123 protein-coding genes and 7 pseudogenes (2 of these 130 cut by a window edge) are annotated in these 115,343 nt (G+C 40.2%); 109 read left to right on the forward strand and 21 right to left on the reverse strand.

Translation table 11 applies throughout. The features are described from left to right. The 4 genes from gcvPA to H4683_RS04190 form a co-directional block, all read left to right on the forward strand. Nucleotides 1–173: the 3' portion of an aminomethyl-transferring glycine dehydrogenase subunit GcvPA gene (gene gcvPA, locus H4683_RS04175; protein WP_192597581.1), read on the forward strand. It extends 1,177 nt beyond the left edge of the window; 173 of the gene's 1,350 nt are visible here — the last part of the coding sequence; its start codon lies beyond the left edge, outside the window; the stop codon is at nt 171–173. Then, entirely contained in the window at nt 166–1,626 is a 1,461-nt protein-coding gene (gcvPB, locus tag H4683_RS04180) for an aminomethyl-transferring glycine dehydrogenase subunit GcvPB (RefSeq protein ID WP_192597582.1), read from the forward strand. Before gcvPA ends, gcvPB begins: the two co-directional genes overlap by 8 nt. Before the next feature lie 682 nt (nt 1,627–2,308). Continuing rightward, nucleotides 2,309–2,767 (forward strand): NUDIX domain-containing protein, encoded by a 459-nt coding sequence (locus H4683_RS04185; RefSeq protein WP_192597583.1) that lies wholly within the window; start codon nt 2,309–2,311, stop codon nt 2,765–2,767. A gap of 310 nt (nt 2,768–3,077) precedes the next feature. Beyond that, nucleotides 3,078–3,416, forward strand: coding sequence for an ASCH domain-containing protein (locus H4683_RS04190; RefSeq protein ID WP_192597584.1), 339 nt, complete (start codon nt 3,078–3,080; stop codon nt 3,414–3,416). A gap of 264 nt (nt 3,417–3,680) precedes the next feature. On the opposite strand, the gene H4683_RS04195 is transcribed toward H4683_RS04190, so the two are convergent. After that, nucleotides 3,681–4,946, reverse strand: a complete 1,266-nt coding sequence (locus H4683_RS04195; RefSeq protein WP_192597585.1) for an ATP-binding protein — start codon at nt 4,944–4,946, stop codon at nt 3,681–3,683. Nucleotides 4,947–5,017: 71 nt separating this feature from the next. After that, nucleotides 5,018–5,347, reverse strand: coding sequence for a rhodanese-like domain-containing protein (locus tag H4683_RS04200; RefSeq protein ID WP_192597719.1), 330 nt, complete (start codon nt 5,345–5,347; stop codon nt 5,018–5,020). Nucleotides 5,348–5,496: 149 nt separating this feature from the next. On the opposite strand from H4683_RS04200, the gene H4683_RS04205 reads away from it, so the two are divergent. Beyond that, nucleotides 5,497–6,333: a lipoate--protein ligase family protein gene (locus H4683_RS04205; RefSeq protein ID WP_192597586.1), complete on the forward strand. Its 837-nt coding sequence runs from the start codon at nt 5,497–5,499 to the stop codon at nt 6,331–6,333. Between the two features lie 70 nt (nt 6,334–6,403). Here H4683_RS04205 and H4683_RS04210 read toward each other — a convergent pair whose 3' ends face one another. Continuing rightward, nucleotides 6,404–7,378 (reverse strand): DUF1385 domain-containing protein, encoded by a 975-nt coding sequence (locus H4683_RS04210; RefSeq protein ID WP_192597587.1) that lies wholly within the window; start codon nt 7,376–7,378, stop codon nt 6,404–6,406. A gap of 130 nt (nt 7,379–7,508) precedes the next feature. Between H4683_RS04210 and H4683_RS04215 the strand changes: the two genes are divergently transcribed. The 25 genes from H4683_RS04215 to H4683_RS04335 all read left to right on the forward strand — a co-directional run bounded on the left by H4683_RS04215 (nt 7,509) and on the right by H4683_RS04335 (nt 29,160). After that, entirely contained in the window at nt 7,509–7,937 is a 429-nt protein-coding gene (locus H4683_RS04215) for a hypothetical protein (RefSeq protein WP_192597588.1), read from the forward strand. 62 nt (nt 7,938–7,999) lie between these two features. Then, entirely contained in the window at nt 8,000–8,440 is a 441-nt protein-coding gene (gene aroQ / locus H4683_RS04220; protein ID WP_192597589.1) for a type II 3-dehydroquinate dehydratase, read from the forward strand. A gap of 4 nt (nt 8,441–8,444) precedes the next feature. Then, nucleotides 8,445–9,503 (forward strand): M24 family metallopeptidase, encoded by a 1,059-nt coding sequence (locus tag H4683_RS04225; RefSeq protein ID WP_192597590.1) that lies wholly within the window; start codon nt 8,445–8,447, stop codon nt 9,501–9,503. A gap of 26 nt (nt 9,504–9,529) precedes the next feature. Beyond that, nucleotides 9,530–10,090 carry an elongation factor P gene (efp, locus tag H4683_RS04230; RefSeq protein ID WP_192597591.1) on the forward strand — a complete coding sequence of 187 codons (561 nt, stop codon included), beginning with the start codon at nt 9,530–9,532 and terminating at the stop codon, nt 10,088–10,090. Between the two features lie 123 nt (nt 10,091–10,213). Beyond that, nucleotides 10,214–10,423: a SpoIIIAC/SpoIIIAD family protein gene (locus H4683_RS04235; RefSeq protein ID WP_192597592.1), complete on the forward strand. Its 210-nt coding sequence runs from the start codon at nt 10,214–10,216 to the stop codon at nt 10,421–10,423. A 155-nt stretch (nt 10,424–10,578) separates the two neighbouring features. Beyond that, nucleotides 10,579–10,800 carry a hypothetical protein gene (locus H4683_RS04240; RefSeq protein ID WP_192597593.1) on the forward strand — a complete coding sequence of 74 codons (222 nt, stop codon included), beginning with the start codon at nt 10,579–10,581 and terminating at the stop codon, nt 10,798–10,800. 15 nt (nt 10,801–10,815) lie between these two features. After that, complete coding sequence (locus tag H4683_RS04245; RefSeq protein ID WP_192597594.1) at nt 10,816–11,715, forward strand: stage III sporulation protein AE; 900 nt, start codon at nt 10,816–10,818, stop codon at nt 11,713–11,715. A gap of 198 nt (nt 11,716–11,913) precedes the next feature. Continuing rightward, on the forward strand, nt 11,914–12,384 hold the full coding sequence (locus H4683_RS04250; protein ID WP_192597595.1) for a hypothetical protein: 471 nt from the start codon (nt 11,914–11,916) through the stop codon (nt 12,382–12,384). Then, nucleotides 12,371–12,919 carry a SpoIIIAH-like family protein gene (locus H4683_RS04255; RefSeq protein ID WP_192597596.1) on the forward strand — a complete coding sequence of 183 codons (549 nt, stop codon included), beginning with the start codon at nt 12,371–12,373 and terminating at the stop codon, nt 12,917–12,919. The genes H4683_RS04250 and H4683_RS04255 overlap by 14 nt, the downstream gene beginning before the upstream one ends. Nucleotides 12,920–13,059: 140 nt before the next feature. Further along, nucleotides 13,060–13,566, forward strand: coding sequence for an acetyl-CoA carboxylase biotin carboxyl carrier protein (accB, locus tag H4683_RS04260; protein WP_192597597.1), 507 nt, complete (start codon nt 13,060–13,062; stop codon nt 13,564–13,566). A 14-nt stretch (nt 13,567–13,580) separates the two neighbouring features. Beyond that, nucleotides 13,581–14,927, forward strand: coding sequence for an acetyl-CoA carboxylase biotin carboxylase subunit (gene accC, locus H4683_RS04265; protein WP_192597598.1), 1,347 nt, complete (start codon nt 13,581–13,583; stop codon nt 14,925–14,927). Between the two features lie 16 nt (nt 14,928–14,943). Then, the gene (locus H4683_RS04270; protein ID WP_192597599.1) at nt 14,944–15,345 is read left to right on the forward strand and encodes an Asp23/Gls24 family envelope stress response protein; all 402 of its coding nucleotides are present in this window, start codon (nt 14,944–14,946) and stop codon (nt 15,343–15,345) included. A gap of 110 nt (nt 15,346–15,455) precedes the next feature. Beyond that, the gene (gene nusB, locus H4683_RS04275) at nt 15,456–15,839 is read left to right on the forward strand and encodes a transcription antitermination factor NusB (RefSeq protein ID WP_192597600.1); all 384 of its coding nucleotides are present in this window, start codon (nt 15,456–15,458) and stop codon (nt 15,837–15,839) included. Nucleotides 15,840–15,863: 24 nt separating this feature from the next. Beyond that, nucleotides 15,864–16,736: a bifunctional methylenetetrahydrofolate dehydrogenase/methenyltetrahydrofolate cyclohydrolase FolD gene (folD, locus tag H4683_RS04280; RefSeq protein WP_192597601.1), complete on the forward strand. Its 873-nt coding sequence runs from the start codon at nt 15,864–15,866 to the stop codon at nt 16,734–16,736. Between the two features lie 72 nt (nt 16,737–16,808). Further along, on the forward strand, nt 16,809–18,164 hold the full coding sequence (xseA, locus tag H4683_RS04285) for an exodeoxyribonuclease VII large subunit (protein ID WP_192597602.1): 1,356 nt from the start codon (nt 16,809–16,811) through the stop codon (nt 18,162–18,164). Further along, nucleotides 18,165–18,407 (forward strand): exodeoxyribonuclease VII small subunit, encoded by a 243-nt coding sequence (locus H4683_RS04290; protein WP_192597603.1) that lies wholly within the window; start codon nt 18,165–18,167, stop codon nt 18,405–18,407. It begins immediately after the preceding gene. Continuing rightward, nucleotides 18,400–19,284 (forward strand): polyprenyl synthetase family protein, encoded by an 885-nt coding sequence (locus tag H4683_RS04295; RefSeq protein ID WP_192597604.1) that lies wholly within the window; start codon nt 18,400–18,402, stop codon nt 19,282–19,284. The genes H4683_RS04290 and H4683_RS04295 overlap by 8 nt, the downstream gene beginning before the upstream one ends. 96 nt (nt 19,285–19,380) lie before the next feature. Continuing rightward, nucleotides 19,381–21,282: a 1-deoxy-D-xylulose-5-phosphate synthase gene (gene dxs / locus H4683_RS04300; RefSeq protein ID WP_192597720.1), complete on the forward strand. Its 1,902-nt coding sequence runs from the start codon at nt 19,381–19,383 to the stop codon at nt 21,280–21,282. Further along, nucleotides 21,279–22,100: a TlyA family RNA methyltransferase gene (locus H4683_RS04305; RefSeq protein ID WP_192597605.1), complete on the forward strand. Its 822-nt coding sequence runs from the start codon at nt 21,279–21,281 to the stop codon at nt 22,098–22,100. The genes dxs and H4683_RS04305 overlap by 4 nt, the downstream gene beginning before the upstream one ends. A 284-nt stretch (nt 22,101–22,384) precedes the next feature. Continuing rightward, nucleotides 22,385–22,834, forward strand: a complete 450-nt coding sequence (gene ahrC, locus H4683_RS04310) for a transcriptional regulator AhrC/ArgR (RefSeq protein WP_192597606.1) — start codon at nt 22,385–22,387, stop codon at nt 22,832–22,834. 15 nt (nt 22,835–22,849) lie between these two features. Then, nucleotides 22,850–24,547 carry a DNA repair protein RecN gene (recN, locus tag H4683_RS04315; protein WP_192597607.1) on the forward strand — a complete coding sequence of 566 codons (1,698 nt, stop codon included), beginning with the start codon at nt 22,850–22,852 and terminating at the stop codon, nt 24,545–24,547. A gap of 170 nt (nt 24,548–24,717) precedes the next feature. Then, complete coding sequence (locus H4683_RS04320) at nt 24,718–25,686, forward strand: SpoIVB peptidase S55 domain-containing protein (protein WP_192597608.1); 969 nt, start codon at nt 24,718–24,720, stop codon at nt 25,684–25,686. A gap of 261 nt (nt 25,687–25,947) precedes the next feature. Beyond that, complete coding sequence (gene spo0A, locus H4683_RS04325) at nt 25,948–26,739, forward strand: sporulation transcription factor Spo0A (protein ID WP_192597609.1); 792 nt, start codon at nt 25,948–25,950, stop codon at nt 26,737–26,739. Between the two features lie 65 nt (nt 26,740–26,804). Further along, nucleotides 26,805–28,442, forward strand: a complete 1,638-nt coding sequence (locus tag H4683_RS04330; RefSeq protein ID WP_192597610.1) for a DUF342 domain-containing protein — start codon at nt 26,805–26,807, stop codon at nt 28,440–28,442. Beyond that, complete coding sequence (locus H4683_RS04335; protein WP_192597611.1) at nt 28,435–29,160, forward strand: glycerophosphodiester phosphodiesterase; 726 nt, start codon at nt 28,435–28,437, stop codon at nt 29,158–29,160. Before H4683_RS04330 ends, H4683_RS04335 begins: the two co-directional genes overlap by 8 nt. A gap of 20 nt (nt 29,161–29,180) precedes the next feature. Here the strand turns inward: H4683_RS04335 and H4683_RS04340 are convergent, their stop codons facing one another. After that, nucleotides 29,181–29,411 carry a DUF2627 domain-containing protein gene (locus H4683_RS04340; RefSeq protein WP_192597612.1) on the reverse strand — a complete coding sequence of 77 codons (231 nt, stop codon included), beginning with the start codon at nt 29,409–29,411 and terminating at the stop codon, nt 29,181–29,183. Nucleotides 29,412–29,538: 127 nt separating this feature from the next. Between H4683_RS04340 and H4683_RS04345 the strand changes: the two genes are divergently transcribed. The 13 genes and pseudogenes from H4683_RS04345 to H4683_RS04405 all read left to right on the forward strand — a co-directional run bounded on the left by H4683_RS04345 (nt 29,539) and on the right by H4683_RS04405 (nt 45,356). Next, nucleotides 29,539–31,584 carry a sigma 54-interacting transcriptional regulator gene (locus H4683_RS04345; RefSeq protein ID WP_192597613.1) on the forward strand — a complete coding sequence of 682 codons (2,046 nt, stop codon included), beginning with the start codon at nt 29,539–29,541 and terminating at the stop codon, nt 31,582–31,584. 115 nt (nt 31,585–31,699) lie between these two features. After that, complete coding sequence (locus tag H4683_RS04350; RefSeq protein WP_192597614.1) at nt 31,700–32,794, forward strand: Leu/Phe/Val dehydrogenase; 1,095 nt, start codon at nt 31,700–31,702, stop codon at nt 32,792–32,794. Between the two features lie 54 nt (nt 32,795–32,848). Further along, nucleotides 32,849–34,276, forward strand: a complete 1,428-nt coding sequence (gene lpdA / locus H4683_RS04355; RefSeq protein ID WP_192597615.1) for a dihydrolipoyl dehydrogenase — start codon at nt 32,849–32,851, stop codon at nt 34,274–34,276. 16 nt (nt 34,277–34,292) lie between these two features. Next, nucleotides 34,293–35,300: a thiamine pyrophosphate-dependent dehydrogenase E1 component subunit alpha gene (locus tag H4683_RS04360; RefSeq protein ID WP_192597616.1), complete on the forward strand. Its 1,008-nt coding sequence runs from the start codon at nt 34,293–34,295 to the stop codon at nt 35,298–35,300. Next, nucleotides 35,300–36,283, forward strand: a complete 984-nt coding sequence (locus tag H4683_RS04365; protein ID WP_192597617.1) for an alpha-ketoacid dehydrogenase subunit beta — start codon at nt 35,300–35,302, stop codon at nt 36,281–36,283. Before H4683_RS04360 ends, H4683_RS04365 begins: the two co-directional genes overlap by 1 nt. Before the next feature lie 26 nt (nt 36,284–36,309). Beyond that, complete coding sequence (locus H4683_RS04370; RefSeq protein ID WP_192597618.1) at nt 36,310–37,605, forward strand: dihydrolipoamide acetyltransferase family protein; 1,296 nt, start codon at nt 36,310–36,312, stop codon at nt 37,603–37,605. 199 nt (nt 37,606–37,804) lie between these two features. Continuing rightward, on the forward strand, nt 37,805–38,344 hold the full coding sequence (locus H4683_RS04375; protein WP_420826537.1) for a DUF3267 domain-containing protein: 540 nt from the start codon (nt 37,805–37,807) through the stop codon (nt 38,342–38,344). A 236-nt stretch (nt 38,345–38,580) separates the two neighbouring features. Beyond that, nucleotides 38,581–38,766, forward strand: a pseudogene (locus tag H4683_RS04380) (2-oxo acid dehydrogenase subunit E2); the annotation flags it as partial. A 124-nt stretch (nt 38,767–38,890) separates the two neighbouring features. Then, entirely contained in the window at nt 38,891–40,564 is a 1,674-nt protein-coding gene (locus H4683_RS04385; RefSeq protein WP_192597619.1) for a methylmalonyl-CoA mutase family protein, read from the forward strand. Beyond that, entirely contained in the window at nt 40,561–42,720 is a 2,160-nt protein-coding gene (scpA, locus tag H4683_RS04390) for a methylmalonyl-CoA mutase (protein WP_192597620.1), read from the forward strand. The genes H4683_RS04385 and scpA overlap by 4 nt, the downstream gene beginning before the upstream one ends. A gap of 41 nt (nt 42,721–42,761) precedes the next feature. After that, entirely contained in the window at nt 42,762–43,799 is a 1,038-nt protein-coding gene (gene meaB / locus H4683_RS04395) for a methylmalonyl Co-A mutase-associated GTPase MeaB (protein WP_192597722.1), read from the forward strand. Between the two features lie 473 nt (nt 43,800–44,272). Beyond that, nucleotides 44,273–44,728 carry a hypothetical protein gene (locus tag H4683_RS04400; RefSeq protein ID WP_192597621.1) on the forward strand — a complete coding sequence of 152 codons (456 nt, stop codon included), beginning with the start codon at nt 44,273–44,275 and terminating at the stop codon, nt 44,726–44,728. A gap of 187 nt (nt 44,729–44,915) precedes the next feature. After that, the gene (locus tag H4683_RS04405) at nt 44,916–45,356 is read left to right on the forward strand and encodes a BrxA/BrxB family bacilliredoxin (RefSeq protein ID WP_192597622.1); all 441 of its coding nucleotides are present in this window, start codon (nt 44,916–44,918) and stop codon (nt 45,354–45,356) included. Nucleotides 45,357–45,410: 54 nt separating this feature from the next. Here the strand turns inward: H4683_RS04405 and prli42 are convergent, their stop codons facing one another. Next, the gene (gene prli42, locus H4683_RS04410; protein WP_192597623.1) at nt 45,411–45,506 is read right to left on the reverse strand and encodes a stressosome-associated protein Prli42; all 96 of its coding nucleotides are present in this window, start codon (nt 45,504–45,506) and stop codon (nt 45,411–45,413) included. 112 nt (nt 45,507–45,618) lie between these two features. On the opposite strand from prli42, the gene mce reads away from it, so the two are divergent. The 8 genes from mce (at nt 45,619) to H4683_RS04450 (ending at nt 53,432) form a co-directional block, all read left to right on the forward strand. Next, nucleotides 45,619–46,029 (forward strand): methylmalonyl-CoA epimerase, encoded by a 411-nt coding sequence (gene mce, locus H4683_RS04415; RefSeq protein WP_192597624.1) that lies wholly within the window; start codon nt 45,619–45,621, stop codon nt 46,027–46,029. A gap of 3 nt (nt 46,030–46,032) precedes the next feature. After that, nucleotides 46,033–47,580, forward strand: coding sequence for an acyl-CoA carboxylase subunit beta (locus tag H4683_RS04420; RefSeq protein ID WP_192597625.1), 1,548 nt, complete (start codon nt 46,033–46,035; stop codon nt 47,578–47,580). 4 nt (nt 47,581–47,584) lie between these two features. Next, nucleotides 47,585–48,715, forward strand: coding sequence for a M20/M25/M40 family metallo-hydrolase (locus tag H4683_RS04425; RefSeq protein ID WP_192597626.1), 1,131 nt, complete (start codon nt 47,585–47,587; stop codon nt 48,713–48,715). A 71-nt stretch (nt 48,716–48,786) separates the two neighbouring features. Continuing rightward, complete coding sequence (locus H4683_RS04430) at nt 48,787–49,263, forward strand: chemotaxis protein CheW (RefSeq protein ID WP_192597627.1); 477 nt, start codon at nt 48,787–48,789, stop codon at nt 49,261–49,263. Nucleotides 49,264–49,321: 58 nt separating this feature from the next. Next, on the forward strand, nt 49,322–50,521 hold the full coding sequence (locus H4683_RS04435; protein WP_192597628.1) for a DNA polymerase IV: 1,200 nt from the start codon (nt 49,322–49,324) through the stop codon (nt 50,519–50,521). A 17-nt stretch (nt 50,522–50,538) separates the two neighbouring features. After that, entirely contained in the window at nt 50,539–51,486 is a 948-nt protein-coding gene (rnz, locus tag H4683_RS04440; protein ID WP_192597629.1) for a ribonuclease Z, read from the forward strand. 221 nt (nt 51,487–51,707) lie between these two features. Beyond that, complete coding sequence (locus tag H4683_RS04445) at nt 51,708–52,679, forward strand: helix-turn-helix transcriptional regulator (protein WP_192597630.1); 972 nt, start codon at nt 51,708–51,710, stop codon at nt 52,677–52,679. Between the two features lie 168 nt (nt 52,680–52,847). Continuing rightward, nucleotides 52,848–53,432 (forward strand): type 1 glutamine amidotransferase family protein, encoded by a 585-nt coding sequence (locus H4683_RS04450; protein WP_192597631.1) that lies wholly within the window; start codon nt 52,848–52,850, stop codon nt 53,430–53,432. Between the two features lie 239 nt (nt 53,433–53,671). On the opposite strand, the gene namA is transcribed toward H4683_RS04450, so the two are convergent. Beyond that, nucleotides 53,672–54,691: an NADPH dehydrogenase NamA gene (gene namA, locus H4683_RS04455; RefSeq protein ID WP_192597632.1), complete on the reverse strand. Its 1,020-nt coding sequence runs from the start codon at nt 54,689–54,691 to the stop codon at nt 53,672–53,674. Nucleotides 54,692–54,930: 239 nt separating this feature from the next. On the opposite strand from namA, the gene H4683_RS04460 reads away from it, so the two are divergent. From H4683_RS04460 to H4683_RS04525, 14 genes and pseudogenes are all read left to right on the forward strand, one after another. Continuing rightward, on the forward strand, nt 54,931–55,428 hold the full coding sequence (locus H4683_RS04460) for a hypothetical protein (protein WP_192597633.1): 498 nt from the start codon (nt 54,931–54,933) through the stop codon (nt 55,426–55,428). A 258-nt stretch (nt 55,429–55,686) separates the two neighbouring features. After that, a complete protein-coding gene (locus H4683_RS04465; RefSeq protein WP_192597634.1) occupies nt 55,687–56,199 on the forward strand; it encodes a GrpB family protein in 513 nt (170 codons plus the stop codon). A gap of 90 nt (nt 56,200–56,289) precedes the next feature. Then, nucleotides 56,290–56,772, forward strand: a complete 483-nt coding sequence (locus H4683_RS04470; protein WP_192597635.1) for an NUDIX hydrolase — start codon at nt 56,290–56,292, stop codon at nt 56,770–56,772. 100 nt (nt 56,773–56,872) lie between these two features. Then, on the forward strand, nt 56,873–57,079 hold the full coding sequence (locus H4683_RS04475; protein ID WP_192597636.1) for a hypothetical protein: 207 nt from the start codon (nt 56,873–56,875) through the stop codon (nt 57,077–57,079). Nucleotides 57,080–57,120: 41 nt separating this feature from the next. Further along, nucleotides 57,121–57,396, forward strand: coding sequence for a histidine kinase (locus tag H4683_RS04480; RefSeq protein WP_192597723.1), 276 nt, complete (start codon nt 57,121–57,123; stop codon nt 57,394–57,396). 199 nt (nt 57,397–57,595) lie between these two features. Beyond that, nucleotides 57,596–58,258, forward strand: a complete 663-nt coding sequence (locus H4683_RS04485) for an NUDIX domain-containing protein (RefSeq protein ID WP_225941872.1) — start codon at nt 57,596–57,598, stop codon at nt 58,256–58,258. A gap of 144 nt (nt 58,259–58,402) precedes the next feature. Then, nucleotides 58,403–59,149: a hypothetical protein gene (locus H4683_RS04490; protein ID WP_192597637.1), complete on the forward strand. Its 747-nt coding sequence runs from the start codon at nt 58,403–58,405 to the stop codon at nt 59,147–59,149. Between the two features lie 16 nt (nt 59,150–59,165). Continuing rightward, nucleotides 59,166–59,411 (forward strand): hypothetical protein, encoded by a 246-nt coding sequence (locus H4683_RS04495; protein ID WP_192597638.1) that lies wholly within the window; start codon nt 59,166–59,168, stop codon nt 59,409–59,411. A gap of 46 nt (nt 59,412–59,457) precedes the next feature. Beyond that, a pseudogene (locus H4683_RS04500) lies at nt 59,458–59,854 on the forward strand (NUDIX hydrolase). 74 nt (nt 59,855–59,928) lie between these two features. Next, on the forward strand, nt 59,929–60,384 hold the full coding sequence (locus tag H4683_RS04505) for a hypothetical protein (protein ID WP_192597639.1): 456 nt from the start codon (nt 59,929–59,931) through the stop codon (nt 60,382–60,384). A gap of 449 nt (nt 60,385–60,833) precedes the next feature. Beyond that, nucleotides 60,834–61,271 (forward strand): annotated as a pseudogene (locus H4683_RS04510) (SDR family oxidoreductase); the annotation flags it as partial. A 50-nt stretch (nt 61,272–61,321) separates the two neighbouring features. Continuing rightward, on the forward strand, nt 61,322–61,618 hold the full coding sequence (locus tag H4683_RS04515; RefSeq protein ID WP_192597640.1) for an antibiotic biosynthesis monooxygenase family protein: 297 nt from the start codon (nt 61,322–61,324) through the stop codon (nt 61,616–61,618). Nucleotides 61,619–61,632: 14 nt separating this feature from the next. After that, nucleotides 61,633–62,187, forward strand: coding sequence for a YdcF family protein (locus H4683_RS04520; RefSeq protein ID WP_192597641.1), 555 nt, complete (start codon nt 61,633–61,635; stop codon nt 62,185–62,187). A 117-nt stretch (nt 62,188–62,304) separates the two neighbouring features. Then, entirely contained in the window at nt 62,305–62,778 is a 474-nt protein-coding gene (locus tag H4683_RS04525; RefSeq protein ID WP_192597642.1) for a DinB family protein, read from the forward strand. A gap of 47 nt (nt 62,779–62,825) precedes the next feature. On the opposite strand, the pseudogene H4683_RS21710 reads toward H4683_RS04525, so the two are convergent. Beyond that, nucleotides 62,826–62,972: pseudogene (locus H4683_RS21710) on the reverse strand (DUF3888 domain-containing protein); the annotation flags it as partial. A 62-nt stretch (nt 62,973–63,034) separates the two neighbouring features. Between H4683_RS21710 and H4683_RS04535 the strand changes: the two are divergent. The 12 genes and pseudogenes from H4683_RS04535 (at nt 63,035) to H4683_RS04595 (ending at nt 70,778) form a co-directional block, all read left to right on the forward strand. Further along, nucleotides 63,035–63,292, forward strand: coding sequence for a DUF3139 domain-containing protein (locus tag H4683_RS04535; protein ID WP_338062392.1), 258 nt, complete (start codon nt 63,035–63,037; stop codon nt 63,290–63,292). A 317-nt stretch (nt 63,293–63,609) separates the two neighbouring features. Beyond that, nucleotides 63,610–64,347, forward strand: coding sequence for a hypothetical protein (locus H4683_RS04545; RefSeq protein ID WP_192597645.1), 738 nt, complete (start codon nt 63,610–63,612; stop codon nt 64,345–64,347). A gap of 30 nt (nt 64,348–64,377) precedes the next feature. After that, complete coding sequence (locus H4683_RS04550) at nt 64,378–64,995, forward strand: hypothetical protein (RefSeq protein WP_192597646.1); 618 nt, start codon at nt 64,378–64,380, stop codon at nt 64,993–64,995. Next, the gene (locus tag H4683_RS04555) at nt 64,995–65,171 is read left to right on the forward strand and encodes a hypothetical protein (RefSeq protein WP_192597647.1); all 177 of its coding nucleotides are present in this window, start codon (nt 64,995–64,997) and stop codon (nt 65,169–65,171) included. The genes H4683_RS04550 and H4683_RS04555 overlap by 1 nt, the downstream gene beginning before the upstream one ends. Nucleotides 65,172–65,380: 209 nt before the next feature. Continuing rightward, nucleotides 65,381–65,692, forward strand: a complete 312-nt coding sequence (locus tag H4683_RS04560; protein WP_192597648.1) for a GNAT family N-acetyltransferase — start codon at nt 65,381–65,383, stop codon at nt 65,690–65,692. Continuing rightward, nucleotides 65,664–65,960 (forward strand): GNAT family N-acetyltransferase, encoded by a 297-nt coding sequence (locus H4683_RS04565; protein WP_192597649.1) that lies wholly within the window; start codon nt 65,664–65,666, stop codon nt 65,958–65,960. The genes H4683_RS04560 and H4683_RS04565 overlap by 29 nt, the downstream gene beginning before the upstream one ends. A gap of 16 nt (nt 65,961–65,976) precedes the next feature. Further along, nucleotides 65,977–66,789 carry an aminoglycoside adenylyltransferase domain-containing protein gene (locus tag H4683_RS04570; RefSeq protein ID WP_225941873.1) on the forward strand — a complete coding sequence of 271 codons (813 nt, stop codon included), beginning with the start codon at nt 65,977–65,979 and terminating at the stop codon, nt 66,787–66,789. Between the two features lie 17 nt (nt 66,790–66,806). Beyond that, nucleotides 66,807–67,313 (forward strand): annotated as a pseudogene (locus H4683_RS04575) (nucleoside deaminase). A 177-nt stretch (nt 67,314–67,490) separates the two neighbouring features. Further along, complete coding sequence (locus tag H4683_RS04580; protein WP_192597650.1) at nt 67,491–67,997, forward strand: SMI1/KNR4 family protein; 507 nt, start codon at nt 67,491–67,493, stop codon at nt 67,995–67,997. A 161-nt stretch (nt 67,998–68,158) separates the two neighbouring features. Next, nucleotides 68,159–68,905 carry a class I SAM-dependent methyltransferase gene (locus H4683_RS04585; RefSeq protein WP_192597651.1) on the forward strand — a complete coding sequence of 249 codons (747 nt, stop codon included), beginning with the start codon at nt 68,159–68,161 and terminating at the stop codon, nt 68,903–68,905. A gap of 90 nt (nt 68,906–68,995) precedes the next feature. Continuing rightward, nucleotides 68,996–70,324, forward strand: coding sequence for a neutral/alkaline non-lysosomal ceramidase N-terminal domain-containing protein (locus H4683_RS04590; RefSeq protein ID WP_192597652.1), 1,329 nt, complete (start codon nt 68,996–68,998; stop codon nt 70,322–70,324). 49 nt (nt 70,325–70,373) lie between these two features. Further along, the gene (locus H4683_RS04595) at nt 70,374–70,778 is read left to right on the forward strand and encodes a DUF3221 domain-containing protein (protein ID WP_192597653.1); all 405 of its coding nucleotides are present in this window, start codon (nt 70,374–70,376) and stop codon (nt 70,776–70,778) included. 267 nt (nt 70,779–71,045) lie between these two features. On the opposite strand, the gene proC is transcribed toward H4683_RS04595, so the two are convergent. The 3 genes from proC to H4683_RS04610 form a co-directional block, all read right to left on the reverse strand. Further along, nucleotides 71,046–71,855, reverse strand: a complete 810-nt coding sequence (proC, locus tag H4683_RS04600) for a pyrroline-5-carboxylate reductase (protein WP_192597654.1) — start codon at nt 71,853–71,855, stop codon at nt 71,046–71,048. A gap of 519 nt (nt 71,856–72,374) precedes the next feature. Then, nucleotides 72,375–73,496 (reverse strand): hypothetical protein, encoded by a 1,122-nt coding sequence (locus H4683_RS04605; protein WP_192597655.1) that lies wholly within the window; start codon nt 73,494–73,496, stop codon nt 72,375–72,377. Nucleotides 73,497–73,520: 24 nt separating this feature from the next. Then, nucleotides 73,521–74,672 carry an SPFH domain-containing protein gene (locus H4683_RS04610; RefSeq protein WP_192597656.1) on the reverse strand — a complete coding sequence of 384 codons (1,152 nt, stop codon included), beginning with the start codon at nt 74,670–74,672 and terminating at the stop codon, nt 73,521–73,523. Nucleotides 74,673–74,839: 167 nt separating this feature from the next. Between H4683_RS04610 and H4683_RS04615 the strand changes: the two genes are divergently transcribed. Further along, a complete protein-coding gene (locus tag H4683_RS04615; RefSeq protein ID WP_192597657.1) occupies nt 74,840–75,784 on the forward strand; it encodes an MBL fold metallo-hydrolase in 945 nt (314 codons plus the stop codon). Beyond that, entirely contained in the window at nt 75,771–76,523 is a 753-nt protein-coding gene (locus H4683_RS04620) for an SDR family NAD(P)-dependent oxidoreductase (protein WP_192597658.1), read from the forward strand. Before H4683_RS04615 ends, H4683_RS04620 begins: the two co-directional genes overlap by 14 nt. A gap of 139 nt (nt 76,524–76,662) precedes the next feature. On the opposite strand, the gene H4683_RS04625 is transcribed toward H4683_RS04620, so the two are convergent. Next, nucleotides 76,663–76,917, reverse strand: coding sequence for a hypothetical protein (locus H4683_RS04625; RefSeq protein WP_192597659.1), 255 nt, complete (start codon nt 76,915–76,917; stop codon nt 76,663–76,665). 270 nt (nt 76,918–77,187) lie between these two features. Here H4683_RS04625 and H4683_RS04630 point away from each other — a divergent pair, with 270 nt between their 5' ends. The 3 genes from H4683_RS04630 to H4683_RS04640 all read left to right on the forward strand — a co-directional run bounded on the left by H4683_RS04630 (nt 77,188) and on the right by H4683_RS04640 (nt 79,587). After that, nucleotides 77,188–77,910 (forward strand): SDR family NAD(P)-dependent oxidoreductase, encoded by a 723-nt coding sequence (locus H4683_RS04630; protein WP_192597660.1) that lies wholly within the window; start codon nt 77,188–77,190, stop codon nt 77,908–77,910. A 497-nt stretch (nt 77,911–78,407) separates the two neighbouring features. After that, complete coding sequence (locus H4683_RS04635; RefSeq protein ID WP_192597661.1) at nt 78,408–79,139, forward strand: helix-turn-helix domain-containing protein; 732 nt, start codon at nt 78,408–78,410, stop codon at nt 79,137–79,139. Nucleotides 79,140–79,317: 178 nt separating this feature from the next. Beyond that, entirely contained in the window at nt 79,318–79,587 is a 270-nt protein-coding gene (locus H4683_RS04640; protein WP_192597662.1) for a transposase, read from the forward strand. Nucleotides 79,588–79,798: 211 nt separating this feature from the next. On the opposite strand, the gene H4683_RS04645 is transcribed toward H4683_RS04640, so the two are convergent. The 3 genes from H4683_RS04645 to ilvA form a co-directional block, all read right to left on the reverse strand. After that, nucleotides 79,799–81,007 (reverse strand): MFS transporter, encoded by a 1,209-nt coding sequence (locus tag H4683_RS04645; RefSeq protein WP_192597663.1) that lies wholly within the window; start codon nt 81,005–81,007, stop codon nt 79,799–79,801. Between the two features lie 247 nt (nt 81,008–81,254). Then, nucleotides 81,255–81,434 (reverse strand): hypothetical protein, encoded by a 180-nt coding sequence (locus tag H4683_RS04650; protein ID WP_192597664.1) that lies wholly within the window; start codon nt 81,432–81,434, stop codon nt 81,255–81,257. Between the two features lie 18 nt (nt 81,435–81,452). Next, nucleotides 81,453–82,727, reverse strand: a complete 1,275-nt coding sequence (gene ilvA / locus H4683_RS04655) for a threonine ammonia-lyase IlvA (RefSeq protein ID WP_192597665.1) — start codon at nt 82,725–82,727, stop codon at nt 81,453–81,455. Nucleotides 82,728–82,914: 187 nt separating this feature from the next. Here ilvA and H4683_RS04660 point away from each other — a divergent pair, with 187 nt between their 5' ends. The 6 genes from H4683_RS04660 (at nt 82,915) to H4683_RS04685 (ending at nt 88,606) form a co-directional block, all read left to right on the forward strand. Further along, complete coding sequence (locus tag H4683_RS04660; protein WP_192597666.1) at nt 82,915–83,247, forward strand: YolD-like family protein; 333 nt, start codon at nt 82,915–82,917, stop codon at nt 83,245–83,247. An 86-nt stretch (nt 83,248–83,333) separates the two neighbouring features. After that, nucleotides 83,334–85,088: an ABC transporter ATP-binding protein gene (locus H4683_RS04665; protein ID WP_192597667.1), complete on the forward strand. Its 1,755-nt coding sequence runs from the start codon at nt 83,334–83,336 to the stop codon at nt 85,086–85,088. Next, on the forward strand, nt 85,088–86,878 hold the full coding sequence (locus H4683_RS04670) for an ABC transporter ATP-binding protein (RefSeq protein ID WP_192597668.1): 1,791 nt from the start codon (nt 85,088–85,090) through the stop codon (nt 86,876–86,878). The genes H4683_RS04665 and H4683_RS04670 overlap by 1 nt, the downstream gene beginning before the upstream one ends. A gap of 150 nt (nt 86,879–87,028) precedes the next feature. After that, on the forward strand, nt 87,029–87,739 hold the full coding sequence (locus H4683_RS04675; RefSeq protein ID WP_192597669.1) for a cytochrome c biogenesis CcdA family protein: 711 nt from the start codon (nt 87,029–87,031) through the stop codon (nt 87,737–87,739). Nucleotides 87,740–87,759: 20 nt separating this feature from the next. Next, the gene (locus H4683_RS04680) at nt 87,760–88,089 is read left to right on the forward strand and encodes a thioredoxin family protein (protein ID WP_192597670.1); all 330 of its coding nucleotides are present in this window, start codon (nt 87,760–87,762) and stop codon (nt 88,087–88,089) included. Then, nucleotides 88,082–88,606 (forward strand): CcdC family protein, encoded by a 525-nt coding sequence (locus H4683_RS04685; protein ID WP_192597671.1) that lies wholly within the window; start codon nt 88,082–88,084, stop codon nt 88,604–88,606. The genes H4683_RS04680 and H4683_RS04685 overlap by 8 nt, the downstream gene beginning before the upstream one ends. Nucleotides 88,607–88,661: 55 nt before the next feature. Here the strand turns inward: H4683_RS04685 and H4683_RS04690 are convergent. Then, nucleotides 88,662–88,832 (reverse strand): annotated as a pseudogene (locus tag H4683_RS04690) (DUF2621 family protein); the annotation flags it as partial. Here H4683_RS04690 and H4683_RS04695 point away from each other — a divergent pair. Then, nucleotides 88,827–88,958 (forward strand): annotated as a pseudogene (locus tag H4683_RS04695) (CcdC protein domain-containing protein); the annotation flags it as partial. The pseudogenes H4683_RS04690 and H4683_RS04695 overlap by 6 nt on opposite strands. A 55-nt stretch (nt 88,959–89,013) precedes the next feature. Here the strand turns inward: H4683_RS04695 and H4683_RS04700 are convergent. Continuing rightward, nucleotides 89,014–89,421, reverse strand: coding sequence for a DUF2621 family protein (locus tag H4683_RS04700; protein WP_192597726.1), 408 nt, complete (start codon nt 89,419–89,421; stop codon nt 89,014–89,016). A 136-nt stretch (nt 89,422–89,557) separates the two neighbouring features. Between H4683_RS04700 and H4683_RS04705 the strand changes: the two genes are divergently transcribed. The 5 genes from H4683_RS04705 (at nt 89,558) to H4683_RS04725 (ending at nt 91,635) form a co-directional block, all read left to right on the forward strand. After that, nucleotides 89,558–89,776 (forward strand): DUF1659 domain-containing protein, encoded by a 219-nt coding sequence (locus H4683_RS04705; RefSeq protein WP_192597672.1) that lies wholly within the window; start codon nt 89,558–89,560, stop codon nt 89,774–89,776. Between the two features lie 22 nt (nt 89,777–89,798). Further along, on the forward strand, nt 89,799–90,017 hold the full coding sequence (locus tag H4683_RS04710) for a DUF2922 domain-containing protein (RefSeq protein ID WP_192597673.1): 219 nt from the start codon (nt 89,799–89,801) through the stop codon (nt 90,015–90,017). 78 nt (nt 90,018–90,095) lie between these two features. Beyond that, nucleotides 90,096–90,224: a YvrJ family protein gene (locus H4683_RS04715; RefSeq protein WP_192597674.1), complete on the forward strand. Its 129-nt coding sequence runs from the start codon at nt 90,096–90,098 to the stop codon at nt 90,222–90,224. A gap of 108 nt (nt 90,225–90,332) precedes the next feature. After that, nucleotides 90,333–90,926 carry an SCO family protein gene (locus H4683_RS04720; protein WP_192597675.1) on the forward strand — a complete coding sequence of 198 codons (594 nt, stop codon included), beginning with the start codon at nt 90,333–90,335 and terminating at the stop codon, nt 90,924–90,926. Between the two features lie 37 nt (nt 90,927–90,963). Further along, nucleotides 90,964–91,635 carry a lytic transglycosylase domain-containing protein gene (locus H4683_RS04725; RefSeq protein WP_192597676.1) on the forward strand — a complete coding sequence of 224 codons (672 nt, stop codon included), beginning with the start codon at nt 90,964–90,966 and terminating at the stop codon, nt 91,633–91,635. Between the two features lie 50 nt (nt 91,636–91,685). Here H4683_RS04725 and H4683_RS04730 read toward each other — a convergent pair whose 3' ends face one another. Next, on the reverse strand, nt 91,686–91,940 hold the full coding sequence (locus H4683_RS04730; protein ID WP_192597677.1) for a GlsB/YeaQ/YmgE family stress response membrane protein: 255 nt from the start codon (nt 91,938–91,940) through the stop codon (nt 91,686–91,688). A gap of 272 nt (nt 91,941–92,212) precedes the next feature. Here H4683_RS04730 and H4683_RS04735 point away from each other — a divergent pair, with 272 nt between their 5' ends. From H4683_RS04735 to H4683_RS04760, 6 genes are all read left to right on the forward strand, one after another. Continuing rightward, complete coding sequence (locus H4683_RS04735) at nt 92,213–93,385, forward strand: alanine racemase (protein ID WP_192597678.1); 1,173 nt, start codon at nt 92,213–92,215, stop codon at nt 93,383–93,385. Further along, nucleotides 93,382–94,695 carry a D-arabinono-1,4-lactone oxidase gene (locus tag H4683_RS04740; RefSeq protein WP_225941874.1) on the forward strand — a complete coding sequence of 438 codons (1,314 nt, stop codon included), beginning with the start codon at nt 93,382–93,384 and terminating at the stop codon, nt 94,693–94,695. The genes H4683_RS04735 and H4683_RS04740 overlap by 4 nt, the downstream gene beginning before the upstream one ends. Before the next feature lie 156 nt (nt 94,696–94,851). After that, nucleotides 94,852–97,566, forward strand: a complete 2,715-nt coding sequence (gene acnA / locus H4683_RS04745; protein ID WP_192597680.1) for an aconitate hydratase AcnA — start codon at nt 94,852–94,854, stop codon at nt 97,564–97,566. Nucleotides 97,567–97,750: 184 nt separating this feature from the next. Next, nucleotides 97,751–98,968 carry an ATP-grasp domain-containing protein gene (locus H4683_RS04750; RefSeq protein ID WP_192597681.1) on the forward strand — a complete coding sequence of 406 codons (1,218 nt, stop codon included), beginning with the start codon at nt 97,751–97,753 and terminating at the stop codon, nt 98,966–98,968. 52 nt (nt 98,969–99,020) lie between these two features. Then, on the forward strand, nt 99,021–99,434 hold the full coding sequence (locus tag H4683_RS04755; RefSeq protein ID WP_192597682.1) for a CotY/CotZ family spore coat protein: 414 nt from the start codon (nt 99,021–99,023) through the stop codon (nt 99,432–99,434). A 141-nt stretch (nt 99,435–99,575) separates the two neighbouring features. Then, on the forward strand, nt 99,576–101,741 hold the full coding sequence (locus H4683_RS04760; protein WP_192597683.1) for a YheC/YheD family protein: 2,166 nt from the start codon (nt 99,576–99,578) through the stop codon (nt 101,739–101,741). Between the two features lie 162 nt (nt 101,742–101,903). On the opposite strand, the gene H4683_RS04765 is transcribed toward H4683_RS04760, so the two are convergent. Further along, a complete protein-coding gene (locus tag H4683_RS04765; RefSeq protein WP_192597684.1) occupies nt 101,904–103,121 on the reverse strand; it encodes an ATP-grasp domain-containing protein in 1,218 nt (405 codons plus the stop codon). A 184-nt stretch (nt 103,122–103,305) separates the two neighbouring features. Between H4683_RS04765 and H4683_RS04770 the strand changes: the two genes are divergently transcribed. Both H4683_RS04770 and H4683_RS04775 read left to right on the forward strand, forming a co-directional pair. Then, nucleotides 103,306–104,685, forward strand: coding sequence for a Mur ligase family protein (locus tag H4683_RS04770; protein ID WP_192597685.1), 1,380 nt, complete (start codon nt 103,306–103,308; stop codon nt 104,683–104,685). A 219-nt stretch (nt 104,686–104,904) separates the two neighbouring features. After that, complete coding sequence (locus tag H4683_RS04775) at nt 104,905–106,290, forward strand: Mur ligase family protein (protein ID WP_192597686.1); 1,386 nt, start codon at nt 104,905–104,907, stop codon at nt 106,288–106,290. Between the two features lie 54 nt (nt 106,291–106,344). Here the strand turns inward: H4683_RS04775 and H4683_RS04780 are convergent, their stop codons facing one another. Beyond that, nucleotides 106,345–107,271 (reverse strand): C40 family peptidase, encoded by a 927-nt coding sequence (locus H4683_RS04780; protein ID WP_192597687.1) that lies wholly within the window; start codon nt 107,269–107,271, stop codon nt 106,345–106,347. Nucleotides 107,272–107,527: 256 nt separating this feature from the next. Between H4683_RS04780 and H4683_RS04785 the strand changes: the two genes are divergently transcribed. The 7 genes from H4683_RS04785 to H4683_RS04815 all read left to right on the forward strand — a co-directional run bounded on the left by H4683_RS04785 (nt 107,528) and on the right by H4683_RS04815 (nt 114,378). Further along, nucleotides 107,528–107,953, forward strand: a complete 426-nt coding sequence (locus tag H4683_RS04785; protein WP_192597688.1) for a YbgC/FadM family acyl-CoA thioesterase — start codon at nt 107,528–107,530, stop codon at nt 107,951–107,953. A 522-nt stretch (nt 107,954–108,475) separates the two neighbouring features. Beyond that, a complete protein-coding gene (locus H4683_RS04790) occupies nt 108,476–109,132 on the forward strand; it encodes a PIG-L deacetylase family protein (RefSeq protein ID WP_192597689.1) in 657 nt (218 codons plus the stop codon). Beyond that, nucleotides 109,129–110,460 (forward strand): glycosyltransferase family 4 protein, encoded by a 1,332-nt coding sequence (locus H4683_RS04795; RefSeq protein ID WP_225941875.1) that lies wholly within the window; start codon nt 109,129–109,131, stop codon nt 110,458–110,460. The genes H4683_RS04790 and H4683_RS04795 overlap by 4 nt, the downstream gene beginning before the upstream one ends. Then, nucleotides 110,461–111,639 carry a carboxylate--amine ligase gene (locus H4683_RS04800; protein WP_192597690.1) on the forward strand — a complete coding sequence of 393 codons (1,179 nt, stop codon included), beginning with the start codon at nt 110,461–110,463 and terminating at the stop codon, nt 111,637–111,639. It abuts the gene before it with no gap. A gap of 30 nt (nt 111,640–111,669) precedes the next feature. Beyond that, a complete protein-coding gene (locus H4683_RS04805) occupies nt 111,670–112,740 on the forward strand; it encodes a phosphotransferase (RefSeq protein ID WP_192597691.1) in 1,071 nt (356 codons plus the stop codon). A gap of 73 nt (nt 112,741–112,813) precedes the next feature. Then, nucleotides 112,814–113,740: an NAD-dependent epimerase/dehydratase family protein gene (locus tag H4683_RS04810; RefSeq protein WP_192597692.1), complete on the forward strand. Its 927-nt coding sequence runs from the start codon at nt 112,814–112,816 to the stop codon at nt 113,738–113,740. 68 nt (nt 113,741–113,808) lie between these two features. Beyond that, the gene (locus tag H4683_RS04815; RefSeq protein WP_192597693.1) at nt 113,809–114,378 is read left to right on the forward strand and encodes a kinase; all 570 of its coding nucleotides are present in this window, start codon (nt 113,809–113,811) and stop codon (nt 114,376–114,378) included. A gap of 133 nt (nt 114,379–114,511) precedes the next feature. On the opposite strand, the gene H4683_RS04820 is transcribed toward H4683_RS04815, so the two are convergent. Together H4683_RS04820 and plsY are read right to left on the reverse strand one after the other, a co-directional pair. Continuing rightward, a complete protein-coding gene (locus H4683_RS04820; protein WP_192597694.1) occupies nt 114,512–114,805 on the reverse strand; it encodes a HesB/YadR/YfhF family protein in 294 nt (97 codons plus the stop codon). A 38-nt stretch (nt 114,806–114,843) separates the two neighbouring features. Next, nucleotides 114,844–115,343, reverse strand: partial view of a glycerol-3-phosphate 1-O-acyltransferase PlsY gene (gene plsY / locus H4683_RS04825; protein ID WP_192597695.1) — the 3' portion only. Its footprint extends 103 nt past the window's final position; the window shows 500 of its 603 coding nt (coding positions 104–603); its start codon lies off the right edge, out of view; it ends in the stop codon at nt 114,844–114,846.

Genomic DNA, 115,343 nt, shown 5'->3' on the forward strand with positions numbered 1-115,343 from the left:
AATCCGTAAAGGAAATGAATGCCCAATTATTCACAAAAGGGATTATTGGCGGTTATGACCTTGGTTTAACATACCCAGAACTTGCGAATCACGTACTGATTGCTGTTACAGAACAACGTACGAAAGAAGAGATTGATGCACTTGTGCAAGAAATGGAGGCCCTTCATGCATAAAGATAATCAGCCGTTAATTTTTGAAATTACTAAAGCTGGGCGTGTAGGTTACAGTCTAACTGAACTAGATGTACCTGAAGTAGATCTCTCTAGTTTAATGCCAGATGGATTTATCAGAAAAGAAGACGCTGAACTTCCTGAGGTTTCTGAACTGGATATCATGCGTCACTACACAGCTCTTTCTAACCGAAATCATGGGGTAGATAATGGATTCTATCCACTTGGTTCTTGTACGATGAAATATAATCCAAAAATTAACGAGTCAGTTGCTCGTTTCCCTGGATTTGCTAACATTCATCCACTTCAAGATGAGTCGACAGTGCAAGGTGCACTAGAAATGATTTATGATCTACAGGAGCATTTGAATGAGATTACAGGGATGGATGAAACAACACTTCAACCAGCTGCAGGAGCACATGGTGAATGGACTGCTCTTATGATGATTCGTGCATTCCATGAAGCAAATGGGGATTTCAACCGGACAAAAGTTCTTGTACCTGACTCTGCTCACGGGACAAATCCTGCTTCTGCTACAGTTGCCGGTTTCGATACAGTAACTGTCAAGTCGAATGAGAGTGGTCTTGTTGATATTGAAGATTTGAAGTCAAAAGTAGGCCCTGATACGGCTGCGCTGATGTTGACGAATCCGAATACACTCGGACTTTTTGAAGAAGATATTCTTGAAATGGCTACCATCGTTCATGGTGTTGGCGGTAAATTGTATTATGATGGCGCGAATTTGAATGCTGTTATGTCCAAAGCACGCCCTGGAGATATGGGCTTTGATGCGGTTCACTTGAACTTGCACAAGACATTTACAGGACCACACGGCGGCGGCGGACCTGGTTCAGGACCTGTCGGTGTGAAGAAGGATCTTATTCCATTCCTACCTAAACCAGTTCTTGTGAAAAAAGAAGATATATATACATTCGAATATGATCGCCCACAGTCAATTGGACGTGTAAAACCATTCTATGGTAACTTTGGTATCTACCTACGTGCTTATACGTATATCCGCACGATGGGTCCTGATGGCTTGAAGGCTGTTACGGAATATGCAGTTCTCAATGCGAACTATATGATGCGTAAATTGGAACCTTATTTTGACTTACCTTATACACAGCATTGTAAACACGAATTCGTGCTGTCAGGTCGGCGTCAGAAAAAACTAGGTGTTCGAACGTTGGATATGGCGAAACGTCTCCTAGATTTCGGCTATCACCCACCAACAATCTACTTCCCACTTAACGTTGAAGAGGGCATGATGATTGAGCCGACAGAAACAGAATCGAAAGAAACACTTGACTCGTTCATCGATGCGATGATTCAAATCGCGAAGGAAGTCGAAGAGAATCCTGAAGTGGTACAAAATGCACCACATACAACAGTCATCAATCGTCTTGATGAAACAAAAGCGGCACGTCAACCAGTACTGCGCTATATCAAAAAGTAAGAACGCTGTAACATTAAGGGCAAATGATTGTACATGAGATTAATTAAAATCATATATTGTCCATAAAGTTGCATATAGTATTAAAAAAGTACATCACTAAGATAATTTAGTGGTGTACTTTTTTTGTAAAGAAGAGCATAAAATGGTGAATTTAAGATAAGCATGAGTCTTTTTCAATTAACCTAAGTTTCGGAAAAATATTTATAAAAGGCATGAAAAGAGCCGGAAATGACCATTTCCCACTTCGGAAACCCCTATATTAAAGGATTACGCTTTTTAATTTTGAATTGTAGTGACCTAAGGAAAAGTCGTGGTAGGGTGGACAGTATTGTTCTGTTCTGCTATCGTAATTATCGAAGAAGTCGGACTATTTAATAGAAGTGCGATAAGCATACATTTATGAAAAAAAGGTTGGTAATGATGACGTTAATAGGAAAGTGTGAAATAACAGATAAAGGTTTGTAGTGACCAAACAAAAAACAGAAATGCCGCTATATAGGGATTTCGAAGCCCTCCAATCGAAAGTTGGGTTAAGATTCTTTATCCCGCATTAAGGGGCAGTACCCCACTGAATTGTCTACACTTTGCATTTGTCTTCCCACTTATTGAAATGGGAGACTTCTGTTGAATGAAGTTAAAATACAGCGAACGGATTATGGACAACGATAGGAGAGTATCTAAAATGGGAATAAGAAATTCAGCAAAAGCAGTTATTATTAAAGAAGAGAAATTACTAACCATAAAAATGCATGAAAATGGTGGAACGTATTATATTCTACCTGGCGGCGGTCAAGAACATGGTGAAAATCTTCATCAAGCATTAGAAAGAGAGTGCAAAGAAGAGTTAGGTGCGGAAGTTGAAATTGGAGAATTGCTATTTGTACGTGAATATATTGGGAAAAACCATGAACTAGCTGCCTATCATTCTCATGCACATCAAACTGAATTTATGTTTTTGTGTAATGTTAATCAAGATACTTTTAATAATGGAATTAGTCCAGACAAGGGTCAAATAGGGACAGAATGGTTACTAATTAATGAATTGCTAGAATATAATATATTTCCCCGAGCATTGAGAAGTCATTTGATTTCTTATTTTGAGAAAGGAAAAGTTGCAACTTATATAGGTGATATTAATTAAATACATTCAAGCATTTTGCTACTAACGAGGCGCAAGTATCGAAACAACGATAATGTTTTTTTCTTCTTAAAATAATTTGGGTTAGTAAAATAGGCTCAACACCGAAACATGTACTTGACTTTTCAACAACTGAGACCTCATCATTACATTCCAGTAAAATCGGTTGTTTGCTATTACTTTCAACTGCAGAGGGTACGAAATATAGATATTTTTTGTATAGCTTTTCATGTCAAGAACAGACTTTGGTGTTGAGCCGTAAAATAAGGATTAATAATTGAAATGTTGAAATACAAAATAGAGGTGAAGTAAAATGGTACATCAAATGGGGTTATATGAAGAGTATTTTCAAGCAATTAAAGAAGGGAAAAAGACGGTTGAGGTACGCTTAAACGACGAGAATAGAAGAAAAATTAAAGTAGGCGATATCATTGAATTTATAAGAGTACCTGAACGAAACGAAACATTAAAAGTTCAAGTTTCAGAGTTAAGAAAATATGATACTTTTGAAAAAATGTATAAGGATATTCCGCTTCAAAATTTTGATTGTGAAGGTTGGACAATGGAAAAAATGGTGGAAGGAACCTATGAAGTATATACGCCGGAACAAGAAAAACAATGGGGAACATTGGCTATCACAATAAAGTATTAAACCAAAATCACTTTAACTATCAGGTGCGTTTTCATGATATGTAGGAATGCTTTTCACGGATGAGGCAGGTTACTGAGTGAGTTGCGATTATCAAGCATTTTGAAACATAGTTGGATCTAAACGTAAAATAAAGAACAAGATGAAAAAGGATAGATAAGGCACATATTATCTGCTTTATCTATTCTTTTTCCCCTTATATATTGGGTAATTGTAAATGAGTTTCTTCTTTCAACAAGTCAATAATAAAACAATTGGCTCCTCCTTTTAAAATCCAATCGAACCTTCATGCTCCCAAGTACCTTTTTTCGAGCGTTTATGCTGTTTTTGCAAGTCCTGGATCCGACGTTCATAGTCAATCTTCCCGTCATAATGGAAACCAAGTGCGACGGACATATACAGTTCATTCAATTGAGAGATGGATAATCCAGCTGTACGCGTTGTCATTTCCTCCAATTGATTGTCACTGAACAATCCTTTTTTGTCGAGTTTCTGCATGTAGTACCGGCGAACTTCCGCAGTAGGGGAAGGGATTTCATAGGTACTGTCAAAACGGCCTGCGCGATTGATAAGGGCAGGGTCGATTTTTTCAGGGTAGTTTGTCGTCCCGATGATAAACAAGCCTGAAAGAATCCTTGCGCCGTCCAGTATGTTCAAAAATGAACTCCGTGAATGTTCCGGCATCGAGTCAATATCTTCGATGACAAGGATTGCAGGAGCCATTCGAGCGACTGTGTTAAACACTTCCTGCATGGAGTAGCTACCGGTGTGCTCAGTGATCTGCCAATAGATAACAGGTGCTGTCGTTGTGCCTGTAATCGATCGGACAAGCGTTGTCTTGCCGTTCCCTGGTGCGCCGTACAATAGGATGCCTCGTTTATAAGGTAGTCCGTAATCTTTATAGAAAGCTCCGTCATCCTTGAAAAATTCGTCGATGGCGCGGAATATATCGCTTTTCATCGTATCCTCAAGAAATACATCATCCCGACCAACTTTTTCTCCAGGTTCAAAGCTTTTCTTTTCGACACCGCTATCGGTATCGACGAGATAGGTGACTGTCGTTTTCATCATTTCACGTTGTAAGTGATTGACCTCTTTAATAAAAGTCATTACTTTTTCGGGTGAAGCGGCGAATAGTTGATATTCAGGCCATGTCGACCCGTTACCTACATAATAGAGTAGTTGGGTGAATGCGACATCGAAATCTGGAAAGTATAACAACTGATTTTCAATTGTCTCAGAAATACGCAATTTGAAACTATTTTCGGTATTAGCCCGTTCCACTTTACCTGTTGGGCGCACACCGTATACATGACCTAAAGATTCATAGAGTAGTTTTCCTTTTCTCATTAATTCATCGATTACGGATTCTGCATGTGAAATCAATTCTTCTGCTTGAATCACTTTCCAGTCCTGCTGTTTCCGCTCATTTAGACGGTTCAACACATGGCGATTTACAGTTGCATAATCTTCGTAATTCGGCAGTGACTCCCGCATGTCTTTTTTGATTGGCAATAAAATCTTTTCTTTCATAAAATTATCATTCTCCATTTCAATTGTTTATTCACCAAAAAAAGTCCCTCCAAGAGGAAGAACTTCTATATTTATTTACTTTTCACTTTACCCGACCACTGACGGAAACCACCTTGTAGGTGAAATAATTGCGCATAGCCTTTTTTCTTTAACATGAGGGCGGCTCTTGCACTTTTCCCTCCGTTTTGGTCATACAAGTAAACGGGCTTATCTGGACGAATTTCTTTGAAGCGCTGACGAAATTGGGAATAAGGAATATTTCGCGCACCTAAAATATGTCCTGTTTCAAAATCTTTCGTCTCACGCACATCAATAAGTTGCGCTTTTCGATAGCCCTCAATAAATTTGCCTTGTGTTAAATTTGTAACTGCTTTGCTGAGACGTCGCATGGTTACGAACATGTACACAATTAAGATAAGTACAATAGCCCCTAAGATATAATAAGTCACAACAACTTTCCCCTTTCTCTTTACTTTCTCATTATAAAGATTTTGTGGCACTAGTTCAATGAGAATGATAAAATAAGGTGCGTCACAAAGGGGGAGTCAGCATGGGAAAAACGATTTGGCATTTTATTAACTCGGGAAAATGTTCGCCATCTTTCAATATGGCGCTGGATGAAGCTTTACTTGAATGGAATAGTATCGGGGAAATCGGTCCAGTACTTCGATTTTATGAGTGGGAACCAGCTACCCTCTCAATCGGCTATTTTCAGAGTGTCGAAAAGGAGATTGAAATGACTGAAGTGGAAAAACACGGTCTTGGATTCGTTAGGCGACCAACGGGTGGAAGAGGGGTTCTCCACGAACATGAACTTACATATAGCGTCATTGTAAATGAAGATTATCCAGGAATGCCTGAAACAGTGACGGAAGCTTATCGCGTCATTTCAGGTGGATTGTTGGAAGGATTCCGCAATCTTGACTTGGATGCAAAGTTTTCCATTCCGGATACAGTCGAGAAAAACGATGATTTAAAAAAACCGAAAACTGCCGTTTGCTTCGATACGCCGAGTTGGTATGAACTTGTCGTTGAAGGTAAGAAAGTAGCGGGCAGTGCCCAGACGCGACAAAAAGGCGTCATTTTACAACATGGTGCGATTCTTTTGGGTCTGGATGAAGACAAGCTTATCTCATTATTTAAATTCAAAACTAGGGAGCAACGTGAACGGATGCGTACAAGCTTGCCAGAAAAAGCTGTGGCGATTAATCGGTTAGTGGATCGTGAAGTAACCATGACTGCGTGTATCGAAGCATTTTCTAAAGGATTTGAAAGCGCATTAGATATGATTCTTGAGCCTTTAGAATTAACGGAAGAGCAGCTCGATTACGTGAGGGGAATTGAGCAGAGGAAGTATGCAAATGACGACTGGACGTTTAAGAAGTAACGTCCAGTCGTCATTAACTTCGTAAGTCAAACTAAAAAACGGAAATGCCTACGTAGGCATTTCCGTTTTTTTAGTTTACAGGGACAGTTTTAGTATCTATTACAGGGTTAGTGACAACTTCCAATACTTCAATTCCGTGTTCTTCAATTTCCAACAGTTTTTCAAAAGAGGCAATCGCCACTTCTACTTGCCTATCATCCGGTTCTTTCGTCGTCAACAGTTGAAGCCACAAGCCAGGATAACCCAAATATTTCAACACTGGAATATTACGCACTAAATTCGTGACTTGCAACACTTCGAATGAAATACCGAGAACAACTGGAATCAGAAGAATCCGATTCACAATACGCAACCATAAAGGATCAGTGGGTACAAGGAAATAAATGAACATCCCAACAATGACTGTGAATAGGATAAAACTGCTACCGCAACGGAAATGGAGTCTCGATTGTGCCTGCACATTTTTGACCGTCATTGGCAAGTTATTCTCATACGTATTGATAACCTTATGCTCAGCGCCATGGTATTGAAATACCCGTTTAATGAGTGGAGTCATTGAAATAAGTGAAATGTAAGTTAGTAGCAAGATGAGTTTGAACATACTTTCAAGTAAAATCTGTGCTGTTTTACCCGGAGCTACAAATTGTAGCATCTCCGCGAGAAACACCGGGACCAGCGTGAAGACGAATTTACCGAACAGGAACGATAACACGGCAACTCCTGCAACGCCAAGCACCATAACCAATTTGGACGATTCTTCAGTTTGTTGTTCTTCCTCACCGGGCATCACGTCGTAGCGTTCATGTGAGAACGTCAAGTGTCGTGAACCGATACCTGCTGATTCAATTATCGCGACAATTCCTCTAACGAACGGGATTTTCTTCAGTTTCATCCGAACGTTATTCTTTTCTTTTGGAAGATGATAGTAGTCAATCGAATTATCTTTCCGTCTAATGGCTGTTACTGTATGATTTTTACCGCCGAACATAACCCCTTCGACAAGCGCTTGGCCCCCATATGCGGGAGGTTGTTGACCTTTTTTCATAAGCTTTCCCACACCTTCTTTCTTATCAACTTAAGCCCTCTACTCATCATACTAAAAATTGGTCGTTTGCTCCACAAATAATGTTTAAAAAGTAGTAATCGGCCCGATACTTTGTAAAGGAGGGGATTCTATGATTAATAATACACTAATCTGGACTTCAATAATTAGTGCATTTTTCACTGTACTGGCACTTGATTTTTTGCGTCTATTCAAATTCATTAGTTGGTCGCCGATTGGTTGGTCAAAAAAGTGGCAGCTATTGGCATCCGCACATTTCAGCATTAAATGGGCGCTACTTTTCGTGGCGCTTACTTTGATATTCGCTCTATTGTATATTGTTGTCTCATACACTACTTCAATCCCGCCATCCGTAACGTCAATTCTAATCGGAATAGTTGTTGTTTTTGCGATTGAATGGACGATTGCCACACCGAAAACACCCTTATCTACAATCAAATCGATTTCCCTTCCTTTTTTCGCAATAATGGCTATAGTTTTAAGATTTATTACGGGAACAGCGGTTTTCATGAAGAAACTTTCAGAGGAAAGTATGAAATAAGTTGCTACAAAAGTACGATATGATAAAATGGGAAAGAAAACAATGAGAGGAGGGATCTGGCGGTGAAACTACTAATTCTAAATGGGCCTAATCTGAATAGACTTGGAAAAAGGGAGCCAGATATTTACGGTGCTGAAACACTTGAAGATGTTGAGCAGAAATTAGACAAACTCGCTCAGCAACACGGTGTTGAAGTATCTTTCTTCCAATCAAATATCGAAGGTGCTCTAATTGACAAGATTCATGAAGCAGAAGACACTGGTCTTAATGGGATTATATTTAACCCAGGTGCGTTTACCCACTATAGCATCGCACTGCGTGATGCTGTAGCTTCAATTAATGTGCCTGTTATTGAAATACACATTTCCAATATACATAGCCGGGAATCATTTAGACAACTATCTGTCATCGCGCCGGTTTGTATTGGTCAAATGTCCGGATTTGGAACGAATGGGTATGAACTTGCCTTCCAAGCTTTCCTCCTACAAAGAAAAGGGGTATGAAGATATGAAACTGACAAAAATACGCGAACTTTTGAAAGAACATGAAATCGATGGACTTCTGATCACGAATCCTTATAATCGCCGGTATATGACAGGGTTTACCGGTTCGGCAGGTCTTGCACTTATCTCAGCCGATGATGCTGTTTTCATTACGGATTTCCGTTATACTGAACAAGCAGAAAAACAGATTGATGGATATCGCATTGTCAAATTCGCGAAAACACTTGTTGAAGAAGTTGCCGTGCAGGCGAAAAATATGAATCTTCGTACAATTGGCTTTGAAAAGGATAATTTGTCTTTCGGTCTATATGAAGTCTATGAGAAGACGGTTGAAGCGAAATTGAAGCCAGTAGCTGGCCTAGTTGAACAACTACGTCTGATAAAAACGGACGAAGAACTGGCTGTATTGAAAAAAGCGGCTAAAATTGCAGATGATGCGTTTGCACATATTTGCACATTTATCCGCCCAGGCGTTACAGAAATTGAAGTTTCGAATGAACTTGAATTTTTCATGCGTAAACAAGGTGCAACCTCTTCATCTTTCGATATTATTGTAGCTTCGGGTGTACGTGGTGCGCTTCCGCATGGTGTTGCAACCGACAAAGTAATTGAGTCGGGTGAACTAGTGACACTTGATTTTGGTGCGTTGTACAATGGGTATATCTCAGACATAACAAGAACGATTGCTGTTGGCGAGCCTTCAGAAAAAATGAAGGAAATCTATGCAGTCGTACTCGCAGCAGAGGAACTTGGTGTCAAAGAAATTAAATCGGGTATGACAGGTAAAGAAGCTGATGCAATTACGCGTGATTATATTACGTCTAAAGGCTATGGCGAAGCATTTGGTCATTCAACTGGCCATGGGATTGGTCTAGAAGTGCATGAAGCACCTAGTCTAGCGTCTAAATCAGACACGGTTCTTGTACCAAATATGACCGTCACAGTTGAACCTGGGATTTATCTACCAGGTATCGGTGGTGTCCGTATTGAAGATGATATTATCATGACAAAAGACGGTAATGAACGACTCACTCATTCACCAAGAGAACTACTTATTCTGTAATTCATTAATTTATTGGGGGAAATAGCATGATTTCAGTTAACGATTTCAAAACAGGCCTTACAATTGAGTTTGACGGAGACATCTGGCGGGTAATGGAATTTCAGCATGTTAAACCGGGTAAGGGAGCGGCATTCGTCCGTTCGAAACTGCGTAATTTACGTTCAGGTAACGTCAATGAAAAGACTTTCCGCGCTGGAGAAAAATTAGCGAAAGCACAGATTGACAACCGCCGTATGCAGTACCTATACGCAAATGGCGAGGAACATGTCTTCATGGACAATGAGTCGTACGAACAAATTGAACTTCCAGAAAAACAGATTGAAGAAGAATTGAAATATTTGAAAGAAAACATGGAAGTGCATGTTATTCAGTTTAAAGAAGAAGTACTGGGTGTTGAGCTTCCAGTCACAGTTGTCCTTGAAGTGGCTGAAACAGAGCCTGGCATCAAAGGTGATACAGCAAGTGGCGGATCAAAGCCTGCTAAATTAGAAACAGGTCTCGTTGTCCAAGTTCCTTTCTTTATTAACATCGGAGACAAATTGATTATCAATACCGAAGAAGGCGAATACGTTTCGCGCGCACATTAAAATTCACATTTCTATTTATATATAACTATAAAAACACTTTACAACCCAAACAGGGATTGTAAAGTGTTTTTTCATATCCGTCTGCCCTGTAACATAGAATATCGACAATAGGGGGAGTACCGGATGGAATTGAATGATTTACTACGAGTTGCCGGTATCGGATTGGTCATCGGTTTCCTGCATATCTTTTTTGAACAAACAGGAAAGAAAGAATTTTCCTTTTTCTTGTTTTTTATCGCTTACATCTATATTACTGCCGAGATGCTACGGTTTCTTAAAATTTTCTTTATGGAAATCGCGGAATTCTTTCAATGGTTGTCCATGGCAGCCTAATGTTCACATTAGTACAGACAGTTGTCGTTTTCCTTCTTCTCCTAGTGATTGCATTTACAGTTCCGAAATTACAACCACTTTTATATGTTTCTATTTTTTTTTACACCTTGCATCATTTAATTAATAAAATACTTTTTCCATTTGGAAGGAATTTCGTGAAATTGTTTGAGGCACTTCCTGATCCGTTTGCAAAATTATTAATTGGTAGTGCTATTCTTTATTATATTTCCGAGCTCATTACCAAGCATATCGAAGACGCTGGTTTTGGATCTCTTGCAGCGATGTCTCATTTCGCTGTTAAAATTACAATTCTCACCTTATGGCTTCAGCAGACGACAGCGTTAATCGAAATACTTTCCACACTCATTTCAAAATGATCGGACGGAACATTCATGATTTCCTTTGTTGAAACGATTCTTGGAACTGTATTATCTAGTTTCGTCATTGTTATTATTTCGTCCTTTATGGCATTGATGGTTGATTTTTTATTTCCATCATTCGCGAAATGGACAAGAATGTTACTGATTCTCCTAGTCATAACAGTCGTATTACAACCTGCATTTGAACACTTAACACTTATTCGGGATATTGCTCATTCGATTTCTATGATGTTTATATCTATATATCCCATTTTGACGGCGAGTATGATTGCATCTGGCGGTGCGTTTGGCTTATTGAACTTCCAACCAGCGATGCTACTATTTGCGAATGGGGCTATCGTTTTAACAGAGCGTGTACTCATCCCACTTTTAACGGCGGCACTCATTTTTGATCTAGCTTCCAGAATTTTACCATCTGTTCCGTTTTCCAAAATGTCAGACTTAATCCGTACGACCCTTCTAGGTGCTGTTTCAGCCGTCGTTGCCACCTACTCCATCTTCATCACTGCTGGCGGAACAATGTCTTGGGCACTTTCAGGTCTAGCAAGTGAGCCAATCAAAGAACTAATTAAACAAAATGTCCCATTAATTGGCTCCTTTATGACGGAAAGTTTGGGGACGATAGGCCGTTATTCTTCTGGCGCAACGATCTTCGCAGGGGGATGGCTCATCACTTCAATCTGGACTATCGCTCTCGTTCCATCTATAAAAACATTACTTACGGCCTTTTTCTATAGATGGACGGCCGCGCTTATCGAGCCTTTCGCACAAGAGGATATTACCGGCATTCTAGACGATATTGGAAAAACGCTATTTGTATTATGCGCAGTATCATTTCTAATCGCTTTCGCCTTTATTTACACCGCACTTTTTTCAATAATCCTTGTGAAACTGATTACGACAATGAAATGAGGCTAAAGGATGGAATCTTTTTAAGCGGGATTATGCTAATCACTCTGTTATCTTCAACAATCCTGCTTTTATTTTCAGAGGAGACTGAAGATATTTTTCTACCAATTGTCAAACTTGCAATGGGCATCTGGATTATTCAATCTATCTTCATACTTTTTGGTCATAGCCTCTTATGAAAATGCATAAAATGAATCATTGATGACAGGACACAGCGCCGGCTCAATGAATGGAAATGGTGATGGTATGAAAAAACCAGCAAAAAAAATCCAAACAATCCTCCTTGGAACGATTAGTATCCTAGTCATCATTTTCATCAATTCCATTCTTGGAGGAGTCGGAGGGAAGAAGGGGCAAGAGGAGGAGAATCGTGGAAATGTAGCACTAGAAGAGGCGCTGATGAGCATCAAAGGAATTGGGGACGTTTTGCTCTATTTTCATTATGAACAGGGAGAGATTACCAATCCGCTATCCGATTATTTTTCACCATCCACCACTTCAGCAAAAAAGGGTAATCAGCTTCAAGGTATCCTTGTTGTTGCAGAAGGTGCGGAAGACCTTAAGGTGCGGAGCGAGTTATCGAGAATCCTGTCGGCCGTCCTCCAATTGTCCGAACACAAAATTGTTATTGTTGAAATGAAGAAAAGGGGGAAAACAAGTGAGAACAAATAAGCGAACAGTGTGGTTTTTAACTTTGCTCAGTCTTGTAGCTGTCATCTCCATCTACTACGTCAAAGGAAAAGAGCCGATGTCTTTCGATGGAATTAGTATATTCACGAAAGAAACAACGGATATTGCTAAGTTGACTGAGGGGATGGATGATTCGAACAAAAAAATGCCTGTATTTGCAGAGACAGTATTATTTGAAGAAATGCGTATGGAAGTACGCAATGAACGAAGTAAGTTAAATGATCAGCTAAGGACGAAAATCGGATCCGCAGAATATACAGTCACTGAAAAAAATGAAGCGGTAAATGAAATGGACCAGCTGACAAAGCGTAATTCTGCGGAAGCACTTATGGAAATGGAAATCAAGGCGCTCGGTTATCAGGATGCATTCGTACGCACAGAAAATGGAAAGGTGACAATAACAGTATTATCGACAGAGGGTCAATCTAAAAAACAAGCCAATGAAATCATTCATTACGTAAAATCTAGTTGGGATGATGCGCGGGATGTGCAAGTCAATTTCACTGGTGAAACTTAAGGAAAATAGGGCCCTAATTAGGGTCTTTTTTCTATTAAATAATGATTTTAAGGATAAATCACTTTTATCTGTTTCAATATGGAGTGAAAACGTCTAAAATAGATTAGAACCTAATTATAACGAAGTCAGGAGAATCGATCATGCTAAAAATCCAAGAAATACGCGAAATTATCAAACTAATTGATCAATCTTCAATTGAAAAGTTTTCATTTGAATCCGATGGGGCGAAAATAAAACTTGAAAAAAGGAGCGCTCAACAAAAACAAATAATAACGGTCACAGAATCTGCTCCTGTTATTCAATCGGAACTTGCTGCCGTTCAACCTCAACAAGTTGAACCAGTTATTGTACAAAAACAGGAAGTGTCCGTAACGCCTGTAGCTGTTTTACAAACTGAAGATCCCTCATTGCATAAAATCACTTCACCTATGGTTGGGACGTTTTATTCGGCATCTTCACCTGAAATAGCGGCTTTCGTACAACAAGGTGACAAAGTTACAACTGAATCGATTGTCTGCATCGTTGAGGCAATGAAACTGTTCAATGAAATTGAAGCAGAAGTTTCAGGGGAGATTGTTGAAATTCTTGTAAAAGACGGACAACTTGTTGAATACGGACAACCTCTCTTTCTTGTAAAAGCGAATTGAGGAGGAAAGACAAAATGAAAAAAATCTTAATTGCTAACCGTGGCGAAATTGCAGTTCGTATCATTCGAGCTTGCAAAGAGCTTGGGATGAAGACAGTCGCAGTCTATTCTGAAGCAGATCGGGATGCCCTTCATGTCGAATTGGCGGATGAAGCATACTGTATCGGCCCGAAATTATCGAAAGATAGCTATCTTAACTTCTCAAATATTATTAGTGTCGCAAAATTAACTGGTTGTGATGGAATTCATCCAGGATATGGTTTTCTTGCGGAGAATGCGAGTTTCGCAGAGCTTTGTGAGGAGGTCAACATTGAATTCATCGGACCTACCGCTGATGCGATTTCACGGATGGGTATCAAAGACGTAGCACGTGAAACGATGCGTCAAGCGGGCGTTCCGATTGTACCGGGTTCCACAGGAATTGTTGCTGATGAAGAAGAGGGTCTACGCATTGCTGAGGAGATTGGCTATCCCGTCATCATTAAAGCAACGGCGGGTGGAGGCGGAAAAGGGATTCGTGTGGCAAGGGACAAAGAGGAACTTGTCAAAGGCATCAAAATCACTCAAAAAGAGGCAGCAGCTGCTTTTGGTAATCCGGGTGTCTACTTGGAAAAATTCATTGAAGTATTTCGTCATGTTGAAGTCCAAGTGCTTGCAGACAAATATGGCAATACAGTTCATCTTGGAGAACGTGATTGCTCAATCCAACGCAGAATGCAGAAGCTTGTAGAGGAAGCACCTTCACCAGCATTAACGCCTGAATTGCGTAATGCGATGGGAGAAGCTGCTGTTAAAGCAGCTGAAGCAGTTAATTATCGTGGAGCAGGAACGGTTGAATTCATATTTGATCATATTAACGGCAAGTTCTATTTCATGGAAATGAACACGCGTATCCAGGTGGAGCATCCAGTTACTGAGATGATAACAGGCATCGATTTGATCCAGCAACAACTAAAAGTCGCGGCAGGTGAAAAATTGGCGTTCCGGCAGGAAGATATCAAGATCAACGGCTGGTCAATTGAATGCCGTATAAATGCAGAAAATCCATCGAAAAACTTCATGCCATCGCCAGGGAAAGTTACAATGTATATGGCGCCTGGTGGTTATGGTGTTAGAGTTGACTCAGCAATGTACACGGGCTATTCAATCCCGCCATTTTATGATTCGATGGTGGCTAAACTAATTGTGCACGCGGACTCGAGAGAAGAGGCGGTCGCACGTATGAAGCGCGCGCTTGACGAATTCATCATTGAAGGCGTCGAAACAACTGTACAATTCCATTCAAACCTGATGGACAATGAAGTCTTTAAATCAGGAGATTTCGATACTAAGTTCCTTGAGAAATATACGATTATGAACTAAACAAGGAGGAATAGGAATGTCTATTAAGTCAATCTCAACATTCGACGGAATGGCTCCTTTGGGGGATGTCGAGCTTGGAAAAGTGCAGCTTGCTCCCGAAGTTCTTGAAGTGATTATCGGAATTGCAACAACGGAAGTAAAAGGTGTCGCGAATACAAGAGGGAATTTCGCAACAGGAGTTGCTGAAAAGTTTGGTAAAGTGATGCATGGTAAAGGGGTAAAAACAGAGTGGTCCAAAGATGGTCTAACGATTGATGTGTATTGTGTAGTTGAATACGGCTATTCAGTACCCGCAGTTGCAATGGAGATCCAGATGCAAATTCGTGATGCTATTTTCCATATGACTTCACTTAAAACGAACGAAGTCAATGTCCACATTACAGGAATCCAATCTGAGACGGGAATGGAAACGGTATGAACTGAAAAGCATCGTCCCGTCGGATGATGCTTTTCAAATTGACTTATTGTATTCAGGGACCCATTTTGTGCTATGATTATGCCCTAGAGGTACAGTAGAGGAGATTGAATATGAAACGAAGAGAAGCACGTGAAAAAGCGATACAAACACTTTTCCAACTTGATAATACAGAACTATTATCAGTGGATGAGGCAATTACTTACGTAACAGAGGAGCCTGCTAATCCATTTTATGAGCAACTCGTTCGGGGAACCGTTCAAAACAAAGATGAGATTGACAAAGCAATCGTAGGGGAATTAGAAAATTGGTCGTTGGATCGTCTGCCTAAAATTGAACGAACTATCTTACGACTTGCTATTTATGAACTACTTTTCAATAAGGAAGTTCCACATAGAGTTGTCTTGAATGAAGCGATTGAACTCTGTAAAACGTTTGGTGATGAAAAGTCAGGTCGCTTTGTCAATGGAGTTCTATCAAAATTTGCCGAAAGTTAACTGAAGGCGACTGGAGGAAGTATGATGAGTGGAAAACTGATTGATGGTATTGCAATTGGAAAAGAGATAAGAGAAGAAATCAAAGCAAGGGTATCTGATCTTAAAGCCGGTGGTTGTACACCAGGTCTTGCAGTTATCTTGGTCGGGGATAACCAGGCTTCCCGTACATATGTGACGAACAAAGAGAAGTCGAGTAAAGAGGTGGGCATGAAGTCAGAGCTAATTGAACTTCCTGTTTCAGTATCTGAAGAGGAACTGTTGGGTCACGTCACAAGATTGAACAATGATCAGTCGATTCATGGGATACTTGTTCAATTACCTTTACCAACTCATATCAATGAAAACCATGTTATCAGTGCGATTGATCCTTCGAAAGACGTGGACGGTTTTCATCCAGTAAACGTAGGGAAGATGATTATTGGTCAAAAGACATTCTTATCTTGTACGCCTTACGGAATTATTAAACTTTTAGAACGGACGAATACCGAAATTAGTGGGAAACATGCTGTTATCGTTGGGCGAAGTAATATTGTTGGAAAACCGATGGGTCAGTTATTGTTGCAGCGTGACGCAACGGTTACTTATTGTCACTCTAAAACGAAAGATTTGGCGGAATTTACAAAGCAGGCAGATATTCTAATTGTCGCAATCGGCAAAACAAAGTTTGTATCGGAAGAACATATCAAAAAAGGTGCAGTCGTTATCGACGTCGGTATGAATCGGGACGAAAACGGGAAATTATGCGGGGATGTCGATTTCGATAAAGCTAGGGAAAAAGCTTCTGCCATTACACCTGTACCTGGTGGGGTGGGTCCAATGACTATAACGATGCTCCTTAAAAATACTTTGCATAGCGCTGAAGAAGCTTTCAAAAAAGAAACATGTACGAAGCAATAATGAAAACTGACAGACGCTGTTTTTCATTGAGAAGACAGCGTTTCTATACGTCGTGAATTGGGAGGCGTAGAATTGACAGGAAACCCTTATTTATCTGTGCAGGCCCTAACCAAATATATTAAACGAAAATTTGATGCAGATCCCCATTTACGCAATGTCTTTGTTAAAGGTGAACTATCCAATGTGAAAAATCATCCAAGTGGTCATATTTACTTCACTTTGAAAGATGACAAAAGCCGGATCCAATCGGCCATGTTTCGCACTAGTGCGACTGGGCTGAAATTCAGGCCTGAAAACGGCATGAATGTACTCATCACAGGTGATGTAACTATCTATGAATCCAGTGGACAATACCAATTGTATGTTCAGACAATGCAACCTGATGGAATCGGAGCTTTGTATCTTGCGTATGAACAATTAAAAGAAAGCCTTGGAAAAGAAGGGTTGTTCGATACGCGCTGGAAAAGTCCGTTGCCTGTATTTCCACATACAGTCGGTGTAGTGACAGCGCAATCAGGTGCAGCGATTCAAGACATCTGCTCAACGATTGAAAGACGTTACCCTCTTGCGGAAATCATCTTGTTTCCCGCGATTGTGCAAGGACAGCAAGCAGCTCCTTCCATCGTCCAAGCAATCAGACAAGCAGATGGTCATGGTTCAATTGACGTGTTAATCGTTGGACGGGGCGGAGGTTCAATCGAGGATTTATGGGCATTTAACGAAGAGTCCGTTGCAAGAGCGATTTTCTCTTGTAGGATTCCCATTATCAGCGCAGTCGGCCACGAAACCGATACAACGATTGCTGATTTCGTATCGGATAGAAGGGCTCCCACTCCAACAGCCGCCGCCGAGATGGCTGTCCCAGCTCGGGAGGATTTACTTGAGAGGATTTTAGACCGTAAACGGGCGATATATGGCGCTTTATCCCATCAAATTAAAAACGAACGAAAACGGCTGATAACCTTACAAACATCTTATCCGCTTCAGTTTCCTGAACGGCTATACCGTCCGTTTACAGAAAGACTAATTGGATTTGAAGGAAGGCTGGAACGTAGCGGTCAAGAGATTCCGAGTCGCCGATTTTCAGATTTACAAAGACTTAGCGGTATGCTATCATCCTACTCACCAAATCGGCGTATAAAGGATGGGCATCGAAATACGACTGTACTCACGGAGCGACTTTCGCGCGCAGCCAATCAGGATATCCGCATACGGTGGGATAGGTTATTTTCTTCGGTTCGAATGTTGAAAGCACTAAATCCACTTACTCTAATGGAGCGTGGCTATTCAATCGTTTATCAAAACGGAACTGTCGCTAATTCCGTTACAACAATGGAAGTCGGAACAACTATCCAAATTCGTTTACAGGATGGGATAGCCGAAGCGAAAGTCCATTCAATTATTACGAACGATGGGGAGGAAATCTAATTGGATAAAGAGCCAATCCGCTTTGAAGAAGCGATGCTGAAATTAGAAGAAGTTGTCCAAAAGCTAGAAACAGGGGATGTCCCTCTCGAGGATGCCATCACATTATATAAAAAAGGTATGGAATTTTCATCTTATTGTCATGCTAAATTGCAAGATGCCGAAAAACAACTAATTTCCCTCATTGACAAAGAAGGAAATAAAACATCGTACGAACCAACAAAAGGTGCAGATTCTGATGCATGAAGTACTTGAACGGTTTATCAAAGAAAATCTCCCGGCAATTGAGGGGAAACTGAATAGCCTACTTACATGTGAAAATATACCTAAAACACTGCAATCATCCATGGTTTACTCGGTAAATGCTGGCGGAAAACGAATCCGACCACTCCTCGTTCTTGCTACACTTGAAGATCTTGGAGCTACATCAAAAGATGCCCTAACGGTTGCCTGTGCTGTCGAACTGATCCATACGTATTCTCTCATTCACGATGATTTACCTTGTATGGATGACGATGATTTCAGACGTGGCAAGCCAACTAATCATAGAATGTATGGGGAAGCGGTTGCAGTTCTTGCGGGTGATGCGCTTCATACACTTGCATTCAATAGTTTAACGAAACTCACCGACACATCAGCCGAAGATAGTCTTCACATTATGCAAAAACTTTCGGACGCTTCCGGAGCAAATGGAATGGTAGGAGGGCAAATGCTGGATCTCGAAGGTGAATCAAAATCACTTTCACTGACAGAACTTGAAAAGGTTCATGTCAATAAAACGGGTGCACTTCTCTTATTCTGCGTCGAGGCAGGAGCGATTCTAGCGGGTCTAAATCAAGAAAAAATAACACAACTAAAAAATTATGCTTGGAATATTGGACTTGCATTCCAAATTAAAGATGACATTCTCGACATCACGTCAACAACAGAAGAACTCGGAAAGACCGTCGGGAGTGACAATTCGAGTCATAAGTCTACATACCCATCATTACTTGGTCTCCCGACGGCTGGGGAACGTTTGGCTGAATACCACCAGATTGCAAAGGAATCCCTTGCATTCCTTGGAAAAGAGCAGTTGCTACTTGGATTATTTGCAGATTATATCGTTGATCGGAAATCGTGATGGGAACGAATAGGTTGTACTAGACGTCCTTCTTGTTATAATGAATTAAGTGTATATGTAATCGTAGCAATCAATTTATGAAGGTGTGTGATAATGATGGATCTCACTGAAATTACCAGTCCATCTTTTATTAAAAAGCTCGACAAGGAACAGATGATGGAACTTGCCGAAGAAATCCGGAAGTTCCTTATTGAAAAATTATCTGTGACTGGGGGCCATATCGGTCCGAATCTTGGCGTAGTTGAATTAACGATTGCGCTTCATCGGCATTTTGATAGCCCAGATGATAAAATTATCTGGGATGTAGGTCACCAAGCTTATGTTCACAAAATTTTGACTGGGCGGGCATGTGATTTCGATTCACTTAGACAATTTAAAGGCTTATGTGGCTTTCCGAAAATGATTGAAAGTAGGCATGATGTCTGGGAAACAGGTCATAGTTCCACATCTCTTTCGGCTGCGATGGGCATGGCGATTGCACGTGATGTCAAAGAGGATTCAAATTATATAATTCCAGTTATTGGCGATGGTGCACTTACAGGCGGTATGGCGCTGGAAGCACTCAATCATATTGGTCACGAAAAAACAAACATGATTGTTATTCTAAATGACAATGAAATGTCTATTGCACCAAACGTGGGTGCTCTTCACACGGTGCTTGGAAAACTGAGATCTGCTGGCAAATACAATACTGCAAAGGACGAGCTCGAATATATTTTGAAAAAGATTCCAGCAGTCGGTGGTAAGCTTGCGGCTGCAGCAGAACGCGTCAAAGATAGTTTGAAATATTTACTCGTTTCAGGAATCTTTTTCGAAGAACTAGGTTTCACCTATCTTGGACCGGTTGACGGACACGATTTCAATGAATTGGAGCGTAATCTGCAATATGCAAAAAAGATGGACGGTCCTATCCTTCTTCATGTCGTGACGAAAAAAGGCAAAGGATATCGTCCAGCAGAAGATGACAAAATCGGTACATGGCATGGAACAGGACCTTATAAAATCGAGACTGGCGATTTTGTGAAGTCATCTTCTATTGCGCCTTCTTGGAGTGGTCTTGTCGCGGATACAGTACGAAAGATTGCACGTGAGGATCATCGCGTCATCGCCATAACCCCGGCAATGCCGGTTGGCTCGAAACTCGAATCGTTTGCGGAAGAATTCCCGGAACGCTTTTTCGATGTAGGCATAGCCGAACAGCATGCAACAACAATGGCTGCTGGACTTGCAACACAAGGCATGAAACCGTTTTTAGCAATCTATTCGACATTCCTACAGCGTGCTTATGATCAAATGCTTCACGATGTTGCAAGGCAAAATCTAAACGTTTTCATCGGCATCGACCGCGCAGGTCTCGTTGGTGCGGACGGTGAAACCCATCAAGGTGTTTTTGATATCGCCTTCCTGCGTCATATGCCAAACCTTGTCATCATGATGCCGAAAGACGAAAATGAAGGACAACATATGGTGAAGACCGCCTTCGATTACGATGAGGGACCAATAGCAATGCGTTATCCGAGAGGGAACGGTCAGGGTGTGGTAATGGATGAAACATTACAGCCGATTCCAATCGGTTCGTGGGAAGTGCTTCGTGAAGGGACCGATGGGGCGATTCTGACATTTGGAACGACAATCCCGATGGCGCTTGAAGCAGCTAAACTATTGTTTTCTCAAGGAATACATGTCAAAGTCATTAATGCGAGGTTTATCAAGCCTTTGGATACGGCCATGCTAAATGAGCTATTTTCTACAGGTATGCCAATTCTGACAGTTGAAGAGGCGGTCTTAGCCGGTGGTTTCGGTAGTGCTGTCATCGAGTATGCACATGACATATGCGGAAAAGTTCCTCCGATTCGTAGGATGGGAATACCTGACCAGTTCATTGAACATGGAAATGTTGATGAATTACTTGCTGAAATTGGCATGACGACACAACATCTTGTTGAGCAAATGACGGGTTTTATTAATGAGCAGACTGCCGAGAGGGGAAAAGTATGACGAATAAAGTTCCCAAAGAGCGGGTAGACGTCCTTCTGGTTGAACGTGGCCTTATTGAAACGAGGGAACAGGCAAAACGTTCCATCATGGCCGGTATCGTCTATTCAGCAGAGTCTAGACTCGATAAGCCAGGTGAAAAAATCCCATCTGATGCACCACTCACAGTTAAGGGTCCGACACTGAAATATGTGAGTCGCGGTGGGTTGAAACTTGAAAAAGCACTCGGATTATTTGACGTTGATGTCAAGGATAAAATCATTCTTGACATTGGGTCATCAACAGGCGGTTTCACAGATTGCGCGCTACAGAACGGGGCATCGCATTGCTATGCCCTTGACGTCGGTTATAATCAATTGGCGTGGAAAATCCGTCAAGATCCGCGAGTAACCGTAATGGAAAGAACGAATTTCCGACATGCGACATCTGAACTTTTTATAAAAGGTGTTCCGCAGTTTGCTACGATTGATGTATCTTTTATCTCACTAACACTTATCCTGCCTGCGTTGAAGCACATCATCGTTGAGGGTGGAAACGTCATTGCGCTAGTTAAGCCTCAATTCGAGGCTGGAAAAGGTAAAGTGGGCAAAAAAGGTGTTGTTAAAGAAAAGTCCATTCATCTGGATGTTCTGAAAAAAATAGCAGACGCATCAGCACGAGAAGGGTTTAGTCTTCAGGGCATCTCCTATTCGCCAGTGACTGGCGGGGAAGGAAATATTGAATTTCTCTTTCATTTGATTTCTGAAGCAGATCCGAAATCACTTTTCGATGCCAATGCATTTGACAAACTTGTCGAGGATGCCTACCAGGAATTGTTATAGCGAGCATTTAACTTCATTTGGCAGAAATTCCCCACTTCAATGAGCTGCGGGATGAATGTAAAATAAGCATTTTAAATCAGTGGGGGTTCAAATCCCTGCTGAATAAAGTTAAGCCTCCGGCGGATGCCACAGATTTTGAAAGGAGTCAATTGGGCAAGCCCAATTCAAAATCTGGGCTCAAATACGCCGAGGCGTATTTGATTTTCACGTTTTTCTTGTTGTGAGAAAAATTCGATGGTACAGTAAAAATAAGACAGTAATTTCTAGGGATTGGAGTGATTGAAATGAATAAAGGACATAGACATGTACGTATCCGGGATATCATTTCGAATTTTGAAATTGAAACACAGGACCAACTCGTTGATAATCTGAAAGAAGCGGGTTTCACAATTACACAAGCAACAGTTTCCCGTGATATAAAAGAAATGCATCTCATTAAAGCTCCACTACCAGATGGTCGCTACAAATACAGTCTTCCGCCTGTACATAAGTATAATACACAACAAAAATTGAACAGGATGTTGACAGATGCATTTGTGAGCATCGATGGCGCAGGGTATTTTCTGATTTTGAAAACGCTTCCAGGTAATGCTCAAGCGGTCGGATCCCTTCTTGATCATCTCGGATGGGATGATATCCTTGGTACCATTTGCGGTGATGATACCTGCCTGATTATTTGTAGAGATGAATCATTATCGGCCGTTGTGAAAGAAAGATTACTTGCCATGCTTTGAAAGGGGCGATAGCTATTGTTAAGTGAAATCTCCATTAAAAACTTTGCAATCATTGAAAAACTTGAAGTTACTTTTGATGACGGTTTAACTGTATTGACAGGGGAGACTGGCGCAGGGAAATCGATTATTATCGACGCTGTACAGCTGCTTGCAGGAGGAAGGGGCTCGCCGGAATTCATCCGACATGGAGCAAAAAAAGCCGAATTAGAAGGACTTTTCAGATTAGAAGATGAAAGGCACCCTATCACTTCAAAATTGAACGATCTCGGCATTGAAGTGGAGGATGGAGTCGTCATTTTGAGGCGCGATTTAAATTCGAACGGTAAAACAGTTTGTCGCATCAATGAAAAACTTGTAACTATTGCCATCTTAAGGGAAATAGGTTCTCAATTAATTGACATTCATGGTCAACATGAAAATCAAGAATTAATGCATGAGAAAAGACATATTCACCTACTAGATACTTTTGTCGGGGAAGAACTAGGAAGTGCATATGAAAATTATTGCGAGCTCTATGACCGCTATCGTAAATTGAAACGTAAACTTGAGACTGCTGATGAAAACGAACAGCAAGTAGCCCAACGTATTGACTTATATTCCTTCCAACTAAAAGAAATTGATGCAGCTGCCCTTGTCATTGGAGAAGAGGATAAGCTACAAGATGAAAAGCAAAAGCTTCAAAATTTCAATCGACTATATGAGCGGTTGAACACTGCATATGAATCGATTAGCGGGGATGGACACGCACTTGATTGGGTTGGTTCAGCTATGAGTGATATCGAAGATGCAGCATCTGTTGATAAAAATTTAAAACCACATGCAGAAACGATTGTTACTAGCTTCTATTCTTTGCAAGATACTGCTCATGAACTTAAAAGCCTACTCGATGAGTTGGAATTCGACCCCGTGAGACTCGAAGTAGTTGAAGAAAGATTGGCTTTACATATCTCTCTAAAAAGGAAGTACGGTAAAACAATTGAGGATATTCTCTTATATCGCGAAAAGATAGCAGACGATCTTGAAAGTCTGTTAAGTAGAGATGAACGACTATCTTCCGAACAAGAAAAACTAAATCATCTATTGCAAGACTTGAAAATCGAAGCGGAAGAATTATCAATTATACGACAACAGGCGGCCATCCAATTGGAAAATGCAATTATGGAACAATTGCAACAGCTCCATATGGAAAAAGCTTCATTTAAAGTAGCAATTACTCGGAAACTAGCAGGCTCTTTCGATTCGAAGGGTTTTGATGATGTTGTGTTCCTCATTTCGACGAATGTCGGTGAGCCATTGAAGCCACTCATTAAAGTTGCCTCAGGTGGAGAACTTTCCCGTATTATGCTTGCCTTGAAGACAATCTTCTCCAAACATCAAGGGATCACCTCGCTTATCTTCGATGAAGTCGATACAGGCGTGAGTGGAAGGGTAGCACAAGCAATAGCGGAAAAAATTTCTTTGATTGCAACGCATTCTCAGGTATTATGTATTTCACATTTACCGCAGGTAGCGGCAATGGCTGATCATCATTACCTTATAGCCAAAGAGGTGCAAGGTGACAGGACGAGAACGGTAATTCACGATGTCATTGATTCTGACAGGGTAGAGGAACTGTCTAGGATGCTGTCAGGTGCTGAAATCACACCACTCACATTGAAACACGCGGATGAGCTGTTGACTTTGGCTGCCGAACGAAAAAAGGCGTTTAGATGAGACGGAACGTCAATTAAGCTTTGTGAACATTTTTTTAATTGACAGAACTTCAGCACTTAGACGGTGGCAAGCATCTAAATTAGGAAACGTTCCACGATTGCTTGATTTACCCTTTCATAACATTTCCCTGAACGGACATACCATTAGTATCTTATTTAGGGAGGTGAAATATGGGATGGAGTAGGCAGCTCAAGTTGACCATTTCGTTTTCTGTGCTCTTGCTTTTTATGCCTTTCGCTACGGGTACAGCATCTGCGAATGATAATTTACTTATCCCGATGGGGCACTCAATCGGCATTAAAATGGACCTATCGGGTATCTTCGTAACAAATGATGTTATGATTAGTAAAAATCATTGGTTGATGGCAGGTGATTTGATTGAACAAGTAGACAATACTTCGATTGGCGCAATAAGTGATTTTATGGAAGTATTGTCTGTAAAGGAAGACAAAAAAGACCGTGCGCTACTTGTTATTCGAAATGGAGAAAAAAGCCAGGTTCAGGTAGATGGTGAAGCAATGAAACGTCTCATTCCATTCCTGAAGGATCGGACGGAAGGAACAGGAACCTTGACGTATGTTGATCCGGAAAAAGGGACCTATGGCGCACTTGGCCATCAAATCATCGACAGTGCTTTAAAAACACCACCTTCTTTTAAATCAGGTGCGATTTATCTTTCAGAAATCAATCAGATTAAAAAAAGTGTTCCCGGTGTTCCTGGCTACAAAATTTCGACGATTGTGGACGATAATGATTTTCTTGGAACTATCCGTTCAAACGACGTGTATGGCATTTTTGGCTCCTGGAACACCACTCATAAAGAAGTGTTGGTCAAACCGTTGGAGATTATGCAACCATCAGAAGTTAAAGAAGGCGAAGCTGAAATTTTTACGACGGTAAAAGGGACAGAGGTTGAATCATTTTCCATTCGAATTACATCGATTGAGCAGGACCAGTTTCAATTTATCCTGACCGATCCTAAATTACTTGAGATGACTGGTGGGATTTTACAAGGAATGAGTGGAAGTCCTGTTATCCAAGATGGAAAATTTGCAGGTGCGGTCACGCATATGTTTGTCGATAATCCCCAAAAAGGTGCAGCTCTTTTTTTGGAAACCATGCGAACCGGTGAAAAATGAAATAAAAGGGCTAACCCAAAGTTGGGTTGGCCCTTTTCCAGCGAGATGGTAAACTAATGAAAGGGGATTCGACAAGCAAATAGAAAATAATGGATTTCGTCGAATCATAGGGAAATCGTACGTCATAAGATTCATTTTTATTTGAAAAAGAGGGTTATTATATGTTTTATCGAAAACTCTCTTTGGACAGATTGGAGATGGGCGTCTAATTTTTGGTGGTTCAAGAAAAAAGATATATTAATATACTGGAGGGAAATGGGAATGGGAAAACTGAAAATAGCGATTGCTGACGATAACAAGGATCTCGTGAAAACAATGGTAACATATTTTGAAAGGCATCCTGAAATTGAAATCATATGGACTGCACATAACGGCAGAATATGCTTGTCGATGCTGGAAGAAAAAAAGCCAGATGTCTTGCTTCTTGACATCATAATGCCTCATCTTGACGGAATTGCTGTACTTGAAACGTTAAATGGACAAGCTCTAACTGCCGACCTGCATATTATTATGTTAACCGCATTCGGACAGGAAGATGTGATGGCGCAAGCTGCTAGCCTAGGTGCTTCTTATTTCATGCTTAAACCGTTTGAATTTGAGCGGCTGGCAAACCAGATTTTTCAAGTGGCCGGGACAAAAAAAACGACTACACCCACTTCCCAATCACCTGTAGGATACGCGCCAGGGACAGTGAGTCAAAAAGTACTCGATACAACCATCACCGCAATTATCAAAGAAATTGGAGTACCCGCCCATATCAAAGGGTATGCTTTTCTTCGGGAGGCAATACAAATGGTCTATACAGATGTTGATTTACTTGGATCTGTTACAAAAATACTTTATCCGGATATCGCAAAAAAGTACAACACAACGCCATCACGGGTGGAACGTGCAATTCGTCATGCAATCGAAGTCGCATGGAATCGAGGCAATTACGATGTCATATCAAAAATGTTCGGTTACACAGTTCATCACTTAAAGAGCAAACCTACGAATAGTGAGTTCATCGCAATGATTGCCGATAAAATTAGGCTTGAACATATGGCAAGCTAAGCTATTCATGCCTAAGTGCCGGGGCCTACGCTACGAAATTTAAATTCGTAATGTAGGCATTTTTCTTGCAAAAAAAAATAGTTCCACCAAAGAGTCCGAAATATTATATAATAGTAGCAATAGGAAAGGGTGAAGATTATTTGTTGATGCAAAATGATTATTTTGATCTTTTAGTCCAAGGAGAAGAAGTACTTTTACGAACGAAAAAAGTTGGTTTTCCACTTAAGTCGTTCGATCTGGTTACAAGGGACCATCCACGTATAAAAATCAACTCATTTCCAACGTTAAGGATAGCGCTTACAGAAATAGATAGTGAGCATGTTATCGGTAGTTGGCTTCCACTTATTGAAGTGACTGTCTCAGCTGACAAGATGAATGCTTATCTGATTATGAATGCATCCCAAAAAGAACTCGATGACAACAAACAGGAGCTTCTCCTTCAGGCCGAAAAAGTGCTTGATGAAAAAGGAGTCATCTATGGAAGGACGTATTTGGAAGGTGAAATATTCACGCTAGGTGAACCAATGATCGCCGCGACTGGAACACCATCCCAAGAAGGTTCCGCCGCAATCATTACATACATCGACCTTCCCGAAAAGAAGCCGGTCATCCGTGAAGATGGATCTGCCGATTACTATGAAATGAATTTTGTCACTCCAGTTAAGGTTGGGGAGTGGCTGGGTGAGAAAATCCCTGCACAATATGGGATTGAGGGATCTGATGTATTTGGAAATAGCCTACCTGCTTTAAAAGGATTAGATGCAAAGTTGGTTTATGATCGAAAAACGGTGAAAGAGGAAGTGGGAGAGGACAAGATTGTACTTCGTGCCATATATGACGGTGCTTTGGAATTCACAATTGGTGTTGTCGGTGTCGGAAAACAATTGAACGTGATTGGAGATGTCGGCCCAGAAACTGGTTCGATAACGTTTGACGGTTCTGTGTCGATTTCAGGAACCGTTCTGGCCGGCTTCTCGGTTGTTGCGACAGGGGACATATCCGTTGAAGGAAAGGAGGGTGTCACGAATGCGAAGCTAATTCAGTCTTCCGCAGGTGATGTCTATATAAAAGGCGGTTTCTTTGGTGGTGGATCGTCAATTATTAAAGCTAAAGGGACTATTTTCATTAAGCATGCAAATAATTGTAAAATGTATGGCAAAGAAGTTCATGTTGGTCTTTATTTACTTGGAACCGATGTCATTTCGGAATGTGTGTTTGTAAATAAAAATAGAGGTAAAATCATCGGTGGTCAAATTGAAGCACTTTTCACCATCGAAACTGCATTTGCTGGTAATAGTCATGAGCGGACAACGATTCTTCAAGCGACTGGAATCAAAATGGATTCACTCAATACTAAAATACAAGATATGGCGAAAGATTTACAGGGACACCAAGGTATCCTTGGGAAGCTGGAGAAACAAGCCTTGGGATTCGAGAAGACAGCAGCAAATTTAACAGGACACCAGGCCCGTGTATATGAACAGTTGGTGAAGGAGATTAAGTTGAATAAGGAAACGATTTCAGAACTAAATGCAAAGATTCAACACGATTTAAGAACAAAGAAAAAAGCGGTTCAAGCTCAAATAAATGTGACAAAGGAAGCATATCCAGGAACGATTATCCAGATTGGGTCCAAAACCTCAACATTGCATAATTCTGCGAAAGGTATCTTTAAAATCGTCGATGGCGTATTGAATGTCTAGGCCCATGATTTTTGCGCACCGGGGTGCCTCGGGTATTCGATTTGAAAACACAATGGCGGCATTCAGGAAAGCATATGAACAAAAGGCGGACGGAATCGAACTAGATATCCAACTAACAGAAGATGGCGTCCCGATGGTTATTCATGATCCCGATCTTTATAGGTTGACGGGTATACGGAGATCTATTACGACGATGACGAGTGCTGAATTGGCGGAACTTCGAGTAGGCAGGAAATATTCACGGTTGTTTTTCGGCCATCGTATTCCGACACTAATTGAGGTTGTGTCGTTTTGCCTAACGCATGACTTAGGACTTAACGTAGAATTGAAAGAGACCGTCTCAGAACGACCCGAATCCATCATGCAGATCGTTTCTCTTGCATCTACAATCAAGGATGTTCATATCTCCTCTTTTGATTATCACTTGCTTGAAAAAGTAAAGGAGGCTGATTCTGGTATGGAAACGGCATACCTACTTCGCAAGAAAAGCATAGATTGGAATCGACTAGAACGGTATTCTTGTGCGGATGGATTCCATCTTCACAAACGATTGTTGAAAGAGCCTTATCTGAGTAAACTGATTCAAACCAGGAAAAAGATACGGGTATACGGGATGACCGGAAAAGAACCAGTTACCGCCAATCCGCCGGCCTTCATTAACGGGTGGATTACTGATTACCCTAATCATTTTCATACAAAAAAGGATCAAGGCATCTAAATGCTTTGATCCTCTTTGTATTACTTGAATCGTTCCTGTACTTTTCCTTTTCTTCGATCCCGCCGTAATAGAAATCCCGCAAAGAAACCGAGTCCAACAGCAAATAAAATGAAACCGACAAGGAATTGAATCCAGACATAAGGAAATGGATTAAATAAAATCCCGAATAACGAATCCCGCATCAGTTTAATGCCACCGGCTGCAAAGAGTCCAGGGATGAGAAGGACGATGAATGCCGCAAGTCGTACCATGACTAACAACTCCTAACTAAATATTATTTTACCGATAGAACTTTTATTGTCAAGAAGAGTGCAATCGTGTATGATAGTGTTGTTATTGCAAAAGATTGCATGGTTCGGGAGAGGGGAGTGAATATCCTTGCAAAATGTTCTTATTGTCGGGGCGGGAGCAGGCGGATCGATAATACTGGACCTTCTCCAAAACCTAGAATTCATGAATGTGAAGGCAATCATAGATACGAACGAACATGCGCCAGGTATTAAACGTGCAAAACAACTAGGCATTGCATACGGAGCAGATTGGAACAGTTACTTAACTGACAATCTACATATCATTTTTGATGTGTCTGGGAATAAAACGGTATTCGCTGAACTATTGAAAGCCAGACCCGCTCAAACCGTTCTTATACCCGGCTCCGTGGCGAATCTTCTTGTTAGTCTTCTCAAGGAAAACGGTACATATATTACGCGAATCCATGCAGAGATGCATAAGCAACGGATGATTTTCGATTCGATTGAAGAAGGTATGATCGGGATTAACGCGGAAGGGAATGTCGACTTTTTTAATAAGAGTGCCGCTAAGATGACTGGTGTCTCGATTGAAGAAGCAATTGGTAGACCGGTTACAGCTGTCATCCCGACCACAGAGCTTCCGAATGTATTTAAATCGGGTAAAGTAGAATTGAACCGAGAGCTAGTTCTCGGCAACGGATTAAAAATCGTTACATCTCGTTTTCCCCTCTTTGATTCTGACGGAAGAAAAGTTGGCGCTTTCGCGGTGTTCAAAGATATTACGGGAGTCGTTGCGCTCGCTGAAGAAATCACAGATTTAAACAATGTGAAGACCATGCTCGAAGCAATCATTCATTCGAGTGATGATGCAATTTCTGTTGTCGACGACAAAGGGTACGGAATTCTCGTTAATCCAGCGTATACACGGATTACAGGTCTTTCTAAAGACGAAGTGATTGGGAAGCCTGCAAATGCGGATATTAATGAAGGTGAAAGTATTCATATGAAAGTGCTTCAGTCGAAAAAGCCGGTTCGGGGTGTAAATATGCGCATCGGTGAAAATAATCGCGAAGTCATCGTCAACGTTGCACCCATTATTGTTGATCAGCAAATGAGGGGTAGTGTCGGCGTCATTCACGATATAACTGAAATGCGGAGTTTGATGAAAGAACTCGACCAAGCCCGCACGATTATCCGAGAACTTGAATCGACATACACATTTGATGACATTTTCGGCGGTTCTCCTGATATGGAAATTTCAATAGAGCAGGCAAAGCTTGCGGCCAAATCAGCTGTTCCGGTTCTACTTCGTGGGGAAATCGGAACGGGTAAAGAACTTTTTGCACATGCCATTCATAGTAGCAGTGAAAGACGGTTTAATAAGTTTATCCGGGTGAATTGTGCTACGATGCAGTCCGATGCATTGGAATCCGAGCTGTTCGGACTTGAGCCGGATGTTTCGCAAAACAATTATGCAGAAGTGGTTCAAGGCCTGTTCGAACAATCGGAGCAAGGCACATTATTTCTAGACGAAGTTGCTGAACTACCCTATGCAGTTCAAAAGAGATTACTCACATATTTACAGAACGGAATGATCTGCAGGAATGGTGGAAAACAATCTATCAAATTGTCCGTCCGTATTATTGCAGCTACTTCAAAGAATTTGGAAAAGGCAATGCATAATGGAACTTTCAATGAAGAGCTTTATTATGTCCTGAGCCGGATTACGATTCATATTGCACCGCTCCGTTCACGAAAAAAAGACATTCCTTTGATTGTTGGACATCTTCTAGTGAAGTTAAATCAGGAATTCGGCATGACGATTGAGAAAATCACGGTACAGGCCCAGGAAAGGCTGAAGCAATATGATTGGCCGGGGAATGTGCGGGAACTCGAAAATGTTCTTAGTCGTGCAATGATTTATATGGAATCCGGAGAAGTTGTGATCGGATTGGAAGATGTGGTTAAATCCCTTTCATCTAGGGAAAACAAAATCGACAAACAGCTACTTCCAGAAAAAAGCACGCTGACATCCATTATGGATGATTACGAAAAAACGATTCTTGAAACGGCCCTCGCTGAAAACGATGGCAACAAATCACTGACAGCAAGCCGACTTGGCATTTCGCTTCGTTCCCTTTATTATAAACTTGAGAAATTCAACCTTGTTTAACTTCATTCAGCAAAGATAGTTGGAATGAGTAGGGTTGTATTTTATAGCGTTTGTGAAAGCGGTTTCAAGTTAGTGGATACTGAAAATAGAACACAACCTCAGGAGGAATACACAAATGGAATTATTTAAATATATGGAAGCACATGATTATGAGCAGCTTGTTATTTGTCAAGACAAAGCATCAGGATTAAAAGCGATTATTGCAATCCATGACACAACGCTTGGACCGGCACTTGGGGGAACACGTATGTGGACGTATGCGAGTGAAGAAGAAGCAATCGAAGACGCTCTTCGTCTGGCACGTGGTATGACTTACAAAAATGCAGCAGCTGGCTTAAATCTTGGCGGTGGTAAAACGGTCATTATCGGTGATCCACGGAAAGACAAAAACGATGAAATGTTCCGCGCTTTTGGTCGCTTTATCGAAGGATTGAACGGTCGTTACATCACAGCTGAAGATGTTGGGACAACAGAAGCGGATATGGACTTGATTCACCTTGAAACAGATTACGTTACAGGCGTATCAGCAGAATTTGGTTCGTCAGGTAACCCATCTCCTGTTACTGCTTTTGGTGTCTATAAAGGCATGAAAGCGGCTGCGAAAGAAGCGTTTGGTGACGATTCGCTTACGGGTAAAACGATTGCGGTACAAGGTGTCGGTAATGTTGCGTACACACTATGTGAGTATCTACATGAAGAAGGCGCAAAACTGATTGTGACAGATATCAATGAAGAAGCCGTACAGCGTGCAGTCGATGCATTCGGCGCAACAGCAGTCGGTATTAATGACATCTACTCTCAGGAAGCGGATATTTTCGCGCCATGTGCACTCGGTGCAGTCATCAATGACGAGACGATTCCACAGTTGAAAGTAAAAGTCATTGCAGGTTCGGCAAACAATCAATTGAAAGATCCAATTCACGGTGATAAAATTCACGCAATGGGCATCGCTTATGCACCGGATTATGTCATTAACTCGGGCGGCGTTATCAATGTGGCTGATGAACTCGATGGTTATAACCGTGAACGTGCGTTAAAACGCGTTGCAGGTATCTACGAGACAATCGAAAAGATTTTCGCAATCTCAAAAAGAGATCAGATTCCAACGTATGTTGCAGCCGATCGCTTAGCTGAAGAGCGCATTGCGCGCGTGGCGAAATCACGTAACATGTTCTTGCAAAACGAAAAAAGTGTCCTTTCAAGACGCTAAGACGGACTAGTAGAAACGTCTATTAAGTTAATGTAGCGGAAGGAGGCCATTGATATGGCTCGAGAATATGATGTAGTTATTTTGGGGGGCGGAACAGGCGGCTATGTCGCTGCAATCCGCGCTGCCCAATTGGGACTTAAAACAGCGCTTGTCGAAAAAGGAAAACTCGGGGGTACCTGTTTACATAAAGGATGTATTCCAAGTAAAGCGCTATTGAAAAGTGCGGAAGTATTCGATACAGCGAAAAACCAAGCAGCGGACTTCGGTGTGGTCACGAAGGAAGTAACACTCGATTTCAGCCGCGTACAGGCACGCAAAGAAGGAATCGTTAAACAGCTTCACACTGGTGTTACCGCACTTATGAAAAAAGGAAAAATCGATGTTTTTGAGGGACTAGGAAGAATGTTGGGGCCTTCAATTTTTTCTCCAATGCCCGGGACGATTTCTGTTGAAATGAACAACGGCGACGAAAACGAAATGCTTATTTTGAAAAACTTAATCATTGCGACGGGTTCTAGGCCACGTACGTTACCAGGGTTAGCCATTGATGAAGAGCAAATCATGTCTTCTGATGGTGCATTGTCTATGGAAACGCTCCCAAAATCGATACTTATCGTTGGTGGCGGCGTTATCGGAATCGAATGGGCTTCTATGCTCAATGATTTTGGTGTAGAAGTGACTGTGCTTGAATATGCGGATCGCATTATTCCAACCGAAGACGAAGATATTTCAAAAGAAATGAAAAAACTGTTAACTAAAAAAGGAATCACCTTTGCAACAAGTGCAAAAGTTCTTCCAGAAACACTTGTCAAAACCGATGATTCTGTCGCAATCTCCGCTGAAATGAACGGTGAAACAATAGCGTTTACTGCCGAAAAAATGCTTGTATCTGTAGGTCGCCAAGCAAATGTCGAAGGAATTGGCATGGATAATACAGAAATTGAAATCGACAACGGTTACATCAAGGCAAGACCCACGTTTCAGACGAAAGAACATCATATCTATGCAATTGGTGACGTCATTGGTGGGCTTCAACTCGCACATGTTGCGTCCCATGAAGGAATTGCAGCTGTCGAACACATCATGGGCATGAAAAATGAGCCGATGGATTATACTAAAATTTCACGTTGTATTTACTCGAACCCAGAAGCCTCGAGTGTTGGCATTACTGAAAAGCAAGCGAAAGAGCAAGGATTTGACGTTAAAGTTGGAAAATTTCCGTTTATGGCAATCGGTAAGGCATTGGTCAACGGAAATTCAGATGGCTTTGTGAAAATCGTTGCGGATCAGAAGACGAATGACATTTTAGGAGTCCATATGATTGGCGCACATGTTACGGATTTGATTTCAGAAGCCGGGCTTGCAATGGTACTGGACGCAACGCCATGGGAAGTGGCAAGCACGATTCATCCACATCCATCCTTATCTGAGGTAATGGGCGAAGCGGCACTCGCAGTCGATGGTAACGCAATCCATATGTAAGAGGGGGATGTTTTAAATGGCAAAGAATCGTCATGAAGAACTCGGTTTAACGAATGAAGATGTATTGCATATTTTTGAAACGATGCTGATGGCTCGCCGAATTGACGAGCGTATGTGGCTATTGAACCGCGCTGGGAAGATTCCGTTCGTTATTTCATGTCAAGGGCAGGAAGCGGCACAAGTAGGAGCAGCTTACGCACTTGATAATGGTAAGGATTGGATTGCACCCTACTATCGTGATATGGGTGTTGTCCTGCATTTCGGCATGACTGCCAAGGATTTAATGCTTTCTGCTTTTGCGAAAGCGGAAGATCCAAACTCAGGTGGTCGACAAATGCCGGGTCATTTCGGGCAACGTAAAAATCGAATCATAACGGGTTCGTCACCTGTTACAACTCAACTTCCGCACGCAGTAGGTGTTGCACTTGCGGCGAAAATGAATAAAGAAGACTTCATAACATTTGTTACGCTTGGTGAGGGTTCATCCAACCAGGGAGATTTCCACGAAGGCATGAACTTCGCTGGCGTCCATAAACTGCCAACGGTTATTATGGTTGAAAATAATAAATATGCAATTTCTGTCCCGATTGAAAAGCAACTTGCTTGTGTAAATGTTTCTGACCGTGCAATCGGTTACGGGATGCCGGGGGTTACTGTGGATGGAACAGATCCACTTGAAGTCTATAAAGTTGTTAAGGAAGCTGCGGATCGTGCACGTCGTGGGGAAGGGCCAAGTCTTGTTGAGACAATTTGTTACCGCCTAACAGCACACTCATCGGATGATGATCAACGTCAATACCGTGATTCGGAAGAACTTGAAAAAGAAAAAAAATCAGATCCGATTCCGAAGTTTGCGATTTATTTAAAAGAAGTCGGTATACTAACTGAGGAAATCGAAAAAGAAATGGAAGAACGGATCATGAAGGAAGTAAATGAAGCGACTGACTATGCGGAAAACGCTGCTTACGCTGAACCTGAATCTGCACTACTCCACGTCTATGCTGAGAAAGGGGGGAACGAATAATGGCTGTAATGTCTTATATCGATGCAATCACACTTGCAATGAAAGAAGAGATGGAACGGGATGACCGTGTATTCGTTCTCGGGGAAGATGTTGGGCGTAAAGGCGGCGTTTTCAAGGCAACAACGGGGCTTTACGACCAGTTCGGAGAATACCGTTCATTAGATACACCACTTGCTGAATCTGCAATTGCAGGTGTCGCCATTGGTGCGGCTATGTACGGCATGCGTCCAATCGCTGAAATGCAATTTGCTGATTTCATCATGCCGGCAGTAAACCAAATCGTATCGGAAGCGGCAAAAATCCGTTACCGTTCAAATAATGATTATTCATGTCCAATCGTCATTCGTGCACCATTCGGCGGCGGCGTCCACGGCGCACTCTACCATTCACAATCTGTAGAATCAATGTTTGCGAGCACACCTGGATTAAAAATCGTCATTCCTTCAACACCATACGACGCAAAAGGACTTCTAAAAGCGGCTATCCGCGATGAAGATCCCGTGCTGTTTTTCGAACATAAACGAGCTTATCGACTTATCAAAGGTGAAGTACCGACAGATGATTACGTACTTCCAATCGGCAAAGCGGATGTCAAACGCGAAGGTAATGATATTACAATCATCACCTACGGATTATGTGTCCACTTTGCTTTGCAAGCAGCTGAACGTCTTGCAGAAGATGGGATTTCAGCACATATCCTAGATCTTCGTACGGTCTATCCGCTTGATAAAGAAGCCATCATTGAATCGGCTTCAAAAACAGGAAAGGTTCTTCTTGTCACAGAAGATAACAAAGAAGGAAGCATCATGAGTGAAGTTGCAGCAATAATCGCTGAGAACTGTCTCTTCGAACTTGATGCACCTGTTATGCGCCTCGCAGGACCTGATATTCCTGCAATGCCATACGCACCGACAATGGAGAAGTTCTTCATGGTCAATCCAGATAAAGTCGAAAAAGCGGCACGTGAACTAGCTGAATTTTAATTTGATTCGGAATGGGGGTTAGCCAATTGGCTATTGAAAATATCTTAATGCCACAACTTGGTGAAAGTGTTACTGAAGGTACTATCGAGAAATGGCTTGTTAAACCGGGTGATACGGTCGATAAATACGATCCGCTTGCAGAAGTGAATACCGACAAAGTAACAGCTGAAGTTCCCTCTTCGTTTGCAGGGATTATTAAGGAATTGATTGCTAAAGAGGGTGAAACGCTTGAAGTCGGAGCAATCATCTGTGTAATTGAGACGGCTGGCGGAAGTTCAGTCGCTATTGAGGTGGCACCTGCTATCGAAATGCCCGCGGCTAGTGCACAAAAACCTACGCCTTTGAAACGTGAAAAAGGGGCAGCGGCAGGGCGCTATTCTCCAGCAGTTCTTCGTTTATCACAAGATAATAATATCGATTTGTCACTTGTCGAAGGTTCTGGCAAAGAAGGGCGTATTACGCGTAAAGATTTACTGGCAATCATTGAGAGTGGAAACATTCCAACGGCGGCATCGGTGACGACATCAGCCGTTGCACAAGCTCCAGAACAGCCGCAAGTAGCAGCTGCCGCATCCTCTGCACCTAAAGCAGTAGAAACGACCAATGTACCTGTAGCTGTCGGTGATATCGAAATCCCTGTGACGGGGGTACGTCGTGCGATTGCCAACAATATGTTGCGTTCGAAACACGAAGCACCACACGCATGGATGATGATTGAAGTTGACGTAACGGGTCTTGTCCAATTTCGCGATGCTTTGAAAAATGATTTCAAAAAGAAGGAAGGCTTCAATCTGACATACTTCGCTTTCTTCGTGAAGGCAGTATCACAAGCATTGAAAGAATTCCCGATGATGAACTCGATGTGGGCTGGCGATAAAATTATCCAGAAAAAAGACATTAATATTTCCATCGCAGTCGCAACCGATGATTCCTTATATGTGCCAGTTATTACGAGTGCGGATGAGAAAACAATCAAAGGCCTGGGTCGTGAAATCAATGAGCTTGCTGGAAAAGTACGTTCAGGTAAGTTGAAATCGTCTGAAATGCAAGGCGGTACATTTACGGTGAACAATACCGGATCATTTGGCTCTGTACAGTCAATGGGCATCATCAATCACCCACAAGCAGCGATTTTACAAGTGGAATCAATTGTTAAACGGCCTATGATTATGGACGGTGGCATGATTGCAGCACGTGATATGGTGAACTTATGTCTATCACTCGATCATCGTGTGCTTGACGGCTTAGTTTGCGGCCAATTCCTTGCACGCGTCAAAGAAATTCTTGAAAATGTTTCAGCGGATAATACATCTGTTTATTAAGGAAAATGATACACCTCGGTCCGTTTTGTATGGGTCGAGGTTTTTATTTGTCGAATAGACAGAGGGATTCGTATGAGTAGAGACGAATAATAGAATAGAGAATATTGTACGGTTATTTTGGTGACTTTTATGGAGCAAACAGGTGCTATGATCAATTAAAATGTTTGAATGATCAGTTTAATAGGGGGGTTGGACACTTATGATAGTATGGTTTCGACATTTACCGCAAATAAGTATGGATTTGTTAGAATGGATTCCTTTCATAAAAAATAATTGGTTTCGCAAGCACTTTATGAAGTTCGTTTACTTACTTCAGATTATCATTTTTCTAACAGCATGTTTCTTTAATACATGGTTTCCTAGTATCAATCTATTCGCTCTCATCTTAATAGGTATCTTTGTTTTTATCATTCATGAAGTTCTTCACATTCTTGTCATCAGCAAAAAAGGTGATATTAGCTTAACGTTTCGCGGAACATATTTTTGGCTACATACAAATGCAGTCCTATCTAAAATGAGATTTTTGGTCTTTATGAGCCTCCCCCTCCTTGTATTATCCGGAGTGCCTGCCATTATGTCGTTCTATGTGTCAGGAAATCTCAAAGCTATTTTACTATTTATAACTTGGCTAAATTTATGGATTTCTGGCTCTGATATTATCAATTCGTTTTTAATAGCAATTAAACCGAAAAACGCAGTATTTTGCAGAGGTTATTACCGAGTGCAAAAAAATCCATAAATTTAAACTGCATACAAATTAGGATGTTTCTAAGTTATTTAGTTCGGCTAATAGCGAGTGAAGATGAATAACAAACAATAGACGATATTCAGGAATTTGCATTATCAAATGATGAAAAGAATGGTACAGATATTTTTACAGGTGAGAAAATCACTGTTGCAATATGGAAAGATAATTAACGAACAGAATTGGTACCGAATGATTCTAATGAATTTCTCTAACCATACATTCGGTGAAAAGTAGAATCGATTGTCAAACGTCCAATGATTATGGACGGTGGCATGATTGCAGCACGTGATATGGTGAACTTATGTCTATCACTCGATCATCGTGTGCTTGACGGCTTAGTTTGCGGCCAATTCCTTGCACGCGTCAAAGAAATTCTTGAAAATGTTTCAGCGGATAATACATCTGTTTATTAATCAAAACCCAAAACCTCGGTCCATGCTCAATGGTGCCGAGGTTTTTCAGCTTTCAACAACGGGCTTTCTCGGGTAAAATAGAAATAACTTGACTATTCAGAGGGGGGAAGCGCTAGCGCAAACTATGATCATACATACTATGAAAACGACAACGTTTAACGAAGTGGACTTCGAACAATGGAAAGAGGCGGCACTGCAATCGCTGAAGGGAAAACCTCTTGAATCCCTTATTACGAAAACGCTTGAAGGGATTGATTTGCAACCGTTATATACCCTTGAAGATGTCGAAAAACGCACTCATACAGCCCGTTCGCCTAAGAAAGATTTAGGGTGGATTGTCGCACAAGAAACCTATGCAACGAACGGAGAACAGCTTCTCGCTGGATTGAAAGAATCGATTGCACGCGGGAATGAAGCGCTGGTATTCGACGGAAATAAAGCGGTTCAATGGGAGGAAGCTTCTCTCTTTGAACTTAGTCAACTGATGACGAAGTATCCGGTTTTCATCAAGAATATGGATGTCAATAATCCGATTCTTGATGCATTTGAATCTGTTCCGGTATCTGAACGTTCATTGGTTAAAGGGGCCATTTCCGTTTCAGAATGTACACTCTCAAAAGGGTTTTCAAATCTTCGGACGTCAGGAGCCGATTTATGGATAGCACATCACAAAGGCGCTGACGCTGTAACCGAGCTTGCTTTGGCACTGGCACAAGCCGCGAATTACGCTGATAAACAAGAGAATTTCAATAATGCCGCGGAGGATTTCTTCGTCCATTTCGCAATCGACACGCATTTTTTCATGGAAATCGCGAAATTACGTGCGTTCCGCATCCTTTGGACAGCATTTTGTACTGCTTACAAAGTAGTTGAAGCACCCTACGTTCCAATTCTTACAACAACCTCATTGCGTTCCTATTCGAAACTAGACCCTTACGTTAACCTTTTGCGTGCAGGGAACGAGGTTTTTTCAGCGGTTCTTGGGGGAGCCGATGTCATCACTGTCCATCCCCATGATGTGTTAACAGGACCATCGGAGAGCTCGGTTCGATTTGCGCGCAATATCCAGCTGGTTATTAAAGAAGAGACCCAAGTCGATAAAGTAATCGATGCTGCGGGCGGTTCGTATTTTATTGAAACATTGACGTCTGAACTTGTCGATAAAGCATGGGCATTGTTTCTTGAAATCGAAGCGGATGGCGGCTATGAGATTTATGTGCAAAACGTACAGCTTGAAAAGCTTCTAGATAAACGGAGAGACCAAGTTGCAAAGGGTATAAAATCATTGATTGGCACAAATGTGTATGCCGAACTTGCGAATACAGATTATGCTGATTGGAACGGTATTGCTATTGAAGGGCGTCTTGCGGAACCGTTCGAAAATTTGAGAACTAAATATGGTGAAAAACAACCCCATACCGTGCTAGTAACATTCGGAGAGTTAAATGATTTCAAACCGCGTGCCGATTTCGTCGGAGGATTTTTGGCAACAGGGGGTATCCGTTCCGAATGGAGTCCCGCATTCAATGACGCACAAACCGCAATTGACTGGCTAGCAAATGAAAAGCCCGACTATGCCATCGTTTGCGCAACACCTACATTGACTGCAAGTGTAATGGAACAAATGTTGAAGAAGCTTCCGGATAATCTTATTTTGGATGCGGCCGGGAAATATGATGCGGCAATTACGCAACAATGGCTGAATGCTGGTTTGAATGGCTTTGTATTCAGCGGCCAGGATAAAGTGCAGAAGCTGCAGGAAATCCATAGCAAATGGACAGGAGGCGATATGCGATGAATAGACCTGATTTTAATAAAGTCGATTTGACACAAATCGTGCAATCCATTACAAATTCAATTCCCATTGCTGGAGAACCTTTTCGCACGAATGAAGGAATTGATGTGAAAACGGTCTATTCGAGTAAAGACACTGAAAATATCGCGCATATGAATGATTATCCCGGTATCGCGCCAAATACGCGGGGCCCCTATCCGACAATGTATGTTTCCAGACCGTGGACCGTACGACAATATGCGGGATTTTCAACGGCAGAGGAAAGTAATGCGTTTTACAGACGGAATCTGGCGATGGGACAAAAAGGCTTATCCGTTGCATTCGACCTTGCGACGCATCGCGGCTATGATTCCGATCATCCACGCGTGACGGGGGACGTCGGGAAAGCGGGAGTTGCCATCGATTCGATCGAGGATATGAAAATTCTATTCGACGGTATTCCGCTTGATCAGATGTCCGTGTCGATGACGATGAACGGTGCGGTGCTCCCTATCATGGCGTTTTATATTGTTGCAGCAGAGGAACAGGGTGTATCGGCGGACAAACTTATCGGCACAATTCAGAACGATATACTAAAAGAATATATGGTGCGGAATACATACATCTTCCCACCCGAAATGTCGATGAAAATCATTGCGGATATTTTTGAGTATACATCCCGAAATATGCCGAAATTCAACTCGATTTCAATTTCCGGCTATCATATGCAGGAGGCGGGGGCAACGGCGGATATCGAATTGGCCTACACCCTTGCCGATGGACTTGAATACGTGCGTACAGGCTTGAAAGCGGGCATTGACATTGATTCATTCGCACCGCGTTTGTCATTTTTCTGGGCAATCGGCAAAAATTATTTCATGGAAATTGCCAAAATGCGTGCCGCACGTAAAATATGGGCACAGATGATGCAAACGTTCGAACCGAAAAATCCGAAAACGCTTGCACTCCGTACACATTCGCAAACTTCGGGCTGGAGCTTGACTGAACAGGATCCATTCAACAACGTCACGCGGACGCTAATTGAAGCGAATGCTGCTGCAATGGGACATACACAGTCACTTCATACGAACGCACTTGACGAAGCAATTGCTTTGCCGACAGATTTCTCTGCTCGTATCGCAAGAAATACACAGTTATTTTTACAAGAAGAAACGATGATGACAAAGGTAATCGATCCATGGGGCGGCTCATACTATGTCGAAAAACTGACGGACGAATTGATGAATAAAGCTTGGGAATTGATTGAGGAAATTGAAGAACTGGGCGGCATGGCGAAAGCAATCGAAACCGGTCTTCCGAAGATGAAAATTGAAGAAGCGGCGGCAAAACGTCAAGCGCAAATCGATTCACGTTTCGAATCGATCATTGGGGTAAATAAATACCGTCTTGACAAAGAAGATCCAATCGACATTCTGGATATCGATAACACGCTTGTCCGCCAGAAACAGATTGACCGCATCCATCAGATGAAGACAGATCGTGATGATGCAGTTGTGACGCAGACGCTTAGTGCGATTACAGACACTGCTCGTAGCGGACAAGGAAACTTGCTGGCACTTGCAGTCGATGCGGCGCGTGCCCGTGCAACAATTGGTGAAATTTCCGACGCGATTGAAAGTGTTTCGGGCCGGCATAAGGCGGTGATTCGTTCCGTGAGTGGTGTATATAGTTCGAACTTTTCGAATGCAGAAGAGATTGACGAAGTGAAATCAATGACGGATGACTTTTTGGAAAACGAAGGGCGACGTCCCCGTATTCTCATCGCGAAAATGGGGCAAGACGGTCATGACCGTGGTGCGAAGGTTATTGCATCTTCTTTTGCGGATCTTGGCTTTGATGTCGATATCGGCCCTCTCTTCCAAACGCCAGAAGAAACGGCTCTACAAGCGGCTGAAAATGATGTTCACGTTATTGGCGTCAGCTCACTTGCCGCAGGACATAAAACGCTTGTTCCAGCATTGCGTGAGGAACTTGAAAAAATCGAACGAGAAGATATTTTGATAGTCGTCGGAGGGGTTATCCCTGCTCAAGATTACGCATTTCTTCGTGAAAACGGCGCAGCGGCAATCTTCGGACCCGGAACTGTCATTCCAGTGGCTGCACAAAAAGTAATTGAAGAAATCTATCGCAGGCTCGGCTACGAGGAAGTGATGGAGTGAAGAACAACACTCATTTACCCGATGACAGTGCGCTAAATGTAATGGACGGAATTGCTTCATCACACGATGGTATGTCCGCTACAGTACGTAAACGTTTCGTGAAAAAGGACCGTACGATCCCGGTTGAAGAATTAACGGAAAAGATTTCAAATGGCTCACGGCTCCACCTTGCCAAAGGGATTACACTACTCGAAAGCATTACGCCAGCAGACAAAATAGCGGGACAACAAGTACTGCTTAATTTGTTGCCGAAAACAGGAAATAGTATTCGAATTGGCATCACGGGCGTACCTGGCGCAGGGAAAAGTACATTCATCGAGGCATTCGGGCTCATGCTTGCTAACGCGGGCCATCATGTGGCAGTCCTTGCAATCGATCCGAGCTCGACAATCACTGGTGGAAGCATTCTCGGCGATAAAACACGGATGGAGGAACTTGCAAGACATCCCGGCGCATTCATCCGTCCATCACCTACAGCTGGAACACTTGGCGGGGTACACAAAAAATCCCGTGAAACGATGTTGCTTTGTGAAGCAGCAGGCTATGATGTCATCCTAATCGAAACAGTTGGCGTCGGACAAAGTGAAACGGTCGTCCGCGGGATGGTCGATTTCTTCATGTTGCTCGTCCTAACGGGCGCAGGGGATGAACTGCAGGGGATGAAAAAAGGAATCATGGAACTCGTTGATGGCATCATTGTCCATAAAGCGGATGGTGATAATTTGAAACTCGCCAAAAAGACAGTGAGGGAATACCGCCAGTTACTGCATTTTCTGCAACCTGCTTCCCTAGGGTGGACACCGACGTCTCTTCCGGTTTCATCCATAAAATTAACCGGACTTGAAGAGGTATGGGAAACAGTGTTGGCATTTAAGGCAACAATGGATACGAACACGTTTTGGGCAGAACGACGCCAATCCCAGACAAAAGATTGGTTCCGTTCCATGATAAACGACCGACTCATAGACACCTTTTTCGCAGAACCCGGAAGGAAAGAGCAAGTTGCAGAACTTGAGCAAGCACTACTCAAGGGAGATATTACGGTGGCTGGTGCTGTTGAGCGGTTGTTTTTGGGGTGAATGTCTATTGTGCGGGTATATTATGAATAATAAAGTGAGTCGGAAGCATACTAAATTTGCTTAACTCTATACAAATGCAAAAGTATTGCATATAATAGGAGTGGAGTTAAGTAAACAGGATGCGTTCATTTTGTTGGCATAAACTGGATGGTCAACTAAAACAATAAAAAACCAAACCGTTTTTTTGAGATGTTGGCATAAACTGGATGGTCAACTAAAACAATAAAAAACCAAACCGTTTTTTTGAGATGTTGGCATAAACTGGATGGTCAACTAAAACAATAAAAAACCAAACCGAGCGTATCCCATACTAAGGGCTGAATCCATATGGATTCAGCCCTCTTTTAATAAAGTTAATCTTCAATCAGGGGGTTCCTCTTCCCCCAATTAGTCTTTTTGTTTCCTCGAAGACTTGAAGTGGGGGTCTTACTGCCCGTTACTGCGGGATAAAAATTGTTTACATGAGGTGTGCTATGGTAATTTATTATGGATTAACAGATAAGTTCAATAACAAATTACAACAGTTGGATCCTGAATTTGAAGATGGGAAAGAAGGATCAAGGCCGTTTATCTACCTATCGATGATTGTCGACGATATAAATATATTGCTTCCCCTTAGAACAAATGCTAAACATAAACATGTATTCCATGTCAAGGAGGGTAGAGTGGGCTTTATTGATTATTCAAAAGCGATTGTGATAGATTATACAAGCTTAGATTCGATGGTGTACCCTTTTCCTAAAAATATTCATCAGAAAAGTCATATATACATACAGAATAATTTAGAGAAAATAAGAAAGGAATTTCAAAAGTATGTAAAGATATATAAAGATGCATGGAAAACCCAGCATCACAATCCTGGTTCAAAGCACATCGTTGATTACAGTACATTGAAAAACTATCATGCGGAACTAAATATACATACTTAGTGAAAAATTCATGTATCAAGTATTCTGAAAAGTCAATCAGGTAAGGACATCCGCTTCAAACAATCTCGGCATGCCAGGTCGGAAGGTTTTCATTCAAGTTGCATTACAAATTCAGCAAGTCGTTTTTTTGCGTGAAACCTTCACTCCTGCTATGATATAGAAGTAAATAGAAAGGGGTTTATCACGAATGACTATGAATTTTGATCTTTATATGAATGACATCCTAAAACAGGCGCGTTCCGAAATGGAAGCGAGCGGTTATGAGCAATTAACAACACCTGAGACAGTTGAGGAAGCATTCGCACGTCCGGGTACGACACTTGTGATGGTGAATTCTGTTTGCGGTTGTGCTGGAGGTATTGCACGTCCAGCAGCGGCACATTCCATTCATTACGACAAACGTCCAACGCATTTAGTAACAGTATTCGCTGGACAAGATAAGGAAGCGACAGCGCAAGCACGTATGCTTTTCGGAGATGATCATTTGCCATCTTCGCCTTCATTCGCACTTTTGAAAGACGGTAAGCTTGTCGCAGAAGTCGGTCGCTATGAAATCGAAGGACATGATCCAATGTCCGTTGTTGCAAACTTGCAAAGCCAGTTCGAGGAATATTGCGAAGAAGTTTAAAATAAAAACAGTCCGTATATGCCAAATTGCGCAGTACGGACTGTTTTTTTACATTTACAATAGTACACTAAGTCCAGACAAGAGACTCAACGCAACCATCGCCCCAATCATTAAATAGACGATAATCTTCTGTGTTTTTTTATTGCTCATCGGGCAAAAACTCCTTACATATGATACTTCCATTTTAACAGAATTTCTGTAAATCACAACATGTAGCGATTTTGACGATTAAAATGTACAATAGAAAATAGGGGGAATTGGGATGCAGAAGGTAGATCATATCGGAATCGCCGTGAAAAGCATGGATCATTCCATCGACTATTACATACATACACTTGGATTTAAACTTTTGGCAATTGAAGCAGTTGTAAGCCAGAACGTGCGCGTCGCATTCATTGATGCTGGGAATATTAAACTTGAACTATTAGAACCGCTTGGTGAAACGGGAGCGATTGCAAAATTTCTTGAAAAGCGTGGGGAAGGTGTCCATCATATCGCATTCGGAGTGACGGACATTCGCACAAGGATGGCAGAACTAAGAGCTAAAGGTGTTCAGTTAGTACAGGAAGAGCCGAAACCAGGTGCTGGTGGGGCGGAGGTTGCATTCCTTCATCCAAAGTCATCATTCGGCGTTCTATATGAACTATGCGACAAAAGTGGCAAAGGGGATTGAGCGATGAATATTTATGATAAAATCAATGAATTATATGATAAAAAGAGAGAAATCGAACTGGGTGGCGGAGATGAACGAATCGATAAGCAACATGAAAAAGGGAAACTGACAGCTAGAGAACGGATTGATCTACTTCTTGATGCCAATACATTTGTTGAACTAAAACCATTCGTCACACACCGCACACGTGACTTTGGTATGGACAAGCAAGTAGGACCTGGTGATGGTGTTGTCACAGGTTATGGTAAAATTGACGGAAGACCTATCTATCTATTTTCCCAGGATTTCACTGTATTTGGTGGCGCACTTGGGGAAATGCATGCCATGAAAATTGCCAATGTAATGGATCTGGCTGCTAAAAATGGGACACCGTTCATCGGACTGAATGATTCCGGTGGAGCACGCATTCAAGAGGGCGTCGTTTCGCTTGATGGTTATGGGGAAATCTTTTATCGGAATGCTATTTATTCTGGTGTTATTCCTCAGATTTCCGTCATACTTGGTCCGTGCGCTGGGGGAGCGGTTTATTCCCCGGCCATCACCGATTTTGTTTTCATGACAGACGAGACAAGTCAGATGTTTATCACGGGTCCGAAAGTAATTGAAACAGTTACAGGGGAAAGGATTTCATCTGAAGACCTTGGAGGTTCAAAAGTACATAATGCAATCAGTGGCAATGCACATTTTCGTGGAAAAAATGAAGAGACAGTCCTTGAGAATGTGCGGAGACTACTGTCCTATTTACCGCAAAATAATGAAGAAAAAGCACCAATTGCAGACTATCAAGAAGCGGACGACTACCGCGCAAATTTAGCGGATATTGTACCCTTTGAAACGATACGCCCCTATGACGTGCTGAAAGTAATTGAACAAGTCGTCGATAAGAATTCATTCTTTGAAGTACAAGCCGAGTTCGCAAAAAATGTAGTTGTCGGCTTTGCACGTATGAAAGGCGAATCGGTCGGTCTAATCTGTAATCAACCGAAAGTGATGGCAGGCGGACTTGATATCGATTCATCCGATAAAATTGCCCGTTTCATCCGATGCTGTGACTCCTTTAATATCCCACTTATCACATTTGAAGACGTAACGGGTTTTTTCCCAGGCATTAAGCAGGAACATGGCGGTATCATCCGTCACGGGGCAAAAATTTTATATGCGTATTCGGAAGCGACTGTGCCAAAAATGACGGTTATCCTACGTAAAGCTTTCGGTGGTGCCTATGTTGCACTAAACTCTAAATCGATTGGTGCGGATATTGTTTATGCATGGCCGAATGCTGAAATTGCTGTTATGGGTGCGCAAGGTGCGGCAAATATTATCTTTGCACGCGAGATTGCGAATAGTGACAATCCAGAAACGACACGTGCTGAGAAAATTGAAGAGTATCGCGAAAAGTTTTCCAACCCCTACGTAGCAGCAGCACATGGCATGGTTGATGATGTAATTGATCCGCGTGAAACACGCATTAAACTGTTACAGGCACTCGATATGATGCGTAACAAACAAGAGACAAGACCTAAAAAGAAACATGGTAATATACCACTATAGGGAGATGTTAATTTTGAATAAACAAAGACTACTTGATGAGTTTTTCGAACTCGTTCAAATCGATTCTGAAACGAAAAATGAACGGCTGATTGCAGATGTTTTAACGAATAAAATGGAAGCACTTGGTTTTGTTGTTAGTGAAGATGATTCTGCTAACCGTACCGGTCATGGTGCTGGGAATCTGATTGCCACAATGAAAGGGACCGCGGATGGCGTTGTTCCAATCTATTTCACTTGTCATATGGATACCGTCGTTCCTGCACAAGGCATCAAACCCGAACTTCGCGAGGACGGCTATGTCTATTCCGACGGTACAACAATCCTTGGTGCAGATGATAAAGCTGGAATAGCAGCACTGTTTGAAATGGTACGGACATTGAAGGAAAGTGGAAAAGCGTATGGGGACATTCAGTTCATCATCACTGCAGGTGAAGAAAGTGGACTTGTTGGTGCAAAAGAGATGGATACATCATTGATAACAGCGAAATACGGCTATGCAGTTGATAGCGATGGTAAAGTTGGTGGTATCGTGACTGCAGCGCCTTATCAAGCAAAATTATGGACGACTATCCGCGGGAAGACAGCGCATGCGGGTGTTGCACCTGAAAAAGGGATTTCTGCTATCAATATTGCAGCAAAATCAATCGCAGCGATGTCTCTTGGACGAATCGATTCTGAAACGACGGCGAACATCGGACATTTTGAAGGGGGTCGAGCAACAAATATCGTTTGTGACGAGGTAGGTATTTTAGCGGAAGCAAGGTCAATTAATCCTGAAAAACTGACCGAACAGACGGAACATATGATACGGACATTTGAACGTACTGCTCATTTGATGGGCGGAAAAGCTGAAACGGACATGCAACTCATGTACCCTGGATTTAGTTTCGGGGAAGAAGCGGAAGTTGTTCAAATAGCGATGGAAGCAATTCGAAACATAGGACGCACGCCGGAACTTCTGACAAGTGGGGGTGGAAGTGATGGCAACGTCTTCAACGGTGCCGGAATTCCAACGGTCACTTTATCTGTAGGCTACGAAGAGATTCATACGAAAGGCGAACGAATGCCTGTTGAAGAACTAAACAAACTAACGGAACTATTGCTTGAAATTGTTCATGTCACAGCTAACAAGTAAGGAAAGCGAGAGGCTGTGGAGCTGCGGCATACGACTTAAGGAAGCTGGTACCATAAAGGAGGGAATTTATAATGAGTGATTTGAAAGCGGTCATCATTCAGTGTGGCAATGAAGAGTATGCACTACCGGTTGAAACAGTCGTGTCAATCGAACGGCTTGAGCAAGTGAATCCGATTCCACATCTTCCAGACTATATGCTTGGACTTATGCGAATTCGGAAGGAGCTGGTTCCGATTCTCGATTTTGAGCAGATTTTGTACGGTAGAAGTGCAAAGGGACATGCAGAAGCGCGGGTTGTGTTGGTCAAAACTAAAAATTTATATATTGGACTTCTCGTCTTGGATGCGAAAGAGATTTTAGATATACCAGAAGGTTCAATGAGTTCAACAGGATTGCTAGCTTACTCGAAAACGAAATATTTTATAACAGTGGCGAACTTAGAAAACCGAATAATTACTGTTGTTGATCCTGAAATACTGTCGCAAACACTTGCAGGGATGGATGAAATCGATGAATACGTTAAAGCACAAGTCGTGCAAAGTCAATAAGATCGGACCGGACAGTGTCATCTGTCCGGTTTTTGCATTAGCATAATACCAAAAAAGGATGGAGGGATGTGCCATAGAAACGGTCAGTGAAACGAGGACAAGGGTCATCCTTCATCTTGATATGAACAGTTTTTTCGCCTCCGTGGAACAGGCACACGACCCGTCGTTAAAAGGGATTCCAATGGCTGTCGCGGGTAATCCAAAGGAGCGGAGAGGGATCCTTGTCACTTGCTCCTATGAAGCTCGAGCGCTTGGTATTTATGCAACGATGACGGTTGGTGAGGCTAAACGGCTCTGCTCGAATCTTGTCATTATTCCACCCGATCACGAAAAATATCGTACAGCTTCAATGGCCGTATTCAATCTGTTACGTTCGTATACTGATCTTGTAGAACCGGTATCGATTGACGAAGCTTTTATTGACATTACCGCAATCGGGGGATTGACAAATGCCGTTACGATTGCGACTGAAATGCAACAGCGGATTCTACGGGAACTTGATTTGCCGTGTTCTATTGGTATCGCTCCAAATAAGTTTCTGGCGAAAACGGCTTCCGATATGAAAAAACCCATGGGAATCACGATTTTGAGAAAGCGGGAAGTGAAGTCAATCCTATGGCCACTTCCTGTTATCGACATGCACGGAATCGGGAAGAGTACTGAGAAAAAGATGCACGCTCTTGGGATTTACACAATTGGCGACCTTGCCCAAAAGGATGAACTGATAATAAAATCATCACTTGGTAAGAATGGCCTACAACTCCATAAACGAGCAAATGGTAACGATTATCGTTTAGTTGACCCTGAAGCGGCTGAAGAGAGGAAAAGTATTGGCAGTTCCACGACATTACCTATCGATGAGACCGATCTAGATGAATGTCTAAAAACTTTCAACTGGCTTGCAGTTAAGGTCGCGGATCGGCTAAATAAAACGCAACTTGCTGGTACCGTTGTCATGATTCAAATCCGTACAGCTGACTGGCGTAATCAGACACGGAGTCGTTCTACCCTCAATCCAGTCTATAAAGAAAATGACATTTATAAAGAAGCGGTTGGTTTATTCAATAAGCATTGGGACGGGGAACCGGTCCGACTTCTCGGTATCACCGTGTCGAACGTTGTACCAATGAATGAACTACATGAACAACTATCGATTTACAATTTCGAAAAACATGCAAAAGAAGAAGAAATCGAGGGGCTTTTATCGGAACTGGAGAAGAAATTTGGACCCGGTTCCGTGAAAAGGGCCAATAAGTAAAAGGAAGGGTTTTTATTATGGAACTTCAGTTTTTAGGGACAGGCGCTGGTATGCCATCCAAAATACGTAACACGTCAGCCGCTGTTTTAAATTTATCGGCTGAAGGGGAAGGCTACTGGCTGTTCGATTGCGGGGAAGCAACACAGCATCAGATTTTACATACAAATTTAAAACCGCGAAAAATCACTAAAATCTTTATCACACATCTACATGGCGACCATATTTACGGCTTGCCAGGACTAATTGGATCTCGTTCATTTCTTGGCGGTGACGAGCGGCTTGATATTTATGGACCTAGCGGATTGGATGAATGGCTAGAGACAACGCTCCGCATTACGAAAGTTCATTTGAATTATGCGTTGGGTATTCATGAAATCGGTGAAGGATTTGTGTTTGAAGATGAAAAATTCCGGGTGAGCGCAAAAAGTTTACAGCATGTCATTCCATGCTTGGGCTATCGAATTGAACAGAAGGAACTGCCAGGCAAATTACTTATCGATAAAGCGGTTGTAGCGGGTGTGCCGAAAGGTCCTTTGCTGAAACAATTAAAAGATGGGAAAGACGTGACGTTGGAGGATGGACGAGTTGTTCGTAGTGAAGACGTTACTGGGGATCCGGAGAAAGGGTTCACGGTTGCGATTCTTGGAGACACAAGTTATTGCCTGGCAGCTGTTGAATTAGCCCGAGGTGCAGACATTCTTGTCCACGAAGCGACATTCGATACGGAAACAGGAAACCTTGCGAGGGAATATGGCCATTCAACGATTGGTGACGCCGCGTTGGTTGCGAAACAAGCGGGAGTGAAAGTCCTAATCGCCAACCATATCAGCGCCCGCTTCATGCCTAGCGATTTGGCAAAGTTAAAAGAACAAGGAGAAGCGATTTTCCCTGTCCTCCATATTGCAGAAGATTTTGCGCGGTTTGAATGGAGAGATGGGGAAGTTATTCGTTTGGAGGAGTTTTAAATCCACAACTGTGTGAGAGTATTATTCCTACTCACTTCACCGTCAACCGGAATAATGATGCCTAAGTTGAAGTGGAGGCAAGTAGGGGATCTGAACAAGGGAAAATCTATGTAGAGGAGTCTGGATGCGGCCTATCTGCTTTCACAGATTATCCTCAGGTCGAAAATTTTATAGTTTTCTATTCAATTAAAAAAGAATTTAGTCCTAATTGGAGGTTCAAGATGGCGAAATTCGATAATTTGCTTGCTATTTTATGGTTGTTAAAAGCTAGAAAGCGCATCACTGCTAAGCAAATATCCGATGACTTGGAGATTCATATCCGTACGGTTTATCGATATATCGATGCCCTGTGTGCAAGTGGAGTTCCTATCGTTGCGGAATCTGGCCATAACGGAGGCTATACGCTAAATAAACAATTTAATGAAGCTCATTTATTTTTTAGCACCAAGGAACAAAATGCTCTTATCCATGCATCAAAATTCGCTCAAAAAGCTGGATACCCATATTCAGAAGACCTCCAGGATGCTGTTGATAAATTAAAGAGATATACCAACGAAGAGCAATTGAATGAAATTAACAAGCATTCCAGCGGACTTGACGTACTCAATACTCCACCTGATCCAAAACTAAATCCAATTTTGAAAGAAGCGGAGTCATGCATAGCTGAAGGTTATACTTTAAACATAGAGTATCAAACTGGTTACTCAACATCAAAATCTATAAGGAACATTGACCCTTTTGGACTTGTATATTGGATAGGGAAATGGTATATCGTAGCATTTTGTCATGATCGACAAGAAATCCGAACTTTCCGTGCCGACCGAATACGTCAATTTTATAGAACCTCTGAGATATTCACACGTCCAACTGGCTTTTCTGCACGGCGGTTCCTTCTTGAACGACTGTTACCAGAACAGGACAACCTTTTGTCCATCCATATTAAGGGGACCCCCCAAGTAATTTGTGATCTTTGCGGGCATTGGTTACTTGGTCATACAATAGCTGAGAGATCAATGGAGTATGTCCATCTGAAGATTAATGAAAGTGCTGTTTTGACCTATGTTCCTTATTTTATACTACAGTATGGAAAATCAATTCACATCATAGAGCCAACTTTATTAAAAGAAAGATTAGTTGAGGTTACAAATGAATTATCAGCGTTTTATCAACAAACGCTTCACGAATTTCAGTAAAAGTTTTTATATCTTTACTGACCGTTTCTGTCAGTAAAGATATCGTATATTGGGGGTGTGCGCAATTCAACTAAAAGGAGTTAGAAAAATGAAACCACATGATCTGCGTAGAGTTTCAATTGTGGAGCGAGTTTAGAAAAAAGCAAAGTGAGAGCGGAGGTTATACAAATGAAAAAAGTTTTGATTTTTATTACAGACGGTTTTGCGGATTGGGAAGCAAGTTATGTGAGTGCAGAGTTAAACAAACCAAAAACGAACTTTCAGGTTCAGACAATCGCAATTGACAAGGAACCTAAAATTTCAATGGGGGGACTGACCGTTCTTCCGGATTATAGTTTACAGGACTTTTCTTATGAATTGGAATTTACGATGTTAATTATTCCCGGAGGAACAGGATGGAGAGAAGAAAAAAATCATCAGGCGAGTAAGCTTGTGGATTTCTGTTTTGACAAGGAGATATCAGTAGCAGCCATTTGTGATGCAACCACTTTTTTAGGGAATCATGGGTTTCTCGATGACCATAATCATACAGGAAATTCTTTGCCCTATTTAAAGGAAGGGGCACCTAATTATCGGGGTGATGAAAAATATAAAGACGAACAATCCGTTAGTGATGGTCATTTAATCACAGCTAACGGAAGTGGAGCAATCGAATTTTCTAGAGATATTTTAAAAAAATTAGATGTTTTGGAAGGTGAAGAGCTAACAGATTGGTATAATCTATTTAAAAAAGGTTATTTTCCTTTAGTATAATAACTGGATTTTCCCAAAGTATCACCTTCATGAACTCAAAAATAAAAATAAAATCGTTCATGCGAATTGAGAATAAAACCCGATTTCCTTAGAATAGGAAAATCGGGTTTCTAGTATAAAAAGCATTATTTCACCGTAACAACTTGCCCCTTTGTCATCTTCTCCAGTTTATCTGGCGTTAATTGAAATACGACTTTCGGCTTTATCCTCCCTTTCAAAGCTTCATGTCTATCCCCTAATCAGAATAACCAACCTCGCTTATATTGTTTAGGCGATTCAATTTCTACTCTAAGCTCCTTTGCAGCCGTGTACGCCCAATATGGATCGCGCAACAGTTCACGGGCAAGCAAAACCATATCCGCGCGTCTATTTTGTAGTATTTCCTCGGCTTGAATCCCTGTCGTAATTAAACCAACAGTCCCTGTTGTGATAGCGGCACCTTCTTTTATTGTTTCTGAAAACTTCACTTGATAGCCTGGAAATACATCGATTGCAGCGGGTACAACAGCTCCCGAACTGACATCAATCAGGTCGACGCCTTGTTCTTTCATCCACTTAACCATTTCGACATACAGTCTAGCTGTCATCCCGCCATCCGTGTAATCATGCGCGGAAATGCGGACGAAAAGAGGACCTTCCCAAACCATGCGCACTTCATCAATGATTTCGCTTAGGAAACGGTAACGATTTTCTGCTGAGCCACCATATGCATCCATCCGTTTATTGGATAAAGGCGATAGAAATTCATTGATAAGATAGCCGTGTGCTGCATGGAGTTCAATGACATCGAATCCTGCTTTTTTCGCACGGCCGGCTCCTTCTTTAAATGCTTGCACAGTCTCCTTAATATCCTCTATAGTCATCGCGATTGGTGTCCGATAGCTGTCGCTGAACGCAATAGCCGATGGGGCGTAAATATCGCCATCCACAGTCGCTTTCCGTCCTGCATGTGCTAGCTGAATGCCTGTTTTGGCTCCATGCTGCTGCATCAAGCGAACTATTTCTGCCAATCCCTCGACATGATCATCACTCCAAATACCAAGATCCTGCGCTGAAATCCGTCCAGCCGGTTGAACGGCCGTTGCTTCGACAATAATCAATCCAACTTGCCCAACTGCACGTGTCGCATAATGGATCTTATGCCAATCTTCAACCATTCCATCCTCATTATGACTCGAATACATACACATCGGCGCCATGACGATGCGGTTTTTGAATGTAGTGTTACGTATTGTAAATGGTTCAAATAATTTAGCCATGTTTTCAACCTCCTATAGTGCTTTACATCGTTAGTATAGCAAAGGGGAGAGGGTATAGCAGTGTATCTTGCTTATGAAATTCACTCTTTTCAGTTAATCAGCAGGAGAAATAGCATCTTATGTAGAAGTTTGTCTATAATCGAAAAAGGGAGTGATTGGAAGTGCAAGTGTTATTAGTCATTGATGAATATATTGAAGAATATGCTGACAATAAATTTGGTGCATAGGATATATTTTCAATGGGAGGAGTTTTTACTATCGAAAAGCTCAGTAGCAAATCATTGTCGTTGTCCCTTTTTATTTATTGTGCATTGGCCGGAATACTCTTACTTTTCATAGCAGCAACCGACTTTAATTTAACTGGATATACGTATGACTTTGACAAGGAAACAATGGTTTTGACCATTAAAGAAGGTTATTTGAAGAAGAAATCCTATGACGTGGAGATTCGAGAGGTCGAGTCAAAACAAATACTATACTCAATACGAGATGTGATGTACCCAATTAATCGAGCCCAAAGTTTGTGGAAAACTGACATTTATATCATCTCTCTTTTTATTGCAGGAATTTCCGGCTTGTTTTATTCATCATTAAGACAGGTGAAAAACTTTAAGCGGTATGTGACAGTGTATATTCTAATTTTTGCCCTTTTAATTAGTTGGGAGATAAAGGCTTATCAAAATCTTTTTGAAGATATTCGTAGATTGTCGGATTATACGAATAGTTTAAGGGGCTGAGATCTGTGAAATCCAGCTCTTTTTTCCCCGAAAGTCATATCCCAAGCCTGTCGACTAACAGAGTGATTGAGTCACAAATCAAAACTTGTACTTATCATCAGGTTGCGTGAGGGAAGGGTGGCGTGCTATTTTGGATAGTAATCTGATTATCACAATTCCTCTTCCGTTATATTTCTTCGATTACTCCTTGACGATTGTGCAAGTGTTGATGACAAATCGATGAATAGAGAGTTTGAAGAAGAGAAAGTGAGGTTTTGAATGAGAAAAGTTGAGGTTAAGCCTTATGACGAACGATGGGGTTCAATGTTTGAAGAAGAGTCTCGTAAATTATATGAGATTTTCGGTGCTGAAATAATTGACTTACATCATATTGGAAGCACGTCTGTAAACGGGCTGCGAGCAAAGCCAATCATTGATATGATGCCCGTCGTAAGGGATATACATCGAATTAATGACTATAATAGGGCAATGATTGCCATTGGCTATGAACCAAAAGGTGAAAACGGGATAGCTGGTCGTCGATATTTCCAAAAAGGCGGAGATTGTCGAACTCACCATGTCCATATGTATGCATGGGGTCATTCAGAAATTAACCGACTTCTTGCATTTCGGGATTATTTACGGGCACATCCAAATCTTGCACAAGAATATGGGGATTTAAAGGGGGAGCTGTCTCAACGCTTTCCCTATGATATTGAATCGTACATCAAAGGAAAAGAACAGTTAGCACTAGAAATTAATCGAAAAGCATTAGAGACGATAATGGACTAAGAGGCCAAGCTTCGCTGGGGATCCTGAGATTTTTGGAGCCTATTTCAGTTCGAACGGTTTGAAATAATTCTATGTTAAGGGGAGATAAGAATGATAATGCCAACACATATCGTAGCCGTAGGCGGCATCGTAGAAGATGCGCATGGAAATATTCTGTTAGTGAAGACAATCGATGGAGGGTGGGTATTTCCTGGAGGGCAAGTGGAAGTTGGAGAAAATCTAATGGATGCATTATGTAGGGAAATAAAAGAGGAAAGTGGGATAGATGTGGTCGTTGCACACTTGATTGGTGTTTATTCCAACACGGGCATGTATAAATGGTATGACGGTGTCACTGATGTTCCTACCAAAGTAATGTTCGATTTTGTGTGCAAGCCGGTGGGCGGAGAACTAGGTATTTCGGAAGAAACAACAGAAAGTGGATGGATTGCAAAGGATAAAGTGCTTGATATGATTACAGCACCAGCTATTCGTACCCGCTATCAGGCTTATTTGGACTTTGATGGACATGTATGTTATATGGAGTATGTAACTAATCCGCAGTTTGAACTTAAATTGAATAGGACTGTATAAAAATTATCCAAGGTTTCATTTTTGCCGAATGGTTATGCTATTGTGTCAGCAGCAAAACCATCTGGAATACAGAGAGTGAACAAAAAAGGGGGAAATGAGTATGAAAAAATTTATACCGCTGGTGATTGTAGCGTTATGTACACAATTAATGGTAATGATTATGTGGGGTGAACATGTCTGGTTTAGTAAACTTGCTTTTGGAAGTGTAGAAGGGACACGGTTAGGGCAAATCCAGCCGACGTTATGGTTCGTTTTTGTTTTAGAAATCATATTATTAGCCTATTGTTTCAAAAAACATAACGAATAATTTTCTTATTGACAGATTTGTATAAAAGGGAGGTTGATGTGATGAAAAGATATTTGAGCATAATTTCATTAGTGTTGCTAATAACGTTTATCGTTTTCGGTTTTATTATCCCGCAAGTATTGAGTCCCTTACCTGATTCATGGGACATATTGATATTAATATCACTACTAATCGGCTCATTTTCCCCGGCATTATTTAGTGTAAAAGGGCGTTTAAAAACAATTGCTGTACTTACTTCTTCACTCGGCATGTTAGCTTTATTAGTTTTAATTATTTTCAGTATTGGTATCATGTTTTTTGGTAACTTTGGGACATAGACAGAGTCGCCTTGAATGAATAGGAGGGGAGAAATCAATGGGGAAATTCTAGTTGGTACGTGTATTTTATAATAATGACATTTCAGGAAATATTACGGCGTTATCCAATGTACTCTCCTCGGAGCAAAAGTAGACCTGTTAACAGAAGGTGCCATTATTCCAATGCAAGTGCATTAGAAAAGAAAGGGGGAAATGGCTAATGACTTATCCATTTGACTGCATTACCGACTTCATTTTTGTCGAAACTGAAATTGCTCCAGCAGATGTCATTTTAGTTCCTGGTGCTAATCATCCACAACTAATGGAGAAAGCTGCCTCTTTATATAAGCAAGGATTTGCACCATACATACTACCGTCTGGTGGCTATAAACCACATGTAGGGACTACTGAGTGGAATTATTTACAGAATATTGGCATTGAAAACGGAGTGTCAGAGGCTGCCATTTTAAAGGAAGATAAAACTCCTTATGAACTACCTGGAGGAAGGTTAGAGGAATTCGAGTCTTTTCTGGAGGGACTTAGGAGGGAAGTACACGAGGAAACAGGACTTCATGTAACAATGGTTTTTGGGGAAGAAACCAAAATTGAAACTAATGATGAAGATTCAAATGTTGAAGCTATGAAACCTTTTGCTGTTTATCAAACGATAAACGGTCCAGTGGATTCATTAGGTGCTTATTTTCGATGTCAGGCCTCTGGTAATTTAGTTAAAGAAGGGGACGAAACTGAAGACATAAAGTGGATTTCAGTAGATGAGCTTCACTCTTCTCTAGAGAAGAATTTAATAGACTTTAGCTGGGTAGACAAGTCAGGAATTATTTATTATTTGAAATGGTATTACATGCAAAAACAGAAAATGTAGCTAGGGAATCAATGTTTTAAATCAAATTGAACCTAACCTGCATGGCTAACCGGGCGGTTTAGTGTAAAAGGTGAAAATTGATATATTTCCGGGATTTTGCAATTCGTATTCGAGATAAGAGTCTAATAACCAAGAGGTGTTAGGATGACAATTTTAAAAAACAGTATATTTATTTCGGTATTCGCTTTGCTACTATCTTCTTGTAGTAATTCCACTTCTCTTAAAAGAGACCCTGATGTAGAAATCGTTAAGGGGTGTCCTGATGCAGAAATTGAATGGGTGGATATGCTGATGATTGATGACATAAAATACGAGCATCATTTTCCAGAACCAGTGGCTGAAATTTTTCCTATAACAATTGACAAAGGTAGGGAACTTGGCAAAGTGACGTATGAGATGGCTAACAATGCATGCAGTAATCACAAGATGCAAAATGGTGATGCGGCACAGTTAAAAGTAGGAACAATCATTTATGAAATAAAAGGATATCCCACTTCCTTGATTCTTGCTGCAAATGATGATGTATATGTAGCTGATACAAATAAACAGGCGAAAACGGCGGGGGAACTTTACCCTATGGATAAGTTGGTGAAGAATATCTATATTGAAAGCACCGAAGATGGAAAGAGGATGCATACATTCCCTCAGTCTTCCAAGGAAAAATTCCTAGCCGCATTTTATGAATTAAAATTAGAAGATGTACAGTCATTAATTGATGGAGATAAGTTAGAAGGGACTCGTGTGTTTTTGGAGATTGAACTGAATAATGGCGCTTCATTTAGGCAACTGTATTGGGCAGATTCTAATACATTCCATAAAGGAGCAATTGGAAATGATGAAATAAAGGAAATAATTCACTATGAAGTATTAAAATCGAATGGAGAATTGTAAAAAAGGAGTGATAGAGATGCGTTTTACTTTTATTTTTGGGATTGCGGGTATTTTATACGCAATAGTTTGGCACCAACAAGTATTCATACCACCGACGGATATTTTTATTCCAATTGCAACAGGGGCATTGTTTGATATTCTATTTATATTAAGTTTTTCCAAGCATCTTAACGTTAAAGTTGAAGTTGAAGATGAAGAGATAGGAAAGGTAAGTAATGAAGACATTGAACAAGAATTAGAAAATTATTCAAAACGAGATTGATCGGAAAGCGAAGGATTTTGAAATAAACTATACGGAGTGATAGTGAATGGAATTTGTACCACCAAAACATATTGTTTCAGCAGCAACTATTGTACTAAATGACAAAAATGAAATTCTATTAATTAAAGGACCAAGAAGGGGTTGGGAAATGCCTGGTGGGCAGGTTGAAGAAAGCTGCAATTAGGGAAACAAAAGAAGAATCAGGAATAGACATTGAAATAACGAAATTTTGCGGAGTATTTCAAAATATAAATGCTTCAATTTGTAATACATTATTTTTGGCTAGACCAATTGGAGGCGAGCCAACAACGAGTATTGAGAGTCTGGAAATAGGTTATTTCCCTATCGAAAAAGCATTGGAAATGGTTACTTGGGGAAATTTCAGGCAAAGAATTGACTATTGTCTAAATGACGAAATGCAGCCATTTTGTATTGAATTTTAATTTGGCTCCATCGGCTAACGGGATGGGTTATTTTTAGAAGCTAGTTGAAAAGTATGATAAAGAGGTGTGATCCAATGGATTGGATAGAAGTGAAAGATCAAAAAGATATCCAAAATGTGCTGGACACGTTTGGATGGTTTCATGATAGTTGTTTAAAAGAGTTGTATTTGTGGACGGAGAGTTATGTGAATGAAGACCTGTCAATGGCTGTGCCGTCAGGTCTTGATACGAATGTGCGAATCCTTTTTCAAAGGCAATTTCGTAACCCTTCCGCTATTGAATTATTATTCGAGGGGGTTACCCAGTTTCACATTTTACCGAGCCCAGAAAACTATGACTCTATCATTTATGATACAACACTCCTTTTACATAATGACTTATTTTATTGGGCGGATCAGAGTGACTGGAAGCCCGTAGATAATAGCTTTGATACAAGCAGTTGGATTGCAGCTACACGTCTAAAGTGGCGTGATGCTAGTTCGTGGATGGGGGATAAAAATCGGTATGGTGTGATTAGTGAGGGGGAGTAAGTTTAAAGAATACTTCCAAGAAAAGGGGTGTGAAATGACCAGGAAAAGGATTTATTTATCCATACTAATTCTTGGGTTTTGTGTTTTATGGGGCTATTTATTTTTTTATAAAAACTATTCGAACGCTGGAATATTTAAAAATGTAACTGAGCCTGATGGCTATACACTGAATCTTATTAAAGATAAAGAGACTGTTGAATTGTATATTAAGCCTGAATGGATACCTTTTAATGATGTTACTGAAAAAAAGTATGGGATAGAATTGACAAGCAAAAATAACACAAATATTATACTGGATACTGTTTTGATTAGAGAGAGTGATATTAATTTCAATTTTGAGACCACGTACAATATGAATTATAACAAGGGATGCTTTATGTACAATATCATCTTCAACGAGGATGGATCATCTACCTCTAACGCCTCTCATAACGATTATTATTTGTATAACAAACTTAACTGCCGAAGAATTAGATCAACATTACATTGTAAATGTTCGTGCAACAACACTATTAAGTAGTAAATTTGCTCGAAATTTTGATAAAAAATCTGGTGGAAGGATTGTCAATATGACGTCAGGTCAATTTCAAGGGCCAATGCCTGGCGAATTAGCCTATGCAACGACGAAAGGTGCAGTCGATGCATTAACAATTACATTGGCAGCTGAACTAGCTCCTTTAGGAATAACGGTCAATGCTGTAAATCCAGGTCCAACTGATACGGGATGGATGACAGAGGACATTAAACGTGAATTAACGCCGATGTTTCCTTTTGGTAGAATAGGTGAACCGAAAGATGTAGCAAAAACGATTAAATTTCTAGTGAGTGATGACGCGGATTGGATTACAGGTCAGATTATTCATGCAGAAGGCGGATTTAAAAGATAACGTCAATCGTGCTTTGGCGAAATTATTATTTTTGAGAAGGGGGAAATTAAATGATATTGGAAGCTGTTATGCTACAAGTTAAGGAAGGAATGGAAACAGAATATGAAGAGGCATTCCGTGATGCTTCTGAAATTATTTCTTCAATGAAAGGCTATATATCTCACCAATTACAGCGTTGTATGGAAGTCGAAGGGAAATACTTACTATTGGTTCAGTGGGAAACGTTGGAAGACCATACGATAGGATTTAGACAGTCCAACGAGTATCAGCAATGGAAAAAGAAGCTACATCATCTTTATGATCCGTTTCCAATAGTTGAACATTTTGAGCAGGTTCAATTGTATTAGAAAGGAAGGAGAAAATGACATATCCATTTGATTGCATTACCGACTTTATTTTCGTGGAGACTGAAATCACTGCAGCGGATGTCATTTTAGTGCCTGGTGCTAATCATCCTCAACTAATGGAGAAAGCTTCCTCTTTATATAAGCAGGGATTTGCACCATACATACTACCGTCTGGTGGCTATAAACCACATGTAGGGACTACAGAGTGGAATTACTTACGGAATATAGGTATTGACAGCGGGGTGCCAGAAGAAGCCATTTTAAAAGAAGATAAAGCACAGCATACGTTGGAAAATGCTCGTTTTTCGTTGGAGGTTCTAAAAAAAGCAGGCATCCATCCGAAAAAAGTAATAATTGTTTGTAAAGCAGGTCATTCTCGCAGAGCATTATTATGTTATCAATCTGAATTTCCAAAAGAAACCGAGTTTCTAGTTTCGCCTGTTATAGATAGGTATGGAATAACCAAGGAAAATTGGTTTTTATCCGAAGTAGGGATCAGTCGTATTATGACCGAAGTTGAGAAAATCGGTAAATACTTTGGTGACTATATCCCGAATTGGGTTAAGTAATACATAGAATTTGGTCATGATATTTTACTAACAGGGCAAGTTAGTTTTACATGAGAGATTTTTGTAGCAAAAGCTGATTCTTATTGTCATAAACAATTATTTATAGGAGTGTTTACATTGATAAAGTTTTTTGAATATAACTGGCAAGTAAGAGACGAATGGTTTGAATGGTGTAATCAACTATCAAAAGAGGAGTTGATAAAAGAGCGAACTGGAGGAGTACGAAGTATTTTATATACTCTTTTTCACATTATTGATGTTGAATACAGTTGGCTTCGCGGTATTCAAGGTAAAGAAGATGTAGTAGTTCAGTTTGCTGATTATAATACACTTGAGAAGGTTAAATCACTTTCAGATACATTTCGGAAAGAAATAGATGAATTTTTGAAATTAAATTTAGATGAATTAAAAAAACTTGTGAGTGTTCCATGGGATGAAGATAAATATTCTGTTGATGAAATATTACACCATATAATTACTCACGAAATTCACCACATTGGTCAACTTTCTGTTTGGGCAAGGGAATTAGAACTTAACCCCGTATCTGCTAACTTTATTGGAAGAAAGTTCAAACCCATTCATACTTATTAAACGAAAGGGCACATTTTTATTAACCGGGCAGTTTAGTGGAAGCCTATTTATAATTCGGGAGGGTATTCATATGTCTTTAGGTGCGTGTGATTTATCAATTTAATCTCAGGTCCAACAGAAATTTCATAGGTCATTCGGTCTTTCCCAACTGGAATCCAGTGTCCGCCATCGGTAGGTTCAATTTCAAATGTAATTATTCGTTATGCTTATCGCACTAGTCCTTACACCAGTAGTAGCGATTTAAGCGAATAAATATATCCATAAAAACAGGGTGTCTACTTACTTAATTGAAGAAAAAGGCTTTGTAAAAGAGGATATTGAATCGATTGAGGGGAAGTGGGGGAAGCTGCCAGCGTTCTATGCAATTGTCACCTTTAAAAATGAACCCGATGTCGAGTATACCTATTTCGCACATGATAATGATATATTTCAATTCAGCTATAAAATCACTGACAAGGGAGGAGATGAAGGTATTGTAGAAGGAAATTTGAAGAATTATTATCCACATTTTTAACATCGTTTATGAATGCTTATCTGGAGGTTTCTTGAAATTCAATGGTAATCACTTTTTCAGTATGGGTGGTATACTCAATTCTGACAAAAACGCCAAATTCGCGGTTACCATCTTTGCCATTTATCAAGATGCACCTTATATTATACAATACAGCGAAGCGAACAAAGTCATTGCAGCTGATTTTGATTCTAGGCAAGATATTTATATTTTTGACAAAAATTTTACATAGACTTATGTACATACGCATGAATCCATGTGTGGGCCATATTTTTATAGAATGAAGTGATCCTAAAATACATTTTTGTGAGGTAAAAGACATGGCTTTAGCAATTATTATTACAATATCGTTATTACTTGGAGCAGCGGTGCTATTGATTTGTGGGAAAGAGAATTTCAAGGGGATAATTACGCCGTTACTTATTTTATGGGCAGGCGATTTCTTACTTCTGTATGCAAAATTTGTAGTGGGTGACTCAACCTCAACGTTTTTTCTTTATTTTCCCGCGATGATTCTGCTTGGAATTCCAGTAATTTGGTTGATCACTATTGTGGTGAAAAGTAATGGAGGAAAAGATAGTGAAAAAATAGTTCGTGCGATTGTATTTTCCCTAACGATGACAATTATCATTGTTTTTGCACCATCATTAAAGTCAGAGGGGAAATTCAAACTATATCAAAACGATTTTTATGCTGTTTCGGATGCGATTTTTCAGGCGTACGATGATGGTAAAGTGTCAGTTGGAGAGCATTATTCTTCATGGTCATCTAACACAAATGATTTAGAAACTCCGAATTCTGTTTTTTCTAGCAATGAAATTGTGAAGAAAATGGAGAAATTAGAACAGTCTGCTGGCGTATATGGCTATAATTTGGTAGATAAAGATGTCATCTATTTCAGTTTCGGTGCTGTTTTCCAATCAATTAGCGGAATTGCGATATGTAGGAACGGTAAAGATCTTTTCACAGATGAAACACTGGAATCGCAACCCTATGATGGTGTTCCTACGTATAAGTATATAGCGGATGGTATCTATCATTTTAGCGATGGATTATAAGCAATTATATTTTACGAGGGAGGAAATGAAATGAAAAAACTTTTTTCAATAGTTGCCCTATCGGTATGTATGTTAAGTGCTTGTGTGACTAACGATTCGCAATCAAATACGATTTCAACTGTTGAATTATCAGAAAGAGAAAATGCCTTCCTTACAATTACCTCGGATAAGTCATTTGTTTTTGATTTCGATATTGATGACGAATACAAAGTGCTATCTGTGTGGGTCGAAAAATACGAATTTGGGAAATTAGTTGATGATAAAATAAGCTCTATCATAACACCAGTAGAGAAAAGTGGCTCTATTATTTTTGCCACTGCAAAAGCAGATCACAGTCGAAATCAACAAACATTCAATATTGGAATAAGCAGTAATGATAGCACGCGTTCAATTAGTAGTTTTGATGACAATGCGGCTGGTGTAGATAAAATGTCAAGTGTATGGAGTGACTTTCAAGAAAAGAATATGCCAATTGAAGGGGAAGTAGTATTAGCGAGTATCTGTTATTCAAGTAATGAGAGTGGCATGAGTAGTCTGCGCAATGATTTTTATAAGGATGTTGATGGTCATATGAGTGAGTTGGAAGAGTATGACGTTGTTTATCTTTTGAAAGCAGAGTTTATTGGTGAAAATGGAGGGGATAGTTGATGGATAATGTAACAAGTCATGAGAATCTTGGTCATTCGGAAAAAAGTATAAAGGCAAACATCTCACTGATTCTCGGTATTCTTTCTTTAGTATTTCCGATTATATCAATAATTGGAATTGTTCTTGGTGTTATCGGTCTTATTTATGGTGCATTAGGTTTTAGTGAAATAAAATGAACGAAGCAACAGGGACGACGTATTGTTATAGCAGGTGTGACTTGTAGTCTTATTGGGATAGCCCTTCCGATTATTTCAATCATTCTATATTTCAGCATAACTTTGACGTTGAATTAAGTGGCTTCTCTTTAAATCCGGCTGATTTAGAGAAAATGTCAAGTATGTGGAGCAGCTTTCAGGAAGAGAGCAAGTAGAGAGGAGTGAAACCAATGTTTTATTATAACGTTGATGAGGATCTTACACTAAAATTATTGACACAGCATAATGCTACTGAAATGTTTACTATTGTAGACAAAAATCGTGATTTTTTGAGAGAATGGCTTCCATGGATTGATAGTAAAAAGACTGTTGAAGACTGTCAAAATTCAATTGATAGATGGGGAAATAAATACATAGCCAATACGGCAATAAATGCCGGAATCTTCTATAAAGGACAACTTGTAGGAATGGTAGCTTTTCCCGACATAGATTGGCAAGGAAAGAAGACAAGCTTTGGCTATTGGCTTTCGCCTTTCGCCTGAGTTCGAAGGAAAAGGTATTGTTATAAGATGTGCAAATGAACTTATAAAGTATGCCTTTGATAGATTAGATCTAAATCGCATTGAAATTAGTTGTGCAGAAGATAATTTTAGAAGTAGAGCCTTACCTGAAAAGCGGGGATTTATTAAGGAAGGCATTTTGCGTGATCATTACTATTTAAATGGGGATGTACATAATTTAGTTGTCTATAGCTTGTTAAAAAGTGACAGAGAAAAAGACAAGAGAATTAATCAGCGGTGCGATCTATAACGAGGGGGGATTATGAATGAGTATGGTTAGTAGTTGGAAAACATGTTCTATAGAAATAAAGGATTTTGTTATTCATCTGTTGCAGAAAACGAAAGAAATACTAAAAGATGATTTTATTGGTTTTTATTTACACGGTTCTTTGGCAATGGGCGGATTTAATTCTAAAAGTAGTGATATTGATGTTTTGATTATAACGAATAAAACAATGACTGTTGAAACCAAAAGAAAATTAGCAGAGTTATTTTTAAACTTCTCCAATGAGCCATTTCCCGTGGAAATAAGTTTCGTGAATAAGGAACAATTAAAGAAGTGGGCGCATCCGTGCCCATTCGATTTTCATTATAGTGAATTTTGGCGAGGGCGGTATCAAGATGATTTGTCAAAAGGGACATATCAATACTTAAACGGAAAGCTAAGCTATGATGCTGATCTAGCTGCACATATCACTATAGTCAATCATCGGGGAATTTGTTTAGAAGGACCTCCGATTGTTGAAGTGTTTCCTGCGGTTCCACGTTCGCATTACATATCATCTATAATGGGCGATTTCCAAGAGTGTTTAGAGAATATTGAACAAGATCCTATTTATTGTACATTAAACTTAATAAGAGTGTATTGGTACCTTAAAGAAGGTATTATTTCATCGAAGCAAGAAGCGGGTAACTGGGGGCTATCATCTTTACCAAAAGAGTTTAACTTTACTATTCAAAAAGTGGTTAATAGTTACACAGGCGAGAAAGAAATCTATGATTTGGAGAAAAGTGATCTTTTAGCACTAAGAAATTATATAAACAAAAATGTTCAAGAGCTCTTTAACTTATTGAACTGACTAAGGTAGGGGAAATTATGAGTATTGATAAAGATAGATTTTTTTTAGAAATGGCATTGGAAGAGGCAGAGCGAGCATTAAAGGAAGATACATACCCAGTAGGGGCAGTAATTGTTGATGAAAACTTTAACTTAATTTCAAAAGGACGAAATAGGGTCCATCCAGCAAAAGATGCAACCGCACACGCGGAGATTGATGCTATAAGAAATGCGGGTCAAGCAATATTTAATGCGAAAATTAAACGAGAAAAGTTCACAATATACAGTTCATTAGAGCCATGTCCAATGTGAACAGGTGGAATTTTATTTGCAAATATCAAAAGAGTTGTTTGGCTTCTAAATGACGACTTAGGATTTGGAGGTTACAAAAAAATAAAAGATTCCAAGGTCTTCGATGCAAGATTTAATGTAATAGAAATGATTGAACAACCATATGAAGATTTAAAGAATAGACAACAAGAACTTATGAGCAAATGGGCCATTAATCCGAATAACGTAATAAATTTACGTAATGCTGTTAAATAGAAATTTTTTCTTCAACTCCCATGAGTACTACTCTTAAGGAAGCGATGCTGATTTTGCTAGGAGCTTTTTAAATGTCATGAACCATATGACGGTATCGGGAATTCAGGTCATATAATTTCAAGATGAGTAATGCCATTTTATCCTGTGAGTATTTTGGAATTGAGAGGAGTAAAAAGTATGAGAAATCAAGCTGAACGGCTATGGCAACGTATTATTGAAAGAGGTTCAAATATAGAAGAAAACTTTAAAGAATCATTAAATCTTCAGCCGGGTGCAAGTGATGAAGAATTTCAACTTATTGAAAATACATTGGGCGTTTCACTTCCAGAAGAAATGAAGAGCCTCTATAGGGCGCATAACGGACAAGATTGGCAATATGGGGGGAATCCATTTGTCAGGAACTTGACTCTATCTCCTACTTTTGAAATTATAGAAAACTGGAAATTTATACAGGAGGAATTTGATCCAGAGGATTTAGAGTTTGATATCGGAGAAGAGATTAAACCGGTACTCTGGCATTCCAAGTGGATTCCAATTGTAGAAAATGGCGGAGGAGATTACCTTTGCATTGATACAGAACCATCTGAATCAGGCGTGGTAGGACAAGTTATATATTTTTGGCATGATTGGGGAAAACGTTCTGTTGAGGCGAAAAGCCTTTTTGAATTCATAGAGTTTGTATGAACGAGGAACTAGAGAGTTAATCGTTGGGATTAGGGATCGAAATATTCCATATATGATTTAAGGCTATTACCCGTATTGTTTGCATTGCAACCTGGTTATCGGAGTCAGGTTGACGGGCAGAACAATTAAGTAACATTCAAAGTAAAGGGGAGATACTGCATATGAATGAACAAAGTATCACTAATAAGAATGCTTGGGAATATCGTGCGTTCGAATTTTGGAACAAAAGAGACGGATCTCCAATGGAAAAGGCAAAGAAGATACTGGAAAATCCTCAAGCAAGTTTAAAAAAACACCAACAATATTTTACCGAAATTAAAGGAATGAAGATTGCTAATCTTTGCGGTTCAAATGGGAGAAAAGCTGTTCCACTCTCATTATTAGGTGCGGATGTAACAATATTTGATATATCAGAAGAAAATAAAAGATATGCCTTAGAATTAGCTGATTGTGCAAATACATCTATTGAATATATTGTCGGAGATATTTATGATATTAATTTAACGAAATATACGGGGTACTTTGACATCCTTTATCTCGAAGGTGGAATATTACACTATTTTAATGACATTGATAAATTGATGGCTATTCTTTTTTTAATTCTAAAAAGTGATGGAAGAATGGTTTTAAGTGATTTTCATCCTTTAAGACGATGTATAGGTTCAAATTGTGAATTCATTCCTAAATACTTTGATAAAGAATTACATCGTGGAGATTTAGCTTATAAAAATTATTTTGAAGAGCAAGAACAAATAGACTTTCCAGATGTATCGATTAGGTTTTATACACTGAGTGAAATAATAAATTCAGTGATAACATCTGGTTTTACATTATCCGAATTTGTCGAACATCGTGGGTGGAATAATGAAAATATCCCTTGGGAATTTACGATTTTAGCTTTAAAATGAAATACCAAACTTCGCAAAAATGGCAATACTAAAAAGGGTCCAGTGTCAAGTTATGCGTTCATATTATATGTTGGATATGGGGAGATTTAAATGAGTAAAGTAGGAGTTTACAAGGTCGATATTACGCCACCATTGGGTATTGATTTTATTGGATACCATAGACCAACTGGGATTAGTAATATTGATGAACGTATTTATGCAACAGCATTTGTTTTTGAAAGCAAAGAAACAAAGCCCGTGATTATTAGTATTGATAATATTGGTATGTTAATAAAAGATACTATCATTATTCGTGAACAAATAGGTAAGGAATTGAAAATTCCATTAGAAAATATAATGGTTGTTTATACGCATACACATTCTGGTCCTGCAACGGCAAGTAATAAGCAAGTGGTTCAATCTTATAAAACGATTCTAATTACAAATGCCGTAAAAGCAGCTGTTCGTGCAAATGAGAACATGCAACCATCTGAGGTTGGATGGAATGTAACAATGGGTGAAATAGGTGTAAACCGAAGAGAAATCCTATCAGGCGGAAAAGTTGGAGTGGGGATAAATATAAATGGGGTTGTTGATAACAGAATAGGACTATTAGCAATAAAACACCCAGCAACAGGAAGATTTCAAGGTCTACTTGTATTTTGTACCGCTCATCCAAATGTATTAAAGGGGGATAGTGATATTTTATCGGCAGACTATCCAGGGCGAACAAGGGATATTCTCCAAGATACTCTTTACTGTCCTGTAATAATTATTCAAGGTGCGGCTGGAAACGTTAATGCTAATTATCGTGGTTCAAAGGAAGCTCTAGAAAAAATGGCTTACACTTTAAGTGGTAGTGTTCTTACGATGATTCCAAGTATTAATTATAAGTCTATTTCTAAGCTTAGAACTGTTTCAACTAAATTGTCAATGAAACTCAAAGATATTCCTGAACCCGATGTTTTAAAAAGGATGGCTTCCTCAGTTGCAGAACAATGGGGTGTAAATACTGATAAATGGCTAACTGTTCTTTTGGATTTGCATAGACAAAATATTAGGCAACTTTCTATTGATTTAGAAATTCAATTACTTCAAATTAATGAGGGCTCATTTTCAGGAATACCTATGGAGCCCTTTTCCGAAACAGCTCTTGAAATTAAAAACAAACTAAAGAATGAACTTGCCTTTTTTGGAGGTTATACCAATGGTTATCTTGGCTATTTACCTACAAAAGAAGCATACCGATATGGTGGTTATGAGGTGGAATTGAATCCAATGGTTTATGGACCAACTACAGACTTGTGGATGCCACCAGTTGAAACAAGCGAAATGATTGCTGTGCATAATGCAGGATATCAAATCGGCAATAGGTCTGTTAATGGTGGTCCTAAAATAAGAAAACACTTTACAAATCTTTTTAACCAAATGAATAATTAATGTTTTTGTCATTAGGTCTTTAGGTATTTTGTTCTGAGGAGGTTTTAATTTGGTTAAGAATCTACAATATAAAAGAATACTGTTAGCTTGTTCACTGGTTTTAGTATCATTTATAGTCCTAAACGGAATTGCCCCTCAAGAAAGTATATCTTTTGATTTAGCAGAACTTCCTGATAACTATATGGTTATAGAAGGTTATGTAGTTTCTAAACGAATTAATTCTATTTGGCTGGCAGAAGAGTCAATTAGTTTTATAGGAATAGTTTCTAATTCTGTGAAAGGCTATAGTGCTAATGACATTAATATCTCTAAAAATAAGGATTTCGAGAAAATAATTAATTTTAGACAACTTAAGTTAAACCAAAAGGTACGTGTTTATTGTGATTATGTTAGAGAATCAAATCCACCTAAAACCGAAGCTTTCTATATAGAGATAATCGAGAATAACGATTAACTTTAGTATCTTGATGCACTAGCTGAAAAGCGTATATGAGAACTATAAAAACTCTCATATACGCTTTAGTTATGGATTAATGCCCATCCTGTTTAATGCCTTTTTAATTGGTGTTGTGTTAAGCGTTTATCGGCGTAAAGATCTGACACACAGTCGTAGAACTCACCTTTCTGGCTAATAGGTGGGTGTCTACAATTTATATAAAACCCCGAATCAGGTATCCATGATTCGGGGTTTTGGTTTTCCTTTACTACAAGTCAACCAAGCTCAAGACAGAGCGCCCAACTCACGTGAACGAGCTTCCGCTTTTCCGATGCATTCCGCAATCGCTTCCTTGAATAGTCCGGTTTCCAATGCTTTCAATCCCGCTTCAGTCGTGCCACCAGGACTTGTCACGTTTTTACGGAGTTCTGCAGGTTCTATTTTTGTATGTTTCAACATCGCCGCCGCTCCTTCAAGTGTCTGGATAATCAACTCACGTGCAACGTCCTTTGTAAGTCCTTTGTCTATCGCTGCTTCTTCTAGTGCCTCCACCATATAATAAACGTACGCAGGACCGCTACCGGATAGGGCAGTTACCGCATGCAAATCATCTTCTTCGACCTCTTTAACGATACCGATTGATTCTAAAAGGCCAAGGATAAACTTCTTCATAGTTGTATCGACCGATTGATTCCAAGCGACACCACTTGCCGATTTTCCAATCGTAGCGGACGTGTTCGGCATCGAGCGGGCAATCGGTCTTGTCCCAAGCCCATTTTCGAATGTCTGAATCGAAACACCCGCAATAACCGACAAGACAGCTGCCTTTTCATTTATATAAGGCATAATATCCGTCATCGCGTGATGGACATCCTTTGGTTTTGTCGCAAAAATGACGAGATTTGCATTCTTTAATGCTTCTTTTTGTGCGCATACAATTGACACACCGTATTTAGTTTGTAATGATGTCAATCGTTCATCGTCTGATTTATTCATCACGAAGACATTTTGAGGCTCTAGTGCACCCCGTTCTACAATTCCAGCAATAATTGCTTCTGCCATCGATCCTGCCCCAACAAATACAACTTTTTTCATTTGAATCCATCCTTTCATTCCAAATAAAAACATGCGCTTCCGTCCCAAATAATCAGGACGAAAACGCATGTTTTCGCGGTACCACCTAAATTTGTCGATACTAAAACCGACACATCTCAATTACTCTCTTAACGCGAAAGGATACGGTTGTGTTTCCACAACAGCTCGGAAGGAGGTTCAAAGCGGGAGAGGGGATGTGGTTTTCAGCCGGTGACCACATTTTCTGTTCTCCATTTCCGCAACTACTTATCTTCGTCAACGCTTATATGTACTTGAATTAGCATGATTATTACATGTTATCTGAAGAAAGTCAACTTTCACTGTCGAATAAATGGAAAGATGGCGTTTTTCAAGGAAACAGGTAAGATAAGGTGAGATGCTTTTATTTTAGGGGGAGTTTTATCATTACTACAAGCATAGAAGAATTAAAGAGAAGAGCATTATCTTTGAAAGGGTGAAAAAAGCTAGTTGCAAACATAATTCACAACCTACGAATTATGTCTGTACCTAGCCTCTTCCCTAACTAAAATCAACGAAAAATGCGATTACGCCGATAATCGCAATGACAAGTAATACAACAAACGATACCTTGACAGCACTTACAGGGGATTTCCCGCTTACTTTCCCGGTTTGCCCATTCACTAAGAATCGGTAGACCTTCGTTTTAAAATGAAACGAGGAAATCCATATCGGCAATAGAATATGTTTATAAGTGATTTTGTCGTAGTCAGTAGAGACACTTACAATGTTTACGACATCCCCATGGACCTGTCCCCGAATCCCATTCTCAATCCGATAATCAATGACGCCTTTTGCATCGCCCCATCCTTCTTTCAATGGAATCGAATACCTTTCCGCCAAAAAACCTGATAAATACGCCATTTTATAATCGACAAGCCCATTCAAATGGAAAGGCTCAATCTTATCAATAAGTCCACTGGCAACATTGCGTGAGGCCTTTACTAATACATCATCAAAAAACTCGCTATAGCGTCCTTGATCTGTATGCCATCTAATTTTTCTTACTTGCTCAGTTACTTGTTTAGGCTTACCATCTTCATAGACGGTGCGCGTTTCCGTTACATAGTAATAAGTTCCAATTTGTACGACGTATGAGGAATCCGTTTTAGAATCAAATGTCCAGTAGGGAATATAAGCACCGGATAATTTATTTAGTTTATACGATTGGACAAGTTTGGAAGGTGCAAAGTATCTTTTTTTCATCCACAACTTGAATTTTTCCATCGCTTCATCTTTTGTTAGTTGAAAAGGCAACACTAATGCCGGTTTAATGCCCGCGTGATGTTCACTTGTCGCAATGTGGGAGGATCCACAAAATGAGCAGAAATCAGCTGCTTTATCTTTATCTAACAGTGTTTCAGCCCCACAGCTCTCACATTTAAAAACGCGCTTTTCGTCGTCCCAACTGTGATCCTCTTGTTCTAAGGCTTGTAAAAAGTCGTTTTCAATCGTATTCTCTCGGGTTACTTCGATGTCCCTTTCACTTCCGCAAAAAGGACATGCGAGCTTACCACTTGTTGGATTGAACACTGTGTTCCCACCGCAGGAAGAACATTTATTGACTTCTGTCTGTTCAATTTTTATCGTTTCTGTGTGCTCGCCATTTCCTAAATTAGTCACAGGTTCACCTCATTTACATCTATCCTACAAGTTTTCGCCGCAATCTCCACAGAACTTCGCATTCGGAGCATTTTTCTTCTCGCATTTCGCACACGTTTTTTCGGCATCTTGTTTCGTCCCACACTCACCACAAAATTTTGCGTCTTCATTTAATTCTGCTTGACAACCAATGCATGGAACCTTTTTCATTTGAATCGATTTCCCGCAATCTCCGCAAAACTTTGTTCCGAGCGTATTAGGTGCCTGACAATGCGGACAACTTATTTTTTCGGTTTGACTAATTGAAGGAGGGGGGGTATTCGCTTGTTGTTGTTGATTGCCCGAAAAAGCATTTGCCATAACGCCGCCAAGTGCAGCACCTGCGCCAAGTCCGGCCCCAGCGCCTGCCAATCCACCTGATTCATTTCTCGCCGCATCTCGTAATGCTTCTGCTGCCTGATACTGCTGATACTGGCCAAGATCCCCGATAACGCCCATTGACGTTCGCTTATCCATCGCTTCCTCTACTTCTTTAGGGAGAGATAAGTTTTCAATATAAAGGGAAGTCATTTCAAATCCAAACGCACTAAATCGTTGTTGCATTTTCTCTTTCCCTTTTTCACTTAACTCGTCATAGTGCATAGCCAAGTCTAAAGCGGCAATTTTCGATTCGGCAAAAAGATCTGTAAGACCTGACACAATCATCTTTTTCAACTGTTCTTCAATATTGCTTGTATCATAGGAAGCATTCGTGCCAAATAATTCTTTTAAGAAAACAGTCGGTTCGGACACCCGGTACGAGTAAATTCCGTAACCACGTAATCGGATGATACCAAACTCAGGATCTCTCATCATAATCGGATTCGATGTACCCCATTTTTGATTAATAAACTGCTTCGTATTCACAAAATAGACTTCTGCTTTAAATGGGGAGTTGAATCCATGCTTCCACGACTTCAATTTCGTCAAGATAGGCATATTTTGCGTGTATAATTGATGACGTCCCGGTCCGAATACGTCTGCAATCTCCCCTTCATTAACGAAAATTGCCATTTGCGACTCCCTAACAGTTAACTCCGCGCCCATTTTTATTTCATTGTTCTGGACAGGAAAACGGTAAACCATTGTGTTCATATCGCTATCTGTCCATTCGATAACCTCGATAAATTGACTCTTTAAAAAACCGAATAATCCCATATGGATTCCCCCTTTAATGTGTAGATGATTATGCTTAAAAAGATATGTTCAGTATACCATAATGCAACAGAAGATTTTCCCGATTAATGAAATCAAAAGATGACGCATCCCCACAAAAAAGGTACAATGGACTGAATACTCATTCAGTTAAAAAGGAGATTTTCTATATGATACATAAAATTGTAATACCAACACCATTTGCGGTGGGCGATGTCAATGCATTTCTTATCAAAGGAGATACGCTATCACTCGTCGATGCGGGGCCGAAAACACCTGAAGCCTATGAAGCACTCAAATTTGGCATCAATGAAGCCGGTTATTCATTCAACGATATTGAGCAAGTCATTTTGACACACCATCACCCAGATCATTCGGGTTGGTTCGATGCGTTCGATCAGGCGAAAATTTTAGGCCACGCATATAATAATCTCTGGCTGACGCGTGATGAGGCATTTTTTCAATTTCATGATGCATTTTATCTTAAACGCCTAATCGAAGAGGGCGTACCCGATGAATATCTTGGTTGGGTAAAGAAAATGAAACGTTCAGCTGACCTCATGGGCGAGGGGCTACTCGATGTGATACTTACAGAAGGAGATGCCCTACCAGGACACCCTGGTTGGTCTGTACTTGAAACACTTGGCCATGCACAAAGTCATATCGTATTATGGAACGAAAAGACCCGGACAATGATTGGCGGGGATCTCGTGCTCGAAAAAGTAGCCTCGAATCCGCTTATCGAACCACCGCTCAACCCAGAGCACGGACGCCCACGCTCTTTATTGCAATATAACGAATCATTGAAACGGCTTCTCACTCTACCAATCGATGTCATTTATACGGGCCATGGCAACGAAGTGTATAATGCACACGAACTCATCGGAAAACGGCTTGCAAAACAACATGATCGTGCGATGAAGGTGCTCGCAATGCTAAACAATGGACCGCGGACGATTTTCGAATTAACGCGTGAATTGTTTCCAGCTGTATATGAAAAAGAATTGGGTCTTACCTTATCCATGACAATCGGACAGACGGATTATCTTGTCGAAGAAGGACTAGCAATTGAAACACGCGATGAAGGCGGTATTCTCCATTATGAACAAGCGTAAATCAGTTCTTATTACAGGTGCAACAAGCGGGGTAGGGCATGCGCTGGCGAAACGGTTGTTGGCGGAAGGGCATAACGTGTGGGTGACGGGCAGAACAGCGGAAGTTTTACGCGAATTAGAGAATGAAGGAGCGCATGCAATACCAGCGGATTTATCGAAAGCAGAAGATGTTGATAAGTTAGTTGCACAAATCAGTTCCCCTGATATCGTTATCTTTTCGGCAGGTGTCGGAACGTTTGGTCTTGCGCATGCTACTTCTGACGAATCCATTGACAATATGATGACTGTCAATGTGATTGCGCCGATGCAACTGACGAGGCGTCTAGTACCCGATATGATGGAACGAAAAAGCGGCCATCTTATTTATATCGGTTCGCAAGCGGGGAAAGTAGCAACACCAAAAGCATCGGTCTATGCGGCGACGAAACACGCCATCATCGGCTATACAGATGCACTCCGTATGGAAACCGCTCCGTTCGGCATCCATGTCACAACCATTAACCCAGGCCCAATCGATACACCATTCCTTGATCTAGCAGATGATACAGGTAATTACCGTAAGTCGCTTGGTAAATACTTATTATCTGTGGAAACAGTTGTGGAGGCAGTCCTAAAAACCTTGGACAAACCTGTTAGGGAAGTGAATTTGCCAGGGTATATGGCAATCACGAGCAAATTACACGCAGTTGCACCTGCACTCGTCGAACGATTGGGACGTAGATTTTTTATGAAAAAGTAAATAAACAATAGTAAGACATTGTCATGCCGTCTATTTACAGGGGGACTTAAGGTATGGGTAGGTTTAAAGATGTTTAAAATCGTATTTCTAGTTGTGCTTATTATCGTAGCTTTTGTATATGTACAAACACGTCTGTTGATTAACCAACTACAGGTAAATCTCTTTCGCTGTATTCCCTCAAATGACATAGAAAATCGACAACCGCACTTAGCCATTCCACGGCTACTGTCTGCGCTAAAAAACTGCGGGTGAAGCTACGGAAAGAGATTGATTTTCTAACTGCTTTTTTCACTTGATCAAAAAACCATTTTAGTAACACAAATATGCTCAATGCGATAAAAAGTTGCGTAAATACTGCTTTTTTGGAGTTGCCAAATAAAATGGGGTGATTCAAGTAGCATTTAATCCAATGGAAAAAATTCGATGGTCCACCTAGATTTATACATTTTAAAAACTTTGAAATCGTGCTAAACTGTTTCATAAAGGAAGGATGCAGTTCAATCCTTCCCTGAGGACGCCTTTCCTGTATATAGATGTTTGTTTTGTCGCATTACATCATATCAGAAGGGGTGTCTTTTTTCTGTGATTTTATTGGAAATAACTAGCTAATCAACAGACGTGTAATTATACTTAAGAAGAATAGTTATTTAGAAGGAGTGATTGGATGAGTAAGAACTTTATTATATTTGGAGCAAGCCATGGGCTAGGCGATGCATTTGTAAAAGGCTTACCCACTAAGAGAGATACAGTATGGGTGGTGTCACGCACACGGCCAAGTAGTTTAGATATAAATGATGGCGTAAATCGTAAATGGCTCACAATTGATTTATCTAGTCAACAACAAATTCCTTCTTTAAAAGAAACTTTAAAAGACATTCCTATTGATGTATTAATTTATAATGTCGGAGTATGGGAAAAGCGTGGTTTTGAAGATGACTATACGTTTGATAAGGATGAAGTTGGGGATATTTCGAACTTAATTAATATTAATTTAACTTCCACTATTACTTATATTCAGGCACTTTTACCTAATTTAAGACAGGCGAAAAACGGAAAAATTATATTAATTGGTTCAACAGCAGGTTTAGATCATACGAATAATGCACAAGTTTCCTTTGTCGCATCTAAATTTGGCTTACGTGGTATTACAAATGCTTTACGTGAGCATGTGAGAAAAGATAGGATCTCTGTAACGTGTATTAATCCAGGAGAGCTTGCTGCTGAAGTACCTTATGAGGAAGGTGTAGAAAAGGCAATTATGTTGTATCAAGGTACACGTATTCCTGTACAAGACATTGTAGCCATTGTCCATTGCGTAATTAATTTATCGCCTGTTTCATGTGTAAAGGAAATAAATATTCCTGCCATAACAGACTTAAATGCATGATTGTTGTTACAACAGGTGGTATATACCGAGTCCATGGTATTGCTGAAACCGAGAGGATATCACTATAAAAATAAATCAATTAATTGCAAACAATATTAACAAATTAGATGCAGTACTACCCGTAGATAAATCGTTAGGAATTGCTGGATTCTCTGGATTCTTCACCAAATTTTTGTCAAATAATTGGTGAAGAATCCAAGAAGGGTCTTGTTTCCTTATTACACTATATACTCATTAAGGCGTAGGTTAAATAATGTGCATATAATCCATATATCTAATACCTCGCCAGTGCATATAGTTGGACATAACTCGCACCTATTATATTTTTCCCCCAATATAAATCCCGTATAAAGTAATCTTATATCGTTCAAGAGGGGCGAATAAGTCGATTAATGAACGAGAATATCTTAAAATAGGTAGATATATCACAACGAATAGTTCTATTGATATATCTATTGACGAGGGGTATGATTATTTAAAGTATAGGAGTGTTCAATATGAATTTGCCTTCTTTTCAACAAGCTGTCGGTTTCAGTGTAGGCGATAGCTTATCGTTATTTTTGTTAAGAACTCTTTTCAATGAGACAAATTATTCAAGAGCACTTTATAAGCAATTTAACTCCGAGTTTCCTGGGCGTACAGTTTCCTACGAGTATGTCGCACGTATGGCTAATACATTAGAAAGTAACGGCTTCCTTCTCTCACAAACAGAAGGTCGAAGAAAATTCTTTCAAATTACGGAAAAGGGGAAAGCACGGCTTCAGGAATACAATACGATCTATGCGCAGCGCTTTAGCGAAGTTTCGGCTGTCATCGATCGATTCTATTATTTTCTTACTAAGAATGGATTGCCTCCGCAAGACGACATTGAACCGTTGCATGAAGACTTTCGACCGTTTATATCGAAGCTGTTATCTGTCAAAGATGTCGTTCGATTTATGGCATTAAAACTCAGCTTAAACCGCGACTCCTTCTATATGGCTGAGGTGCAGGGCCAATTGAATAGTTTGTTTGGCTGGTCTCCATCTAATGGTTACTTGTATAATGTCGCACGTGAAATGGAAGAAACCAATTTGTTAGTTGGATTTTGGCCAGACGAAAGAAGAACTGTCCGTAAACTATATAAAACGGATAATAGTGAGAAATTTTATGGGATTGTAGCAGCTTCATTGACTGAACGGATTACCCAGGTTCGTAAATACTTGCATTATATTTTAGAATTGGTTTGAATTTTGCTTCTTATATAAATGCCATTGATGGCCCTACAGTAATCACAGCAGAAGTACTCATCCTAAAAATTTCCACACTGTATAATTATAGTAAGGTGTATCATGAGAAAGGTCTGGATGGACTATATAGGGGTGCAAAGCTAATCCACACGCTAGATTACGCGACAGGGGAGGCTTTTTGTGTACAAGAAGACACTATACGGCCGTAGAGTTTCTGCCCTTTCTCGAAAAAGTGGTGGCTAACTATAAAGGCGAACGTATTGTCATGATTTTGGATAACGCACGGATTCATCATGCAAAACTCATTCAGCCATTTTTGGAGCAACATAAGGCGTTTTTAACGTTAATGTACTTTCCACCCTATAACCCGAATCTCAATATGATTGAGGAGCTTTGGGGTTGGTTAAAATCAGCTGTCATTAATAATGTATTCTTTGATTCTGTTTAAAAAATCCGTAAAGCCATACAAGGTTTTATTTGTCATATTAATAAAATGCCAAAAATCACCATTAATAGGCTTTGTATTTGATTCTAATTATTTTTTACCGAATATATATGCTATTTTATCTCGCTTAATTTGACAAAACAAGGTATTAAAAGACCGCCCAGTATTTGCACACTGGACGGCCTTTTTAATGGTTCTTCAATTTCTCGGAAAATTAAGCCGTTTCATTAACAGAAAAATGACGACGGTAGATCACCGTGTAGATTGCCGCCACACTTAACAATATTCCCGACAGTATAAATGTAATCCGCACATCCCATAGTTCGGCAATTGCACCAAATCCTAAAGAAGAAACTGCGAATAACAGGGCAATCAATGCACTCTGCAGAGCGTAAATCTTAGGAAGTTCTTCAACAGTGGCTGTTTTTTGAAGAAATGTGTTAACAGCGATTCCTTTTAGTTGTTGTAATATTCCGTTTATTGACATAAGTACAAGGGAGAGCCAGGAAATCGTTGTTAAACCAAAAAGAAGTGTAACGATACTGATCCCGAAAGAAAATATAATCAGTACATACTTCAAATTGTTCTCGATTACTGCTGTGAAACGTGAGCAAATGACTCCGCCTATGATCATCCCGATGAAAAACGATGTATTAATATAACCCCACCAGGCTTCAGTCTCACCAAGAATTTCAGTCACAAAGACGTAGAGTATAGAAGCAATCCATACAACGTTTGCAATGGCTTCAAATACGATGCCTATATGAAGACTCCTAAATAGCGGACTTTTCCATATAATCCGCCATCCTTCCGTAAGCTCACCGTTCCGTCGACCTTCGGATTTATGCCTATGAAAAGGGGTGGAATCGACAATTCCAACCATCATCAGTGTGGCAATCAAGTATAACCCTAGCGTAAATAAGATGACGGTTTGACCGCTTAAAAATGCAACGAGCAGACCGCCAAATGCCCACCCACCTAAATTTACAGATTCATAGATAATAGAGAAAAAACTGTTGGCTTGCACCAGTTGTTCTTGTGGAACTAACCTTGGCAACATCGCACGGCTTGCCGGTGCTGCCCAGCCGTCTAGAAATGCGATGAATAATACAAAACTCAAAATGATGAGTACATTCGGCGTTGTGTTCAAAACTAAAGTGAGCGACAGCGCGCCTAAGAGTATTGTTTTACATACCTGCGAATAAACAAGTAACCTCTTTAGCGGATACCGATTCAACAGCAATGGGGAAATCATACCGCTAATGAAACGGCCAAACATATTAACGAAAGGTACCAAAGCTAACATAAATGGTGACTCCGTGAGTGCGTACAAAACTGAAATAAGCCCAACAATATAAAAAACATCACCTAAATTGGCCATCGATTGACCCATCCAAAGAAAACGGAAAGATTGACTTTTCATTCTTACTACCCTTTTATAATCAAAATTTAAATCTGATTTTTACAGGGTAGTTTTTACACTCGCTTTATGCCTCCTAAAATGGGTTACAGCTTTTCATAGTAATCAAAGAAAATCCATTAATAATTTCACAGTAATTCAAAAGAAGGGTAGTAAGAATGAAAATGTTTTTTGGGATTAATTTAATAAATCTAATTATATCATAGTTGGGAACAAAGGTCTGCCGAGTGAAATACCACAAAAGGCCTTTTTAATTATTGCCGTCTTTCAACGGCCGTTGCAATTCAGCAAGTTGCCCTTCCACCGCTTCCAGCCTTTTCATCAAATCAGAATTATTGATGGCATTCCGAACAATCCAATACAATAGAAAAGAACCAATAACAAACGTGAAAATCACCGTCAGAATAAATGTCGTAGCATCAATAGGCATTAAATTTCACCTCTTTCATCAAATAAGCAGATCAAATAGAATGCTATCTTTGTTTACTTCCTGATACGTAAAGCCGCACGTATTCATCCGCTCGATGAGAGCATTGTAATCTTTGCTGTGCCTTAATTCAATACCGACGAGTCCTGGTCCGCTTTCCTTATTGTTTTTCTTCGTGTATTCAAAAGTCGTAATATCATCATCCGGTCCGAGTACTTCATCTAAAAATTGGCGTAATGCGCCAGATCGTTGGGGGAAATTGACGATGAAATAGTAGAGAAGACCTTCATAGATCAACGACTTTTCCTTGATTTCTTGCATTCTACTGATATCATTATTCCCACCGCTAATCACGCAAACGACGGATTTTCCTTTTATTTCATCTTTAAAGAAATCGAGTGCGGCAATCGACAAAGCGCCCGCAGGTTCAGCAATAATTGCATGTTGGTTATACAATTCCAAAATGGTTGTACAGACCTTTCCCTCAGGTACGGGTACAATGTCCTCTAGGTATTTACGGCAGATGTCGTACGTATGCCGGCCTACACATTGTACGGCCGCTCCGTCAACGAACTTATCAATCGTTTCTAATGTTGTGATGCCATCATTGTCAAACGCCGCTTTCATACTAGCAGCACCCGCAGGTTCGACACCAATCATACGTGTATGAGGGGAAACATTTTTAATGTATGTGCTGAGGCCTGACATGAGACCTCCGCCACCGATACTCGCAAAGACAAAATCAATCGGCTCTTCGATATCGTTCATGATTTCGACTGCGACCGTTGCTTGACCGGCAATGATATCGTGATCATCGAATGGGTGAATGAAGATTCTGTCATCCGTAGCCGCAGCTTCCGTCGCACGGGAGAATGATTCATCAAAGGTATCTCCTGTCAAGATAATTTCGACGTGATCTCGGCCAAACATTCTCACTTGGTCCACTTTTTGCTTCGGTGTCGTTTGCGGCATGAATATTTTTCCATCAATACCTAGATGGGCGCATGCATAAGCGACCCCTTGGGCATGATTTCCTGCGCTAGCACAAACGATTCCTTTTTCACGTGCGATTGTTGCCACTTTTTTTATCTTATAATAGGCACCGCGTAATTTGAATGAGCGGACATACTGCAAATCTTCTCTTTTTATATAGACATGACAGCCGTATTTTTCAGATAATCGATCATTTTTTTGTAAAGGTGTATGTGTGACCACATCTTTCAAAAGATGATACGCTTTTAAAATATCTTCGACGTGTAGCGTTTTCACTTCTGTATCCACTTGTTTTGTCGTCATTTCCATTCCCCCCGAATATAGGTTAAGCATTTTACAATGATAACATGAAAATTCAACTATGTGTTAAAATTCACAATCTTTAATTCGATAGTTATGAAAAACTACAAAAATAGCCATTGCATTCTGTCCACTTATTCATTTATAATGAGAACCAATGTTCTACGTAGGAAGAAAGGATGGAATTCAAATGATTCGTGATTGCGGTACAAAAAAATGGACGGCAATGATGTTGCCGGAACATGTTCAGCAATTAAGAGAGTGGCAGGATGAGGATAAAACCCCGAATAGACAACAACCGCATAAGCAACAGTTCGAAGAATGGAATGATATGCTGGCCAGGGCGATGAAATCAAATACGCCACTTACCATCACGCATTGGCAAAGCGGAAACCCTTTCATAAAAACAGGTTTTATCCGTAATATAGATTCATCAATTAGTACATTACGACTTTATACGGGAGAGGGAATTGCATATGTTATTCCTTTAGACAGGGTCGGAAATATTTCGGAATTTGAATAATTCGAACCCCGAAACTTTCATAATGTTCACACCTTTGCTAAACTATTCAAAGGTCCAAGTTAAGGGGAAAATTAGGAGGGAGTCATATGAAAGTTTTATTTCGGCTTGGTTGGTTTTTTAAACAACAGAAAAAACAATATAGTATCGGGATTGCGATGCTCATGATTGTGTCATTGCTACAATTATTGCCGCCTAAAATCATTGGAACGATTGTCGATGACATTACAGCAGGTGAATTGACGTCTACTGGACTTACAAAGTGGCTCGTTATCTTGGGAGTTGCAGGTATCCTCATGTATATCGCCCGTTATTACTGGCGTGTGTTGATTTTCGGTTCAGCTGTCCTGTTGTCTCGGACAATGCGCGAAAAATTATTTAATCATTTTACAAGAATGTCGCCATCCTTTTATCAGAAAAGACGGGTAGGAGACTTAATGGCCCATGCGACGAATGATATCAATGCCGTCCAACAAACAGCAGGAATGGGCGTTTTGACACTTGTCGATTCGATTGCAACAGGCGGTTTTGTCATTGCGGTGATGGCTATCACCATTAACTGGAAATTGACCTTAATCGCATTGATCCCTATTCCGCTCATGATTATCCTAACGAGTTATTATGGCAAATTGCTCCAAAAACGTTTTCGCTTTGCTCAAGAAGCATTTTCTAATTTGAATGATAAAACGCAGGAAAGTATATCTGGCATTAAGGTGATTAAAACATTCGGTCAACAACAGGAAGACATCCATGATTTCACGAATTTATCCAATGATGTTGTCGACAAAAACCTGCGTGTGGCCAAAATAGATGCATTGTTCGATCCGACGATTACGGGTGTTTTTGCAATTTCTTATAGTCTATCTTTCTTCTTCGGAACGAAATTCATCATCGCGGGAGACATGTCTATCGGAGACATGATTGCATTCAGTACATATCTCGGTCTTCTTGTTTGGCCGATGCTGGCATTCGGTTTCTTATTTAATATAGTAGAGCGGGGAAATGCATCGTACAGCCGAATTGAGGAATTGCTATCGGTGGTCCCTGATATTAAGGACGTCCCAGGTGCAATCGATGCAAAACCTGAAGGCGATTTACATTTTGATATCGATGAATTTAAATTCCCTGGGGATGACCGTGCCGCCTTGCATTCTGTTCATTTCACGTTGAAACGTGGAGAAACAATGGGGATTGTCGGGAAAACAGGTTCAGGTAAAACGGCAATCTTGAAATTATTACTGCGTGAATTCGAAGGGTATAAAGGTAGCATCATTTATGGAGGTAAACCTATCAATCAGTATAAGCAGCAACGTTTGAGGGAGTCCATTGGGTATGTACCGCAAGATCATTTCCTTTTCTCAACAACACTTGCAGAGAACATTGCTTTTACCAATCCTAAAATCGCAGTAGAGAAAATTCATGAGGCTGCGGCACTCGCACATATCCATGAAGACATTTCAGGGTTTACCGAAGGGTATGACACAATTGTTGGAGAACGTGGTGTGTCGCTATCAGGAGGGCAGAAGCAACGCGTTTCTATCGCTCGCGCATTAATTATGCAACCCGAACTGTTGATTCTGGATGATTCCTTATCAGCAGTAGACGCCAAAACGGAAGAAGCGATTTTGGAGTCACTCAAACAAACACGGACGGGTGAAACGACCATTATCACTTCGCATCGATTGAGCGCAATCCAACATGCACATAAGATCATTGTCATGTATGAAGGAACCATTGTCGAGGTCGGTACGCATGAAGAGTTAATTGACCTAGCGGGTAAATATAAGGAAATGTATGATTTACAGCAACTAGAAATGCTTGTTGAACAAGGAGGTGAGGGATAATGCAGGTCGATAAACAACCAAAATTGACGGGAAAAGATCAATGGGTGGTCCTAAAACGATTATTATGCTATGCAATCCCTCATAAGAAAAGCATTTCGTTTGCAATGCTTCTACTCATTTTAACGATAGTGGGAAGCATCGCAGGTCCTTTGCTAATCCAATTGTTCATCGATGATTATTTGACGCCACTTCGTTTCCCGAAAAATGAAGTGCTGACGATTGCGCTCATTTTTATTGGGATTCAGGTGTTTATTGTAGTCGTATCTTATTTCCAACTGCTTCGTTTCCAAAGGATTGCGTTAAAGATTATCCAGCAAATGCGCATCGATGTTTTTTCGAAAGTACAGGGGCTTGGGATGCGCTATTTTGATAAAACGCCTGCCGGTAGCATCGTTTCGCGTGTGACAAACGACACAGAAGCGATTAAAGAGATGTTCGTCAGTGTCATTGTTACCTTCTTGCAAGCGATATTTGTCATCCTAGGGGTTTATATCGCATTATTTGCACTCAATGTGAAGATGGCATTCATGTCCTTACTATTATTGCCCCTAATTCTGATAATCGTTGTTATCTACAGAAAATACAGTGCTGACTTTTATCAGGATATCCGAGAACGGTTAAGTCAACTGAATGCTAAAATCGCTGAATCCTTATCCGGTATGGGAATGGTCCAAGCTTTCAGACAGGAAGATCGATTAGAAGCAGAATTTAGCGCGATTAATGAAAAGCATTATAGAGCGGGCATGCGAAATATCAAATTCGATGGAATTCTATTAGGCCCAGCGATTGATCTTTTCTATGCTGGTGCAATTGTTTTCGTACTTGGCTACTTTGGTTTCTTGTCACTCGAAAGTCCGGTTGAAGTTGGTGTGCTCTATGCATTCATAACGTTGATTGGTCGTTTATTCCAACCTATTCAACAAGTGATGCAACGACTCTCCATTTTCCAACAGGCGATTGTTGCTGCATCGCGTGTGTTCAAATTGATGGATGATTCGGATATGGAACCAGAACAGCAGGAGATTGAACATGCAGAGGTTCAAGATGGGGAAATTGAATTCCGCGATGTAACGTTTTCGTATGATGGGAAAACGGATGTGTTGAAAAATATTTCATTCACTGCGAAGGCAGGAGAAACAGTTGCTCTCGTTGGTCATACCGGCAGTGGGAAAAGTTCAATCATCAACTTGCTTATGCGTTTCTATGAGTATGAAAAAGGTGATATATTCATTGACGGGGTTTCTCTGAAAGCTTATCCGAAAGCGGAGCTACGAAAAAAGACGGGGCTTGTCCTACAGGATCCATTCTTATTTTACGGAGACATTGAAAGTAACATCCGCTTGCATGATCAGGGAATGTCATCTGAAGAGGTGAGGGCGGCAGCTGAGTTCGTTCAGGCGAATGAATTCATCGAGAAGCTTCCTGCAAGCTATGCACAAAAAGTGACGGAGCGTGGTTCGACATTTTCAAGTGGTCAACGGCAACTGGTTGCCTTTGCAAGGACAGTCGCAACGAATCCCAAAATTCTGGTTCTCGATGAAGCAACAGCAAACATCGATACAGAAACAGAAGTGGCAATCCAAGCAAGCTTAGAAAAGATGAGAAAAGGACGCACGACGATTGCGATTGCGCATAGATTGAGCACAATTCAAGATGCGGAACTAATTCTCGTTCTTCATAAGGGAGAAATCGTCGAACGTGGATCACACCAAGAGTTGATTGTACAAAAAGGGCTCTATCATAAGATGTATCTACTTCAAAACGGTATTTTGGAAGATGTAATCGAATAAGAAAACAGCTTGCATATGTCCCTAGCTAGGCATGGCAAGCTGTTTTTTATTTGTTAAAAGAAATGTCATAAACTGTTCACAGACATTTTAAGCGTAATCTTACGTTAATTTTGATACGATTGGGGAAGAAAAGTTAAAGGGGAGAGACGAATGGCTACAGATTTAAATATTTTTATCGCGTTTGGCGCAGGCTTCTTAAGTTTTATATCACCCTGTGTATTACCGCTATATCCGGCATTTATATCGTATATTACCGGCATGTCGCTCGATGATTTGAAATCAGACTCGAAGCGGATGAGCAGAAGTGGAATGCTTCATACACTATTCTTTTTGATTGGGTTTTCAATTATTTTTGTAGGTCTCGGGTTCGGAACGTCATTTGTAGGTAAGTTCTTTTTAGAATATCAGGAATTATTAAGGCAATTGGGGGCGATTTTCATCGTCTTATTCGGTCTTATGGTAATCGGCTTATTCACACCAACATTTTTAATGAAAGAACGTAGGCTACAATTTAAGAATAGGCCAGCTGGCTATTTAGGAACTGCGCTCATTGGACTTGCATTTTCAGCTGGCTGGCAACCGTGCATGGGGCCTATTATCGGGGCAATCATTGGACTTGCTGCTGCAAATCCGGGATCCGGGATGCTTTATATGATGATGTATGTGCTGGGTTTCGCAATTCCGTTCTTCGTTCTGTCGTTCTTCATTACACGATTGGGGTGGATTCGAAATAACAGCCAGCTCATCATGAAAATTGGCGGATATATTATGATTGCATTCGGCATTTTGCTATTCTTTGACGGCATGACGTACTTAACAAGCTTACTTAGTCCAATATTTGGAGATTTCGAAGGATTTTGAGTTGAAATGGAGGGAAACCGATGAAATCAATCGGAACTTTTACAGAGTGGAATGCCATCGTTGAGCAAGAGGAAAGGTTCTTGCTGTTCGTAAAAACTGAAAATTGCTCGGTCTGCGATGGATTGTTGCCGCAAGTGGACGTGTTGGATACAGATTATCCATTCCCTTTTTATAAAGTGAATGTTACGGAAATACCGGAGATTGCGGGGCAGCTGTCGTTATTTTCTGCCCCGGTTGTTTTATTATTTAATGAAGGAAAAGAATATGCCCGATTCGCACGGTTTGTACAGATGGCGGAATTGAAGCGACGTCTGGATGAACTTACAGAGTGGGGAATTGAACATGTTTAGGCTGGAGGAATTGATTGAAGCCATTTTCACCAAAGTACCTCCTGTTTATTTAATTGTCGGTTCGACCATCCTCTTCTTGTTTATGGGGACGCTGGCGTTTATCGTTCGGACGAAAGCGGCAAAAAAACCAATTTCACCGAAACGAATCATATTGCCGCCGCTCTTCATGTCTTCGGGTGCCCTCATGTTTTTATTCAAAGAATTCAGGGTACCTCCACTGCAGGTGCTTGAAGCGGCCACTGTTGGAATGATTTTTTCGGTCATCTTAATAAAGACGACAAATTTCGAACGAAAAGATGGCGACATTTATGTGAAGCGGTCAAAAGCATTTTTGTTCATTCTTCTGGGTTTACTTGTCTTACGTCTTGTTGCGAAGCTTATCTTAAGTAACTCAATCGATGTGGGGGAGCTCGGTGGGATGTTCTGGATTCTCGCATTTGGCATGATTGTCCCATGGCGGATTGGCATGCTTATCAAATATAAAAAAATCAAAAAAGAAGAAGGAATCCACGAGTAATGTGGATTCCTTCTTTTTTAATTGTCCAGTTTCAGACGCCTTATGCTTTTCTTAATCAAAATAGATGTTCATAAGGAGTCATATCAATCTCCATCGACTTCAGTTTCTTGCGTAAGAATTTGTGGTCACGTTTCGGCGTCGCCTCTATATATCCACGGATAATAAGACCAGAATCGATTTTCTTCGCCTTCTCCTTAAGTGCAATCTGACCAATCTTCCCAGCAATTCAATCGATGTGGGGGAGCTCGGTGGGATGTTCTGGATTCTCGCATTTGGCATGATTGTCCCATGGCGGATTGGCATGCTTATCAAATATAAAAAAATCAAAAAAGAAGAAGGAATCCACGAGTAATGTGGATTCCTTCTTTTTTAATTGTCCAGTTTCAGACGCCTTATGCTTTTCTTAATCAAAATAGATGTTCATAAGGAGTCATATCAATCTCCATCGACTTCAGTTTCTTGCGTAAGAATTTGTGGTCACGTTTCGGCGTCGCCTCTATATATCCACGGATAATAAGACCAGAATCGATTTTCTTCGCCTTCTCCTTAAGTGCAATCTGACCAATCTTCCCAGCAATTTTCTGCTTCGCAACAGGGCGAAACAACTCTGGAACCGGACTAACGAGCTCATTTAGGAGTAGTTTCGCTTCGTCGTTCCAGAGATGAAGCGAACTTTCTACATAATGCTCCTCCCAGTCGAGTGTCGATTTACCGTCCGCCTTCGGAAATACTTTTAAGAATTTGCGGAACATAAAAAAGCCGCCGATTCCGAATAAAACCACGAGTATGACACACCAGAACACGATGAACCACATAAACAGATCATTTTGCAAACGTCATCACCTCTTCCATTCTACTCACCATTATAAGAGCATTTATAAAAAAATACACGGACAATGTATCCTTTTCTTCACTTTCATTCTATATAGGCAGTGAAAGGAGGTGATACACATGGCGACAATCGAATTTAAAGATGCAATCGGTCGGGTTTATTTTGATGGTGGTTTGACTCAGGATGGAAAAATCATCCGTAAGTCAAAATCGTATCGCGGCATCTCGAAAAACGCAGGAGCAGATAACTTATACAACGCATTAAAAGAACTAGCGCAGTTATCAGCTCAGACTTTTATCGGCACAGAGAAAGTAGAAACATCGAGCATTATCAATTAATCAAAAAAAGGAGGAATAGGAAATGACGAAAACACTACAATTGAATTTCAGTACAGCAGCCGGCAAGAAAATAATGTTGACGGTGGATAATCCACGGGCTGGCTTGACGGCGCTAGAGGTGAATACTGCAATGCAGGGAATCATCAGTGCTGCCGTGTTCGAAGTAAATGGATTACCGTTAAATGAAGCACATGGCGCCCGTATCGTTGAGCGCAATATTGCTGAACTTGTAAACGGATAACAATACGTAACGGCCGGCCTTCCAGCTTTCGGACTGGAGGCCGTTTTTTCATCTACCCAATGGGAAGGGGGAGACGGTATGGAACAATGGTTAAATCTCGTACAAGAAATTGGCTTTCCGATTTTTGTATCTTTTTATCTATTGCACCGCCTTGAAGCGAAACTCGTTGCGATTCACGACGTCCTTGTGTCGTTAAAATTGAAATGAACTTCACAAAGATGTCGTTGTATTGACATGAAACCATTCACTACATCGCTTGTTTAGGTTCATCACTTCCGATATGATGAACCTATCAACTGATGGTGGAGGAGAATTATGCAAAAAAAATATTTACTATCTTATGTCTTACTTGTTATACTTGTTTTGAGTGCGTGTTCAGGTGGTGGATTCAAAGCGGATCATAAGTATGAAATTGAGCCGTTCGAATTTACAAATCAGCATGATGAACAAGTTTCATTGAATGATTTAAAAGGAACCGTCTGGCTGGCACAATTTGTTTTCACGAATTGTACAACAGTTTGTCCGCCGATGATGACCAACATGACAGATTTACAGCAGAAGCTCATTGATGCAGGTGTTGAAGATTACAAAATTGTATCATTTAGTGTCGATCCGGCTGTAGACACACCAGAAGTGTTACAAGGGTACCTCGACCTATTCAACATCCCAGACCAAAGCAAATGGGAAATGTTGACGGGCTATACACAAAAAGAAATAGCGGATATTTCTTTGAAGTCATTTAAATTACCTGTTATTGACGACCCGAATACCGACCAAGTAGTACATGGAGTTAGGTTCGGCCTCATCAATCAAGAAGGGCAAGTTGTCAAAACTTACAATGGTAAGGATGACGTACCTTTCGATCAAATTGTTAAAGATATGAAAGCGCTTATTAAAGTAGGTTCATAATTAAATTGTGCAAGACCAGAACGAACAGGGGGGCACCATGAAGAAACGACAAAGCAATAGAATTTCTATAAAGATGAAAGTTATACTCATCATCCTTCTCATCCCCGTCGCAGTCACCTTATTCACCTTGACTGCTATTATTTGGACAGGGCTGAAAAACCCAGAACTTATCCGGAAATCAGCAAACGCTTTGTTAGATATGCAGGAAAAACAAAGCGGTACAACGATTCCAGAAGACTATATTCCAATTTATAAAGAGGCTGCGGAAGCATATGGGATTCCCTGGACGTTGCTTGCCGCACATCATCGAATCGAGACTAGGTTTTCGACGATGGATTCACTTCTTTCACCCGCAGGAGCAGAAGGACATATGCAGTTCATGCCTTGTACATTTGTCGGCTGGAGCTACCCCGGATGCGGTGGGCTAGGTAAAGGCAAGATACCTAAGCATGACAAAACGAATCCTGAAGTAATTAAAAAATACGGCGGGTATGGTGTCGATGCAAATGGTGATGGCATTGCCGACCCATTTGACCTCGAAGACGCCATGCATAGTGCTGCAAAATACCTTGCGAAAAGTGGTGCAGCAGACGGGGATATTGAAAAAGCTATTTTCAAATACAATCATAGTGAAAAGTATGTTCAAGATGTCCTTGGTTTTTTCGATGAATTCGAAGCTTACAGGATTGAAACGGAAACTGCACACTAAAAAGATGGACCTCCAGTTCGAATGGGGTCCATCTTTTTACTGCCTAGAAATTATGCAGCTCGGTGCATTGATTTCAAAATGATGCTCACAATGAATACGAGAATGACTGCCCCAATAAAGGCAGGAACAATGTAGAAGTCAGAAATTTGCGGACCCCATTTACCAAGAAGCATTCCACCAATCCAAGCACCGATAATACCAGCAATAATATTGCCAATAACTCCGCCTGGGATATCTTTTCCTAAGATTAACCCAGCTAGCCAGCCGATAATCCCACCGATAATTAAAAACCAAATGAATCCCATACTTTTTCATCTCCTTTTTAGTATTTCATAATTTCCTCTGTAGTATTTGTAATAACCTTTAATTCAATACTTTAAACATCAACAAAATAAAAATTACCAAAAAGTATGGAATCAGCAACGTGTAAACGCTCCAAAGTTATTTTAAACTGGAGAATCAGTCGAGCAAACTATTTCAACGTACTGAATAATGACTATTTTTTGCTAGTTTGCGGATAACAGAATATACTTAATAAAGCAGGTATATCTTCTTTTTAATAAGGTGGTGCTTTTATTTGAACAATGCGGAAGTAGCATACGCACATATTACTCGTCCATTCGCCTGTATCGATCTCGATGCACTCGATCAGAATATCGCATTTGTTAATGGAGCGTCAGGTGGGAAAGGAATTCGGGTTGCAACGAAATCGGTGCGCTCGACAGTCCTTCTGCAATACATAGCGGAACGATTGAACAATCACGCAGGTTGGATGACATTCGATCTCAAGGAAACGCTTCACCTTCTCCAAGAAGGATTTGATGATTTATTGCTCGGCTATCCGCAAGTCGAAGAAGAACCAATGGATCGGATTATCCCATATATCCGTGAAGGCCGTTGTGTGATCTTCATGATTGACCGGATTGAACAATGGGAATGGTTAGACGCCATTGGTAAAAGAAATGACGTCGTGTTTGAAATTTGTATCGATTTGAACGTCTCCACCGATTTTAAAATGATTTATTTCGGAACAAAACGCTCTTCATTACGAACAATTGACTGTGTAAATGAATTGCTGGAATTTGGCAATTCATTTACACATACGGTTATCACTGGGGCTATGGGTTATGAAGCACAAATTGCGGGTGTGCCAGATTCGCCTGTAGCAAATTGGCAATCACCACTCATCAAACAATTGAAGAGGTTATCACGTAAAAGTGTTCGGGACTTCCGAAAAAGTGCCGTCGAGCGAATCCACGAAAAATCGCCGACACTTCGCTTCGTAAACGGGGGAGGTTCAGGCAGCATCGATTTTACGTCCAATGAAAAAGAAGTGACAGAACTAACAATCGGCTCCGCCTTCTATTTTCCAGCGCTATTTTCAAGATACCGTAATTTACCGCTTGAACCGGCAACGGCATTCGCACTACGCATCACAAGAAAACCAGAACAAGGTGTTGTCGTCTGCCACGGCGGCGGATACATTGCATCTGGTGCGACGGGTGTAGATAAAAATCCGGAACCTGACTGGCCAAAAAACCTGTCACTCTTGAAAAACGAAGGAGCGGGCGAGGTCCAAACTCCGCTTTTAGATAAAAAAGGGGCTCTTAAAATAGGAGATACAGTCTATTTTCGTCATGCAAAAGCGGGAGAACTTTGTGAACGTTTTTCAGAGCTTCACGCCAGGCGTGGGTCTGTATATGAAGGGACATATAAAACATACAGGGGAGAAGGGGGATGTTTTTTATGAGCATTCCGATAAAGGGGATGAAATGGAGTAACTGGGCGCAAAACGTAATTGCACAGCCGGATTATTTCCATTACCCGGAAAGCGTCAGCGATATACAGGATACCATCGACAGTTGCCGGATACGAGGCGCATCTCTCCGTGTGACAGGTGCCGCACATTCATTCAGTCCGGTTGCAAGTCCGGACCATGACGCCATGTCGTTAGATAATTTGCGTGGGCTTATTTCGTATAATTCTGAAGCGATGGAAGCACGGATTTGGGCAGGCACATATCTACATGAGGCGGCGAGAATCCTTGCATCGATTGACATGGCTTTTGAAAATATGGGCGACATTCAAGAACAAACAATTGCAGGAGCAGTCAGTACAGGGACACATGGAACGGGAATTACATTTGGCTCGCTGTCAGACCAAGTTATCGCTTGGACATGGATTGATGGTAAGGGGCAAGTAAGACACCACCGACGAGCAAATGATGATTTATCAAAAGCGCTTAGTTTATCCTTAGGAATGCTCGGAGTCCTTGTCGATGTAACACTTCGAACGGTACCGCTCTACAGCCTACGAGTGAAAAGTACCCGTAGTGGATTTGACGAAGCACTCACCGCCTGGACATCAGGTATTCACACTAATCGACATATGGAATGGTTTTACTTCCCTGGAACAAATACAGTTCAAGTAAAAGAGACTAACACCATCCCCTTGGCTAAACAACGATTTCAATCGAAGACGAAGAATTTTGTGAAAAACGGCATTATCGAAACAGTCGGGTTCAAAGCGCTTTCTGAACTTTGTAGGGTAAAACCTAAACTTTCCCGAAAGCTGACCAACTTTTCCGCAAAAAATGTACCTAATGGTTCAAAAGAAGGCTTGTATTATGAAGTTTTCTCATCGCCTCGATTAGTCAAATTTACAGAAACCGAATACGCTATCCCATTGCATGCGTTTGAAACATGTATCATGGAAATTCATGAATTCCTACGTGCACATCCATTTTATGTTCATTTTCCGATTGAATGTCGGGTTACTGCTGGCGAAGACGCTTTCCTCAGTCCAACGCAAGGGGTGGAAACGGCATTTCTTGCATTCCATATGTATAAAGGAATGGATGACGGACCTTATTTTAAATGGGTTCATAAGCTGATGGAGAAATATAACGGGCGGCCGCATTTCGGAAAATTGAACGATTTGACAAATGAAAAATTGACTACTAGTTATCCTAACGTGGACCGTTTTTTAAAAATCAGAGAAAAATATGATCCGAACGGTATCTTCATGAGCCAGTATATGAAACAACTTTTCCTTCCTTGAGCGGTGAAATGAAACACGATTCGATGGTCATTACATTAACTTATGAAAGACTATAAATTTAATGTATTTTACTTATGTACGTAGGTATTATATGATGGACTAGAGAAAAGACGTTCATTTACAACCTTTTCAGCAGCTAAAAGGAGGAATTTTACAATGGCAAAAAGCAATTTACACAACAGCCGTAAGTCGTTCGAATTGAATGGTAAAACGTATAACTATTACCATCTAAAAGCAATCGAAGAGGCCGGCATTGCAAATATCTCTAAATTACCTTATTCGATTAAAGTGCTACTTGAATCCGTATTAAGACAACATGATGGATATGTTATTAAAGACGATCATGTTAAAAATCTTGCGAAATGGGGTAAAGATGCAGACGAGGGGGCGGAAGTACCGTTCAAACCGTCACGCGTTATCCTTCAAGACTTCACAGGTGTACCTGTTGTCGTCGATTTAGCATCCCTTCGTTCAGCAATGGCTAAAATGGGCGGAGATCCTAATAAAATCAACCCAGAAATCCCGGTGGACCTTGTTATTGACCACTCTGTACAAGTTGACCGTTACGGAACAGCAGATGCACTTCAACTGAATATGCAACTCGAATTCGAACGCAACGCAGAACGTTATCAATTCCTAAGCTGGGCTCAAAAAGCCTATGACAACTACCGCGCAGTACCACCTGCTACAGGTATTGTTCACCAAGTGAACCTTGAGTATCTTGCAAATGTTGTCCACGCTGTAGAAAACGAAGATGGTACATTCGAAACCTACCCAGATACACTCGTTGGAACAGACTCCCATACAACGATGATTAACGGGATTGGTGTTCTTGGATGGGGCGTCGGTGGTATTGAAGCAGAGGCAGGAATGCTCGGACAACCTTCATACTTCCCAATTCCAGAAGTAATCGGTGTAAAACTTGTCGGTGAACTTCCGAACGGAACGACGGCAACTGACCTTGCACTTAAAGTAACACAAACACTCCGTGCACACGGTGTTGTTGGTAAATTCGTCGAGTTCTTCGGACCAGGTGTAGCGAAACTACCACTTGCAGACCGTGCGACAATTGCTAACATGGCACCTGAATATGGCGCAACTTGTGGTTTCTTCCCAGTAGATGAAGAAGCGCTTAACTATATGCGGTTGACAGGCCGTGAAGAAGAGAATATCCAAGTAGTTAAGCAATACTTGATCGAAAACGATATGTTCTTCACAGTAGATAACGAAGAGCCAACATACACGGATGTAGTTGAAATTGACTTATCTAACATTGCAGCAAACCTTGCTGGACCGAAACGTCCACAAGACATGATTCCACTTACAGAAATGCAAAGCGCATTCAATGATGCGGTTGTTGCTCCTGAAGGGAACCAAGGATTTGGATTCTCACCAAAAGAGCTGGAAAAAACAGCTACAATTGAATTCGAAGACGGACGCTCAATTGACATTAAAACTGGTGACCTTGCAATTGCCGCAATCACTTCATGTACAAACACATCTAACCCATACGTAATGCTAGGTGCTGGACTTGTTGCGAAAAAAGCAGTTGAAAAAGGATTGACACCACCTCCATACGTGAAAACATCACTTGCACCAGGTTCAAAAGTCGTTACAGGCTATTTGAAAGATTCTGGGCTAGATGTTTACCTGGATCAAATCGGATTCAACACAGTTGGTTATGGTTGTACGACATGTATCGGTAACTCTGGACCGCTTCTTCCTGAAATCGAAAAAGCGATCATGGGTAACGATATGCTTATGTCATCTGTTCTTTCTGGTAACCGTAACTTCGAAGGACGTATCCACCCACTTGTGAAAGCAAACTACTTGGCTTCACCGCCACTTGTTGTTGCTTATGCACTTGCTGGTACTGTCGATATCGACTTCGAAAAAGACCCAATCGGGAAAGATAAAGACGGTTTAGATGTTTTCTTCAAAGACATTTGGCCAACAACGGAAGAAGTACAGGCAGTTGTTAAATCGACAGTTACACCTGAACTATTCCGTAAAGAGTACGCACGCGTATTTACGGAGAACAAAGAATGGAATGCAATCGAAACGACTGATGATTCATTGTATGATTTCGATGAAAACTCAACATATATCCAAAACCCACCGTTCTTCGAAGGCCTTGCAAAAGAACCTGCTGATATTCAAGCATTATCAGGACTGCGTGTTGTCGGCAAGTTCGGCGATTCGATTACAACGGACCATATTTCACCAGCTGGCGCAATTGGTAAAGATACACCAGCAGGTAAATACTTGATTGAAAATGGCGTAAGTCCTCGTTTCTTCAACTCATACGGTTCACGCCGTGGGAACCATGAAGTGATGATGCGCGGTACATTCGCAAACATCCGTATCCGTAACCAAATCGCAAAAGGTACAGAAGGTGGATTCACAACGTACTGGCCAACAAAAGAAATCATGCCAATCTATGATGCAGCAATGAAGTATCAAGCAGACGGTACAGGACTTGCAATCATCACAGGTAAAGACTACGGAATGGGCTCATCACGTGACTGGGCTGCGAAAGGTACATCCCTTCTCGGCATCAAGACAGTCATCGCAGAAAGCTACGAGCGTATCCACCGTTCAAACCTTGTTATGATGGGTGTTCTTCCACTTCAATTCATGAAGGGCGATAGTGCTGAAACTCTCGGTCTTACTGGTGAAGAAGCAATCAGCGTCAACATCGCTGAAGGTGTAAAACCACGCGATATCCTGAAAGTAACAGCAACTTGCAAAGACGGTTCTGTTAAAGAATTCGACGTTCTCGCACGTTTCGATTCTGATGTCGAAGTCGACTACTACCGTCACGGCGGAATCCTACAAATGGTTCTTCGCGATAAAATGAAAAATAATTAATTACTAACAAAAAGGTGTCCGAGTTAATCGGGCACCTTTTTTGTTTATTATTATTATAGAGAAGTTTTAGCTCAGTAGCCTTTCTATCGTCTATGGTCATACACCTAAACCAACTACTAATCATAATAATAAAGGAGAAGGTAAATGTAGTGGACGACTTTTTTTCTGGAAAGTGGGTTAGCATATGAAAACAATACTATTTATTGAAACAACAAAATCCGGATCAAGTAGAGAGGCGATAAAAACTGCTGCCCGATTAGGTTACTGTACAGTATTGTTAACTGAAAGAAACAGCTTTATGGAGCAGTATGAAGAGTTTCCAGATGTTACCCGAGTGATCCATGTAAGAGAAATAACAGAGGACCTTATACGAACGGAGATAAGACGACTTCAACAGCAAGGAAACAGTATAAAAGCGATTATCAGCTTTGTGGATCCCTTTGTATCAATGGCGGCAAAGCTTTCGAATGAATACTGTGATTCCATCATCTCAGTTGATGCTTTAAAGAAAATGGAAGACAAAACGGCGACGAGAAAGGCATTGAAGAACAATGTTACGACACCGGCATTTGAAATTTATCAGCCAACAGATGAATTGGATACGATTCTTAATAAAGGTTATACCTTCCCACAAATCGTAAAATCAGCCGTTTCAAAAGCGTCCAAGGATGTCTATTTAGTCGGAAATAAAGTTGAAATGAAAAAGGCTTTGAAGAAAATTATCAAGCAATATCCAGTTCAAAAAGTAGTAATCGAGGACTATTTAGACGGACCGCAATATGTAGTTGAAGTCCTTGTGCATAATGGAACTATTAATATCGTTGCTATTTTCAAACAAGATATCACCAAAAAAACGAAATTTATTGTAACCGGTTATGAACTACAGTTAAATCTCGAGAAAGGCTTATATGAAACGCTATATAAAGCGGTGGAATCCATCCTAATAGATTTAGGTGTAACAAATGCTACTTGCCATCTTGAAATTAGATATGTAAACGGCAGTTGGAAGTTGGTCGAAGTTAATCCAAGAATATCTGGCGGCGCAATGAATCGAATGATAGAAGAAGCATTTGGAATTAATTTAGTGGAAGAAACGATTAAGCTTTATCTCGGCTATGAACCTTGCTTGATAAGAAAATACGAGAAACAAATTTATGCCCACTATATTACAATTAATTCTTATGGAAACCTTTTAAAGGTTACAGGTGAAAATTTGGCATCCCATCAACCCGGCGTAAAAGAAGTTTATATAAAGCCAAGTATTGGAACAATCATGATACCTCCACTGTCAATGGGACATCGTTATGGGTATGTGATTGCGTCCGGGAATACCTCGGATGAAGCAAACGAAAACGCAGTGAATGCTGCAAAGAACATTAAATTTTATTTGGATCCAATATAGTAGAGAGATAAATTCGAACGGATTTTTTATAAAGGGGGAGGGGACGTTTGGGGTGGGGAAGAGAAGTAACATTTGTCTTGCGATGAAAACTTTACAAAAGGAACAAAATATAATAGCAGGCATCGATATGGAATTTCAATTCATTTGTATGTTAAAAAGGGTGGATACCATTCCTTTTATGCTTTCTACTAGTGAAAAAAACAAACCATTTAAGGCTTTCTATAAAGGCATAGCCACTCCGTATTTCCGATTAGAGAAACTGAATGAGGAAATATGTTGTGCGGTATTATCTTTACTCGAGGCAATTGATATAGAAGGTTATCCGGCTGACTCCTATGATGATTTCTACGCCCTGCGGAAAACAAAAAGCTGTATTATTGTTAATTTAAATTGTTTCTGTGTGATTAATCCGCTTTCTCCAGAACTAGTAAATCGACCGCTCCCCATTATTGAACCGAATTGTTAGTTTTTAACAAATACTTTGCCCTAGGTAATACTGGGGTGTTTTTTATTATTGTTTTAAATATGAACGTTTATCCTTATCAAAAGCATTGTTCATTGAATGTACTAGATAAGAATCGAAGAAAAGACAAAAGGAGATTAGTCAATGACATTAATAGGAATGTTGCATCATCGAAAAGACCCCAAGACTGTTATAAAGTCTTATGCTTATGCTGTGGTAGCTAAAGCTGAAGGCGCCCGTTTTTTTCACTTTACTCCTGGAGAAGTGAATTTTGTTAACCGTTCGATTAGGGGACAAGTTTATGAAAATGGCAAATGGATGGAGCGAGTTATGCCCTTTCCAGATATCATCTATAATGCCGGGAGTCCGGAAAAACTAGCAAAGTCAAAAGAAATTATTCAAAAGCTGAAAAAGGAAATTCCCTTCACCACTCATTCGATCGGTAATAAGTGGAATGTTAATGAAAGATTAAAAGAAGCAAAAGAATTCTCGAATTATCTAATTCCCACAGAAATTGTGAGAAACACTGAAAATTTCATTAAGTTTTTAACTGCATTTGAAAATGTTGTCTTTAAACCGATTGACGGAAGAAAGGGTCAAGGAATTTATTTCATTTCAAAAAAGGAAGACGGTTTTCAAGTTAGAAAGGACTCAAATAAGGTTCAATACTCAAGTCAACAACTAAATGAATTGATAAAATCTCAGCTTTCTACAGGAACTTTTATTGTTCAACCTACTATTCAATCCGTTACTAAATCCGGGCAAGTGTTCGATTTTAGACTTCATGTTCAAAAAAACGGCGAAGGGGAATGGGTAATCACCACAATCTATCCACGTGTGGCGCCAAAGGGATCGCTTATTGCCAACATTAATAATGGTGGTTTTACCAATTATTTAGAACCGTTTTTACAACAAGAATTTAAAGAAGATGCATTTAATATTAGGAAGACGCTAGAGTATTTTTCCTTATCACTAGCCAACCATTTGGATGAACTTCAAATGGTTCAATTTGGGGAAGTGATTGATGAAATTGGAGTAGATATAGGATTCGATAAGAATCATAAATTATGGATCTATGAGGTAAATTGGCGTCCAGGTTGCCCACCTGCTTTTTATTTGGAGCTAGATGTAGTGATTAATTCCATTAAATACGCTATTTATTTGGCGGAAAATCAAAAAATAATACAGGAAAAAATAACGAAATTAAAGAAAAATCGTATTGAAGAAAAAGAAAGAATGCCTATAATCGCTATAACAGGTAGTGCGGGTAAAACTACTTCAAAGGCATTCCTTGCATCTATTCTTTCGAAAAAGTGGAATATATTTGAATCGAAGGATTATTGGAACACCACAGAACATACGAAAAAACATGCTTCGGAAATTCAGCCATCCCATGAGGCAGTTGTGTTAGAGTATGGAATGGCTTACCCTGGTGTCATCGCGGATCACTGTAGCATTATCAAGCCAACGATTAGTATCGTGACAAATATAGGGTTGGCACATGTAGGGAACTTTGATGGAGATATAAAAAAAGTAGCTCAAGCCAAATCAGAACTAATCCATGGTATGGATCAAGAAGGAGTTCTGGTTGTAAATAAGGATGATCAAAATTCATCGTATTTAGAGACTCAAAAATTCAAAGGGAAGATCGTCACTATTGGCGTGAAATCGTCCGCTGACTACAAAGCTTTCGATGTTAACTATGCAGAAAACGGAATGAGTTTTAAGATAAAACTTAAAGGGCAAGAAATTTCACTCTTTATACCAATCTTAGGGGAACATCATGTATATAATGCCTTAAATGCAATTGCGGTTGCAGATTATTTAGGATTTAGCCCATTGGATATTAAATTGGGGCTACTCTTTAAGAAACCGCCAAGAAGAATGACGATTTATAATTGTCGAAACAATATTACATTAATCGATGATACTGTTCACTCCCATCCCCAAGGGGTAAGGGCTGCAATCGATGTTCTTAAGGCTATTGGAAAACAGCGTAAAATAGCGATTATCGGGCAAATGAGAGAGTTAGGTGATTTAAGAGAGGAGGAGTACCGAAAAGTTGGGAACTATATTCACGAGCAAGAAATCGATGTGTTAATCACATATGGTTTTCGAACAGAAGAGATTGGAGAGCAAGCGAAGGCGAAGGGGTTCCCGGTGAAAAATAGTTATCATTTCACAAACCGAGATAAATTACATGAGTTGTTATCAAATATGATTAACAAAGAGGATACGATTTTGGTCAAAGGAGCTAGTAAAACCAATATGTTCGATACAGTGAAGTTCATAGATCAGACATTTAGTTAACCTCCCCCAAAAACCGGATAATGACACTCAAAAATCGAGTGTCATTATCCGGTTTTTAAAAGTTCCTGAATATGATGAAAAAACAAGGGATTCCAGCATACTATAGGTGTCCTCTATTTCCAACGCACTATTATTTGTTTGGTGTAACGTAGCTTTATTTCATCACTCAGCTAGATGAAATGTAATCTCATTTGCAGCATTTTTTGCATGCTTTTTTGCTTCTTCCATACTTACCCCTGTTGCAACTACATAGGCATATCGATGACCCATTGACAATGGTGGAATTAGCTGAGTTCCTTTTTTAGGCTTCACGTAAACTTTAACCACGCCCGGCGACTTTCTAGCCCTTCCCTTTCCGGTGACCTTTTCCAATATTCCTTTTTCCGAAACAATGAGATATTGAGTAAATACATAATTCCTGTATCTTGGAATTATAGAAGGACTTTCCCCTAGGTATAATTTAAGGGTTTCTTCCACTAGATTAAAACCAAATGCAGCTTGAATCATTTGATTCATGGCTCCGCCTGAGATTCTCGGATTAATCTCAATCAGTTTCCAACCATTTTTTGACTGTCGTAATTCAAGGTGAAGAGCACCATTCTTAATGCCGAATTTTGAGATGACAGAGTCTAGGACATCTCCAACTCCAGTAATTATATCACTAGGAACTTCCGCGAGCACACCATAGCCAGTAATGATAAACCGTTTCCCCTGCGTAATTTCTTGTTTAATAATTCCTGCTATCTGAATCTTATTGTTATATACGAGTGCCTCGACTAAATATTGGTCGCCTACAATATATTCCTCAATAATAATGGCTTCATCTGCATTCTTTTCCTGCAGTCTAACTACGTGATTTTCTAATTGTTCTATTCCCTCCGCAAGCAACACATCTTTAGATCCTGTTGACTTCGAAGATTTCACCATTACCGGAAAAATTAGCTGCGGGTTTACCGTTTCAAAAGATTGCGTCTCACCTGGATTGAGTATAGAAAAATTAGGTGTGTACGGCTGATTACATAGAAAGGTCCTCGTCTCGGCCTTACTTTCCATTATCTTGATCATGGTAGACGAAGTGCCATTTTGACAAAAGTCATCGCAAAGGATTGATGCCTGGTGAACATTTGAATCGATAAAACTGACAATGGTCTTGATTTCATTCCCTCTTAACATGAGTGCATTTATTTTATTTTTCATTTCAGAAATATTATTCGTATCCATAAAAATCATTTCATGAACATCTGTAAATTCTTTCCTTTGTTGCATTTGCTTTTCGTTATTTGTAAAAACAACCGTAAAAAAACCCATTCGTTCTGCAGCTTTAATGGCATCTCTACTGGATCCGGTTTTATTTGTACCTATAAAGATAATCGTGTTCAAACAGGCTCACTCCCTAATATAAACTTCAAATAAAACAACTCGTTCTATGTTTATGAACTAAACTGCTTATTGTATGGTTATCTATCACGAATGAAGAGAATAGATTTACAAAGGTTAATCGTACAAGCAAAATTGGACCGTTTACATACGATATTGAATAGGGAAGGAGCTGAAAAACAACACAATGAAGCCACTCACAGTAAGAGAACTTAGAACCGTTCTTGCAGGAGAATTGATACAAGGATCTGACGATATGATGGTTCGTCATGGTGCTTATCGTCTTAAGCAGGTAAAAAAGCAAAATACAATTCTTTTTTTGAAAAATAGGATTGTAAGTTGGAAGGGGTTAAAAGAATTTTTTCCATTAGTACTTGTAACACATCAAGCGTTTCTCCCGAATGAACAATTAGAGAGTTTGACCGTCATAAAAGTTAAGGATGTAGAAAAAGCGTATTGGAAGTTTGTTAATTACTACCGTGGTCTGTTCCAGCTTCCTGTTGTGGCTGTTACCGGGACTTCCGGAAAAACGACTACGAAAGAAATGATTAGACACATTCTCTCGATAGATAAGAATATTACGTTTACAAACAGCAGTAATAATTCCCGAACTGCTCATTTAGATTATCTCCTAAGCATTGATGACAAGACAGAAGCGGCCGTTTTTGAAACTGCTGTTGGTGCACCCGGAGACGTACTAACAGCAGGGGAAATATTCAAACCTACAATCGGGATTATAACGAATATAGGCGCACATCATTTGAATTATTGCAAAACACTCGAATCCTACATTAACGCAAAGGCGGAAATGATAAATGCACTTGATAATACTGGGGTACTCATTGTAAATTCAAGTGATAAAAACAGTAATACAATCGACTTAACTAACTATCAGGGTCGGATAATAAAAGTAGGAATTGATTCCTCTTGTCATTTTAAAGCGAGTGAGATTAGATACTGTAAAGATGGAATGCTATTTAATGTCCACTATAAGCAGAAAGATTATCCTGTGTTTGTACCAGGATATGGAGAGCATCAAGTTTATAATGCGCTTGCTGCGGTTGCAGCTACTCACGAAATCGGGATCAATCTTACGGAAGCAGCGCATCGATTGAAAACGTTCCAAAATTTAAATAAGCATCTGCAAGTGTATGAAGGAATTAATGGATCTACCATTCTCGATGACACATGGAGCATGACAACTACTTCATTGGAAGCAGCTCTAAATGTATTAAAGGAAATTGGACAAGGGAAAAAAAGGGTGGCTATTTTAGGAACCATAACCGATTTAGGTTCCTGGGGATACCTTATCCATGAACAAGCAGGAGAACTTATATCCCAGATAGGTGTTGATGTTCTCATTACAATTGGTGAGCATGCACGCATAATGGCAGAGCATGTAGTGAAGATTGGCTTGAATTCGCAAGTCTATGCTTTTAACAATAGTATCCTTGTTTATGGTCTGTTAAGAACGATTGTCAATGAAAATACGATCATACTGATTAAAGGCGATATGTACAGCAAGCCAATTATCGAATTGGCGTCTAAATTACGGAAGCAAAAATAGCTTCCCTTTAACACGTAGGTTGTTAAAGGGAAGCCTTTTTCTAAAAGATGATGTTAATAGGACAAACACACGGCCGGATTCCTGACGTTGTTAATACAGTAAAGTATTCTGATAGAAAGGATTAGTGCCTATCGGTTGTTTTATCAACCCTGATTTTTCATTACCCATACAAAATAAGTTTGTTTTTCATATAGTAATTAGAGGGAAGGAGGAATGTCATTGCAACCTTTACAAGTGAAAGACGTCTGCAAATTACTTCAAGGGGAATTAGTTTGCGGATCAGAAAATTGGGTAATAAAGGACGCTATTTATTATAATCGTCACGATCTTACTAAGCAACATACACTGATGTTTGTTAGCAGAATCGATACTGTTAACTGGAGTGAAGTTAATTCTAAGGGGCCTTCTCTTGTGATTTCCGATAAGCCTTCTTCAGAGCTGAAAAAGGCATTATCGAACACGACTGTCATAAAAGTTGAAAGTCTTGTTCAATCCTACTGGAAATTCATCAAGTATTATCGAGGTCTTTTTACGATACCCGTCGTTACAATAACGGGAACATGCGGGAAAACAACAACGAAAGATATGATTAACCATATGTTAAGTAAAGATCGAAATGTCCAGGCTTCCGTAAGTAGTAAGAATGAGCCGCGTAGATCATTTCCCTATTTGATGGGAATTGATGATAAAACAGAGGCAGCGGTTTTCGAACATGGACTTGGGAACACGGGTAATATTAAACACCAGTGTATGATTTATCAGCCTACAATCGGAATTATTACAACGATTGGTGTACATCATCTAGATGGATGTAAAAACCTTAAAGGATATATATGTGCAAAAGCAGAAATAGTGGAAGGGCTAAAGGAAGATGGCACATTAATCCTGAATGCAGATGATGTAAATACGAGAAAGGTTCCTTTAGATTCATTCAAAGGGAAGATTATCTATTTTGGAGTTGATTTGCGGTCAGATTTCAGAGCTTCCCATATCAAATTCGCAAATAACGGAATGGATTTTCTACTCCATTTTAATAATACAACGTATGAAGCTTTTATACCTGGATATGGTGAACATCAGGTATCTAACGCTCTTGCTGCACTGGCGGCTGTTAACGAAATGGGAATGGATATAAAGGAAGCCATTTCTCGTCTAGCAACTTATAAGAACATGGCCAGACATTTGGAGTTTTCTAATGGCATAAACGGGAGTACAATTATTGATGATACATGGACAAATAATCCTACCTCAATAAAAGCTGCATTAAAGGTCCTTGACTCAATTGGAAAGGATAAAAATATCATTCTAGTCTTAGGTGATATCAATAGATTGGGTAATTTCGAAAAGAAATATCATTGCGAAATTGGCAGTATGGTGGCTAAACGAAACATTCACACCTTAATTACGATTGGAAGCAAAGCAGAAGAAATAGCAAGGCAAGCCATTCGAGACGGGAGTGAGGCTACTATCCATATCGTTAAGGAGGTCAAGGGACTTAAAGAGAGATTAGACCCTGTACTTAATCGAAATGCGATTGTACTCATAAAGGGTCCTATGTCCAGCCGAGCCATGATTGGGTTTGCAAATAGTTTAAAAGCAAATTGATGGGAAAAAGAAGAAGTATTCGTCAATTTGCGACGAATACTTCTTACCTAATTTCTACAATACACGTTTTGCTGTTATGTAATGCTGATTATAGTAATCTACAAGGAGAACCCTAGTTAGAATCCCACTTGAATTCGGGATAATTATTCTGTGATTACCTGCGTAAATCGCCACTAAACTGGGTGTCTTTGAACCTTTCACGCTATTAAAGAAGATTAGATCACCTTTCTTTAAATTGGCACGTGAGATTGTGGTGCCACGTTTCATTAATGCTTTACTAGTTGTTGCGTCCAGATTTACACCATTTTTTTTATAAATATAGTTCACAAAGCCTGCACCTGTAAACTTCATTGCTTGTTCGTTATTCATATTCCCCATCGTAACTTTATTTATTGAGTTGTAAGAAAGTGTAACAATTTTATCCCCCTTTGTTGCTGGATTTGAAGGAAGTAAGCTGGGCAGGACTCTTCTGGCTGTTACATAATTATCTTTATAATAGGGCTTGCTATTTAAATCCGAAATGACTATCTTTTGTTTCGGGTCTGCCATTTGAATCACTTTATTATCACCGATGTACATCGCTACATGGTCGGGATCAGTGCCTGTCTTTTTACTTTTAAAAAACAGCAAATCACCTTTTTGTAATTGATTTCTGGCAACGTAAGTTCCTTGTTTCATCATATAATCTTCATTGTATGTTGCGAGATCCACTCCATTTTTTTCGAAAATATACATTAGAAAAGTAGCACATGAAAATTTGTAAGGATAGGTAGACTTGTACGCTTTATTGCTGTAAGTAGCTTTCCCTATTAAACTTTTACCAGTCCGAATTAATTGATCAGCCTTTGCATCCACTACCGATTGTTTACTCTGGGTCGTAATCGTTGCTGCCGAGACATTCATCTCGTTGAGGGAAGGTGCTCCTAGAGTACTAACACCTACGAGGGCTGCTAATGTAGCTGTAACCAAACGTTTTTTCATACTGTACCTCCTGTTTTTTGCAATGGGAACTTGCAATTGATACTAACGTTAACATAGAAAAGGTACGAAACTTTGCGGGAAACATTTCCAGTAAGTGTACTTGTATAGCCTCAAGCCTTGCCCTTAATCGTTTACACAAGGGTCATTACAGTTTGATTACAAGAAGTTATGAATATTTAATTTGACAGGAGGGTTTGGGTCGCTTACTAGCTGACTTTGGTCATTAATTCTGTATAATGGACGTGAGGTGAGTGTAGTGTTTAGCAGTGAAAAAGAAATTGAAATTAGATATGCAGAAACGGATCAAATGGGTGTCGTCTATCATGCGAATTATTTGGTGTGGATGGAGATTGGGCGGACGAAGCTTATCGAGGATCTTGGTTATACATATGCCGGACTGGAAGCGGATGGTTATTTATCACCTGTGACAGATTTATCAATCCAATATAAGGCGGTGATGAAATACGGGCAGAAGGCGACTGTCCGTACGTGGGTCGAATCACATGAAAGGTTAAAAACGACGTATGGTTATGAAATCTTCCATGAAGACGGCACGATTTCAGCGACAGCGACTTCGGAACACGTTGTAGTAAAAAAAGCGAATTTCCGTCCTGTTTCGTTAAAAAAAGTCAAACCTGATTGGGATGCAAAATATACAGAAATCCAGCGAAGAAAAAAATGACCGCGTTCGGTATTAATCATTCAGTGAAGTCGCATTGTTGACCCATTTACATACCACATATGGGGCTATATTTTTTTAAAATGTGGTAATACCTGTTACGTAGTCGAATGAACAAAAAGCGTGAACAGGTCCTCTTTTCCTTTCATAAAACTATCTTCCACACTTTTCTAGGTTTAAAAGTTGATGGTAATTGGAAAATCGAACCTGCATTTTGTTGTGTAAATAAGACAACCAGCCACTTAGACACTTGGCTGGTTGTCTTATTTATTCTATATAATTGTAGTGAGTTTTCCGGTTAATGAAGCCAGACCAAAATGTTCAATGCTGTACTATAATTTCTGAACGGCTCCCCAAACTGTCTCCCTTCGGTTCGAATCCTGATGGGTTCCCTCATCTCTATTATATCCACACACTTCTTATCACTATCATTTACCTCCGCTTATGTCTGTCCTTAACCGAATTAAGCTTCATATATATAATGAGAGGTAAGTGATTCAATAAAAAAGTTGAGAGGTGAAAAAGTTGAATGATAATGTGTTAGTAATTGCAGCACATCCCGACGATGAGCTCCTAGGAAGCGGTGGAACGCTAAAGAAATTAATCAATCATGGTCATAACGTTATCACTGTCATTTTTGCTAAAGGGAGGAAGGAAGAGGAGATTCAAATGAAGCAGGCCGTGTTAGAGGCAAATAATCACTTAGGGGTAGAAGAGATTATTTTTTTAGAATACCCCAATCTATTATTAGAAACATTTCCTTTGCATATTATTAATAAGGAGATTGAAGCCTTACTAGTAAAGTATGAACCTTCTATGGTTTTTACCCATCACTATGGCGACATTAACATGGACCATCAAATTCTGTTTCAAGCCGTGTTAACGGCAGCCCGCCCGTTACCCGAAAAAAAGCCTATTGAACTGATTTGTTTCGAAACGGTTTCTTCCAGTGAATGGAGTCAACATACCAATGATAAAACCTTTAAACCGAATTATTTTGTCGATATTACAGATACCATCGACAAAAAATTAGAGTCTCTTAAGTTCTATGATAAAGAGATGAGACCATTTCCTCATCCACGATCATATGAAGGAGTGCAATATTTAGCCCAAGTACGCGGCATGACCATTGGAGTTGAATATGCAGAAGCCTTTGAAATTATTAGGAGGGTATGGAAATGACAGCTGAAAAAATGACCAATCTACATTCCCTGCCCATCCCTGATCCTTATCTTGTCTCTGCAACAGATCAATACTATGGTGTGACTTCTTCCTATGAAGAAAAACAGACAAAGAAGAAGAAAAAGAAGAAGTCATCTATTGATAGGGCAAAACGCCAAAAGTTACGGATATTAATTACCACGTATTGGAATTATCCTGCTGTCGGGGGACTACAAAATTATATATCGACTCTTAAAACCGGCTTGGAGAAGTTGGGTCATATTGTTGATATTATTGCACCTAACCAATTTCCAAAGGGGATAGATAAGGGGTTGTACAAGAAACTAAACAAGGAAACTAAACAATTTTATATCAATCGCTATGGTTGTTACAGTAACAAGATAGTAAAGGAAAACCGACGTCTATCTTGTTACGAAATGATGTTAAGAAACATGGATTTAGAGAAATATGATATTTTACACGCACAGGATCGATTTACGGCAAATATATTAGGTAGACTAAACCAATATTATAAAAAGCCACTACTCTTTACCCCTCATGGGTTCATGACGCAACGTAAACTTGATTTTAATCTGATTGAACAAGGATCAGTAGAAGAAGCATACTTTTTATCATTGGATAAAAAAGCTATTGAAAGTTCGGATCACATAATTACCCTGTGTGATGCCTTTCGTCCCATGTTGAAAAAGTTAGGGGCTAAGGATAACAAAATGACAACGATTTATACGGGTATTGATTTTAAATCGGAGAATAAACAGAAGCCAAGAACAAAACCAAAAGACAAAACAGTTATTACTTGTATTTCGCGTCTTCGCCCTCGCAAAGGCCATAAATACTTGTTTGAAGCTCTTGCTTTAATAAAACCTAAATTAAAAAATGTTGATGTTTGGATTGTTGGTGATGGAGAAATGAGAGAAGAGCTTGAGAGTCAGGTTCAAGCTCTAAAATTAAGCAACGTCACTTTTCTAGGGGGAAGAAAAGATATACCTGAGTTGTTAAGCCAGTCTGATATTTTTGTTCTGCCAACCACGAGCGACACGTTACCGATTGCGATTATCGAGGCGATGTTTGCCAACAAGGCGATTATTACATCGAATCTTGGTGGTATTCCGGAAATCATTCAGGATGATCATTCGGGTTTAATTGCTGAACCCAGGAACTCACAACAACTAGCCGAAAAATTATCGCTCCTATTAAGCGACTCCGCATTAAGAGAGACTTTAGCCCAAAATGCAAGAACTTTCGCGGAAAAGAATTTGGGCAGTACGGATATGGTAACGAAAACAGAAGAAGTATATCTATCCATTAAAGCCAAGGAGGAGGAATAGATGCGACATGATATTCCAGCGGTTGTGCTTGATTTAAGTGCAACGGGGATCGGTATTGTTCGTAGTTTGAGAAAAAAAGGAATTAGCGTTCATGCGTACGATATAAAAGGGAAATTTGAAATCGGTAAAACCCGTCATGCAACCTGTGGTATTTGCCCTAATCCCGTTTCTGAAGAAAAGGAATTATTTCAGTTTCTTATAACTTTGGGGAAAAAGTTTGGCGAGAAACCAGTACTTTATGCGGGATCTGATGACTTTGTCCATTTTATATCCAAACATAGAAGCATATTATATCGACACTACCAGTTCTTATTACCGGCACACTCATTAGTTGAAGCAGTGTTAGATAAAAGATTAACATATGAACTGGCCGTTAAACATAACGTGCCATGCCCCAAAATCTTCGCAATACACGATGAGCAGCAGCTTGAACAAATCATTACTGAAGTTACCTTCCCTTGTATTTTAAAACCTGTCTATTCTTCCGATTTCCGTAAACGAATCAGTCACCGGTTGTACAAAAAAGTGATTTTGGTAGAGGAGGCATCCCAATTGCGGGAAAAGTACCTCTTTTATCTGCCATTTGGGGAACTGATGCTTCAAGAAATCATTCCGGGAGACGAGACCGGCATTTATTCGGTTAAAACATTTTTTGATGACAAGATGAATTTGATTGGGATGTATATGAATCAAAAAATCCATCAATTTCCGCCTGACTTTGGCTCCTCTGCTATGGTCCTAAGTATAAGAGATGAAGAAGTGATTCAAAAGGCTGTTTCTTTCCTCTCACAGCTACAATTTAAAGGATTGGCCATTACAGAATTCAAAAGGGATCAAAGGGATGGAGAGTTAAAGTTTATTGAAATTAATTCGAGAGTTGGACTCACACAAAGGTTATCGATTGCATGCGGTGTTGATTTAGCCTATCTGTACTATTTGTCACTTACTGGTCAAAATCCGTCGCCTGTAACGAGTCAACGAGAAGGGGTCAAATGGGTTTATCTTGTCCGTGATTTTATTTCATTTCTTCAAAAACGAAGAGATGGAAAGATGACAATTGCCAAATGGATCAAGGGTCTATCAGGAAAAAAAGTAGAAGCGCTATTTGCTTGGGATGATCCACTTCCCTTTATACGAAGTTTTATTTCCCACCTACGGAATCTATGGGTAAGACGTTAAAAATCTATTTAAAAAGGAGTGAACTTACCTTTGAGTAGTAACGACGAAATTATAAGGCAATGGAGGCATTTTGGTTGGAATGATAAGTTTAAAAACGTTCTTGGTAAAAACGTTAAATTAGTAGAGAAGAAAATAGAGTGCCTTAAAAATTCACGTGAGAAGACGAGTATATGGAAATTATTAGTAACCTATGAAATGGAAACCATTCCGATTGTGCTTAAAATTTACAAACCGCCACTGAAAGAAAATCATATTGTGGAAGTGAATATGTATCAAAAAGCCAATAAAGTTCTACATGAATTTATGCCGAAAGTATATTGGATTGAGCAAAATGTAAACGCCGGAGAAATCTGGATGTTTATTGAGTATGTGAGGCCATTACGCGGACAAATTAAACTTGTCCCAAAACACTTTAATAACATCATTCCAACCGTGGCGAAGTTTCATGCTGCAACATTTGAGAATCGCATATTGCAGCATGGAGACATTTTCAATTCTTGGCTCCCCTATTATGATTCAAAGTCGATGGTTTTAGAAAGAAGTAAACATATTGAAAAAACAAAGGAATACTTCGATTTGGCAATGAAGGATCCTGGTTTAAGGGGATTAGTGGAACCCAGCTATAATGTCATCCAACAGATTTTACAAAAAGGCCCCGTATTTTTCCCTGAAATGAAGGGAAGCGGACAGAGCCTTATACACGGAGATCTCCATGTTCATAATATTAGCTGTCAAAATGCAAGCGAGAATCCAGATTGGGGGATTCGATTAGTTGATTGGGAGTCTGCAAAATATGCTCCTGGATGGTTTGATCTTGTAGTTCTTGTGGAAATATTAATCGATTTTCGCAAGGATTGGCAAAACGACGCTGAAGAAATTCGAAAACATTGTGTACATTTATACAGCGAGGAAATGAAAAAGCATGGGATTACATTTCAGACGGATCCACTGCAGCTCTTGAAGATGACCTATTTACAGAGAACCTTAGAGAAAAGGCTGCTTAATCACTTACGCAGAGTATTAAGGGGTGAAAAAAGTGCACTTCTAGAAAGGTATTTGGAAAAAACGATAGTTTGGGGGAAAGAACTGGGATTATATTAATGTATCCGGACAGAACATAAATCAAGTGTAAGAGGAGATTTTAAATAAGAATTCAAAAGGTTGGGAAATTACCATGAAAATACTAGTTACTGGAGGAGCCGGATTTATCGGTTCCCATGTTGTTGAGTTATTAATTCAATGCGGACATGAGACGGTCATCGTTGATAATTTTTATACGGGTAAAAAAGATGCTGTTCCTCCTCAAGTCCATATAATTGAAATGGATATTAATTCGCCCCAAATGGAAGGAGTCTTTGCAAGTGAAAAACCAGATGTAGTTATCCATCTGGCGGCTCAAGTGGATGTCGGGATATCAATACAAAACCCCGTATATGATGCTGAACAAAATATTCTAGGTACCATCCGTTTACTAAACTATTGCCAAAAGTATAATGTACAAAAAGTAATTTTTTCATCCTCTTGTGCCGTGTATGGAGAAACCACTGATTGTAGTATAACCGAATTATTTCCCATCAAGCCCCTATCCTTTTACGGTCTTTCCAAATACACCTCAGAAAGGTACATTCAACTTTTCAACAACCTTAACCAAGTACCTTTTACCATTTTAAGATATGCCAATGTTTACGGTCCAAGACAAACCTCTATAGGCGAGGGGGGGGTTATTTCAATTTTTTTCGAGAAGATTTTGAATGGGGAAACTCCATTTGTATATGGAAGCGGTGAGCAAACTCGAGATTTTGTTTATGTGAAAGATATTGCAATGGCTAATGTGCTAGCTATAAATAAAGGAACAAACGGAATCTTCAATATTGGATGTAATACGAAGACAAGTGTAAACGGGCTCTTGAAGATGATGACGTCGCTCGCAACAGTTCACATTACTCCTATTGCCAAGCCAGCACGTGATGGAGATATTCAACATAGTCGATTGGATAATACGAAAGCGGCAACCATCTTAGGTTGGAAACCATCCTATGAATTGCTTACCGGGTTAAGTGATACTTTCAATTATTATAAAGAGATAAATGAAGGTAAATAGAAATTTTATGGGAATGAAAAAAGTAGAAAAAGAACCATAATACCACAAATAAAGGGAGTGCTTCCGTAATGGAGGAATATCGGTCGATAATAGGCACTAATGAAGGAACTGTCAGTATTAAAGATTTAGAGGGATACAAGCCGATTGGAAAGGGAGCAGATGGGTCGGTCTTTCAATTGACATCTGAACGCTGCATTAAAATTTTTGAAAAGGAACAAACAAAAGAATTGGAACTGAAAGCACTGCAAGTGGGACAATCATCTCTCGTTATTCCTAGACTTTATGAGGATGGACAAAACTATATAATCATGGAGTATGTAAATGGAATTTCTCTTCCCCAGTATCTAAAAAAAGAGAAGCAACTGCCAGAACCAATAGTGGAAAAAATTCTAGCTATGTTGATGGAATTGAAAAAAGTAGGATTCGAGAGACACGATACAGAGGTCCGTCATATTTTATTCAATGAAGACATGGACATAAAAGTGATCGATCTTAAGAGGGCATTCGGAACAGTTAGATCTAACCCTACAAAATTATTAAAAGGAATAAAGAAGAAAGGGTATTTAGAAGAGTTCTTGAAACATGTGAACAAACTTGATTCAGCCCTTTATAAGGAATGGAAAAGTATTATTGATTGACAAAATTCTAAACCAGTTGACTAAAATACATGTCAGTTAAATAGATTAAAATGCGCTACAACATTTATGTGTGAATCTACAACAAGAAAACGGGAGTCCTTTTATTGGATAAAAAAGCGTGAGGCAATGGCCATCACGCTTTTTCATATGTGTAGACGAGTTCGTTCAACTCGGGATTGACGTTGACATGCAGGTTGTGGTCAACGAAAAACCATTTATCGCGGCGTTCGATATAGAACTGGACGCCGTTGTGCACTGTTTCAATAGCTGCTTCATCAGGCTGTTCCTTCATGACGCCTAGTGAAAACCCTTCGTGTAGGGGACTTGATCCACCATATCTGGCGAAAAATTTTATGCTGTCGCCAGATAGGGTGTGCATCTCTTCTTTGAACCAGTTCAACGCCTCATCAGATACTATGATCTTCATCTGCCACACCCGCCTTTTTCGTTGTTACACCTATTGTATTACAACCACTTTACTTTTGGCTCGGTTCCAGCTTTGATCCTGGCAATATTCGTCCGATGCCTATAAAAAATGAAAGAACCTAAAAGACCAACCATAATCAGTAAGTAGACGTCGCCGGTACGGAAATAATAGATGATGCTGTACGAAAATCCCACAATCGAAACAACCATCGAAGACAATGATACCATCTTCGTTAATTTCAAGACGATTAAAAATGTCACAAGTACAAGCACGAAAACAGGCCAGTCATAGCCAAGTAGCACGCCGCCGGATGTGGCAACTGCTTTTCCTCCTTTGAAACTAGCGAAGACAGGATACATATGACCAACAACTGCAAGAACGCCTGGAATAAGCGGATGGACGTCAACATTTTCGAAAAACGGTAGGAGTAGCAGAAGGACAGCGATTGTCCCTTTTAAAATATCCAAGATGGTTACAGTCAGTCCTGCCCTTTTCCCAAGGACACGGAATGTATTTGTTGCACCAAGGTTACCGCTGC

Origin of the sequence: Sporosarcina limicola (assembly GCF_014873855.1) — a bacterium.
GTDB classification, from domain to species: Bacteria; Bacillota; Bacilli; order Bacillales_A; family Planococcaceae; genus Sporosarcina; species Sporosarcina limicola.

Coding starts and splice junctions, on each gene's coding strand:
- gcvPB (WP_192597582.1), top strand. CDS start 166: ATGCATAAAGATAATCAGCCGTTAATTTTTGAAATTACTAAAGCTGGG.
- H4683_RS04185 (WP_192597583.1), top strand. CDS start 2,309: ATGGGAATAAGAAATTCAGCAAAAGCAGTTATTATTAAAGAAGAGAAA.
- H4683_RS04190 (WP_192597584.1), top strand. CDS start 3,078: ATGGTACATCAAATGGGGTTATATGAAGAGTATTTTCAAGCAATTAAA.
- H4683_RS04195 (WP_192597585.1), bottom strand. CDS start 4,946: ATGAAAGAAAAGATTTTATTGCCAATCAAAAAAGACATGCGGGAGTCA.
- H4683_RS04200 (WP_192597719.1), bottom strand. CDS start 5,347: ATGTTCGTAACCATGCGACGTCTCAGCAAAGCAGTTACAAATTTAACA.
- H4683_RS04205 (WP_192597586.1), top strand. CDS start 5,497: ATGGGAAAAACGATTTGGCATTTTATTAACTCGGGAAAATGTTCGCCA.
- H4683_RS04210 (WP_192597587.1), bottom strand. CDS start 7,378: ATGAAAAAAGGTCAACAACCTCCCGCATATGGGGGCCAAGCGCTTGTC.
- H4683_RS04215 (WP_192597588.1), top strand. CDS start 7,509: ATGATTAATAATACACTAATCTGGACTTCAATAATTAGTGCATTTTTC.
- H4683_RS04225 (WP_192597590.1), top strand. CDS start 8,445: ATGAAACTGACAAAAATACGCGAACTTTTGAAAGAACATGAAATCGAT.
- efp (WP_192597591.1), top strand. CDS start 9,530: ATGATTTCAGTTAACGATTTCAAAACAGGCCTTACAATTGAGTTTGAC.
- H4683_RS04235 (WP_192597592.1), top strand. CDS start 10,214: ATGGAATTGAATGATTTACTACGAGTTGCCGGTATCGGATTGGTCATC.
- H4683_RS04245 (WP_192597594.1), top strand. CDS start 10,816: ATGATTTCCTTTGTTGAAACGATTCTTGGAACTGTATTATCTAGTTTC.
- H4683_RS04250 (WP_192597595.1), top strand. CDS start 11,914: ATGACAGGACACAGCGCCGGCTCAATGAATGGAAATGGTGATGGTATG.
- accB (WP_192597597.1), top strand. CDS start 13,060: ATGCTAAAAATCCAAGAAATACGCGAAATTATCAAACTAATTGATCAA.
- accC (WP_192597598.1), top strand. CDS start 13,581: ATGAAAAAAATCTTAATTGCTAACCGTGGCGAAATTGCAGTTCGTATC.
- H4683_RS04270 (WP_192597599.1), top strand. CDS start 14,944: ATGTCTATTAAGTCAATCTCAACATTCGACGGAATGGCTCCTTTGGGG.
- nusB (WP_192597600.1), top strand. CDS start 15,456: ATGAAACGAAGAGAAGCACGTGAAAAAGCGATACAAACACTTTTCCAA.
- folD (WP_192597601.1), top strand. CDS start 15,864: ATGAGTGGAAAACTGATTGATGGTATTGCAATTGGAAAAGAGATAAGA.
- H4683_RS04295 (WP_192597604.1), top strand. CDS start 18,400: ATGCATGAAGTACTTGAACGGTTTATCAAAGAAAATCTCCCGGCAATT.
- dxs (WP_192597720.1), top strand. CDS start 19,381: ATGGATCTCACTGAAATTACCAGTCCATCTTTTATTAAAAAGCTCGAC.
- H4683_RS04305 (WP_192597605.1), top strand. CDS start 21,279: ATGACGAATAAAGTTCCCAAAGAGCGGGTAGACGTCCTTCTGGTTGAA.
- ahrC (WP_192597606.1), top strand. CDS start 22,385: ATGAATAAAGGACATAGACATGTACGTATCCGGGATATCATTTCGAAT.
- H4683_RS04320 (WP_192597608.1), top strand. CDS start 24,718: ATGGGATGGAGTAGGCAGCTCAAGTTGACCATTTCGTTTTCTGTGCTC.
- spo0A (WP_192597609.1), top strand. CDS start 25,948: ATGGGAAAACTGAAAATAGCGATTGCTGACGATAACAAGGATCTCGTG.
- H4683_RS04335 (WP_192597611.1), top strand. CDS start 28,435: ATGTCTAGGCCCATGATTTTTGCGCACCGGGGTGCCTCGGGTATTCGA.
- H4683_RS04340 (WP_192597612.1), bottom strand. CDS start 29,411: ATGGTACGACTTGCGGCATTCATCGTCCTTCTCATCCCTGGACTCTTT.
- H4683_RS04350 (WP_192597614.1), top strand. CDS start 31,700: ATGGAATTATTTAAATATATGGAAGCACATGATTATGAGCAGCTTGTT.
- lpdA (WP_192597615.1), top strand. CDS start 32,849: ATGGCTCGAGAATATGATGTAGTTATTTTGGGGGGCGGAACAGGCGGC.
- H4683_RS04360 (WP_192597616.1), top strand. CDS start 34,293: ATGGCAAAGAATCGTCATGAAGAACTCGGTTTAACGAATGAAGATGTA.
- H4683_RS04365 (WP_192597617.1), top strand. CDS start 35,300: ATGGCTGTAATGTCTTATATCGATGCAATCACACTTGCAATGAAAGAA.
- H4683_RS04375 (WP_420826537.1), top strand. CDS start 37,805: ATGATAGTATGGTTTCGACATTTACCGCAAATAAGTATGGATTTGTTA.
- H4683_RS04385 (WP_192597619.1), top strand. CDS start 38,891: ATGATCATACATACTATGAAAACGACAACGTTTAACGAAGTGGACTTC.
- scpA (WP_192597620.1), top strand. CDS start 40,561: ATGAATAGACCTGATTTTAATAAAGTCGATTTGACACAAATCGTGCAA.
- meaB (WP_192597722.1), top strand. CDS start 42,762: ATGGACGGAATTGCTTCATCACACGATGGTATGTCCGCTACAGTACGT.
- H4683_RS04400 (WP_192597621.1), top strand. CDS start 44,273: ATGGTAATTTATTATGGATTAACAGATAAGTTCAATAACAAATTACAA.
- H4683_RS04405 (WP_192597622.1), top strand. CDS start 44,916: ATGACTATGAATTTTGATCTTTATATGAATGACATCCTAAAACAGGCG.
- prli42 (WP_192597623.1), bottom strand. CDS start 45,506: ATGAGCAATAAAAAAACACAGAAGATTATCGTCTATTTAATGATTGGG.
- mce (WP_192597624.1), top strand. CDS start 45,619: ATGCAGAAGGTAGATCATATCGGAATCGCCGTGAAAAGCATGGATCAT.
- H4683_RS04420 (WP_192597625.1), top strand. CDS start 46,033: ATGAATATTTATGATAAAATCAATGAATTATATGATAAAAAGAGAGAA.
- H4683_RS04425 (WP_192597626.1), top strand. CDS start 47,585: ATGTTAATTTTGAATAAACAAAGACTACTTGATGAGTTTTTCGAACTC.
- H4683_RS04430 (WP_192597627.1), top strand. CDS start 48,787: ATGAGTGATTTGAAAGCGGTCATCATTCAGTGTGGCAATGAAGAGTAT.
- H4683_RS04435 (WP_192597628.1), top strand. CDS start 49,322: ATGGAGGGATGTGCCATAGAAACGGTCAGTGAAACGAGGACAAGGGTC.
- rnz (WP_192597629.1), top strand. CDS start 50,539: ATGGAACTTCAGTTTTTAGGGACAGGCGCTGGTATGCCATCCAAAATA.
- H4683_RS04445 (WP_192597630.1), top strand. CDS start 51,708: ATGGCGAAATTCGATAATTTGCTTGCTATTTTATGGTTGTTAAAAGCT.
- H4683_RS04450 (WP_192597631.1), top strand. CDS start 52,848: ATGAAAAAAGTTTTGATTTTTATTACAGACGGTTTTGCGGATTGGGAA.
- namA (WP_192597632.1), bottom strand. CDS start 54,691: ATGGCTAAATTATTTGAACCATTTACAATACGTAACACTACATTCAAA.
- H4683_RS04460 (WP_192597633.1), top strand. CDS start 54,931: ATGGGAGGAGTTTTTACTATCGAAAAGCTCAGTAGCAAATCATTGTCG.
- H4683_RS04465 (WP_192597634.1), top strand. CDS start 55,687: ATGAGAAAAGTTGAGGTTAAGCCTTATGACGAACGATGGGGTTCAATG.
- H4683_RS04470 (WP_192597635.1), top strand. CDS start 56,290: ATGATAATGCCAACACATATCGTAGCCGTAGGCGGCATCGTAGAAGAT.
- H4683_RS04475 (WP_192597636.1), top strand. CDS start 56,873: ATGAAAAAATTTATACCGCTGGTGATTGTAGCGTTATGTACACAATTA.
- H4683_RS04480 (WP_192597723.1), top strand. CDS start 57,121: ATGAAAAGATATTTGAGCATAATTTCATTAGTGTTGCTAATAACGTTT.
- H4683_RS04485 (WP_225941872.1), top strand. CDS start 57,596: ATGACTTATCCATTTGACTGCATTACCGACTTCATTTTTGTCGAAACT.
- H4683_RS04490 (WP_192597637.1), top strand. CDS start 58,403: ATGACAATTTTAAAAAACAGTATATTTATTTCGGTATTCGCTTTGCTA.
- H4683_RS04495 (WP_192597638.1), top strand. CDS start 59,166: ATGCGTTTTACTTTTATTTTTGGGATTGCGGGTATTTTATACGCAATA.
- H4683_RS04505 (WP_192597639.1), top strand. CDS start 59,929: ATGGATTGGATAGAAGTGAAAGATCAAAAAGATATCCAAAATGTGCTG.
- H4683_RS04515 (WP_192597640.1), top strand. CDS start 61,322: ATGATATTGGAAGCTGTTATGCTACAAGTTAAGGAAGGAATGGAAACA.
- H4683_RS04520 (WP_192597641.1), top strand. CDS start 61,633: ATGACATATCCATTTGATTGCATTACCGACTTTATTTTCGTGGAGACT.
- H4683_RS04545 (WP_192597645.1), top strand. CDS start 63,610: ATGGCTTTAGCAATTATTATTACAATATCGTTATTACTTGGAGCAGCG.
- H4683_RS04550 (WP_192597646.1), top strand. CDS start 64,378: ATGAAAAAACTTTTTTCAATAGTTGCCCTATCGGTATGTATGTTAAGT.
- H4683_RS04555 (WP_192597647.1), top strand. CDS start 64,995: ATGGATAATGTAACAAGTCATGAGAATCTTGGTCATTCGGAAAAAAGT.
- H4683_RS04560 (WP_192597648.1), top strand. CDS start 65,381: ATGTTTTATTATAACGTTGATGAGGATCTTACACTAAAATTATTGACA.
- H4683_RS04570 (WP_225941873.1), top strand. CDS start 65,977: ATGAGTATGGTTAGTAGTTGGAAAACATGTTCTATAGAAATAAAGGAT.
- H4683_RS04580 (WP_192597650.1), top strand. CDS start 67,491: ATGAGAAATCAAGCTGAACGGCTATGGCAACGTATTATTGAAAGAGGT.
- H4683_RS04585 (WP_192597651.1), top strand. CDS start 68,159: ATGAATGAACAAAGTATCACTAATAAGAATGCTTGGGAATATCGTGCG.
- H4683_RS04590 (WP_192597652.1), top strand. CDS start 68,996: ATGAGTAAAGTAGGAGTTTACAAGGTCGATATTACGCCACCATTGGGT.
- proC (WP_192597654.1), bottom strand. CDS start 71,855: ATGAAAAAAGTTGTATTTGTTGGGGCAGGATCGATGGCAGAAGCAATT.
- H4683_RS04610 (WP_192597656.1), bottom strand. CDS start 74,672: ATGGGATTATTCGGTTTTTTAAAGAGTCAATTTATCGAGGTTATCGAA.
- H4683_RS04615 (WP_192597657.1), top strand. CDS start 74,840: ATGATACATAAAATTGTAATACCAACACCATTTGCGGTGGGCGATGTC.
- H4683_RS04620 (WP_192597658.1), top strand. CDS start 75,771: ATGAACAAGCGTAAATCAGTTCTTATTACAGGTGCAACAAGCGGGGTA.
- H4683_RS04630 (WP_192597660.1), top strand. CDS start 77,188: ATGAGTAAGAACTTTATTATATTTGGAGCAAGCCATGGGCTAGGCGAT.
- H4683_RS04635 (WP_192597661.1), top strand. CDS start 78,408: ATGAATTTGCCTTCTTTTCAACAAGCTGTCGGTTTCAGTGTAGGCGAT.
- H4683_RS04645 (WP_192597663.1), bottom strand. CDS start 81,007: ATGAAAAGTCAATCTTTCCGTTTTCTTTGGATGGGTCAATCGATGGCC.
- H4683_RS04650 (WP_192597664.1), bottom strand. CDS start 81,434: ATGCCTATTGATGCTACGACATTTATTCTGACGGTGATTTTCACGTTT.
- ilvA (WP_192597665.1), bottom strand. CDS start 82,727: ATGACGACAAAACAAGTGGATACAGAAGTGAAAACGCTACACGTCGAA.
- H4683_RS04660 (WP_192597666.1), top strand. CDS start 82,915: ATGATTCGTGATTGCGGTACAAAAAAATGGACGGCAATGATGTTGCCG.
- H4683_RS04665 (WP_192597667.1), top strand. CDS start 83,334: ATGAAAGTTTTATTTCGGCTTGGTTGGTTTTTTAAACAACAGAAAAAA.
- H4683_RS04670 (WP_192597668.1), top strand. CDS start 85,088: ATGCAGGTCGATAAACAACCAAAATTGACGGGAAAAGATCAATGGGTG.
- H4683_RS04675 (WP_192597669.1), top strand. CDS start 87,029: ATGGCTACAGATTTAAATATTTTTATCGCGTTTGGCGCAGGCTTCTTA.
- H4683_RS04680 (WP_192597670.1), top strand. CDS start 87,760: ATGAAATCAATCGGAACTTTTACAGAGTGGAATGCCATCGTTGAGCAA.
- H4683_RS04685 (WP_192597671.1), top strand. CDS start 88,082: ATGTTTAGGCTGGAGGAATTGATTGAAGCCATTTTCACCAAAGTACCT.
- H4683_RS04700 (WP_192597726.1), bottom strand. CDS start 89,421: ATGTGGTTCATCGTGTTCTGGTGTGTCATACTCGTGGTTTTATTCGGA.
- H4683_RS04705 (WP_192597672.1), top strand. CDS start 89,558: ATGGCGACAATCGAATTTAAAGATGCAATCGGTCGGGTTTATTTTGAT.
- H4683_RS04710 (WP_192597673.1), top strand. CDS start 89,799: ATGACGAAAACACTACAATTGAATTTCAGTACAGCAGCCGGCAAGAAA.
- H4683_RS04715 (WP_192597674.1), top strand. CDS start 90,096: ATGGAACAATGGTTAAATCTCGTACAAGAAATTGGCTTTCCGATTTTT.
- H4683_RS04720 (WP_192597675.1), top strand. CDS start 90,333: ATGCAAAAAAAATATTTACTATCTTATGTCTTACTTGTTATACTTGTT.
- H4683_RS04725 (WP_192597676.1), top strand. CDS start 90,964: ATGAAGAAACGACAAAGCAATAGAATTTCTATAAAGATGAAAGTTATA.
- H4683_RS04730 (WP_192597677.1), bottom strand. CDS start 91,940: ATGGGATTCATTTGGTTTTTAATTATCGGTGGGATTATCGGCTGGCTA.
- H4683_RS04740 (WP_225941874.1), top strand. CDS start 93,382: ATGAGCATTCCGATAAAGGGGATGAAATGGAGTAACTGGGCGCAAAAC.
- acnA (WP_192597680.1), top strand. CDS start 94,852: ATGGCAAAAAGCAATTTACACAACAGCCGTAAGTCGTTCGAATTGAAT.
- H4683_RS04750 (WP_192597681.1), top strand. CDS start 97,751: ATGAAAACAATACTATTTATTGAAACAACAAAATCCGGATCAAGTAGA.
- H4683_RS04760 (WP_192597683.1), top strand. CDS start 99,576: ATGACATTAATAGGAATGTTGCATCATCGAAAAGACCCCAAGACTGTT.
- H4683_RS04770 (WP_192597685.1), top strand. CDS start 103,306: ATGAAGCCACTCACAGTAAGAGAACTTAGAACCGTTCTTGCAGGAGAA.
- H4683_RS04780 (WP_192597687.1), bottom strand. CDS start 107,271: ATGAAAAAACGTTTGGTTACAGCTACATTAGCAGCCCTCGTAGGTGTT.
- H4683_RS04795 (WP_225941875.1), top strand. CDS start 109,129: ATGACAGCTGAAAAAATGACCAATCTACATTCCCTGCCCATCCCTGAT.
- H4683_RS04800 (WP_192597690.1), top strand. CDS start 110,461: ATGCGACATGATATTCCAGCGGTTGTGCTTGATTTAAGTGCAACGGGG.
- H4683_RS04810 (WP_192597692.1), top strand. CDS start 112,814: ATGAAAATACTAGTTACTGGAGGAGCCGGATTTATCGGTTCCCATGTT.
- H4683_RS04815 (WP_192597693.1), top strand. CDS start 113,809: ATGGAGGAATATCGGTCGATAATAGGCACTAATGAAGGAACTGTCAGT.
- H4683_RS04820 (WP_192597694.1), bottom strand. CDS start 114,805: ATGAAGATCATAGTATCTGATGAGGCGTTGAACTGGTTCAAAGAAGAG.